Origin of the sequence: Arthrobacter sp. zg-Y769 (assembly GCF_020907405.1) — a bacterium.
GTDB lineage: Bacteria > Actinomycetota > Actinomycetes > Actinomycetales > Micrococcaceae > Arthrobacter_B.
On sequence record NZ_JAJJOE010000009.1, the window covers coordinates 227526 to 341875 of the forward strand.

90 protein-coding genes, 1 tRNA gene and 1 pseudogene (1 of these 92 only partly in view) are annotated in these 114350 nt (G+C 65.0%); 46 read left to right on the forward strand and 46 right to left on the reverse strand.

Features of this window, described 5'->3' with window-relative positions; translation table 11 throughout:
* The 5 genes from LOC60_RS09980 to LOC60_RS10000 all read right to left on the reverse strand — a co-directional run.
* Nucleotides 1-1126, reverse strand: the 5' portion of a protein-coding gene (locus LOC60_RS09980; RefSeq protein ID WP_230024768.1) for an MDR family MFS transporter. Its footprint begins 608 nt before the window's first position; only the first 1126 of its 1734 coding nucleotides appear in the window; its start codon is at nucleotides 1124-1126; the stop codon falls past the left edge of the window.
* Complete coding sequence (locus tag LOC60_RS09985) at nucleotides 1127-1834, reverse strand: TetR/AcrR family transcriptional regulator (protein WP_230024769.1); 708 nt, start codon at nucleotides 1832-1834, stop codon at nucleotides 1127-1129.
* A 161-nt stretch (nucleotides 1835-1995) separates the two neighbouring features.
* The gene (locus tag LOC60_RS09990) at nucleotides 1996-3417 is read right to left on the reverse strand and encodes a class II fumarate hydratase (RefSeq protein WP_230024770.1); all 1422 of its coding nucleotides are present in this window, start codon (nucleotides 3415-3417) and stop codon (nucleotides 1996-1998) included.
* A gap of 41 nt (nucleotides 3418-3458) precedes the next feature.
* Nucleotides 3459-4121: a carbonic anhydrase gene (locus LOC60_RS09995; RefSeq protein WP_230024771.1), complete on the reverse strand. Its 663-nt coding sequence runs from the start codon at nucleotides 4119-4121 to the stop codon at nucleotides 3459-3461.
* A 62-nt stretch (nucleotides 4122-4183) separates the two neighbouring features.
* Nucleotides 4184-4777, reverse strand: a complete 594-nt coding sequence (locus LOC60_RS10000; RefSeq protein ID WP_230024772.1) for a DUF4245 domain-containing protein — start codon at nucleotides 4775-4777, stop codon at nucleotides 4184-4186.
* Between the two features lie 209 nt (nucleotides 4778-4986).
* Between LOC60_RS10000 and glpX the strand changes: the two genes are divergently transcribed.
* Both glpX and LOC60_RS10010 read left to right on the forward strand, forming a co-directional pair.
* Complete coding sequence (gene glpX, locus LOC60_RS10005; protein ID WP_230024773.1) at nucleotides 4987-6027, forward strand: class II fructose-bisphosphatase; 1041 nt, start codon at nucleotides 4987-4989, stop codon at nucleotides 6025-6027.
* A gap of 122 nt (nucleotides 6028-6149) precedes the next feature.
* Nucleotides 6150-7178 (forward strand): lipid II:glycine glycyltransferase FemX, encoded by a 1029-nt coding sequence (locus LOC60_RS10010; RefSeq protein ID WP_230024775.1) that lies wholly within the window; start codon nucleotides 6150-6152, stop codon nucleotides 7176-7178.
* 4 nt (nucleotides 7179-7182) lie between these two features.
* Here the strand turns inward: LOC60_RS10010 and manA are convergent, their stop codons facing one another.
* The 4 genes from manA to LOC60_RS10030 are packed head-to-tail and all read right to left on the reverse strand — an operon-like array spanning nucleotide 7183 to nucleotide 11897.
* Nucleotides 7183-8511 (reverse strand): mannose-6-phosphate isomerase, class I, encoded by a 1329-nt coding sequence (gene manA / locus LOC60_RS10015; RefSeq protein ID WP_230024776.1) that lies wholly within the window; start codon nucleotides 8509-8511, stop codon nucleotides 7183-7185.
* Between the two features lie 54 nt (nucleotides 8512-8565).
* Entirely contained in the window at nucleotides 8566-10191 is a 1626-nt protein-coding gene (locus LOC60_RS10020) for an LCP family protein (protein WP_230024777.1), read from the reverse strand.
* Nucleotides 10192-10193: 2 nt separating this feature from the next.
* A complete protein-coding gene (purE, locus tag LOC60_RS10025) occupies nucleotides 10194-10727 on the reverse strand; it encodes a 5-(carboxyamino)imidazole ribonucleotide mutase (protein WP_230024778.1) in 534 nt (177 codons plus the stop codon).
* 3 nt (nucleotides 10728-10730) lie between these two features.
* Nucleotides 10731-11897, reverse strand: a complete 1167-nt coding sequence (locus LOC60_RS10030) for a 5-(carboxyamino)imidazole ribonucleotide synthase (RefSeq protein ID WP_230024779.1) — start codon at nucleotides 11895-11897, stop codon at nucleotides 10731-10733.
* A gap of 195 nt (nucleotides 11898-12092) precedes the next feature.
* On the opposite strand from LOC60_RS10030, the gene LOC60_RS10035 reads away from it, so the two are divergent.
* Nucleotides 12093-12644 carry a GtrA family protein gene (locus tag LOC60_RS10035; protein ID WP_230024780.1) on the forward strand — a complete coding sequence of 184 codons (552 nt, stop codon included), beginning with the start codon at nucleotides 12093-12095 and terminating at the stop codon, nucleotides 12642-12644.
* Here the strand turns inward: LOC60_RS10035 and LOC60_RS10040 are convergent.
* Nucleotides 12622-13368, reverse strand: coding sequence for a TIGR03089 family protein (locus LOC60_RS10040; protein ID WP_230024782.1), 747 nt, complete (start codon nucleotides 13366-13368; stop codon nucleotides 12622-12624). The genes LOC60_RS10035 and LOC60_RS10040 overlap by 23 nt on opposite strands.
* Nucleotides 13369-13715: 347 nt before the next feature.
* On the opposite strand from LOC60_RS10040, the gene LOC60_RS10045 reads away from it, so the two are divergent.
* Genes LOC60_RS10045 through LOC60_RS10055 form a run of 3 tightly spaced genes read left to right on the forward strand, consistent with a single transcriptional unit; the run spans nucleotide 13716 to nucleotide 19395 of the window.
* Complete coding sequence (locus tag LOC60_RS10045; RefSeq protein ID WP_230024783.1) at nucleotides 13716-14258, forward strand: WhiB family transcriptional regulator; 543 nt, start codon at nucleotides 13716-13718, stop codon at nucleotides 14256-14258.
* A complete protein-coding gene (locus tag LOC60_RS10050) occupies nucleotides 14258-17707 on the forward strand; it encodes a glycosyltransferase (protein WP_230024933.1) in 3450 nt (1149 codons plus the stop codon). The genes LOC60_RS10045 and LOC60_RS10050 overlap by 1 nt, the downstream gene beginning before the upstream one ends.
* Nucleotides 17704-19395: a DUF5719 family protein gene (locus LOC60_RS10055; protein WP_230024784.1), complete on the forward strand. Its 1692-nt coding sequence runs from the start codon at nucleotides 17704-17706 to the stop codon at nucleotides 19393-19395. Before LOC60_RS10050 ends, LOC60_RS10055 begins: the two co-directional genes overlap by 4 nt.
* Before the next feature lie 13 nt (nucleotides 19396-19408).
* Here the strand turns inward: LOC60_RS10055 and LOC60_RS10060 are convergent, their stop codons facing one another.
* The gene (locus LOC60_RS10060; protein WP_230024785.1) at nucleotides 19409-19921 is read right to left on the reverse strand and encodes a metallopeptidase family protein; all 513 of its coding nucleotides are present in this window, start codon (nucleotides 19919-19921) and stop codon (nucleotides 19409-19411) included.
* Between the two features lie 138 nt (nucleotides 19922-20059).
* On the opposite strand from LOC60_RS10060, the gene LOC60_RS10065 reads away from it, so the two are divergent.
* The 3 genes from LOC60_RS10065 to ahcY all read left to right on the forward strand — a co-directional run bounded on the left by LOC60_RS10065 (nucleotide 20060) and on the right by ahcY (nucleotide 22249).
* The gene (locus LOC60_RS10065) at nucleotides 20060-20449 is read left to right on the forward strand and encodes a DUF3499 domain-containing protein (RefSeq protein WP_230024786.1); all 390 of its coding nucleotides are present in this window, start codon (nucleotides 20060-20062) and stop codon (nucleotides 20447-20449) included.
* Between the two features lie 91 nt (nucleotides 20450-20540).
* Nucleotides 20541-20726 (forward strand): Trm112 family protein, encoded by a 186-nt coding sequence (locus LOC60_RS10070; RefSeq protein WP_230024787.1) that lies wholly within the window; start codon nucleotides 20541-20543, stop codon nucleotides 20724-20726.
* A 38-nt stretch (nucleotides 20727-20764) separates the two neighbouring features.
* Nucleotides 20765-22249 (forward strand): adenosylhomocysteinase, encoded by a 1485-nt coding sequence (ahcY, locus tag LOC60_RS10075; protein ID WP_230024789.1) that lies wholly within the window; start codon nucleotides 20765-20767, stop codon nucleotides 22247-22249.
* A 30-nt stretch (nucleotides 22250-22279) separates the two neighbouring features.
* Here the strand turns inward: ahcY and LOC60_RS10080 are convergent, their stop codons facing one another.
* Nucleotides 22280-23080 (reverse strand): RDD family protein, encoded by an 801-nt coding sequence (locus LOC60_RS10080; RefSeq protein ID WP_230024790.1) that lies wholly within the window; start codon nucleotides 23078-23080, stop codon nucleotides 22280-22282.
* A 54-nt stretch (nucleotides 23081-23134) separates the two neighbouring features.
* Between LOC60_RS10080 and LOC60_RS10085 the strand changes: the two genes are divergently transcribed.
* Nucleotides 23135-24127: a stage II sporulation protein M gene (locus LOC60_RS10085; protein ID WP_230024791.1), complete on the forward strand. Its 993-nt coding sequence runs from the start codon at nucleotides 23135-23137 to the stop codon at nucleotides 24125-24127.
* Between the two features lie 93 nt (nucleotides 24128-24220).
* Nucleotides 24221-25870: a TIGR01906 family membrane protein gene (locus LOC60_RS10090; RefSeq protein WP_230024792.1), complete on the forward strand. Its 1650-nt coding sequence runs from the start codon at nucleotides 24221-24223 to the stop codon at nucleotides 25868-25870.
* An 80-nt stretch (nucleotides 25871-25950) separates the two neighbouring features.
* On the opposite strand, the gene LOC60_RS10095 is transcribed toward LOC60_RS10090, so the two are convergent.
* A complete protein-coding gene (locus LOC60_RS10095; protein ID WP_230024793.1) occupies nucleotides 25951-27759 on the reverse strand; it encodes an AMP-dependent synthetase/ligase in 1809 nt (602 codons plus the stop codon).
* Nucleotides 27760-27801: 42 nt separating this feature from the next.
* Nucleotides 27802-29436: a dolichyl-phosphate-mannose--protein mannosyltransferase gene (locus tag LOC60_RS10100; RefSeq protein ID WP_230024794.1), complete on the reverse strand. Its 1635-nt coding sequence runs from the start codon at nucleotides 29434-29436 to the stop codon at nucleotides 27802-27804.
* A gap of 76 nt (nucleotides 29437-29512) precedes the next feature.
* Between LOC60_RS10100 and rsmI the strand changes: the two genes are divergently transcribed.
* Complete coding sequence (rsmI, locus tag LOC60_RS10105) at nucleotides 29513-30379, forward strand: 16S rRNA (cytidine(1402)-2'-O)-methyltransferase (RefSeq protein ID WP_230024796.1); 867 nt, start codon at nucleotides 29513-29515, stop codon at nucleotides 30377-30379.
* Nucleotides 30380-30545: 166 nt separating this feature from the next.
* Nucleotides 30546-32027: an NAD-dependent succinate-semialdehyde dehydrogenase gene (locus LOC60_RS10110; protein WP_230024797.1), complete on the forward strand. Its 1482-nt coding sequence runs from the start codon at nucleotides 30546-30548 to the stop codon at nucleotides 32025-32027.
* 18 nt (nucleotides 32028-32045) lie between these two features.
* Here LOC60_RS10110 and LOC60_RS10115 read toward each other — a convergent pair whose 3' ends face one another.
* From LOC60_RS10115 to LOC60_RS10125, 3 genes are read right to left on the reverse strand one after another with little or no spacing between them, the layout of a single operon-like run.
* Complete coding sequence (locus tag LOC60_RS10115; protein ID WP_230024798.1) at nucleotides 32046-34394, reverse strand: transglutaminase family protein; 2349 nt, start codon at nucleotides 34392-34394, stop codon at nucleotides 32046-32048.
* Entirely contained in the window at nucleotides 34391-35734 is a 1344-nt protein-coding gene (locus tag LOC60_RS10120) for a DUF58 domain-containing protein (RefSeq protein WP_230024799.1), read from the reverse strand. Before LOC60_RS10120 ends, LOC60_RS10115 begins: the two co-directional genes overlap by 4 nt.
* Before the next feature lie 44 nt (nucleotides 35735-35778).
* A complete protein-coding gene (locus LOC60_RS10125) occupies nucleotides 35779-36843 on the reverse strand; it encodes an AAA family ATPase (RefSeq protein WP_230024801.1) in 1065 nt (354 codons plus the stop codon).
* Between the two features lie 205 nt (nucleotides 36844-37048).
* On the opposite strand from LOC60_RS10125, the gene LOC60_RS10130 reads away from it, so the two are divergent.
* Both LOC60_RS10130 and LOC60_RS10135 read left to right on the forward strand, forming a co-directional pair.
* Nucleotides 37049-37984 carry a TatD family hydrolase gene (locus LOC60_RS10130; RefSeq protein WP_230024803.1) on the forward strand — a complete coding sequence of 312 codons (936 nt, stop codon included), beginning with the start codon at nucleotides 37049-37051 and terminating at the stop codon, nucleotides 37982-37984.
* A gap of 403 nt (nucleotides 37985-38387) precedes the next feature.
* Entirely contained in the window at nucleotides 38388-39557 is a 1170-nt protein-coding gene (locus LOC60_RS10135; protein ID WP_331460800.1) for a transglycosylase family protein, read from the forward strand.
* A gap of 31 nt (nucleotides 39558-39588) precedes the next feature.
* Here the strand turns inward: LOC60_RS10135 and LOC60_RS10145 are convergent, their stop codons facing one another.
* Nucleotides 39589-40803, reverse strand: a complete 1215-nt coding sequence (locus tag LOC60_RS10145; RefSeq protein ID WP_230024805.1) for a helix-turn-helix domain-containing protein — start codon at nucleotides 40801-40803, stop codon at nucleotides 39589-39591.
* Nucleotides 40804-41064: 261 nt separating this feature from the next.
* On the opposite strand from LOC60_RS10145, the gene rsmA reads away from it, so the two are divergent.
* From rsmA to LOC60_RS10160, 3 genes are read left to right on the forward strand one after another with little or no spacing between them, the layout of a single operon-like run.
* Nucleotides 41065-41949, forward strand: a complete 885-nt coding sequence (gene rsmA / locus LOC60_RS10150) for a 16S rRNA (adenine(1518)-N(6)/adenine(1519)-N(6))-dimethyltransferase RsmA (RefSeq protein ID WP_230024807.1) — start codon at nucleotides 41065-41067, stop codon at nucleotides 41947-41949.
* 19 nt (nucleotides 41950-41968) lie between these two features.
* A complete protein-coding gene (locus tag LOC60_RS10155; protein ID WP_230024809.1) occupies nucleotides 41969-42913 on the forward strand; it encodes a 4-(cytidine 5'-diphospho)-2-C-methyl-D-erythritol kinase in 945 nt (314 codons plus the stop codon).
* 6 nt (nucleotides 42914-42919) lie between these two features.
* Nucleotides 42920-44812: an ABC-F family ATP-binding cassette domain-containing protein gene (locus LOC60_RS10160; RefSeq protein ID WP_230024811.1), complete on the forward strand. Its 1893-nt coding sequence runs from the start codon at nucleotides 42920-42922 to the stop codon at nucleotides 44810-44812.
* A 21-nt stretch (nucleotides 44813-44833) separates the two neighbouring features.
* Here LOC60_RS10160 and LOC60_RS16325 read toward each other — a convergent pair whose 3' ends face one another.
* Nucleotides 44834-45910: a TetR family transcriptional regulator gene (locus tag LOC60_RS16325; RefSeq protein ID WP_331460801.1), complete on the reverse strand. Its 1077-nt coding sequence runs from the start codon at nucleotides 45908-45910 to the stop codon at nucleotides 44834-44836.
* A 125-nt stretch (nucleotides 45911-46035) separates the two neighbouring features.
* Here LOC60_RS16325 and LOC60_RS10175 point away from each other — a divergent pair.
* The 12 genes from LOC60_RS10175 (at nucleotide 46036) to LOC60_RS10230 (ending at nucleotide 66540) form a co-directional block, all read left to right on the forward strand.
* Nucleotides 46036-46107, forward strand: a tRNA-Gln gene (locus tag LOC60_RS10175).
* Nucleotides 46108-46183: 76 nt separating this feature from the next.
* Entirely contained in the window at nucleotides 46184-47692 is a 1509-nt protein-coding gene (gene glmU / locus LOC60_RS10180; protein ID WP_331460802.1) for a bifunctional UDP-N-acetylglucosamine diphosphorylase/glucosamine-1-phosphate N-acetyltransferase GlmU, read from the forward strand.
* Complete coding sequence (locus LOC60_RS10185) at nucleotides 47692-48675, forward strand: ribose-phosphate diphosphokinase (protein ID WP_230024813.1); 984 nt, start codon at nucleotides 47692-47694, stop codon at nucleotides 48673-48675. The genes glmU and LOC60_RS10185 overlap by 1 nt, the downstream gene beginning before the upstream one ends.
* Nucleotides 48676-48928: 253 nt before the next feature.
* The gene (locus LOC60_RS10190; protein ID WP_230024815.1) at nucleotides 48929-49537 is read left to right on the forward strand and encodes a 50S ribosomal protein L25/general stress protein Ctc; all 609 of its coding nucleotides are present in this window, start codon (nucleotides 48929-48931) and stop codon (nucleotides 49535-49537) included.
* 66 nt (nucleotides 49538-49603) lie between these two features.
* Nucleotides 49604-50191, forward strand: a complete 588-nt coding sequence (pth, locus tag LOC60_RS10195) for an aminoacyl-tRNA hydrolase (protein WP_230024817.1) — start codon at nucleotides 49604-49606, stop codon at nucleotides 50189-50191.
* A 382-nt stretch (nucleotides 50192-50573) separates the two neighbouring features.
* Nucleotides 50574-53186, forward strand: coding sequence for an AAA family ATPase (locus LOC60_RS10200; protein WP_230024819.1), 2613 nt, complete (start codon nucleotides 50574-50576; stop codon nucleotides 53184-53186).
* 19 nt (nucleotides 53187-53205) lie between these two features.
* On the forward strand, nucleotides 53206-55911 hold the full coding sequence (locus LOC60_RS10205; RefSeq protein WP_230024821.1) for a LuxR family transcriptional regulator: 2706 nt from the start codon (nucleotides 53206-53208) through the stop codon (nucleotides 55909-55911).
* A 388-nt stretch (nucleotides 55912-56299) separates the two neighbouring features.
* Nucleotides 56300-58534: a helix-turn-helix domain-containing protein gene (locus LOC60_RS10210; RefSeq protein ID WP_230024823.1), complete on the forward strand. Its 2235-nt coding sequence runs from the start codon at nucleotides 56300-56302 to the stop codon at nucleotides 58532-58534.
* A 281-nt stretch (nucleotides 58535-58815) separates the two neighbouring features.
* On the forward strand, nucleotides 58816-61563 hold the full coding sequence (locus LOC60_RS16330; protein WP_230024825.1) for a helix-turn-helix transcriptional regulator: 2748 nt from the start codon (nucleotides 58816-58818) through the stop codon (nucleotides 61561-61563).
* On the forward strand, nucleotides 61560-64313 hold the full coding sequence (locus LOC60_RS10220) for a helix-turn-helix transcriptional regulator (RefSeq protein ID WP_230024827.1): 2754 nt from the start codon (nucleotides 61560-61562) through the stop codon (nucleotides 64311-64313). Before LOC60_RS16330 ends, LOC60_RS10220 begins: the two co-directional genes overlap by 4 nt.
* A 235-nt stretch (nucleotides 64314-64548) precedes the next feature.
* Nucleotides 64549-66063: a sugar transferase gene (locus tag LOC60_RS10225; RefSeq protein WP_230024828.1), complete on the forward strand. Its 1515-nt coding sequence runs from the start codon at nucleotides 64549-64551 to the stop codon at nucleotides 66061-66063.
* Nucleotides 66064-66087: 24 nt separating this feature from the next.
* Nucleotides 66088-66540 carry an adenylyltransferase/cytidyltransferase family protein gene (locus tag LOC60_RS10230; protein WP_230024830.1) on the forward strand — a complete coding sequence of 151 codons (453 nt, stop codon included), beginning with the start codon at nucleotides 66088-66090 and terminating at the stop codon, nucleotides 66538-66540.
* On the opposite strand, the gene LOC60_RS10235 is transcribed toward LOC60_RS10230, so the two are convergent.
* Complete coding sequence (locus tag LOC60_RS10235) at nucleotides 66510-67478, reverse strand: glycoside hydrolase family 16 protein (protein WP_230024832.1); 969 nt, start codon at nucleotides 67476-67478, stop codon at nucleotides 66510-66512. The two genes, LOC60_RS10230 and LOC60_RS10235, sit on opposite strands and share 31 nt — an antisense overlap.
* A 174-nt stretch (nucleotides 67479-67652) precedes the next feature.
* Between LOC60_RS10235 and LOC60_RS10240 the strand changes: the two genes are divergently transcribed.
* From LOC60_RS10240 to LOC60_RS10250, 3 genes are read left to right on the forward strand one after another with little or no spacing between them, the layout of a single operon-like run.
* On the forward strand, nucleotides 67653-68528 hold the full coding sequence (locus tag LOC60_RS10240) for a Wzz/FepE/Etk N-terminal domain-containing protein (protein ID WP_230024834.1): 876 nt from the start codon (nucleotides 67653-67655) through the stop codon (nucleotides 68526-68528).
* Between the two features lie 36 nt (nucleotides 68529-68564).
* Entirely contained in the window at nucleotides 68565-69014 is a 450-nt protein-coding gene (gene pssD / locus LOC60_RS10245) for a PssD/Cps14F family polysaccharide biosynthesis glycosyltransferase (protein WP_230024836.1), read from the forward strand.
* Entirely contained in the window at nucleotides 69011-69577 is a 567-nt protein-coding gene (locus LOC60_RS10250; protein WP_230024838.1) for a glycosyltransferase, read from the forward strand. Before pssD ends, LOC60_RS10250 begins: the two co-directional genes overlap by 4 nt.
* Here LOC60_RS10250 and LOC60_RS10255 read toward each other — a convergent pair.
* The 6 genes from LOC60_RS10255 to LOC60_RS10280 all read right to left on the reverse strand — a co-directional run bounded on the left by LOC60_RS10255 (nucleotide 69518) and on the right by LOC60_RS10280 (nucleotide 77593).
* The gene (locus LOC60_RS10255) at nucleotides 69518-71083 is read right to left on the reverse strand and encodes a lipopolysaccharide biosynthesis protein (protein ID WP_230024840.1); all 1566 of its coding nucleotides are present in this window, start codon (nucleotides 71081-71083) and stop codon (nucleotides 69518-69520) included. The two genes, LOC60_RS10250 and LOC60_RS10255, sit on opposite strands and share 60 nt — an antisense overlap.
* On the reverse strand, nucleotides 71080-72360 hold the full coding sequence (locus LOC60_RS10260) for an O-antigen ligase family protein (protein WP_230024842.1): 1281 nt from the start codon (nucleotides 72358-72360) through the stop codon (nucleotides 71080-71082). The genes LOC60_RS10255 and LOC60_RS10260 overlap by 4 nt, the downstream gene beginning before the upstream one ends.
* Entirely contained in the window at nucleotides 72357-73280 is a 924-nt protein-coding gene (locus LOC60_RS10265) for a glycosyltransferase family 2 protein (RefSeq protein WP_230024844.1), read from the reverse strand. Before LOC60_RS10265 ends, LOC60_RS10260 begins: the two co-directional genes overlap by 4 nt.
* Before the next feature lie 13 nt (nucleotides 73281-73293).
* Nucleotides 73294-73971, reverse strand: a complete 678-nt coding sequence (locus tag LOC60_RS10270; RefSeq protein ID WP_230024846.1) for a CDP-alcohol phosphatidyltransferase family protein — start codon at nucleotides 73969-73971, stop codon at nucleotides 73294-73296.
* 86 nt (nucleotides 73972-74057) lie between these two features.
* On the reverse strand, nucleotides 74058-76898 hold the full coding sequence (locus LOC60_RS10275) for a fibrinogen-like YCDxxxxGGGW domain-containing protein (RefSeq protein ID WP_230024848.1): 2841 nt from the start codon (nucleotides 76896-76898) through the stop codon (nucleotides 74058-74060).
* Between the two features lie 23 nt (nucleotides 76899-76921).
* Nucleotides 76922-77593 (reverse strand): hypothetical protein, encoded by a 672-nt coding sequence (locus LOC60_RS10280; protein WP_230024850.1) that lies wholly within the window; start codon nucleotides 77591-77593, stop codon nucleotides 76922-76924.
* Between the two features lie 377 nt (nucleotides 77594-77970).
* On the opposite strand from LOC60_RS10280, the gene LOC60_RS10285 reads away from it, so the two are divergent.
* Both LOC60_RS10285 and sufU read left to right on the forward strand, forming a co-directional pair.
* On the forward strand, nucleotides 77971-79287 hold the full coding sequence (locus LOC60_RS10285) for an aminotransferase class V-fold PLP-dependent enzyme (RefSeq protein WP_331460803.1): 1317 nt from the start codon (nucleotides 77971-77973) through the stop codon (nucleotides 79285-79287).
* Nucleotides 79288-79737, forward strand: coding sequence for a Fe-S cluster assembly sulfur transfer protein SufU (gene sufU / locus LOC60_RS10290; protein WP_230024852.1), 450 nt, complete (start codon nucleotides 79288-79290; stop codon nucleotides 79735-79737).
* Nucleotides 79738-79787: 50 nt separating this feature from the next.
* On the opposite strand, the gene LOC60_RS10295 is transcribed toward sufU, so the two are convergent.
* The 5 genes from LOC60_RS10295 to LOC60_RS10315 all read right to left on the reverse strand — a co-directional run bounded on the left by LOC60_RS10295 (nucleotide 79788) and on the right by LOC60_RS10315 (nucleotide 87190).
* On the reverse strand, nucleotides 79788-81101 hold the full coding sequence (locus tag LOC60_RS10295; protein ID WP_230024854.1) for a UDP-glucose dehydrogenase family protein: 1314 nt from the start codon (nucleotides 81099-81101) through the stop codon (nucleotides 79788-79790).
* A 399-nt stretch (nucleotides 81102-81500) separates the two neighbouring features.
* Nucleotides 81501-82061: a peptidase gene (locus LOC60_RS10300; RefSeq protein ID WP_230024856.1), complete on the reverse strand. Its 561-nt coding sequence runs from the start codon at nucleotides 82059-82061 to the stop codon at nucleotides 81501-81503.
* Nucleotides 82062-82301: 240 nt separating this feature from the next.
* Nucleotides 82302-83495, reverse strand: coding sequence for a DUF4012 domain-containing protein (locus LOC60_RS10305; protein ID WP_231713372.1), 1194 nt, complete (start codon nucleotides 83493-83495; stop codon nucleotides 82302-82304).
* A 742-nt stretch (nucleotides 83496-84237) separates the two neighbouring features.
* Entirely contained in the window at nucleotides 84238-85671 is a 1434-nt protein-coding gene (locus LOC60_RS10310; protein WP_331460804.1) for a sugar transferase, read from the reverse strand.
* Between the two features lie 73 nt (nucleotides 85672-85744).
* The gene (locus LOC60_RS10315; RefSeq protein WP_230024859.1) at nucleotides 85745-87190 is read right to left on the reverse strand and encodes a polysaccharide biosynthesis tyrosine autokinase; all 1446 of its coding nucleotides are present in this window, start codon (nucleotides 87188-87190) and stop codon (nucleotides 85745-85747) included.
* Nucleotides 87191-87421: 231 nt separating this feature from the next.
* Between LOC60_RS10315 and LOC60_RS16205 the strand changes: the two genes are divergently transcribed.
* The 4 genes and pseudogenes from LOC60_RS16205 to LOC60_RS10330 all read left to right on the forward strand — a co-directional run bounded on the left by LOC60_RS16205 (nucleotide 87422) and on the right by LOC60_RS10330 (nucleotide 91116).
* On the forward strand, nucleotides 87422-88537 hold the full coding sequence (locus LOC60_RS16205; RefSeq protein WP_269440179.1) for a glycosyltransferase: 1116 nt from the start codon (nucleotides 87422-87424) through the stop codon (nucleotides 88535-88537).
* Nucleotides 88538-88596: 59 nt separating this feature from the next.
* Complete coding sequence (locus LOC60_RS10325; protein WP_230024862.1) at nucleotides 88597-89799, forward strand: glycosyltransferase; 1203 nt, start codon at nucleotides 88597-88599, stop codon at nucleotides 89797-89799.
* A 228-nt stretch (nucleotides 89800-90027) separates the two neighbouring features.
* Nucleotides 90028-90552, forward strand: a pseudogene (locus LOC60_RS16420) (glycosyltransferase family 4 protein); the annotation flags it as partial.
* A 63-nt stretch (nucleotides 90553-90615) separates the two neighbouring features.
* A complete protein-coding gene (locus LOC60_RS10330) occupies nucleotides 90616-91116 on the forward strand; it encodes a glycosyltransferase (RefSeq protein ID WP_230024864.1) in 501 nt (166 codons plus the stop codon).
* Nucleotides 91117-91278: 162 nt separating this feature from the next.
* Here the strand turns inward: LOC60_RS10330 and LOC60_RS10335 are convergent, their stop codons facing one another.
* The 7 genes from LOC60_RS10335 to LOC60_RS10365 form a co-directional block, all read right to left on the reverse strand.
* Nucleotides 91279-92232, reverse strand: coding sequence for an O-antigen ligase family protein (locus LOC60_RS10335; RefSeq protein ID WP_230024866.1), 954 nt, complete (start codon nucleotides 92230-92232; stop codon nucleotides 91279-91281).
* A gap of 97 nt (nucleotides 92233-92329) precedes the next feature.
* Nucleotides 92330-94504, reverse strand: a complete 2175-nt coding sequence (locus tag LOC60_RS10340) for an acyltransferase family protein (protein ID WP_331460805.1) — start codon at nucleotides 94502-94504, stop codon at nucleotides 92330-92332.
* Nucleotides 94505-94587: 83 nt separating this feature from the next.
* Nucleotides 94588-94863: a hypothetical protein gene (locus tag LOC60_RS10345; protein WP_230024870.1), complete on the reverse strand. Its 276-nt coding sequence runs from the start codon at nucleotides 94861-94863 to the stop codon at nucleotides 94588-94590.
* Nucleotides 94864-94890: 27 nt separating this feature from the next.
* Nucleotides 94891-95751, reverse strand: a complete 861-nt coding sequence (locus LOC60_RS10350; RefSeq protein ID WP_230024872.1) for a hypothetical protein — start codon at nucleotides 95749-95751, stop codon at nucleotides 94891-94893.
* Nucleotides 95752-96135: 384 nt separating this feature from the next.
* Entirely contained in the window at nucleotides 96136-97632 is a 1497-nt protein-coding gene (gene murJ, locus LOC60_RS10355; RefSeq protein WP_230024874.1) for a murein biosynthesis integral membrane protein MurJ, read from the reverse strand.
* A complete protein-coding gene (locus LOC60_RS10360) occupies nucleotides 97629-98783 on the reverse strand; it encodes a glycosyltransferase family 4 protein (protein WP_230024876.1) in 1155 nt (384 codons plus the stop codon). The genes murJ and LOC60_RS10360 overlap by 4 nt, the downstream gene beginning before the upstream one ends.
* A gap of 389 nt (nucleotides 98784-99172) precedes the next feature.
* Nucleotides 99173-100570 carry a sensor histidine kinase gene (locus LOC60_RS10365; RefSeq protein ID WP_230024878.1) on the reverse strand — a complete coding sequence of 466 codons (1398 nt, stop codon included), beginning with the start codon at nucleotides 100568-100570 and terminating at the stop codon, nucleotides 99173-99175.
* A 387-nt stretch (nucleotides 100571-100957) separates the two neighbouring features.
* Between LOC60_RS10365 and LOC60_RS10370 the strand changes: the two genes are divergently transcribed.
* Nucleotides 100958-101779, forward strand: coding sequence for a response regulator transcription factor (locus LOC60_RS10370; RefSeq protein WP_230024880.1), 822 nt, complete (start codon nucleotides 100958-100960; stop codon nucleotides 101777-101779).
* 58 nt (nucleotides 101780-101837) lie between these two features.
* Here LOC60_RS10370 and LOC60_RS10375 read toward each other — a convergent pair whose 3' ends face one another.
* From LOC60_RS10375 to LOC60_RS10390, 4 genes are all read right to left on the reverse strand, one after another.
* On the reverse strand, nucleotides 101838-103520 hold the full coding sequence (locus tag LOC60_RS10375) for a sensor histidine kinase (RefSeq protein WP_230024882.1): 1683 nt from the start codon (nucleotides 103518-103520) through the stop codon (nucleotides 101838-101840).
* Nucleotides 103521-103637: 117 nt separating this feature from the next.
* Nucleotides 103638-104132 (reverse strand): Hpt domain-containing protein, encoded by a 495-nt coding sequence (locus LOC60_RS10380; protein WP_230024884.1) that lies wholly within the window; start codon nucleotides 104130-104132, stop codon nucleotides 103638-103640.
* Nucleotides 104133-104284: 152 nt separating this feature from the next.
* Entirely contained in the window at nucleotides 104285-104719 is a 435-nt protein-coding gene (locus tag LOC60_RS10385; RefSeq protein WP_230024886.1) for a VanZ family protein, read from the reverse strand.
* Nucleotides 104716-105294 carry an arsenate reductase/protein-tyrosine-phosphatase family protein gene (locus LOC60_RS10390; protein ID WP_230024888.1) on the reverse strand — a complete coding sequence of 193 codons (579 nt, stop codon included), beginning with the start codon at nucleotides 105292-105294 and terminating at the stop codon, nucleotides 104716-104718. The genes LOC60_RS10385 and LOC60_RS10390 overlap by 4 nt, the downstream gene beginning before the upstream one ends.
* Nucleotides 105295-105511: 217 nt before the next feature.
* On the opposite strand from LOC60_RS10390, the gene LOC60_RS10395 reads away from it, so the two are divergent.
* The 5 genes from LOC60_RS10395 (at nucleotide 105512) to LOC60_RS10415 (ending at nucleotide 109059) form a co-directional block, all read left to right on the forward strand.
* On the forward strand, nucleotides 105512-106048 hold the full coding sequence (locus tag LOC60_RS10395; RefSeq protein ID WP_230024890.1) for an alternate-type signal peptide domain-containing protein: 537 nt from the start codon (nucleotides 105512-105514) through the stop codon (nucleotides 106046-106048).
* Between the two features lie 88 nt (nucleotides 106049-106136).
* Nucleotides 106137-106700 carry a hypothetical protein gene (locus tag LOC60_RS10400; RefSeq protein WP_230024892.1) on the forward strand — a complete coding sequence of 188 codons (564 nt, stop codon included), beginning with the start codon at nucleotides 106137-106139 and terminating at the stop codon, nucleotides 106698-106700.
* A 15-nt stretch (nucleotides 106701-106715) separates the two neighbouring features.
* Nucleotides 106716-107468 (forward strand): signal peptidase I, encoded by a 753-nt coding sequence (locus LOC60_RS10405; RefSeq protein WP_230024894.1) that lies wholly within the window; start codon nucleotides 106716-106718, stop codon nucleotides 107466-107468.
* Entirely contained in the window at nucleotides 107468-108439 is a 972-nt protein-coding gene (locus tag LOC60_RS10410) for a hypothetical protein (protein WP_230024896.1), read from the forward strand. The genes LOC60_RS10405 and LOC60_RS10410 overlap by 1 nt, the downstream gene beginning before the upstream one ends.
* On the forward strand, nucleotides 108436-109059 hold the full coding sequence (locus LOC60_RS10415; RefSeq protein WP_230024898.1) for a hypothetical protein: 624 nt from the start codon (nucleotides 108436-108438) through the stop codon (nucleotides 109057-109059). Before LOC60_RS10410 ends, LOC60_RS10415 begins: the two co-directional genes overlap by 4 nt.
* Nucleotides 109060-109065: 6 nt before the next feature.
* Here the strand turns inward: LOC60_RS10415 and nhaA are convergent, their stop codons facing one another.
* The 4 genes from nhaA to LOC60_RS10435 all read right to left on the reverse strand — a co-directional run bounded on the left by nhaA (nucleotide 109066) and on the right by LOC60_RS10435 (nucleotide 112128).
* Entirely contained in the window at nucleotides 109066-110433 is a 1368-nt protein-coding gene (nhaA, locus tag LOC60_RS10420) for a Na+/H+ antiporter NhaA (protein WP_230024900.1), read from the reverse strand.
* A 168-nt stretch (nucleotides 110434-110601) separates the two neighbouring features.
* Complete coding sequence (locus tag LOC60_RS10425) at nucleotides 110602-110823, reverse strand: SCO4848 family membrane protein (protein ID WP_230024902.1); 222 nt, start codon at nucleotides 110821-110823, stop codon at nucleotides 110602-110604.
* A 3-nt stretch (nucleotides 110824-110826) separates the two neighbouring features.
* Nucleotides 110827-111330: a DUF2505 domain-containing protein gene (locus tag LOC60_RS10430; protein WP_230024904.1), complete on the reverse strand. Its 504-nt coding sequence runs from the start codon at nucleotides 111328-111330 to the stop codon at nucleotides 110827-110829.
* A 126-nt stretch (nucleotides 111331-111456) separates the two neighbouring features.
* Nucleotides 111457-112128: a hypothetical protein gene (locus tag LOC60_RS10435; protein WP_230024906.1), complete on the reverse strand. Its 672-nt coding sequence runs from the start codon at nucleotides 112126-112128 to the stop codon at nucleotides 111457-111459.
* Between the two features lie 677 nt (nucleotides 112129-112805).
* On the opposite strand from LOC60_RS10435, the gene LOC60_RS10440 reads away from it, so the two are divergent.
* Nucleotides 112806-114218, forward strand: coding sequence for a M28 family metallopeptidase (locus tag LOC60_RS10440; RefSeq protein ID WP_230024908.1), 1413 nt, complete (start codon nucleotides 112806-112808; stop codon nucleotides 114216-114218).
* Nucleotides 114219-114350: the final 132 nt, after the last annotated feature.

A 114350-nucleotide genomic window follows, 5' to 3' on the forward strand; every position in this document is an offset into this window, starting at 1 on the left:
CGAACAGCTGTGCGCAGATCACCCAGACCGGGGTGTCGGCGGAGAGGGTGGTCATCCAGAGCATGGCAGCGATCACCAGGGCCGCACCCATGATCGGGTACTTCTTGTAGGTGCCGTGCTTGGTGATGGCGAGACCCGAGTAGATCGAGGTGCCCATCATGCCCACCATCATCGGCAGCATCAGCAGGCCGGAGACCGCGGCCGAGGTGCCGGTGGACATCTGCAGGAAGGTCGGCACGAAGGCAAGGGCGGCGAACATGCCCATGCCCAGGGTGAAGCCGATGGCCGTGCTGTTGACGAAGATCGGGTTCCGGAACAGGCTCATCGGGATGATCGGGTCCGCGACGCGGTTTTCCACCATGACGAACAGGGTTGCCGCAGCCAGCATCCCGGCACCGAAGGCCAGGGTCAGCGGGTCGGTCCAGCCGCGCTCGTCGCTGCCGCCGAAGTCCGTGAAGAAAATCAGGCAGGTGGTGGCAATGGACAGCAGCACCACGCCGGCGATGTCGATCCGTTTGGTTGCCTTCTTGCTCGGCAGCGTCAGGGTGAAGAAGGCGATCAGGAAGGCAGCGATGCCGATCGGGATGTTGATGTAGAACGCCCACTGCCACGTCATATGGTCCACGAAGAAGCCGCCCAGCAGGGGACCGGCCACGGCGGAGAGGCCGAAGATGCCGCCCAGCGGACCGAGGTACTTGCCGCGCTGATCGGCGGGCACGATGTCCGCAATGATGGCCTGGGACAGAATCATCAGGCCGCCGCCGCCAAGGCCCTGAATGGCCCGGAAGATCACGAAGCCCCAGAAATCGGTGGCGAAGGCGCAGCCGACCGAAGCCGCCGTGAACAGGACAATGGCGAACAGGAACAGGTTGCGCCGGCCCAGCACGTCACCGAACTTGCCGTAAATGGGCATCACGATGGTGGTGGCCAGCAGGTAGGCGGTGGTGATCCAGGTCTGATGCTCGACGCCGCCCAGTTCTCCCACAATGGTGGGCATGGCGGTCGAAACAATGGTCTGGTCGAGGCTGGAAAGCAGCATGCCCGCGATCAGGGCGGAAAAGATGATCCAGATGCGTTTCTGGGTCAGCAGAAGCGGCCCGGAAGCACGCTCGGCGGTGGAGGTCATTTACGTGTCCTTGGCGGTATCGGCAGGGGCGGTGGAAGCAGGGCGGTGGTCCGTCGGTTCGACGGAGAGTGGAGACGCGGACGAAAACACGTCGATGGCCGCATTGACCTCGGTGACGAGGATGCTGCGGTAGGAATCGGTGTTGGACGGATCGAAGAAGCGGAGCCCGGCACGCTGGACCAGTGCTCCGAAGACGGCAACGGTTGCCCGGACGCACGGGTCATCGGCCGGCAGGGACTCCCGGGCAGCTACTATCCGCGCAAAGGTTTCCTCGGTCTCCCGGGAGCCCCGCATGGCCTTGGAGATCAGCCGGGGTTCGGTGCTGACCGCCTCCTTCAACAGGGCCATCTCCGAGCGGGACATGGCCAGGCGCTCGGTCATACCGACGGCCAGGTCTACGAAGTCGGCGACCAGGGACGGGGAGATCGCTCCCTGCGGGGAGCCGGCGCCGCCGTCGATGAAGCGTTGGACCAGATCCTCCGGAAGATCGTCGGCGGGCGATCCCAGGATGGCGTCTTCCTTAGTGGGGAAGTAGTTGAAAAACGTCCGGCGGGAGACGCCTACCCGCTCGCACAGCTGTTCAACGGTAAAGCCGTTGACACCGTGCGCGGCGGTAAGGGTGCGGGCATGCGCAGTGATGGCCGCCCGTGTCGCGGTCCGCTTGCGTTCCCGCAGTCCGCCGTCTTCTCCCGCTGCACTATTCGTCACGGAGCAAAGTTTTGCACTCTGGTAGAAGGAGTGCAAATTGCGACTCCGGCGGGGGCACGGCGAAGGGGCGCCCGGAAAATGAACTGGTCAGATTCCGGACGCCCCTTCGGTAAACAACGTGCCGACGGCGGCTGTGCCGGCCAGGCCGGCGGCGGCGTTGGCTAGGCCTGCGGGGGCTTGGTCATGGACAGGACGTCAAGTGCCTTGTCCAGCTGCTCCACAGTGAGTTCGCCGCGCTCTACGTAGCCGAGATCCTCGACGGCCTGGCGGATGGTCTTGCCTTCCTTGACGGAGTACTTGGCGATCTTCGCAGCGTTTTCGTAACCGATGAACTTGTTCAGCGGAGTCACGATGGACGGCGAAGCTTCAGCCAGGTAGCGGGCGCGCTCGACGTTGGCTTCAATGCCGTCGATCATCTTGTCCGCCATCACGCGGGAGGAATTCGCCAGGAGCCGGATGGACTCAAGCAGGTTCGCGGCGATCACCGGGATGCCCACGTTGAGTTCGAAGTAACCGAAGGTGCCGGCCCAGGCCACGGCGGCGTCGTTACCCACCACCTGCGCGGCAACCTGCAGGACTGCCTCGGAGATGACGGGATTGACCTTGCCCGGCATGATCGAGGAGCCCGGCTGCAGATCGGGGATGGCAATCTCGCCCAGGCCGGTGTTGGGGCCCGAACCCATCCAGCGCAGGTCATTGGCGATCTTGGAGAAGGAGACGGCGATGGTGCGGAGCATGCCCGAAACCTCGACCAGCGCGTCGCGGTTGGCCTGCGCTTCGAAATGGTCGCGGGCTTCGGTCAGCGGCAGGCCGGTGTCTGCGGCCAGCAGCTCGATGACGCGCTGCGGGAAGCCGGCGGGCGTGTTGATTCCGGTGCCGACGGCGGTGCCGCCCAGCGGGACCTCGGCCACGCGGGGCAGGGAGGCCTGCACACGCTCGATGCCGTAGCGGACCTGGGCGGCGTAGCCGCCGAACTCCTGGCCGAGGGTGACCGGAGTGGCGTCCATCAGGTGCGTACGCCCGGACTTCACGACGTCCTTGAATTCCTCGGCCTTGCGCTCCAGCGATACGGCGAGGTGCTCGAGGGCGGGGATCAGGTTGTTGATCAGCGCGGACGCGGCGGCAACGTGCACCGACGTCGGGAAGACATCGTTGGAGGACTGCGAGGCATTCACGTGGTCGTTCGGGTGGACGCTGGTCTCGCTGCCGGCTTCCTTCAGCGCACGGGTGGCGAGCTCGGCGAGGACCTCGTTGGTGTTCATGTTCGAGGACGTGCCGGAACCGGTCTGGAAGATATCGATCGGGAACTGGTCATTGTAGGCACCGCTGGCAACGGCGTCGGCAGCCTTCTCAATGGCCCGGGCGCGCTCGTCGTCGAGCACTCCCAGTTCGGCGTTTGCAGTCGCAGCGGCCTTCTTGATCCGTGCGAGCGCTTCGATGTGCGATGGTTCCAGCGTGGTGCCGGAAATGGGGAAGTTCTCGACCGCGCGCTGCGTCTGGGCGCGGTAGAGGGCGGAGGCCGGAACCCGGACCTCACCCATGGTGTCGTGTTCGATGCGGTATTCGGAGGTGTCAGAAGTCATGTCCCCCAGCCTAATCTCCGAAGGCACCGCAGTGATAACCGCTACTTGGGCAGTGTCGAACGCAGGACGGCCGGATGCTCGAGGGCGCCGAAACCGGAGACGAGTTCGGCGTTGCCCTCCGCCAGCCGGTAGGACAGGCCGATCACGGCGACGCGTCCTTCCTCGACTGCCGCGGAAATGAGCCGGGAGCTTTCCACCAGGCGTTCCGCGGTCTGCTTCGTGTGTTCAACCACCATGTCGTTGACCTCGTGCAGGTCCTTGCGCTGTGCCGCCAGCACGGACGGGGTGATCCGTTCCACCAGGCTGCGGACGTACCCGGTGGGCATCACGCCGGTGTCAACGGTGGTCTTCGCGGCCGTGACGGCGCCGCAGTTGTCGTGGCCGAGCACCACAATGAGGGGCACGCCGAGGGTGCCCACGCTGTACTCCAGCGAGCCGAGCACGGCGTCGTCAATGACCTGGCCGGCAGTGCGGACCACGAAAGCGTCACCGAGGCCAAGGTCGAAGATGATCTCGGCGGCGAGGCGGGAGTCCGAGCAGCCGAAAATCACGGCGAACGGGTTCTGCCCCTCCACCAGTGAACTGCGCCGCGGTGCGTCCTGGTTGGGGTGCCTGGCGGTGCCTGCCACGAAACGGGAGTTGCCTTCGCGCAGTTTCTGCCAGGCGTCGGCGGGGGTAATGGTTTTTTCGTTCGCTGTTTCCACGCTACCGAGATTACTCCTATGGGACCGGTGGGGTCGGCGGGGATACTCCGCAGGCGGTCGCGTCAGTTGCCGCGCAGTTCCCGGACCGCGTGTTCGGCCAGCACATCGAATTCGGCCAGATCGGCGGAACCGGACAGCAGGAGGGTCTGGCCGTCGATCTCTCCGACCAGCGTGGCGTCGCCGTTGGAGGAATCGCGCAGCTCCCAGGTGATCCCGCCGGCCGGACGCTCGCCGGAGACCGTTGAATCCCCGGTGTGCTCGAACACCCAGGTGGGATTCGCGGCGTTGGTCTGGGTCAGGGAGATGAACTCGGTATCCGGGGTGACATATCCCACCTCCCAGTTCGGCACGCCGTCATTGGTTCCGGCATTCCAGCGGGCGTAGTTCGCGCTCCAGCCGTCCGGGAGTTCCAGGGCCAGCGGGCGGTACCCGGCATCGCCGGCAGCCTGGTTGGCCGCGGCCGCAACATCGACATTGCGGGCCTGCATCTTCGGTGCGGGATTGAGCAGCACCGGCACCAGGCACAGTGCCAGCGTGAGGCCCGTTGCAATCAGCATGCCGATCACGGTGGCATTGGCCCGCTTCGCCTGCTTGGCGGTCAGTACCGGCGTTACGGGTTGATCGGTCTGCTGGGGATCCGGCTGGGTTTCACTCACCCCTCCATAATCTCTTATTCGGATGCGATGTCCTACTCCGGGTAACGGCCGCCGGTGAAATCCCCCCACGGGGTGGTGACGGGAAGCACGCAGACTATGATCGGACAAAGGCTGCCCGCTTGCGTAGGGTGTCCACAGACGAATTACCAGACGAACAACAAACGAATAACAGACGAATCCAGCAGAATTTCTACATCATAATTTCGAAGATGAGGTTTGACGTGTCCAAAGGTGCCCAGTACTCCACACTTTCCCCCGCATTGGCAGTCGGGGACTCCGAGCCGGACCGCAACCTGGCCCTGGAGCTCGTCCGCGTTACCGAAGCAGCAGCCATTGCCGGCGGCCACTGGGTGGGGTTCGGTGACAAGAACGCGGCCGACGGCGCCGCGGTGGATGCGATGCGTTCACTGATTTCCACCGTCTCCTTCAACGGCGTTGTGGTCATCGGGGAAGGTGAAAAGGACGAAGCGCCGATGCTCTACAACGGCGAGCACGTGGGTGACGGCACCGGCGCCCTGTGCGACGTCGCGGTGGACCCGATCGACGGCACCCGCCTGACGGCGCTGGGAATCAACAACGCCCTGGCCGTGCTGGCCGTCGCGGAACGCGGCACCATGTTCGACCCCTCGGCCGTTTTCTACATGGAGAAGCTGGTGACGGGACCCGAAGCCGCCGACATGGTGGACCTTCGCCTTCCGGTCAAGCAGAACCTGCACCTGATTGCCAAGGCCAAGGGCAAGAAGATCAACCAGCTCAACGTCATGATCCTGGAGCGTGACCGGCACAAGCCCCTGGTCCAGGAAATCCGCGACGCCGGCGCGCGCACCCGGATGCTGATGGACGGCGACGTCGCCGGCGGCATCGCGGCAGCACGCGAGGGCACTGACGTTGATGCGCTGATGGGCATCGGCGGCACTCCCGAGGGCATCATCACCGCCTGCGCCATCAAGACGCTGGGCGGCGTCATCCAGGGCCGGCTGTGGCCGACCTCCGACGACGAGAAGCAGAAGGCGATCGACGCCGGCCATGACCTGGACCGCGTGATGTCCACCAATGACCTGGTCACGAGCGACAACTGCTACTTCGCCGCGACCGGCATCACCGACGGCGATCTGCTCCGGGGCGTGCGCTACAAGAAGGACCGCGTCCTCACCCAGTCGATCGTGATGCGCTCCAAGTCCGGCACCATCCGCGTGGTGGACGGCGAGCACCAGGCGCACAAGTGGGAGTCCTACGCCCGCTCGAACTAGTCCTCACCGTTGATGCTGCCTGCGGATCCGCAGGCAGCATCGGCGTTTAAGGCCTCCCGGCCGTTTCCGCCGCCGGCACCGGCTTTTCCAGTGAGGCAGCGGAGCCAAGTAGGCTGGAAGACATGACACTGCGCGTTACCCCCTGCTCCGATGCCGCCTCCTGGAACGAAACCGTTAACCGCTTCCGCGGACATCCGCAGCAGCTGTGGGGGTGGGGGAAGACCAAGGCCGACCACGGATGGAGCGTAGACCGCGTCCTGGTGAGCGACGACGCCGGCACGGTCCTCGGATGCGCGCAGGTCCTGCTTCGCGCACTGCCCTTCCCCTTCCGGGCCCTGGCCTACATTCCCCGCGGTCCGCAGGGTGAACCCGGGCGCGAACTGGATGTCCTGGACGCCGTCGGCAGCTATGTAAAGAGCACGCATTCCGCGGTGGCACTGTCCATCGAACCCGACTGGGACGCGGACGGGAAGCTCGCCGCAGGACTGCCGGGGCTCGGGTTCCGCAGCAGCGAAAACACCATCCTCATCGGCAGGACACTGATCCTGGACCTGCGGCGCAGCCTCGAGGACCTGTCCGGGGACATGAGCAAAAAGCACCGGCAGTACATCCGCAAGTCCGGGCGCGAGGACCTGGCATACCGGCGCGTGACGCGTGCGGAAATCGCCAAGTGCCTGGCCGTGTACAAGCTGACCGCCCAGCGGGCGAACTTCGGCATCCACGAGGATTCCTACTACCTGGATATCTTCGACAACCTCGGCGAGGATTCCCCCGTCTACGCCGCCTTCAAGGGCGAGGACGTCGTCGCGTTCCTGTGGCTTTCCACCAGTGACTACACCTCGTTCGAGCTCTACGGCGGAATGACGGAGGAAGGTGAACGGCTGCGGGCGAACTACGCCCTGAAGTGGCACGCCATCTCCGACATGAAGGAGCGCGGGATCACCCGGTACGACTTCAACGGCCTGCTCAATGACGGTGTCTCGAAGTTCAAGATGGGCTGGGCGAAGCACGAGGACCAGCTGGCCGGCACCTGGGACAAGCCCCTCTCGCCGCTGTACCCGGTCTTCTCCACTGCGCTGCCGCTGGCCAAGACCGGGATGCGGAAGGCGCGCGGAGTGCTTGCTGCCGTGAAGGGCCGGCTGGGCCGCTAGGCGCTTAGGCCCCGATATCCAGCCGGGGAGCATCTGCTTCCCCGGCCGGAACCGTCCCGACGGTTACGGCAAAGGCCAGCGCGCCGTCGTCGTGCTGGGCGGAGTCCGCAGCGAGCCGGGCCGTCACCGGTGCCTCGAACGCCGGAAGGAAGGCACTGTCGCCGGCTTCGAGCGCGAGGCTGCCCGCCGGGGAGGTCAGGACGATGGTTCCACGTACCGCGATGACCACCGCCGGTCCGTGCTGCAGTACCGGCAGTTCGGCGGGGAGGGCCGCTCCCGCGGAGCCTGCAGGTCCCTGCGCCAGTTCCAGGCGCTGGAGCGCGAACTCCTCGAACGGCGGGCGGAATACCTGCTGACCCGCCCCCGTGTCCTCGGCCGCCAGGTACGGGATGCCCAGGGGGCGGAAATCCACTGTCCGGAGCAGCTCCGGGACGTCGATGTGTTTGGGTGTGAGCCCGCCGCGCAGCACGTTGTCCGAGGATGCCATGACCTCCACGCCCAGCCCGCTGAGGTAGGCGTGGACGTTGCCGGCAGGCAGGTAGACGGCATCGCCGGGCTGCAGCGAAGCGCGGTTGAGCAGCAGGGAGATCAGGACGCCGGGATCGCCCGGGTAGTAGCCGTTCAGCTCGGCCAGGGTGGACATTTCCCGGGCATATCCGCCGTTTTCCGGGACCTTCGCCGCGGCAGCGGCGGCCAGTTCGACGGCGCCGCGCACGGATTCGCCGTCATTGATGAGGGTGCGGAAGACCGACTGCAGCCGTGCCGGTGCCGGCCGGCCGGAGGACAGCTCCGCCACGATCCATTCCAGCAGCTCGGGCACCTCCCGGCCGGAAGCGGTGACTGCGGCATTGACGGCACGGAAAAGGTCCGCCGCCTCCTCCGGATTGCGGAACCCGCACAGCGCCTCGAAGGGAGTCAGCGCGAAGATCATTTCGGGCTTGGAGTTCCCGTCCTTGTAATTGCGCTCCCGGGCACCGCGGTCCACGCCGGCTTCCTCTTCCGCGGCGTAGCCCGCGCGGGCCTGCTCGGGGGTGGGGTGGACCTGTAGCGACAGGGGTGCCCCGGCCGCCAGGATTTTCGCCAGGAACGGCAACTCGGACCCGAAACGCCCGGCGGCGTCGGCACCGAGCATCAGCTCGGGGTCGGCCGCAATGAGCTCATCGAGTGTTTCGCTGCCGTCCACGGGCGGAACCAGCGCCGAGGGTGCACCCGGATGTGCGCCGATCCATAGCTCCGCCTCGGGCTCTCCGGAGGGCTCACGGCCGAACAACTCAGCGATCGCCGTGGTGGATCCCCATGCGTAGGGTCGAAGGGTGTTCCGGAGCAGGTACACGGGCCTCTTTCGGGTGCTGGGCGAATCGGGTTGGAAGGGCAGGGGAGTGGCGGACTATCCCGCGCTGCACTCGCCGTTGTTGTTCAGGAGCGAGCCCAGGGTGGCGTCGTCGCCGATTTCCGCGAGGTACTGAAGATACTCGACCGTTATTTCGGTTTCCTCCTCCTGCGGCACCTCGGTGATCTCGGTTCCGTCAGCTGCTTCGCCGTCGCCGGCCTCCGGCGCCGGCGCGGCGGGGGCAGCTTCTTCCGCGGGGGCGGCCTCTTCCGCCGGAGCGGGTGCCGGGGCAGGTTCAGCGGGTGCGGCTTCGGTGCCGGCCAGGAAGTCCTGGACCCGGGCGTGGATCAGGTTGAAGTCCGGATAGGTCACGAAGTTGTCGGCCGCCGTGCCGAAGTCCGGCGGGCCGATGGTCATCCGCTCCATGGGCTGGCCTTTTGCCTTCAAAGCCAGGTCTACGAAACTGCCCAGCTGGTCCTGCGGAAGGTCCGTTTTCACGATCTCCCCACCGGCAGTGGCAATGGCCTGGAAGCGGGTCAGGAGCGTAGCCGGGTCCATTTGGGCCACCATGGCCTGCTGGACACACTGCTGCCGGGCGATGCGGTGGTAGTCGGTCACGAACTCGCGTGAGCGGGCGTACCAGAGGGCATGGTAGCCGTCGAGGGTCTGGGTGCCCGGCGGAATCCAGCCGTCCGGCGGATAGTGCCGGTTGGTGCCGGGAATTTCCCCGGCGGTGATGGGCACCCAGCCGCCGGAGTTGATTTTCACGCCGCCCATGGCATCAACCAACTGTTCGAAGCCGCCCATGTCCACGATCACGTAGGCCTGCACCTCAAGCCCCAGGGTGCCGCTGACGGCGTCCATCATGGCTTCGGCCCCGGGATCAGCGGACCCGGGGTAGAGATCCGCGTAGTTCTCCGTCACCGTCTGGTAAAGGCTGTTGATGATGCATTCGTCGCCGCAGTTGTAGCCGTCGGGGTACACCTCGTAGAGCGGGGAGTCGGTGGGGAACTGGGCATTCTGGAAGTTGCGGGGAATGCTGAAAGTCACGGGCTTGCCCGTTTTCGCATCCACGCTGATCATCGAGATGCTGTCTGGGCGAAGGCCGGTGCGGTCCTCGCCGGCGTCTCCGCCCATCAGCAGGAAGTTGTACCGGCCGTCCACCGGATCGAGGGACGGGCCCGAGGAAAAGATGGAGCCGAAAGTCTGGCGGCTGACGTTGAGCAGGTACGCGGCGTAGGCGAGGCTGCCGCTGGTTCCGATCATCAGCAGCGCGAGGCAGCCGGCAACGAGGGGCCGCACGTTGTTCTGCAGCAGGGGAGGCCGGATGATGCGCAGGGTGTTCAGGAACAACAGCCCCCATGCCACGGCCAGGACAGCCAGGACAATCATGATTCCGAACGAGGCCCAGCCGTTGGTCAGGAAGTTAATCAGCAGGGCACGGTTGGTGACGGCCAGGATGAGGGCCGCAATAGCCGCGGCCCAGACCGTGAAGGTGACTTTTAGGGCGCGCCGGCCCATGCGCCTGTCCCCGGCTACCACCTGCGCTGATCCGGGAAGCACCAGGGTCAGCAGCAGGAGGACGAAGGCCCGCTTGGTACGGACCCCGGGGGAAGCGGCCTGGGGATACCGGACGGGATCGGTGTAGGAACTGCCCGTGGACTCGGAGCGTTGCTCGTTCATTGCTACAGGTCCGTTCCGGCCAGGGATGTTCGCAGCGCCGCGCCTTTGGCCATGGCGGACTGGCGCAGCCCCCCGGCAAACTCGATGAGCTGCTGCTGCAGGCGGGCAGCGAGCGGGTCGGTACCTGCAGCGAGCATCCGCACTGCCAGCAGCCCGGCGTTCCGGGCACCGCCGATGGAGACTGTGGCCACGGGCACCCCGGCGGGCATCTGGACAATGGAGAGGAGGGAATCAATGCCGTCCAGGTACTTCAGCGGCACGGGCACGCCGATCACCGGAAGCGGCGTGACGGCGGCCAGCATCCCGGGGAGGTGGGCAGCCCCGCCGGCTCCGGCAATAATGACCCGCAGGCCGCGCCTGTGGGCGTCCTGCCCGTATTCCAGCATGTCCGTCGGCATCCGGTGGGCCGAGACGACGTCGGCCTCGTAGGGGATGTCGAATTCGGCAAGCGCCGCAGCGGCTGCGTCCATGACCGGCCAATCGGAGTCCGAGCCCATAACGAGGCCCACCAGCGGCGTGGTAGCACGGTGGGGCATGCTTCAGTTCTCCTTCAGGGGGTCGCGGCCGTCACGGATGATGGCCGCCGCCCTGCCGGCACTGCGGCGGAGGGCGGGGACGTCGTCGGCGGAACCGACGGCATTAACGTGGCCGATCTTACGTCCCGGACGCACGGATTTGCCGTAGGTATGGACCTTGACGGCGGGTTCGGCTCCCAGTGCCAGCGGATAGGCGGCAAACAGGTCACTGTTTTCGCCGCCGAGGAAGTTTTTCATCACGGCGGCCCCGCCGCGCAGGGCCGTGGCGCCGAGCGGGAGGTCCAGGACTGCCCGCAGGTGCTGCTCGAACTGCCCGGTGACGGAACCGTCCATGGTCCAGTGCCCCGAGTTGTGCGGGCGCATCGCCAGTTCGTTGATCAGGAAGCCCTGGCCGCGGCCGGGGGTTTCGAAGAGTTCCACCGCCATTACGCCGGTGACATCCAGTTGCCCGGCCAGGCGAAGGGCCGCCGCTGCCGCTGCGTCCGCGACGGCGGGGTCCAGCTCCGGGGCCGGCGCGATGACCTCGTCGCAGACGCCGTTCACCTGGATGGATTCGACCACCGGCCAGGCCCTGCTTTCGCCGCCGGGAGTGCGGGCCACGAGGGCGGACAACTCGCGGCTGAAGGGTACTCTTTCCTCGGCCAGCAGCGGGCCGGAGCCAAACCAGTCGGCGCAGTCCAGGGCAGCCGCGGCGTCGGACACAATGCGCACGCCCTTGCCGTCGTAACCGCCCCGCGGTGTCTTCAGGACCACCGGCCATCCTGCCGAGTTGCCGAAGGACACCAGCTCGCCGGGATCGGAAACCGCCGCCCACCGGGGGTTGGGCAGTCCCAGCCGCTCCACGGCGGCACGCATGACCAGTTTGTCCTGGGCATGGATCAGTGCGGCGGGGCCGGGCTGGATATTAATGCCCTTCTCCAGGAGGGCCAGCAGGTGCTCACCCGGCACATGCTCGTGGTCAAACGTGACAACATCCACTTCGGCTGCGAAATCGGCCAGGTCCCGGAAATTCCGGTAATCACCGACTGTGGCATTGGCCACGGCCGCGACAGCCGACACATCGGGGCCCTCGGCGAGCACACGCAGCTCAAATCCGAGGGCTGTGGCCGCCGGGGCCATCATCCGGGCGAGCTGGCCGCCGCCTATCACGCCGATAATTGGGAAATCCACTGCTTAAGCGTACCGAAGAGGGCTGCGAAACCCTCCCGGCAGGGCCGTTGACCTCCTGCACCCCGGGCAAACTCCCATAAAGGGGCGGTAATATCGGCTGTTGACCGCCGTGCGTCCGCGCGTCGGGAACTGGCAGCCGTCAATTCTTCCCACGAGTCCTGTGGGAGTGCTGCCGTGGATCGGCCTCGGAGGGTCATGAATACATCGCTGTCAGATCGGCTTCGGGGCCTGGTTTCCCTTTTTTGGCGTGAGGTTGCCAAGTTCGGCACGGTAGGTGCCGTGGCCTTCGTGGTGGACAACGGCCTTACCCTCTACCTGATGCACGGACCGATGTCCGGCAGCGAGGTCAAGGCACGGTTCGTCGGTGCCGTCGTCGCCACCATGGTCTCCTGGGTTGCGAACCGCTACTGGACCTTCCGCCGCCGCCGCAGCGTGGACAACGTGGGCCGTGAACTGGGACTGTTCATTCTGATCAACGGCGTAGGCATCGTGATTTCCACGGGCTTCACCTGGGTGGCCCGCTACCCCATGGGCATCGAGGACAAGAACATGCTGTTCCTGGCCGGTGTGCTGGGCATTGCCGTCGCCACGGTCCTTCGGTTCTTTGCGTACCGGTTCTGGGTCTTCAACGCTGAACTGGACCAGGAGCCCGGCTTCGAGCAGGACTATGAACTGATCGACGAGTCCATAGTCCAGCCCGGCAAGGTCAAGCCGTACGGCGCTGTTAAGCCTCCAAGCGCTTCGTAACCCGCTCCGTCGCCAGCACGCGCTCGTCCGGCTCCGCGCCTGCCGCCGTCAGGACGACGGCGCCGCCCGAGGCCCATGCGGCCACCGCCCCCGCCAGGACAAGCGGCAGGTCGGTGCTTGCCGCCAGCAGTATTTCGGCGGCGTCCCCGCCGGCGTCCCCGGCGGGTGCGAGCAGGGTCCCGAGCGATTCGTAGGACACCGTTCCGGCAAGTTCCCGGGCGGCAGTCGGTTCCCCGACCACGAGGGCCGGCTGTCCGGCGTCGGGCTGGGTACCTTCCATGTACGTGTCCGCGTAGGAGCGCACCTCGGCCGCGTAGTCCACGACGCCGGCCGGCAGCTCCGACGGGAACGCAAGCTCCAATGCGCCCAGCGCAACGGCGACGACGGTCCCCGCGGCACCGCTGTCCGCAGCCGAAGTAACGGTGACGTCCGGGCGTATGCCGTCGGCAGGGGAGCCCAGCACCACGGTGCAGCCGGTCTGCCAGGCAGCCAGGACCCACACCAGGGTCTTCCAATGGACGGGAAGGTCGAGCCGGAGGCGCATTCCCGGCTCGGCGTCGAGTTCATCGACGAGGAAGTTCGAGGTCTTGGCGACCCAGTTATCCAGCACCTTTCCGGAAAGCTCGATCCGTTCGCCGGCGCCGCCGTACCAGATCAGGGCCGGGGACGTGGCCTGACGGGTGCGCAGCCCGGACAATAGGGTGCTGGCTGCAGACATGGTCATGGAAATGGTCCTCTTTCGTTGGTTCCTGCGTCAGGCCGTATGGCGTGCAGCGGCCTCATTCGATGGGTAACGGGCTGTCCCACGGGGCACAGCACGGAATATCCGATGACCGGTTTGCTCCGTGTGAAGTACGACGCGCCGGGCTTAAGTGCCCAATCCCGGGCGTGGCGTTCCCCGCATCCGTCGATTGAACTCTATAGGATGCCTGAACAGCTTGACGGAGCCGTATTACACACGTGTAATTAGGTATCGGATTTGTTCCAGCCACTTGGGAGGACCCGCGGAGCGCAGGCCCCGCCGGCACCACCACACAGCCGCCGCTGGAGCAGCAACACCGGGAGGACTCCATGGGGCAAGCAGAAGAAACGCAGGACAATACGGTCATCGCCGAGCAGGCTTCGGCCAGCTACGGCTCGAGGGGCGTGCCTGTCGACTGGTACGTGGATCCCGCAGACCCGGCTGCTGCCGAGCGTTACCGCCGGGAAACCGCCGGTTCCCTCGAGGACAAGGCCACTGCTTTCCTCGCTGCGCACGAGGCGCTGGCGGATGCTCCGGAGGAGGAGCTGGTCCTGGACCCGCCCGTCTCGTTGTTCCAGGCTCCGGCCGAGTCCGATAGCCGGCCGGTCTGGATCGGACTGCCGGGCCTGGGCCAGGACTATGCCGATGAAGGCGAGCTGGGATGGCAGGCGGATGCACTCTGCGCCCAAACCGATCCCGAGGCGTTCTTCCCGGAAAAGGGCGGCTCCACGAGGGACGCCAAGAAGGTCTGCGCGGCCTGCAACGTCCGTTCACAGTGCCTCGAATATGCACTGGCAAATGACGAGAGGTTCGGCATCTGGGGCGGCCTGTCCGAGCGCGAACGCCGCCGGCTTCGGAAGCAGGCAGTCTAATTCATTCGCAAGTCCACGTCTGCGCCGTTGTAGTAGCCCATAACGGCGCCTCCTATCTGCCCGAAACACTTTCCGCGCTGACGGACCAGACCCGGCCTGCGGACTTCTACATTGGCGTTGACGCCGGTTCCACCGATGCCAGTGCCTCGCTGCTGCAGTTGGGACTTCCGGTGGGCAGCCCGGTCATCGCGGCGCCTGCGCGAAGCGGCTTCGGTGCCGCTGTGAAGGCCGGCCTGGCCGAGCTCCCGGAGGGCAGGCGCCCCGCAGGCAGCGGTTCCACGCGTGACGGCGGAACCGGAGCCGGCAGCGGGACGGTGCAGGAATGGATCTGGCTGCTGCATGACGATTCGGCACCCGATCCCCGTGCGCTGGAAGAACTGCTCCTTGCCGTTGAACGGGCTCCCTCCGTAACCATTGCCGGCACCAAACAGGTGGAATGGAATAACGACCGCCGCCTGGTGGACGTAGGGGTAAGCATTAACCGGTGGGCCGAAAGGCTCACCCTGATCGACGCCGACGAGCTGGACCAGGGCCAGTACGACTCCCGCAGCGACATTTTTGCCGTGAATTCCGCCGGTATGCTGATCCGCCGCGACGCGTGGGACCTGTTGGGCGGATTCGACCCCGCACTGCCTGGAAGCGGTGACGACGTCGACCTTTGCTGGCGTAACCGGCTGGCCGGAAACCGGGTGGTGGTGGTTCCGTCCGCACGAATGCGCCACGCGGGCAACCGGCCCAACCCGTCCGCTTCCGCCTCCGCAGCCAGGCGGGCGGAAATCTTCCTCCAGCTCAAGCACGCGCCCTTGTGGCAGGTGCCCTTCCTGGCGTTGGGTGCAGTCCTGACCGGCATTGGCCGCTTCTTCCTCGGCATGGTGGCCAAGGATCCCGGGTATGCCGTGTCCTCCCTGTTGACCAGCACCGCGGCCGTCCTGCGCCCGGTCGACCTGTACCGTTCCCGGCGACGTGCCGCCACAACGCGGCGGCGCCCCCGCAGCGCGGTCAATGCACTGCGCAGCAGCAACCGGGAGGTCCGCGAGCACCGCCGGACACTGACGGAATACCGGGCCTCTTCCCCCGAAAGCTCCGAAGCCGGAAGCGCGGAATACGTCCCCAGCGGGGATACCAATGACGACTTTGCCGCCCTTGAGGGGCCGGGCCGCTCCTGGGTGGGACTTGGGGCCCTCGCTGCTGTGCTGCTGCTGGCCGGGCTCTCCTTTGCCGGACTGCACCGGCTCTTCGGCGCCCAGGCCGTCGCCGGCGGTGCGCTGGTGCCGCTGGGACAGGGCGTGGGGGAAATCTGGGCAGCAGCTACTGCCTGGTGGGTACAGCTGGGTTCCGGCGCTCCGGCCCACGGCGACCCGTTCAACTTCGTCCTCTCGCTGCTGGCGATGGCCGGATGGGGCAACGGCAATGCAGCCGTGCTGATCCTGCTGCTCCTTGCGCTTCCCCTGGCCGGGCTGAGCGCCTGGTTCGCAGCCGGAGGGTTTACGTCCCACCGCGGGCTGCGCTTCTGGGCGGCCATGTTCTGGGCGGCGGTTCCGGCGTTCCAGGTGGCACTGGGCAGCGGCCGGCTCGGTGCCCTGGTGGTGCACATCCTGCTTCCGCTGACGGTACTGGCCGTTGCCCGTGCCGTGGGGTCCGGTGTTCCCCGCAGGCCTGCCGCTGCCGCCGCACCAGCCGGGACCGAGTCCTGGACCGCTGCGGCTGCCGCGGGCCTTCTGCTGGCCGCAGTCAGTTCCGCCGCTCCGCTGGTGTTCGTGCTGGCCGTCGCCGCGGTTGCCTTCCTGACCCTGGCGCTGCGCCGCCGGGCGAAGACCCTGTGGTGGACGCTGCTTCCCGCCGCCGTCCTGCTGCTCCCGCAGGTCCTCTCGGCTGCTCCGAACCTCCGGGCGGTCCTGGCGGATCCGGGGATGCCCCTCGCCTTTGCCCGGTCGGAGGCCTGGCAGCAGCTGCTGGGCTACCCGCTGGCCTTCGACGCGGCCGGCAACCTGGGCGGCCTGCTTCCGGGCGGCCCCTGGAACCTGGTCCTGGCCCTGGTGATCGGCGCCCCCGTTGTCTTCCTGGCCGCACTTGCCCTCTTCCGTCCCCGGTCCGCACCGCTGGCGCGGCTGAGCTGGCTGCTGGTCCTGACCGCCCTGGCGCTCAACACTGCCTCCTCCTACGTCGGAACCGCGGCAGCGCCGGATGCCGTGGTGACAGCATTCACCGGTCCGCTCGTCTCGGCCTCCGTACTTCTGCTGCTCTGCCCTGCCCTGGTCCTGGCCGGGGATCTGCTCTCCGGTACCCGGCGCCGGGCGTCTGCTCCAGGCAGCCGGGTTCTCGCGGTGCTGCTGGGAACGGTGCTGGCGGCAGGTCCCGCCGCCAGCCTGGGCTTCTGGGTTGTTCCACAGTTCACGGGCAGCGGTTTCCCCGGAACACAGGCACAGGACGGCACCGCCATCCTGCCCGGAACCAATCTGGAGGTTCAGGGAGCACCGGAGCGCAGCCTGCCCGCTACTGCGGCCGATGCCGGCGGCGACGCTACGCAGTCACGGACCCTGGTGCTCCATGCTGACGACGAGGGGAATGTCTCAGCCGCACTCATGCGCGGCGGCGGAACAACGCTGGAACAGCTTTCCACTATTTACGCCGGCCGCGACGTTCAGGGCGACCCGGGCCGGGAACACCTGGCCGACGGCGATCCGGCGACGGCAGACCTGCGCCGGGCGGTTGCCGTTATTACCGCCGGCACCGGAGTGGACCCCCGGGTGGAGCTTGCCCGGCTCGGCGTCGCCTTCGTGGTGCTCCAGGAATCCGACACGGCAGCGGAGCTGCTCGCCGGCCGGATGGATTCCGTACCCGGGTTGTCCGCGGTAGGGCAGACCGGCTCCGGCTGGCTGTGGCGCGTGAGTGAACCGCTCAGCGCAGCCGGTACCGAAACGCAGTCCGGGCTTGGCGCCAGGGTCCGCATCCTTGGTGCGGACGGAACCACCGAGGCAGCGGTGCCGTCGCAGACCGAAAGTGTCAGCGCTTCCATCCCGGCAGGCGGCGAGGGGCGCATGCTGGTCCTGGCAGAACGTGCCGATGCCGGATGGCAGGCGAGCCTGAACGGCCGGCCGCTGACCGCGGCGGAAGTCCAGTGGGCGCAGGCCTTCGAACTGCCCGCCGAGGGCGGAGAGCTTCGCGTGGACTATGTCAGCGCCGCCTCGCCCTGGCTGGAGGCACTGCAGATCCTGGTTATTGGCCTGACGCTGCTGCTCGCACTGCCCACCCCGTCCGGCCGTACCGTACGCCTTCCCGGCAAGCGGGAATTCCCCGAGACGGAAACACCGGAAAGCGGGCCGGAACCACTTGCCGACCCGGTTTCCGGGTCGGAATCGAATGCGGCAGCAACTGAAGACGAATCGCCGGTGCCTTCCGGCGCAGGCCCGCGCCGGGCAACCCGGACCCCGGAAGGAAGCCAGCAATGAGCAGGGACAAGAGCGGCATCGAGCCGGGCGAACCGCAGCACCCGTCGGCGGCTGACGACACGGCCGGGGGAGCGCCGGAGCCGGCCGCGGCAGGGCCTGCCGGCCCCCGGGCCAAAGAGGCCACGGCCCGCAGGGCCAGAACCGGGGGAGCCAGGACCGCCGGACGCTGGGCTACGGGCATCCTGCTCCTGACGTCTTCGGGGGCGCTGGTGGCGGGAACGTCCCTTCTCGGCACCGGAACCTCCGGCGGCGCCGTCGAGGTCCCCTATGCCGAGGTTCCCGCCGGCCCGCTGACCGCTGTGTGCCCGGCGCCGCCGCGCCTGCTTTCCGGAAACGTGGCCGGCACCGACGCCGAGTTCAGTGCCGAGTCCAAGTCGGCGAAGTCCGTCGTGAGCGCCGTTGTCCTCGCAGATGCGGGCAAACCGCTGCCGGACGCCGCACTGTTGGCAGTGAAGGACCGGGCGGTCCTCAAGGGCATTGACGGCGGCACCGACGTACCGCTCGCCGGGGAGCGGACCGCCGGCGTCGTGCGGGGGGCTCCGGTCCCGGCAGCGGCGCTTTTGAACGCGGAGCCGGCCGGTGCCCTGCAGGTTACTGCCGGTGCCACCATGACCTATACCGCAGCCGACGGGGATCTGGCCGGGCTGACCGCGGCCGACTGCCAGGCGCCGGCCAACGACCTGTGGCTGGTCGGGGCCCGGACCAACGTGGGTGCAACGGCCGTGCTGCAGCTAACCAACCCGTCCGAGACCCCGGCCGACGTCGACCTGGAGCTCTACGGCGCCGCCGGTCCGCTGGACGGCCCGGGCAGCCGGGGCATCGCCGTGGGGCCGGGCGAAACGAAGTCCGTGGTCCTCGCCGGTTTGGCCGCAAACCAGGAATCCCTGGCCGTGCGGGTGCGGAGCTCGGGCGGTCCCGTAGCAGCGGTGATTTCGCAGAACCTGCTTCGCGGCCTGACCCCCGGCGGCGTGGAGCTGATCCAGCCCACGGCTGCGCCCGGGCCGGCCCAGGTGATCAGCGGGGTAAGCATCCAGGACCCGGAGGCTACCCGGAAACTCTCGAAGCAGGACGGGTACGCCTCGGTGACGCCCTCACTGCAGGTGGCTGTTCCCGGAGCCAGCGATGCCGTCGTGAATGTCCGTGTCTACGGCAGGAACGGTGAAGCCGTCCTGGAAGGCGGCGGCAGCTACAACGCGGCGGCAGGCACCGTGACGCGCCTTCCGCTGGATACGCTTCCCGCCGGTACCTACACGCTGGATATTTCGTCCGACGTCGCCGTGGCCGCTTCAGCCGTCTTCAGCCGCGGCTCCGACGCCAAGGAGGGAACCGACCTCGCAGTTGCTCCCGCCGGCGAACGCCTGGGCAGCGAGCACCTGGTGGTGCTGCCGTCGGAGAGCTCAGCGCTGTCCTTCACCGCTCCGGAAGGTGCCGCCGAGGTGCACCTTGCGGCGGTATCCGCCGACGGCGCCCTCCTGGCCGAGAAGACGGTGCCCTTGAAAGCCGGCGTCGCCGCCGTGGTCCAGCCGGGGGATCTGGGCGGGTCCGCCGCCGCAGTGCTGGTGAGCGCCACGGGCGCCCCGGTGTACGGCGCGCAGGTAGTGACCGGCGGAGGTACCGGGATCAGTGTTGTGGGCCTGCCCCGGGGGACCGTGGACGGCAGCCGCGTGCAGGTGGGAGTGGGGTACTAGTACCCCGCACCCGCTAGAGGGGACGGAACCTGCCGTAGGCAGGGTCAACGGTTTCCGGGTCCATTCCCATTAGTACGGCCAGCTGCTCCACGATCACGTCGTGCACCAGTTCACTGACCGGCACCAGCCCGCGGGCAGCGGTTTCGACAGCGTGCCGGTAGACGGTGATGACGGCGGGCCGGGTCGGAATCGACGCCGTGCCGGCCCCCAGCGGAATGGGCCCCCCGGAGCGGGCCAGTTCCTCAAGCCCCGGAGGGATCTCCTCCACCACGAACTGGTAGGTCTGGATCCGCTCGCCCCAAAGCCGTTCCAGGCGCTGGGCGGACTCGAGCACCCATTCGTCGAAGCGTTCCGCACGCGTGCGGGCGCCGGCCAGGTGCGGCGGGATCACGTCTCCGCGCAGCCCCCGGCCATGCCGGTTGCGCCGACGTTGCCGGAAGGACCGGGCCGGCGTGCCGGGGGAGGATGCGGCTGCAGCACCCGACTCGTCATCGAGGCGCACCTGGAACGAAGATCCCATGGACATGTAAGAACTCTAACCGCTGCCGGCAAGCCCCGGGACCCCTTTCGGCAACCGCCCGCAGCGGTGCCGGAGCATGACCTGGACCGCCGCTTCGGCGCGCCTGTGCCGAGGCCGCGGGGGGAACGGGTAAAGTAAACCTCCGTGGAATCCTTACGCCAGTGCTCCCGGTCAGCCTGCCGCCAGCCGGCAGTCGCTACGCTGACCTATGTTTATTCCGATTCCACCGCAGTGCTTGGTCCGCTGGCCACCTACGCAGAGCCGCATTGTTACGACTTGTGTGCCGGCCATTCGGCCCGCCTTACCGCCCCGCTGGGGTGGGAGCTTGTCCGCCTGAACCTGGAGGGCCAGCCCCGGACCCCGGGCCGCGATGAACTCTCTGCCCTGGTCGATGCAGTACGGGAACGGGCCGCGCAGCCAACGGACGAGGAAAGCCCGGAACCCCAGCGCAGCGGCAAGCATGCGCTCGAACCGCCTGCCGAAAACCCCGGAACCCGCCGGGCGCACCTGCGCGTGCTGCCCGAACAGAACTAGCGTTCCTTCTGGGGGCCGGCTTCGAAGCGCTAGGCTTGGCTGTGATGCGCCGCCAACCGCGGCACCCGATTTTCAAGGAAGTGCTGTATCAATGGCCAATCTGACAGCCGGACTCCTCGACGTCCTGCGTTGCCCCGTTACCGGATCCCCTCTCGTGCAGGACGGTGACGAACTTGTTTCAACCGTTCCCGACGCATCGGGCAACCCGGTCCGGTACCGCCTGGACGAAGGAATTCCCGTACTGCTGAAGGCCGCCGCCCCCCGGCGCCAGGGCTAAACCGCCCGGACGCGCCGCGAACCCGTAAGGATTCCAGCGTGAGCATTGACTTCAAGGTAGCCGACCTTTCCCTCGCCGAAGCCGGACGCCACCAGATCCGCCTGGCTGAGCACGAGATGCCCGGCCTGATGGCGCTGCGGCGTGAGTACGGCCCGAGCCAGCCGCTGGCGGGTGCCCGCATCGCCGGATCCCTCCACATGACCGTGCAGACTGCCGTGCTGATCGAGACGCTGACGGCCCTTGGTGCGGAAGTCCGCTGGGCGTCCTGCAACATCTTCTCTACGCAGGATGAAGCTGCCGCTGCCGTGGTGGTGGGCAGTGGAACCGCGGAGGAGCCTGCGGGTGTTCCCGTTTTCGCCTGGAAGAACGAGTCGCTCGAGGACTATTGGTGGACGGCCGAGCAGATCCTTTCCTGGCCGGAAGGGTCCGGCGGACCGAACATGATCCTGGACGACGGCGGCGACGCCACCCTCCTGCTGCACAAGGGCGTGGAATTCGAAGCGGCAGGCTTCGTTCCGGAAAACCCGCAGGATGGCGACGAGGGGTACTCGTACGAGTTCACCGTGATTCTTGACCGCCTGCGCCGCAGCCTGGCGGAGCATCCGGGGAAATGGACCGAAATTGCCAGGGGCATCCGCGGCGTCACCGAGGAAACCACCACCGGTGTCCTGCGCCTGTACCAGCTGGCCGCCGAAGGCAGGCTCCTCTTTCCCGCCATCAACGTCAATGACTCGGTCACCAAGTCCAAGTTCGACAACAAGTACGGCATCCGCCACTCCCTGCCGGACGGCCTGAACCGGGCCACGGATACCCTGATCGGCGGCAAGGTGGCCGTGGTGTGCGGCTACGGCGACGTCGGCAAGGGTGCCGCGGAGGCGCTGCGCGGGCAGGGCGCGCGGGTGATTGTGACGGAAATCGACCCGATCTGCGCGCTGCAGGCAGCGATGGACGGCTACCAGGTGGCGAAGCTGGAATCCGTGCTGGCGCAGGGCGACATCTTCATCACCACCACCGGCAACAAGGACATCATCATGGCCCGGCACATGGCCGCGATGAAGCACCAGGCGATCGTGGGCAATGTAGGCCACTTCGACAACGAGATCGACATGGCCGGACTGGCCCGGGTTCCCGGCATCCGCAAGGTCGAGATCAAGCCTCAGGTGCACGAATGGGTGTTTGATGAAGGCACCGACGCGCAGCGCAGCATCATTGTGCTCTCCGAGGGGCGCCTGCTGAACCTGGGCAACGCCACCGGCCACCCGTCGTTTGTTATGAGCAATTCCTTTGCGAACCAGACCATCGCGCAGATCGAACTGTTCACCAAGCACGGGCAGTCCACGGCGGACGGCAGCCCGGAGTACGCCAACAAGGTGTACGTGCTGCCCAAGGTGCTTGACGAGAAAGTGGCGCGGCTGCACCTGGCGGCACTCGGCGTCGAACTGACCGAGCTGACCAAGAGCCAGGCGGATTACCTGGGCGTCGATGTGGCCGGACCGTTCAAGCCCGAGCATTACCGGTACTGACGTGCCGGCCCGCTGCGGACGGCGGCGGACTCACTCGCTGAACGGCATGCGGTGCAGCCGTTCGCCCAGTGCCTTGGACTGCCCGCGCTGGCGGTCCAGCCGGACATAGTCGCGGTTCCGGCGCTCGGCGGTGACTGCCCGGAGGTAGGCTTCGGGATGCGTGCCGGGAGGCGGCTGCGGCGATACGTGGGAAGTGGTTTCCGAAGCGAGTTCCGCCGCGAGCACCGTTCTTGCCGAACCGGTCATATGTCTGCTCTGGGCCAGGAACCGGGAGATGCGGCGGGCCAACCCATCGGGCAGGCGGCCGATATCCGCGAGGGCCGCCCAGCCCGCGAGTTCCGGAGGCGTCTGAACCGGTTGCGGCAGCGGTGCCACCACCCTGTCGCGGAGGGCATAGGTGCCGGCCATGAGGTCCCCGAGGCGCTTGGACTTGTCATTGAACAGCGCCACCATAAAGGCCAGCGAACCTGCCAGCATGTAAATCTCCAGCACCGCGGTAAACGCCCGGATAAAGGCGTGCCGGAACCGGACTGAACCGCCGTCGTCGCGGACAATCCGCAGCCCCATGACCAGGCGGCCCAGGGACTTTCCTCGCGTCAGGGTTTCCACCGCGGCCGGGACCACTACGAACAGCAGCACCACGAGGCTCAGGGACAATGCCTGCGCCAGGGCCGGGTCCGAGGCAGTGACTGCGCTCAGGACCAGCAGCATCAGGACAAAAAACACGAGGACCTGGACAGTGACGTCAATGAGGGCACTGACCATACGTGCGGCGAAGCCGGCGGGGCGTAGTTCAAGGACCACCGCTTCGCCGGTAACAATGCTGCTCATTCGTGCCCTCCTGGAGTGATGGGCACCACTGTACCGACCCGTTAGGGTGTAACCGTGGACCTCGATGCCTTCACCGCCGTACACAGCGATGACTGGAAACGCCTCGACGAGCTGGTTGCCCGCCGCCGCCTAAGCGGCCCGGAAGCGGACGAACTGCTTCGGCTCTACCAGCGTGCCTCGACCCATCTTTCCATCGTGCGGTCAGTAGCCCCCGAAGGGACGCTCTCCGCCTCCCTCTCCATGCGTCTTTCCCGCGCCCGCACCCGGTTCACCGGCAGCCGTTCCAACTTCATGGAGGACCTGGCCGGCTTTTTCGTGTACTCCCTGCCCGCGGCCTTCTACCGCGTGCGCTGGCTGACCGTGGCGATCGGCACCGCCTTTATCCTGGTGGCGTGGCTGACGGGCTTCTGGGCCGTCAATACGCCCGGTGTGCTGGCAGCGGTCGGTTCCGACGAAGAGCTCCGCCGCTACGTGGAAGATGACTTCGTTAACTACTATTCGGAGAACCCGGCGGCGTCGTTCTCCGGCATGGTCTGGACCAACAACGCCTGGATCGCAGTGCAGGCGGTTGCCTTCGGCATCACCGGAGTATTTGTGCCATGGATGCTTTACGAGAATGCCGTGGGCATCGGCCTGTCCGCCGGCCTGATGGCGGCGCACGGCCGCCTGGACGTTTTCTTCATCTACATCCTGCCGCACGGGTTCATGGAACTAACCTCCATTTTTATTGCCGCAGCCGCGGGGCTGCGGATTTTCTGGGCCTTCGTCGCCCCCGGGCGACGTTCCCGGATGACCTCCGTAGCCCGGGAGGGACGGTCCCTGATGACGGTGGGCCTGGGCCTGGTTGTGGTCCTGTTGATCTCGGGACTGGTTGAGGGATTCGTTACACCCAGCCCCCTGCCGGCCTGGCTCCGCCTGACCATCGGGTTCGGAGTGTTCGCCGCGTACTGGGCGTACACGCTGATCCTCGGCGGAAGGGCCTACCGGGCCGGGCACCGGGGCGACCTGTCCGCGCGCGACGCCGGGGCGTACCTGCGCACTGCCTAGCCGCGGGGTGGCGTACACCCCACCCGGTGCTGTCCCGGTAGGGTCGAGTGTAAGACCAGCGGAGAACAGTTTAGGGAAGTGAAAGAGGAAGCAGTGGCTAGCCAGGACGAAACCCCCACGCATCGATCGACGGCCGGAGGGGAGCCGCTCAACGGGACCGGGGCTTCAGTGCCGCCGCAGGGGAGTACCCCCGCCGGATCCGGATCCCACGCCGTTACCGCACCGGAACCAGCCGGGGCCGATGAGCACGCGGACTGGGACGCGCAGTTCGACAACCTCACCGGCTCCGAGCGGGCCGACGCAGAGGCAGCCGCGGACGAGGCGGATGCCGCCCCTGAAGCAGCAGATGCCCCGGCCGTTGACCCCGCCGTTGACAGTGTCCCGGAGGATCCGGAGACGTCTGGCGCTGCGGCCCAAACCGGGGAGGCGCCCGAAGCAGAGGAGGCGCCCGACACCGGGGATTCCCCCGAAACGCGGGCCTTGCCTGAGATTCCGGCCGCGGATCCTGGTGCTGCGGAAGCAGCCGGTGACGGTGGAACGGTTCCGGGCGGACACCCGAAGGTGGCCCAGCGAAGCAACCTCCCGATGCGCCGCGCGAGTACCCTCCCGGACCTGAGCGGCTATGCCTCCGCCACCTCCATGGATGCGGACGAGGACACCCGGACCGAGGACCGGGACGCCCCGGTTCGTGAGGCGGCTGGCACAGGCGCTGTTGCTTCCACCGGTGAATCCGCTGCCGAGTCGGACAGCACCGAGTCCACTGCCACAGCCGTCACACCGGTCGTCAGCGGTTCCAGCGCGGCCGCCGTCGTTGATGCCAAGCACGCCGACCACGACGACGCCGACCATGACGACGCCGACCATGCCGACGACGTCAACGATGACCACGACAACAACCATGACGTCAACGACGACCACGTCAACGATGACTACCCCGACGACGACCACGTCGATCCGGCGCTGTCGGCGGCGGAAGCGCAGCGGCGTGCACAGGAACGGGAAAAGGCAGCCGCCGGTAAGCCCGTCCTGGCCCGTGTCCTGCAGGTCATGATTGCCGTGTTCTTCCCGGTCATGGTGCTGGCGGCGGCCATCCGTGCCGTCGCGACGCCGTTGTTCCTGTGGGTCGAGTACCACCGTCCCGGTTTCCCGGCAGACAGCTACGGCTTCTCCACCGATGACCGGATGACCTACGGTTCCTACGCCGTGGATTACCTGCTCAATTGGAGCGGTTCGCGTTACCTGGGGGACCTGGTCGGCGACGGCGGGGAACCGCTGTACCTGGACAGCGAAGTCAGCCACATGGCGGACGTCAAGACGGTGCTGACAGTTGCCTTCATCGCTGCGACGGTGATGGCCGTCCTGAGCCTCGTTGCCGCGCTTTATCTGTCCCGCCGCAGCCCGGGCGGCATCCGCCGGTCGCTGTTCTCCGGTGCCGTGCTGACGCTGGTGCTGGTTGCCGCGCTGGTGGTCCTTGCGGTCCTGGGCTGGGAACAGTTCTTCACCCAGCTGCACACCGTTTTCTTCGCCAACGGGAACTGGACGTTCCGGCTGGATGACACCCTGATCCGGCTTTTCCCGGCCCAGTTCTGGATGGACGCCGGGATTACCATTGCCGCCCTGGTGCTGCTGACCTGCACCGTGGTGCTCGTCTGCTGCTGGCCCACGCGGGCACGCAGGGACCGTGTCCGGCAGGCCCGGGAAGATGCCCGCCGCCGCTACGACGAATCCCTCGAAGCGCTCTAGGCGCCAACGCATAGGCCGCTTTCAGAGGCAACGAAAAATCCCCCGTACCTTTCCAGGTACGGGGGATTTTTGCTGCCGTGCTACTTCGCGTAGAGCTTGTCCACCTCGTCGGAGTAATCCGCAATCACTGCATTGCGGCGCAGCTTCAGGGTGGCCGTGAGATGGCCCGATTCCAGCGTGAAGTCCTTGGGCAGCACCGTGAACCGGCGGATCTGCTCGGCTCGGGACACCGTGGCGTTGGCGGCGTCCACGGAATCCTGCAGCAGCTGCTGCACCCGCGGATCATCCGCGGCGATCCCGTCCGGGGCGCCGTTCTCCCGGCTCCACGCGGCGAGGGCTTCATCATCCAAGGTGAGCAGGGCCGAAACGAACGGCCGTCCCTCGCCCACCACAATGGCCTGCGACACCAGGCGGTTCTCGCGGATCTTTTCCTCCAGCGGTCCCGGAGCCACGTTCTTGCCGCCCGCGGTCACGAGCAGGTCCTCCTTGCGGCCGGTGATCCGCAGGAACCCGTCATCGTCCAGGACGCCTACGTCGCCGGTCTTGAACCATTCACCCTCGAAGGCATCCGCGGTTGCTTCGGGATTGCGGTGGTAGCCCTTGAAGACCACTGCTCCGCGGACCAGGACCTCGCCGTCGTCGGCAATCCGGATGGTGGTGCCCGGCATGGGCAGGCCCACCGAGCCCACCCGCGTACGGGTTGCCTGGTTGACGCTTGCCGGGGCGGTGGTTTCGGTCAGGCCGTAGCCCTCCAGCACGGTGACGCCGCAGCCCCGGAAGAAGTGGGCGAGCATCGGGCTCAGTGCGCTGGCGCCGGAGATGGCGAAGGCGGCGTTTCCGCCAAGGACGGCGCGGACCTTCGGGTAGAAGAGCCGTTCGAACAGCTTGTGCTTCAGGGCCAGCGCTACCGACGGGCCGCTGCCGCCGCGTGCGGCCGAGTCCCGGGCCTCCGAATAGGCAATGGCAGTGGCGGCAGCGGCGGTAAAGGCCTTGCCCTTGCCGGCGGCCTCGGCCTGCGCCTGGGCACCGCTGTAGATCTTCTCGAAGATCCGCGGTACGGCCAGCAGGAATGTCGGAGAGAACGTCTTCAGGTCCGCCATCAGGTCGGAGGCGCTGCGTGAGTGGCCCACCTTCACACCTGCATGCAGGCAACCTACCTGGACTGCGCGGGCGAGCACGTGCGCCAGCGGCAGGAACATCAGCGTGGTGGGGTTCGGAACCTTGAGCATTTCGGGCAGCACTTCGAGGATGTTTACGCCGAAGAGTGCGAAGTTTCCGTGCGTGATCTCGCAGCCCTTGGGCCGGCCGGTGGTACCGGAGGTGTAGACCATGGACGCGGTGTCGCTGAGGTTTGCGGTGCTGCGGGCTGCCTCCAGCGTGTCGTCACTGACACTGCTTCCGGCCGCTGTCAGGGCGGTGAACGTGTCGGCGCCGTCGCCGTCGTTCATCATCCAGATGGAAAACTCGCCTTCAAGGGCGGAGGCGGCCGCCAGTACGACGTCGGCCTTGCGTTCGTCCTCCACGAACACCTGGCGGGCACCGGAATCCTTGAGGATCCACTCGACCTGCGACGGGGAAGAGGTTTCGTAGATCGGAACGGTGACGGCGCCGGCGAACCAGTTGGCCATGTCCGCAACGGTCCACTCGTAGGAGGTCCGGGACATAACGGCAACGCTGTCTCCGGGTCGGACCCCGGACCCGATCAGGCCCTTGGCCAGCCGGGTGACCTCTTCGAGGAACTGTGCGGCAGTAATGTCATCCCAGCCGGTGCCGTTCTTGACTGCGTACAGGACACGGGCGGGATCCTTCCTATGCATCCGGAGCAGAAGATCCGTGACGTTTGAATCTTCGGGAAGGCTAACCAGGAGGTCAGTGGCGGACTCGCGCACTTAGGCCTCTCTTTCTGTGCGTTTGGCACATGGGTAATGAGACTAAATCCAGCTGGGCATCCACATACGCAGCCGCCAGCCAGAATACGGGATTGTTTCCGCCGTCCAGACCGGCAGGAAGTATGCCGAGAGCGCCAGGACCCCCGCGGCAAAGCAGCAGACAACCACCAGCCCGGTCCTTCGCCGCTGCAGACTGTCGGTAGGGCGGCCCAGTACCAGGCCAAGCACATACACCAGGGCGAGAATGAGGAACGGTTCAAAGGACACCGCGTAGAAGAAGAAAGTGGTCCGTTCAGGATAGGCGAACCAAGGCAGGTAGCCAGCCGCCACTCCGGACAGCACTGCACCGGCGCGCCAGTCCCGCCGGCCCGCCCAGTAGAAGAGAACCACCAGCAGCGCCAGGGCGGCCGCCCACCAAATCAAGGGGTTGCCCACCGACGTAATTGCCGTTGAGCAGCTTTCCGCTGTGCAGCCATCTTCGCCCGCTTCCGCACCCTCGTAGAAAAACGAGGTGGGCCGGCCCATAAACAGCCAGGTCCACGCGGAAGCCGAGTAGCTGTGCTCCGAACTGAGTCCGTTGTGGAAGGCATAGGCGCTGCGGTGGTACTCGGCCAGCGAGCGCAGCCAGGGCGGCAGCCAACCCCAGCCCTCGTCCGGGTTCTGCACCGCCCACTGCCGGTTGTACGCGTTGTCGGACTGCAGCCAGCCGGTCCAGCTGGCGAGGTAGGTGAGCGCCGCGGCGGGAATGATCGTCAGGAAGGCGGGGACGCCGTCGCGCAGCAGGGCACTTTCCCACTGGACCACGCCGGCAACCCGCCTGGCACTGACGTCCCAAAGGACAGTCATCAGGCCGAAGACGGCGACGAAGGCCAGCGCGGACCACTTGGTGCCCACGGCCAGGCCGAGGCAGACTCCGGCAGCGATCCGCCACGGGCGCCAGAGCAGCCACGGCCCGTAGACCAACGGCCCGCTGCCCGGGGATAGCCGGCCCTCTGCATCCGTCGCGCGGGAGAGGGCGCGCGCCAGCCGCAGCCGGCCGTCCCTCCGGTCCAGCAGGAGGGCACCGAAGGCGGCCAGGACCCAGAACGTCAGGAAAACATCCAGCAGGGAGGTGCGCGAGTGGACCAGATGGTGCCCGTCCACGGCAAGGAACAGCCCCGCCAGGGCGCCGAGGGTTGCCGAGGAGAACAACCGGGCGGCGATGAGCCCCAGGAGCAGGACCGTGAGCGTCCCGGTCAGCGCAGCACCGAAGCGCCAGCCGAAGGAGTTATCCGATCCGAAGAGGGCCATGCCGAGCGCGATCATCCATTTGCCTACGGGCGGATGCACCACGTATTCGGGCTCGTCGAGCAGTACATTGGGCTGGCCGGCGACAAACGAATCGTTGGCGGTTTCCGGCCAGTCGCGTTCATAGCCGGATTGCAGCAGGGAGTAGGCGTCCTTGACGTAGTAGGTTTCGTCAAAAATCAGTGACCCGGGTTCCCCCAGGCGGGTGAACCGCAGCACACCGCCGAGCACGGCCATTACCAGCGGCAGAATCCAGCCGGCCGGTCCCAGCGGAACCATGGTGGCGCCCAGCAGGCGGCTCCGCAGGGCTTCGAAGGTAAAGGCACGCTGGGGTGACTCGACCGGGGCCGGTGCCTCGCGGCGGGTCGTCGAGGTTCCGGTGAGACTCACGCGCCCCACTCTATAGCCTGTCGCGTAGGGTTAGAGGGTGGATTCGAGCAAGGTAACAAGCAGTAGGACAGGCACCATGGCAGGCACCGCAACCAACGACGCCGCAGGGCCCGGACAGATTGTCCTGGCAGCAACACCCATCGGCAACATGGGTGACGCGACCAACCGGCTGATCGGACTGCTGGAAAGCGCCGACATTATTGCCGCGGAGGACACCCGGCGGCTGCACCGGCTGGTGAGCGCCCTGGGCATCACCACGAGTGGCCGGATCATCAGCTACCACGAGCACAACGAAGCCTCCCGCACTGCGGATCTGCTTGAGCTTGTCCGCGGCGGAGCCACTCTCCTGATGGTGACCGACGCCGGCATGCCGGCCGTGTCCGATCCCGGCTTCCGCCTGGTGGAGGCTGCAGCCGCCGAAGGGCTGACCGTCACCGCCGCCCCCGGACCGTCTGCGGTGCTGACCGCGCTGGCGCTTTCCGGCCTGCCGACGGACCGGTTCTGCTTCGAGGGCTTCCTGCCGCGGAAACCGGGGGAGCGCAGCAGCAGGCTGGCGAAGCTGGCCGGCGAGCAGCGGACCATGGTGTTCTTCGAAGCCCCGCACCGCCTGGAACCCATGCTGCGGGCATTGGATGCCGCTTTCGGCGGGGACCGGCGCGCCGCCGTCGCCCGCGAACTCACCAAGCTGCATGAACAGGTACTGCGCGGCCCCCTGCGCGAGCTGCTGGAATGGGCTGAAGCAGGAGATGTCCGCGGGGAAATTGCCGTGGTGGTGGAAGGCGCGCCGGACGCAGCACCGGAACAGGCAGCGGACCACGTGGGCGCCGTCAATTCCCTGGTGGAGCAGGGCATCCGGCTCAAGGACGCCGTTGCCGCCGTGGCCGAAGACGCCCGGATCAGCAAGCGCGAACTGTATTCCGCGGTGCTGGAAGCGCGCGGCTAGGCTGCCCTCCGGAAATAATCCGTTTCCTGCTGGGCAGGTGCACAGCAGCTCCCGCGGCAGGCAGTGCATGGCCGCATTTACAGGAACTGCTCCGGAAGCCTACGGTGAAAGGAAACCACGGGCCTGCCGTCCGTGCTGGATCCGATGAACTCTGGAGGCATTTCCCATGGGCATTCCCGCAGACCGTGAAGCCGAACTCCTGGCACAGGTCCCCACCGGCCTGTTGATTGACGGCCAGTGGCGGGACGCCTCCGGCGGCCGCACCTTCGACGTCGAAGATCCCGCCACCGGCAAGGTGCTGCTCAGCATTGCCGACGCCTCCGCCGAAGACGGTGCGCTCGCCATGGACGCCGCGGCCGCCGCACAGGACGCCTGGGCGCGGACCGCGCCCCGGGAGCGCGGGGAAATCCTGCGCCGGGCCTTCGAACTGGTGACCGAACGCACCGAGGACTTCGCCCTGTTGATGACGCTGGAAATGGGCAAGCCGCTGGCCGAAGCCCGCGGTGAAGTGGCTTACGGCGCCGAATTCCTGCGCTGGTTCTCCGAGGAAGCCGTCCGGGTTTCCGGCCGCTACAGCACCGCGCCGGACGGGAAATCCCGCCTGCTGGTGAACAAGAAGCCGGTGGGCCCCTGCCTGCTGATCACCCCGTGGAACTTCCCGCTGGCCATGGCTACCCGCAAAATCGCGCCGGCGGTGGCGGCGGGCTGCACCATGGTGCTCAAGCCTGCCAAGCTCACTCCGCTGACCTCCCAGCTCTTCGCCGCCGTGATGATCGAAGCGGGGCTGCCGGCCGGCGTGCTGAACGTTGTATCCACCACTTCCGCCGGCGACGTCACCGGCCCGATCCTCAAGGATTCCCGGCTGCGGAAGGTCTCCTTCACCGGGTCCACCCCGGTGGGCCAGGGCCTGATCCGCGATGCGGCCGAAAACGTCCTGCGCACCTCCATGGAGCTCGGCGGCAACGCACCCTTCATTGTTTTCGAGGACGCGGACCTGGACAAGGCCGTGGACGGCGCGATGGCCGCGAAGCTGCGGAACATGGGCGAGGCCTGCACCGCTGCCAACCGCTTCATCGTCCAGGACACGGTGGCGGACGAGTTCGCCGGGAAGTTCGCTGCCCGCGTGGGTGCCATGACCACCGGACGCGGCACCGAGGAAGCAGCCAAGGTGGGTCCGCTGATTGACGGCAAGTCGCGGGACAAGGTGCATGCCCTCGTGAGCGAGGCGCTCGACGGCGGTGCAGTGGCCCTGGTGGGCGGGGAACCCGTGGATGGTCCGGGGTACTTCTACCGGCCCACGGTCCTGAAGAACGTTGCCCCGGATGCACGGATTTTGAAGGAGGAGATCTTCGGGCCGGTGGCACCGATCGTGACCTTCTCCACCGAAGACGAAGCGGTGGCCCTGGCCAACAACACCGAATACGGATTGGTTTCCTACGTGTTCACGAAGGACCTGAACCGCGGACTGCGGATCGGTGAAAAGCTGGAATCCGGCATGCTGGGACTGAACGCGGGGGTGGTTTCGAACGCCGCCGCACCGTTCGGCGGCGTCAAGCAGTCCGGGCTCGGACGCGAGGGCGGCGCGGAAGGTATCGAGGAATACCTTTACACGCAGTACATCGGGATCGCCGATCCGTTTGCCGGCTAGGCAGGCCGCCGGAAGGGGTCAGTCATGCCGGAACCGCATGGCCAGTGACGGCGGGAGGAACCGTGCGTGCAGCTGCCGGGGAAGGCTGGCGCCGCGCCGCAGCTCCGCCTGCACGGTTTCGAGGTCACCCCACGGCGGAACCGGTGCCCGCCCGCCGCGGCGGCCCGCCCCGGCATAGGCCTCTTCCTCATAGGAGAGGCGGATGCGGGTCAGTGCTTCCTCGGCCGGCGGTGAGAACCCGGCATCATCCGCCAGCCGGCGGGCATACGTCCGGGGCGTGTCGGCGGTCCGGCCGGGATAGCCGTAGTCGATCCCCAAGTCCGCGAGTTCGTCCCAGACCGGTGCCGCTCGGGGGCCCTCGGCGGCAGCGTTCCGCCGTCGGGCCGCACGGCGCCGCCGCATGGCCCAGGGGGTCAGGACGGCAGCGGCCGCCGCAAGCGCTCCCAGCACCGCACCCAGCCAGGCCGTCCCGCCCGCGTCTCCGGGCTCGAGCACGGTTTCCGGTGCCAGCGGAGCCTCCTGCGGGACGGCGGGTGCCGTGGCGGGCGCGCCGGAAAGCCGTGGATCGTCGTCGTCCCGGATGTTGGCATTTGCCGGCGTCTGCTGTTGCTGGGCGTAATCCGGTACCGACCCCCGGGACGGGGTGGGTTCGAAGCGGACCCACCCCGCACCTTCGAAATACAACTCGGGCCAGGCATGGGCGTCCGTGGAATCGACCTCGAACTCGCGCAGCGGCTGGCCGTCCGGGCCGGTTCCGTCCGGCGTCCGGCCGGTGTCCTGGCCGGGGGCGTACCCGAGCGCCATTCGGCTGGGGATGCCCTCCTGCCGCGCCATCACGGCCATGGCTGCTGCGAAGTGGACGCAGTAGCCGGCTTTGCGTTCGAGGAATTCGGACAGGACCGAAATGCCGTTCCCGTCATAACCGCCCTCCACCGGAGCCTGGAGCGAATAGGAGAACTGCGGGCCGCGCAGATAACCCTGGATCGCCATGGCCTTGGCATAGGGGGTGGCAGCATCCTCGACAGCTTCCGCCGTTGCGTCCCGGATGTTCTCGGGGAGGTCTGCGGGCAGGTCCGTGAACACGGCGTCCACGCTTGTGCTGCCGGCTTCCGGAAGGGCCGCCAGCTGCTCCGGAGTGAACTCTCCGGCAACACTCAGGACCTGGTAATCCTGCCTTGAAGCACCGTCGGAATCTTCGTTCAGCACCGTCATCGTTTTGGGATCCCAGGACCAGTTGCCGTCGGCACCGGCGACGCCCAGCGGGTAATAGGGGGCCAACAGCCAGGGACTGGAATAGGTGTCCGAACTGATCCGGGTCACCACCTGCGCACCCTGGCGCCCCTCCGGCGACGCAGAGGCTCCCCGTGTCATCGATGCCACGCCTTCCCGGCGTTCATCCGCGCGCAGGTCCGGAGCCCACCGGCTTCCGGAAAAATCCTCCAGCGTGGTGGAGCGCAGATATACCGGCTCCTCCGAGGAGGTTGCATAGGTGATCCGGCCTGCGGACTGGGGCTGGCGGAGATCGTTGCCCAGGGTGACTACCGGGTTGAGTCCGGTGCTGCCGGAGAAGAAATTGAACTTTGTCCCTTCCGGGAAGGCACCGCCGTTGAAGCCCGGAAGGACGGCAGGCAGCAGCAGCGCCAGTGCGAGGGCCGATGCCGAGACAGCGGTTCCCCGCGCCGCCCAGGTCCGCGGAATCCGGGTTCCGGGACCGAGCTGTTCGCGGCGGGCGCCGGCCGCGAGCAGCAGCAGGTACCCGGCGGCCGCAAGGAGGAAGTACCCCGCTCCCAGGCTCTCGGGCTTCAGCACCGCGGGGATCATCAGGACCGCGAACAGGCCCAGCCCGGCCGTCGCCGGCATCCGCAGCGTGGCCGCCAGGGTATCCGTCAGTACGGCTACCAGCCCGATGCCCGCGCAGCACAGGAACAGGATGCCGGGCAGCGGCTGCACGGGGGTGACTTCGGTGAGGACCACGGTCCGCGCCTCGGCCAAAAGCGCGTCGGCGCGGGCGAGGGTTCCCGGGCCGGGCAGGAAACCCAGGATTGATGCCGATGAGGCGAAAAGCCAGGTGAGCGTGCAGGCCAGGACGGCCATGCCTGCTACCGGAACCAGCGACTGCGGTACCCTCAGCCGCCGCGCACCGGCAGTGGCCGCCAGCGGGACGAGGACGGTGAAGAACAGCGGCGGCAGCCAGGACCAGCCTTCAATGACGCCGTGCACACTGAGCGCACACAGGAGTACGGCCAACGCGCCAGCCGCGGCTACCCCGATGTTGGCCGTCTCGCGGCCGTCCGGGGAACCAGGTCCGGGCCCCTGCTGCCGACCGGGAACCGGCACGGCCTCGGGGCGGGTAAGCAGGGCGCTCATACCCGCTCACCGCCGGCGCGCACGCCCGGCCGGTCCTGGTCAAGGAGCGACCAGGCCGTCGTCACCGGAGTTGCCGGGGTTACTGCCGCGGCACTCCACCCTGCGTCCCGCAGGATTTTCAGTACCGGACGCAGGTCGGCCGGCCGGTCGGTGACCAGCAGCGCCAGCGGCTGGCGCGCATACCGTGCTGCCGGGGCCAGGGCCTGCGCCTGTGCAGTGCTGATCCGTCCTGCAACGACGAGCAGGGGGCCGGGTGCCTGGCCGGATCCGTCCAACGCGGCGAAGGGGACCAGCGGTTCGGTGCCCCGGGGTTGCCCGGCCGCCGGCGTGGCAGCAGGCTCCAGCCCCAGGGCGGCCAGTCCTTCCGCGAGGTTCTGCACCCCGTCCGACCCGCGGAAGCCGGTTTCGCCGCCGTCGACGGCCGACGGTGAACGGGCCAGCCCGGGCCGGGAAAGTTCATCGGTGAAGCGCACGCCGTAACCGGACTCTGAGAAGAAAACGGCACAGGAAACAACAGCCGAAACAGCCCACTCGAAAGTTTCCGAGGTCAGCAGGTCACCGTCATCGGGCCTCAGCGATCCGTCAGCGTAGGAGGGCAGACGCTGGTCCAGCACGATGGAAGCGGTGGGGGCGGTCACCGGTTCTTCCTGCCGGACCATCAGCTCACCGTGCCTGGCCGTAGCTGCCCAGTGCACGCGGCGCATGGGATCTCCATGGCGGTATTCCCGGGTGGAAGCATCATCTTCGCTGGGTATGCCGCGGCGGCTGCTCGGCGCCGTGCCGTCGGTGCCCGGCGCCCCGAACAACGACGACGGCGGAAGCTCAAGCGGCGCCGGTGCCACCGCCAGCCGGTCGGTTCCGCCGAGTGTGTGCACTGCCTTGGCCAGGCCCAGGGGGTCCAGGAACTCGGCGGTGACCGGTCCGATGCTGTAGAGGCCGCGCCGGCTCGACCGCAGGCGGTACTCGTAGGTGCTGGGTCCGCTGCCCGCCGCGTTGCCGGACGGGAACCGGAAAACCGGGCTCGGTCCGAAACGGAACGGGAGCCCCTCCCGCATGAGGGCTCCGGACACGGGCGTGCCGCGGCTGAGCACCCGCAGGGACACCGTGGCGGCGGTGCCCGTTTCCACCAGCGGGGGAGCGAAGCTCCGTTCGACCTCGAACCCGGGTTTGAAGAGGCGAAGCAGCGCTGCGGCCAGGAGCGGCAGGCCGGTCAGGAGGACTGCGAGGGCCAGCAGGTCCCGGCGTCCCAGGGTAGCCGCAGCGGCGAACGCCGCCACCCCGGCACAGAGCAGTCCCCAGCCGCGCGGGGTGAAAATCCTCGTGACGGAGGAAGCATCCATGGGAGCCTTTCGCTCGGCGGTACGGCGGAAACTGTCAGTGGAACCTAGCGGCGCAGGCGCTCCGGTACGCCGGCCGAGCGGGGAACCGGTACGGCTGCAATGACGGAAGCAATAACATCTGAGGCGGTGGTTCCGGCCACTGCTGCCTTGCGCTGCAGCAGGAGGCGGTGGGCGAGGACAGCATCCGCCAGCCCCGTGACGTCGTCGGGCAGTACAAAATCCCGGCCTTCAAGTGCCGCGTAGGCCTTGGCCGCCCGGAGGAGCTGCAGCAGGGACCGGGGGCTGGCGCCCAGGCGGAGGTCGGGGTGTTCCCGGGTGGCCCGGCCGAGGGAGACCGTGTACTCCTTGACGGCGTCGGAAACGTAGATGTCGCGGACCCGGGCGATCATGGCGGAAGCCTCGCGTATCCCTACGACCGGTGTGATGCTTTCCAGGGGGGAGCCGGACTGATGGTTCTCCAGCATTTCCACTTCGGACCGGGCATCCGGGTAGCCAAGGGAAAGCCGGGCCATGAACCTGTCCCGCTGGGCTTCCGGCAGGGGATAGGTCCCCTCCATTTCGATGGGGTTCTGCGTGGCCACCACAATGAAGGGTGCCGAAAGCCGGTGCGTCCCGCCGTCGACGGTCACCTGGTGTTCCTCCATGCACTCCAGCAGCGCGGACTGGGTCTTGGCGGAGGCCCGGTTGATTTCATCGGCGATCACCACGTTGGCGAAGACCGGACCCTGCCGGAATTCGAACCGGTGGCTGTCCTGGTTGTAGATGGAGACCCCGGTGACGTCCGAGGGAAGCAGATCCGGGGTGAACTGGATGCGGCTGACGGTGCAGTCAATGGTCCGGGCCAGCGTCTTCGCGAGCATCGTCTTGCCGACCCCGGGAACATCCTCGAGCAGCACATGCCCCTCGGCAAGCAGGACCGTAAGCACCAGCCTGGCTGCGTCCTCCTTCCCGTCAATCACCGTATTCACGGCGGCGAGAATCCCTTCTGCCGCTGTCTGGAAGGCCTCGGCGTCGACGGGCGCCAGAGAGGACTTGAGTGCAGTAGCCGTTTTCCGGGAAGGGAAACCGTTGAGGGACGCTGCGGCGGCAGGGGGGATCGGAGCGTCCATGGACACCTTCCATACTCGGCGGTTACAGGTGCGCCCCTGGTCCCGCCTGTGGTGACGCTGCAGGCCGGGTTGATCCAACAGCAATCGGGCCATGACGGGATCGGACCAACGGCAGGACAGGACCAACGGCGGTATAGGACCCGGTACCGGGAGCTCAAACAGCAGTTTGTCTGTTCAGGCTACTAGCTCACCTAGGCTTAAGAACATGATTATTCGAAGTGGATTTGTCCCGGGAAGCACACCGGCGGCTTACCTCCCGCCGGCCGAAGACGCCGGAACCGTCCGGCACAAGGGCAAAGGGTATCCGCCGGCACCCGAGCCGCTGCCCGTGCCCGTTATGGATAACCACACGCATTTCGATTTCCCGGCCGGGGAGAGTGCCGGCGACTTTACGGTTGCCCTGACCGCTGCCCTCGATGCGGCGGAGGCGGCAGGTGTCCAGGGAGCCGTCCAGGTCGGTACCGATCTCGAGTCTTCCCGCTTCACCGCGGCCGCCGTCGACGCCGATCCGCGCCTGCTCGGCGCGGTGGCCATCCATCCGAACGACGCCCCGGTGCTCGCCGCGGAGGGCACGTTGGAGGATGCACTCGCCGAGATCGAGGCGCTCGCCGCCCATCCGCGCATACGGGCCGTCGGGGAAACCGGGCTCGACTACTTCCGGACCGGGGAAGACGGCCGGGAACAGCAGCACTATTCCTTCCGCCGGCACATTGACATTGCCAAGCGCCTTGGCCTGGCACTGCAGATCCACGACCGCGACGCCCACGACGACGTCGTCCGCCTCCTGAAGGAAGAGGGGGCGCCCGGGACGGTGGTGTTCCACTGCTTCTCGGGGGACCGCGAACTGGCACGCATCTGTAATGAGAACGGCTGGTATATGTCTTTCTCCGGAACCGTGACGTTCAAGAACTCGCACAATCTCCACGAGGCGCTCGCGGTTGCGGAGCGGGATCTGCTCCTTGTTGAAACAGACGCCCCGTTCCTCACGCCACACCCGCACCGGGGCCGCCCCAACGCCAGCTATATGGTGCCCTATACGGTGCGTTCCATGGCTGACCGCACGGGCATTGACCTGTCGGAACTGGGTGCGGGCCTGGCTGCGAACACGCTTCGGGCGTACGGTTCCTGGACCCGGGAATAGGAGCGGGAGCTGGTACTGCGGGTATCCGTGCAGGACCCGGTGCCGCCGTGCGGGCGCCCCCGCCCGCGGAGAGCCTGTTTGCCCTTACATCACGGTTCGGTTACGGTAGGGAACAATTAGCCGGGGTCGGGGAAGGCATCCGGACTATCACTTCATATTCAATTGGATATTTCAGTGGCTATATTTTCTGAATATTCAATGGACATTTTGCGGGGCCACGCTGCTTTTACGGAGTGCGGACCTGTGAAACCGTGTCGGCAGGCGTCACCTGCTGCTGGCCCGGCGTGTTCCGCCAAGCCTGTGCCTGGCCGTGTTCAATGCACTCTGCCCTCCGGCAGGGTGCACCGGATGCGTACGGCGCTTAAAGTCCCCGTGCCCGGATTCTGTGACCGTTTGGAATCTCGTGGCAAGTTCACTCGCAAGGCGTGGGGCAAAGATTGTTGGCCAGGCAACCGTGATGGTGTGCCTCCTGCTGGGTCTGATCGCGTTTGTCGGCGCCAGCAAGTCGGTGGTGTTGACTGTCGATGGTGAGAGCCAGGAGGTGCAGACCTTCGACGGTACCGTCGCGGACGTACTGGAAAAGGCCGGTGTATCCGTGAGCTCCGCCGATCGGGTGATACCGGAACCAACGGCTGCCCTGGTGGACGGTGCCACCATCGAGGTCCAGCGGGCGCTTGCGGTGGACGTCCTGGTGGACGGCCGGGAAACCACTGTCCACACCACGGGAGAGACGGTCGAGGACCTGGTCTCGGAGCTTCGGGTTTCCACCAACTCCGCCGTGTCCGCACCGCTGGATACCTCGCTGGACGGGCTTAACGGCAGCATTTCAATCTCCACACCCAAAACCGTGTTCGTTACCGTGGACGGAAAAACCCACGAACGCAGCACCACGGCGGGCACCGTACGGGACCTGCTGAAGGAATCAGGGGTGAAAGTCGGTGCAGCGGACCAGGTGTCGGCTCCGCGCAGTGCGGCCCTGGTGGACGGCATGGGACTGAAGATCACGCGGATTTCAGCAGGCGTTGAGGAAACCGTCAAGGAACCGGTGCCCTTCACAAGTTCCGAGGTTCCCAACGCAGATCTGTTGGAAGGCGAGGAGAAAGTCACCACCGCCGGTGTGAACGGTGAACGTTCCCGGGTCTTCTCGGTCACCGTTGTGGACGGTAAGGAAGTCAGCCGCACCCTCGTCAAGGAAAGCGTCACCAAGGAACCGGTTGCCGAAACCGTGGCCAAGGGCACCAAGAAGCGCCCCGAAGCCAAGCCTGCCACTCCGCCGGCTGCCGGTGGCGGTGCCGGCAGCGGTGCCGGGGCCGGTGCGGCCCCTGCTTCGGGAACCTGGGCCGCCCTGGCCCAGTGCGAATCCGGCGGCAACTGGCACATCAACAGCGGCAACGGCTATTACGGCGGGCTGCAGTTCAGCTCCCAAAGCTGGCTCGGTGCCGGCGGCGGCGCGTACGCCCCTGTAGCCAGCGAAGCCACCCCGGAGCAGCAGATCGCAGTCGCGGAGAAGCTGCGGGCGAACGGCGGCTGGGGTCACTGGCCGTCCTGCGCTTCGAAGCTCGGCCTGCTCTAGACGGGTCCCTGCCAACCGGCGGCGCGCAGGCTCAGCCTGCCGCGAGCCTGTCGGCGAGGGCCGCCGCGTGCGCTGCGCGGTCCCCGGCCCCGGCTGAGCGGAAGGACTGTTCGCTGTCCGCCAGGTAGGCGGAACCGGCGTCGGCCCGTCCGGTGCGCGCCAGGGCGAGGCCCAAGTGCAGGGCCAGTTCGCCCGAATCCTGTGGGGGCAGTTCGTCCCGGTGGGCGTACACATTTGAGAGCATCCAGACAGCCCGGGCATGCTCGCCGTTCAGGTCCAGCCAGAGTCCCCGGCTATGGGCTGCCTCCAGGCGCTCCGGGCCGTAAAGCCCAACCACCGACATTGCCGCCTCGGCGTGTTCGATGCAGGCCAGCGTCTCATCATCGGATATGCCCGCGCCCAGCCGCATGGCCGCCGTAGCGTTGTTGAACCGGGCCCACAGTTCGACGTCGGAACCCGGCTGCAGCAGGGCGGCCGCAGCACGGTGGTGCAGGAGTCCGGTGTACGTGTCCCCGCGGCGAAAAGCCACATTGCCCACTGCCCAGAGGGCTTTCCCCTTGGGATGGCGGCCCGCCTCCGCTTCCGCCAGCGGAAGCACCAGGGTGCGGCAGTACGCCCATGCCTCGTCCAGCCCGCCGGCTTCGGCCAGCACGGTAACCAGCACTGCGCAGGCTTCGAGGTAATCCGGCGTCCGGGGCGAGGACCCGTCCACCTGCTGTACGGCGCTGCGGGCATGGGCAACGGCGTACCCCAGCTCTCCGGTTCCCTGATACGCCGTGGCGAGCAGCATTTCCGCCTGTGCCCGAAGGCGGGGGTCTTCAGCCGCCAGCGGATGGGCGGCCAGCAGGGACGCTTTCCCGATGCAGTCGCGGTAGGCATGGGTGGTGCAGAGGCAGTCCGCGGCCAGATAGGTCATCGCCCACCAGGAACGGGGACGCCCCTGGACCAATGCTGCTTCGGCGGCCGAAGCTGCCAGCGAGCCCGCGGCAGCGTAATTCCGCTCATCCAGCGCCTGGCGGGCGGAAAGTTCAAGGAAAAGGGCTGCCTCTTCCCCCGCCGGGCCCGTGGTGCTGCCGGAGGCAAGACGTTCCGACAGCAGCCGGACAGCACCCGCAACGGGTTCCCTCCGCCCGGTTTCCAGCAACGAGATTTCCCGTGGCCGAAAGGTTCCATCTCCCAGCCGGGCCTGGGTCAGGCCCCGCTCCTGCCGCTCCGAACGCAGCTTTTCGCCGAATGATTTGCCCATCGCTGATACCGCCGATCCCCGGGTGCGGCACTCTGTCGCCTGTGCCGGCAATGCGCTCGATGCTACCGGTGGAAACCTGCTGTCGGCAGAGCAGGTAACGGTTACGGACGGCAAAACAGACAACTCGGTTTCCTGCCTTCCCACACTGCCTTCGCACTGCTCCGCCGTGCGGCGGGGATCCGGTCCGGGGGAGCGCCCGGGGCAGTCCCGCAGCCCCGCGCCCGGCTCCGGCGGCCGCGCCCCCTCGGCTAGTATTACTGGGTGAGAGAATCCGAACCCGCCCCCCGAACACCCGTCCCCGCGCTGCTTGGTGCCTCGGATATCCGGGCGCTGGCGGAGGAACTCGGAGTCCGCCCCACCAAGACGCTGGGCCAGAACTTCGTTATTGACGGAAACACCATCCGCCGGATCGTAGCCGCGGCTGACATCGCTCCCGGTGAAACCGTGCTGGAGGTCGGACCGGGACTGGGCTCACTCACCCTCGGACTCCTTGACGCCGCCGAGTCAGTGGTGGCCGTGGAAATCGATCCCGTCCTTGCCGGCAAACTGCCGTCCACCGTGGCCGAACGGCGTCCGGAAGCGGCCGGCCGGCTGCACGTTGTCCTCGGCGACGGTATGCGGATCAAGGAACTGCCCAGGGAGCCCACCGCGCTGGTGGCCAACCTGCCCTACAACGTTGCCGTCCCCGTGGTGCTGCACCTGCTGGAGCATTTCCCGTCCCTGCAGCACGGCCTGGTCATGGTCCAGGACGAAGTCGCTGACCGGATGGCCGCCAAACCCGGCTCCAAGACCTACGGCGTGCCGTCCGTGAAAGCCGCCTGGTATGCGCAGATGCGCAAGGCCGGCGTGATCGGTATGAACGTGTTCTGGCCCGCGCCGAAGATTGCCTCCGGGCTGGTGGGGTTTGTCCGGCACGAACCGCCGCAGACCCGTGCCACCCGCGAAGAGGTCTTTGCCGTCATCGACGCCGCGTTTGCGCAGCGCCGCAAGACGCTGCGTGCCGCCCTGGCCGGATGGGCCGGCAGTCCGGTCGAGGCGGAGAAGGCACTGCGTGCTGCCGGGGTGGATCCCAGCGCCCGCGGCGAGGTCCTGGACATCGCGGCGTTCGCCCGGATCGCCGAGGCGCGGAAGCCGCTCATTGCCTGAGGAAAAGGTAATCCAAGAGATGGTTGAACTGCGTTCCGTCAGTGTCCGGACTCCGGGCAAGATCAATGTGTCCCTGAAGGTGGGTCCGCTCCGCCCGGACGGCTACCACAGCGTGGCCAGCGTCTACCTGGCCGTGTCCCTCTTCGAGGAAGTAACGGCCACGGCGCTGGCAGCGGATGAAATGCGCCTGACGCTCAGCGATCCGGATAACCGCCTCCCGGATGCGGGCATACCGCTGGACGGGGACAACCTGGCCGCCCGTGCCGCCCGTGCCGTTGCGGCCGCTGCCGGCCGGACGCACGCCGGTGTGCACCTGCATATCACCAAGCGGGTGCCGGTGGCCGGCGGAATGGGCGGCGGCTCGGCGGACGCCGCGGCCGCGCTGGTCGCCTGCAACGAACTCTGGAACGCGGGCCTGTCACCTGCAGAACTGGCAGACCTGGCTGCCGGACTCGGTGCCGACGTGCCGTTCGCACTGCTGGGCGGCGCTGCCGCCGGGCTCGGCGTCGGGGACCGGCTGACCCCGGTGCCGGCACCGCACCGGCTGCACTGGGTCCTGGTCCCGGCACCGTACGGGCTTTCCACTCCGCAGGTCTACGCCGCCGTCGACGGCCTCCGCGCCGGAACCGACGTCGCCGAGCCCGCCGAAGTGGACCCGGCGATCCTCGAGGCCCTGGCCCACGGGAACACCGCCGCCCTGGCGGGCGTTCTAGTCAATGACCTGCAGCCGGCGGCACTGGAGCTCGCACCGGAACTGGCACCTGTCCTTGAATCGGGAGCCCGGCTCGGCGCCCTCGCGGGCATGGTCTCCGGCTCCGGTCCCACCCTGGCCTTCCTGGCCTCCGGCGAAGCCGCCGCGTCCGCCCTGGCCGCCGCACTGCGCGCCGAGGGCCACACCGCCCTGGCCGTTTACGGACCCGCCGAGGGCGCCGTCATTACCGCACCCCAGACGTACAGAAAGTAGTACCGATTGGCACACCTGCTTGGCGCTGAGAACCTCAGCATTTCCTTTGGCACGCGCACCATCCTCGACGGCGTTTCGCTCGGCCTCGAGGAAGGCGACCGGATCGGCATGGTCGGCCGCAACGGCGACGGCAAGTCCACCCTGATGGGCCTGCTCGCCGAACGGCAGAGGCCCGACGACGGCCGCGTCACCCGCCGCCGCGACGTCACCGTGGGCTACCTGGACCAGACGGACGTGCTGGACGGAGACCTGACCGTGGGCCAGGCGATCGTCGGCGACGCCGCGGACTACGAATGGGCGTCCAACGCACGGATCCGCGACGTGATGAGCGGCCTGGTGCAGGAAGTGGACTGGAACGCGCAGGTCTCCTCGCTCTCCGGCGGGCAGAAGCGCCGCGTGGCGCTGGCCAAGCTGCTCACCGGCGACGATGACGTCATCATGCTGGACGAGCCCACCAACCACCTCGACGTTGAAGGCGTGGCCTGGCTGGCCCGGCACCTGAAGCAGCGCTGGCGCCCGTCGGACGGCGGCCTGCTGGTGGTCACCCACGACCGCTGGTTCCTGGACGAAATCTGCACCCGGACCTGGGAAGTCCACGACGCCATGGTGGATCCGTTTGACGGCGGGTACGCCGCCTACGTGCTGGCCCGGGCCGAGCGTGACCGGATGGCGTCCGTGGTCGAAGGCAAGCGCCAGCAGCTGGTCAAGAAGGAACTGGCCTGGCTGCGCCGCGGCGCCCCGGCCCGGACCGCCAAGCCCAAGTTCCGCATCGAGGCCGCGAACAACCTGATTGCCGACGTCCCCGAACCCCGCGACACGCTGTCCCTGAACAAGATGGCCACCGCGCGCCTGGGCAAGGACGTGCTGGACCTGGAAAACGTGTCCCTGACACTTGGGGACACCGACCTGTTCCGCAACATCACCCTGCGCCTCGCGCCGGGGGAGCGGCTGGGCCTGGTGGGCGTCAACGGCGCCGGCAAGACCACCCTGCTCCGCCTGCTGAACGGTGACATTGAGCCTACGTCCGGCCGGCTCAAGCGCGGCAAGACCGTGCAGACCGCCGTGCTGTCGCAGGAAGTCAAGGAACTGGATGAGGTGGCGGACCAGCGCGTCATCGAGGTCATCGAAAACGAAAAGCGGGTCTTCAACGTAGGCGGCCGTGAGCTTTCCGCCGGCCAGCTGGTGGAGCAGCTCGGCTTCAGCGCCCAGCGGCAGTGGACTCCCGTCCGGGAGCTTTCCGGCGGAGAACGGCGGCGGCTGCAGCTGCTGCGCCTGCTTGTGGGAGAACCCAACGTCCTGATGCTCGACGAACCGACGAACGATCTGGATACGGATACCCTCGCCGCCGTCGAGGACGTGCTGGACGGCTGGCCCGGCACGCTCGTGGTGGTCTCCCACGACCGGTACCTGCTGGAACGGGTCACCGACCACCAGATGGCGCTCCTCGGCGACGGCAAGCTGCGCGGCCTGCCCGGCGGCGTGGACCAGTACCTGGAACTGCGCGGGGAAGCGCTGGCCGCCAACTCGCAGGCCTCCACTGCCGCCCGCGGTTCCTCGCAGGCTGCACGCGCCGCAGCGGCCGGTGCCTCCCGGCCCGGCGGTTCCTCCGCAGCCTCCGCGCCCTCCGGCGGCGGGACGGCGACGGCGCTGGCCGGCTCCGGCGCCTCAGAAGCGGAAAAGCGGGCGGCCAAGAAGGATCTGACCCGGATTGAGCGCCAGCTCAGCAAGCTGACCGCGCAGGCCGAGAAGATCAACGCACAGATGAGCGACGCCACGCAGAAATCCAGCGGCGCGGACTTCGAACTGATCGGCGAGCTGAACGCCAAGCTGCAGGCCGTCGCGGCCGAACAGGAAGAACTGGAAATGCAGTGGCTGGAGGCGTCGGAGATCCTCGAGTAGGAGCCGCGCGAAAGCGGGTTGTCAGCCCAGCAGGCCGGGCAGGATGTGCTCGCTCAGCAGCGGTGACAGGTCGGTGCGCTCCGCTGCGGCTGCCGGGTCGGTCCAGAGAATCTCTTCGATCTCGGCGGCTGCAGCGGGGCGCGGGCTCCCTGCGGGAAGGGTCCAGGCGAACAGGCCGGCGTCTATGAAGGTGTTTTCCTCGTTCGCTGCCGGACCGTACCAGCGGCCCAGATCCTCCAGATCGGCGGGCGCAACAACCAGTGAGAGTTCCTCACCCATTTCCCGGGCCGCCGCCTCGGCGAAGCTTTCCCCGGGTTCGAGCTTCCCGCCCGGCTGCATAAAGCGCGAGGTGCCGCGCTTGCGCACGAGCAGGATCCGGCCGTCGTCGTCGCGGACCAGGACTGCCGAAAGGCGAAGGACCGCCGGAGCGTGCGCGCCGTCGCCCGGGCCCGCCGCGGGGGAGCCGGGCAGGTGGGAGAGCTGCGGATCCTTCTGCAGGCCCGCAAGGCCGTTCCAGGAAAGGTTCACCAGGTGCGCCGCCACGGCGGCCTTGTCCGGGGTGCGGGTGTCCAGCCACCACTGGCCGGTCATGGCCACCATGCCCACCAGCATCTGCGCGTACATCCCGCCCACCTCGGCACTCAGGCCGCGGCTGCCGAATTCCTTGGACAGGATGTGTTCCACGCGTCGGGTGATCCTGGACAGCAGGGTGGAAAACGTCCCTTCGGGCTGCGACGGCGGCGCGTCCCGGGTGAGGATCCGGAAACCGTCGGTGTAGTTCTCGATGTAGTCCAGCAACGCGTAGGCGGCACGTTCGAGCAGCACCCGGGGACCGGCATCGGCACTGAGCGATTCGGTCATCACCTCCAGCAGGCGGCGGAACTCAATGTCCACCACCTCTGTGTACAGCCCCTCCTTGGAGCCGAAATGCTCATAGACCACCGGTTTGGAAACGCCGGCCGCAGCCGCGATCTCCTCGATGGTCGCGCCGTCGAGGCCGCGCAGGGCAAACAGCCCGCGTGCCACCTCGATCAGCTGGGCGCGGCGCTGGACGCCGGTCATACGCAGGCGTGTGCCGCCGGCGGAAGTCTTTACCACCGGACCAGTCTACCCACGCGGCCCAACCTCCACGGCGGCAACACCGCCCGGGGGACTCAACTCGCAAACGCATCGGCTCCCGTGGCAGACTAAACTCTTGTGTGCGCGGCCAGCCGCGCACAAGATCCGCCCTGGTGTAATGGCAGCACCCCGGCCTTTGGAGCCGTGGAGTATAGGTTCGAATCCTATGGGCGGAACGCTGTGCAGTATGCCCGTGCAGGGCAACAGGGCAGCAGATATACACCGGCCGTACCACCGAGGAGCGCCATTTTCGTGACCACCAACGATGTCCGAACCAGTGGGGCCTCCACCGGCACTTTGTCGGCGGTGATTGTCCTTGCAGCCGGCGCCGGCACGCGCATGAAGTCCCGGACCCCGAAAATCCTGCATCCCGTGGGCGGCATCTCCATGCTCGGCCATGCCCTTGCCGCAGCCTCCGAGCTGCACCCCCGTTTCCTGGCCGTCGTGGTGCGCCACGAACGCGACCTTGTCGCCGCGCACGCCGCAGAACAGGCACCGGCAGCCGTCATTGTTGACCAGGACGACGTTCCCGGCACGGGCCGTGCGGTCCAGGTGGCGCTCTCGGCCCTCGATGCCGCCGCGCCGCTGGACGGCACCGTTGTGGTCACCTATGGGGACACCCCGCTGCTGGAAGCGCAGACACTGCGCAACTTGGTGGCCGTGCACGAAGCCGCCGGCAACGCCGTGACCGTACTGACCGCCCGCCTGGCGGACCCGACCGGCTACGGGCGGGTGCTGCGTGCAGCGGACGGGACCGTCACCGGGATTGTCGAGCACAAGGACGCCACGGACGAGCAGCGGGCCGTCAACGAGATCAACTCCGGAATCTATGCCTTCGACGCCGCGGTGCTCCGCAGCGCACTCGAATCGGTCACCACCTCCAACTCGCAGGGCGAGATGTACCTGACCGATGTCCTCGGCATCGCCCGCGCCGCCGGCGGACGCATCAGCGCCGTTGTCACCGACGACACTTGGCAGGTGGAAGGCGTCAACGACCGCGTCCAGCTTGCCGCCCTCAACGCGGAACACAACCGGCGGAACCTGGACCGGTGGATGCGCGCCGGCGTTACGGTCGTGGATCCGGCAACAACGTGGATCGACTCTACGGTGACCCTGGCCGAAGACGTCACTGTCCTGCCGGGCACGCAGCTGCACGGCGCCACCAGCATTGCCCGGGACGCCGTCGTCGGACCGGACACCACGCTGACCAACGTCACCGTGGGCGAGGGCGCGTCCGTGGTGCGGACCCACGGCAGCGATGCGGTGCTTGGCGCCGGAACCAGCGTGGGCCCGTTCGCGTACCTGCGCCCCGGGACGGTGCTGGGCGCCAAGGGCAAGATCGGCACCTTCGTGGAAACCAAGAACGCCGACATCGGCGCGGGATCCAAGGTTCCCCACCTTTCCTATGTGGGGGACGCCACCATCGGCGAGCAGTCCAACATCGGCGCCGCGTCCGTTTTCGTGAACTACGACGGCGTGAATAAGCACCATACGACCATCGGTTCGCATGTGCGCATGGGCAGCGACAACATGTACGTGGCCCCCGTCACGGTAGGCGACGGCGCGTACAGTGGAGCCGGAACCGTGATCCGCAAGGATGTACCGGCCGGTGCCCTGGCCATCAATGTTGCGCCTCAGCGCAACCTCGACGGCTGGGTGCTGGACAAGCGTCCCGGTACCGCGGCTGCGGAAGCTGCGGCTTCCGCGTCCACCACTTCTTCCTCAGTAACTGATTCCCCCACGCGAGAAAGCGATCATTAATGAGCAGCGAGATCACCGCACAAGGTGAAAAGAAGCTTGTCCTTGCCACTGGCCGGGCACACCCGGAGCTGGCCGAGGAGATTGCGCGCTGTCTTGACACGGACCTGCTGCCGCTGGCGTCCTACGATTTCGCCAACGGCGAGATCTATGTCCGGCCCGGCGAGAGCGTCCGCGGTACCGATGCCTTCGTGATCCAGGCGCATCCGGCACCGATGAACAACTGGCTGATGGAACAGCTGATCACCGTAGATGCGCTGAAGCGGGCCTCCGCCAAGCGCATCACCGTGGTTTCCCCGTTCTACCCGTACGCCCGCCAGGACAAGAAGGGCCGCGGCCGCGAACCCATTTCCGCACGCCTGATCGCCGACCTGTACAAGACAGCCGGTGCGGACCGCATCATGAGCGTGGACCTGCACACATCCCAGATCCAGGGCTTCTTCGACGGCCCCGTGGACCACCTGATGGCCATCCCGCTGCTGGCCGACTACATCCGCACCCGCGTGGATGTCTCCAACGTCACGGTGGTGTCCCCAGACACCGGCCGTGTCCGTGTTGCCGAGCAGTGGGCCGAGCGCCTGGGCGGCTCGCCGCTGGCCTTCGTGCACAAGAGCCGCGACCTGACCGTCCCGAACCAGGCCGTGTCCAAGCAGGTTGTGGGGCAGGTTGAAGGGCGCACGTGCGTGCTGATTGACGACATGATCGACACCGGCGGCACCATCGCCGGGGCCGTCCGCGTCCTCAAGGAAGCCGGTGCCAAGGATGTCATCATCGCTGCAACGCACGCGGTGTTCTCCGATCCGGCGGCGCGGACCCTCGCCGAATCCGGTGCCCGCGAGGTAGTTGTCACCAACACCCTGCCGATCCCGGCAGCGAAGCGCTTTGACCAGCTGACCGTGCTCTCGATTGCCCCGCTGATTGCCCGGGCCATCAAGGAGGTCTTCGAAGACGGATCAGTCACGAGCCTCTTCGACGGCAAGGCCTAGCACTAACGGCACCTCGGCTTACCCAACCGCCCGTCCGGACTGCCTCACGGCTGTTCGGGCGGGCGGTCTTGTGCTGGTAGCATTGAGTCCGATGCCTAGGCGAGGGAGCGGCCCGGAGAATTCCGGTCGAACTCCGTTATCGACGGTGGCTGGCAACTTCTGGCCGTACTGAGGACCGAAACCGGTCCGTACGGTGCACTGTTCCGAAACCGGCGCCCAAGGCAACCACGGAACACCACTTACAGGAGTAGCTATGTCTGAGCAGAAGCTCGCAGGAACCGTACGCACCGAATTCGGCAAGGGTGCAGCCCGCAAGGCCCGCGTCGCCGGCCAGATCCCGGCCGTCATCTACGGCCACGGCGCCGATGTTATGCACATCCTGCTGCCGGCCAAGGCCACCACGCTGGCTGTCCGCACCTCCAACGCCCTGCTGGAAATCGACATCGACGGCGAGTCCCACCTGGCCCTGGCCCGCGACATCCAGCGCGATCCGATCAAGCAGATCATCGAGCACATCGACCTCCTGACCGTCCGCAAGGGCGAAAAGGTCGAGGTTGAGGTCAACGTCCACGTTGAAGGCGAACTGGAAGCAGGCGACTCGGTCTACAACCAGGAAGCCAACACCGTCCTGGTTGCCGCAGACGCCACCGATCTGCCGGAAACCATCGTGGTCAGCATCGAGGGCCGCAAGGCCGGCGAGCACATCTACGCCTCCGACCTGATCCTGCCTGCCGGCGTCGAGCTGCTGCTTGATCCCGAGACCATGATCATCAACATCTCCGAGCCCACCGTGCAGGACCTGGGCGCTCCGTCTGACGAGCAGGTTGCTGTTGCAGCTGCTGAAGTCGGCGCCGAAGCGTAACCCACTTCCGGGGTCTGCTCCCCGTAACGGAGCCGTCCGGTTCTTATTTAAGGAGCAGTACCAGTAGTGAACAGCAACACCTGGCTTGTAGCCGGGCTCGGAAACCCCGGGCCCGGCTACAGCCGTAACCGGCACAATGTCGGCCAGATGGTTCTTGACGAGCTGGCTTCCCGCATGGGCGGCAGGTTCAAGACCCACCGGTCGCACGCCTCCATCCTCGAAGGACGCCTCGGCATCGGCGGCCCGCGCGTGGTGCTGGCCAAACCACTGACCTATATGAACCTGTCCGGCGGCCCCGTGTCCTCCCTGGCCCGGTTCTTTGATATCGACGCCGAGCAGGTTGTGGCGGTTCACGACGAGATCGATATCCCCTTCAATACCGTTCGCCTGAAGCGCGGCGGCGGAGAAGGCGGCCACAACGGACTGCGGGACATCAGCAAGGCCCTGGGCACCAAGGATTACCTGCGTGTCCGGGTTGGAGTAGGCCGTCCGCCCGGACGCATGGACACCGCCGACTATGTCCTCAAGGATTTCTCCGGAACCGAGGCCAAGGAGCTTCCATTCCTCATCGGCGATGCCGCAGATGCAGTCGAACTGCTCCTGACCGAGGGCCTTACGGCCGCCCAGCAGAAATTCCACGGAGCCGGCGCCTGATCCCCGGGGCCTAGGTAACCGCGGGGCAGAATGGAGTAGTTTTCCAGCGTCCCGAATGGCGGGGAGCCATTGTTTCCGTTCCGTTACCCGGCCTAAAATGGAACCAGCCTTACGGGCTCCCAAAGCGGGGCCGACGTCGGGAGGCCTCCGAGACTGGGCCACCCCCATCCCGGCGTCGGTCCCTTATTCTCTCCCCGCTATTGCCTCCCAGCGGCGCTTTTCCTGTTAGCTGCGCATTCCTGATGCATGTTTTTGTATCTAGACGCAGCCCGTGCGCGCGCGTATGCTCCATTCCACTGAGCGGTTGCTACCGAGGGCCGAGGTATCCGGGATCCGGATCTGTGCGGGCGTTGTGGGGGGCGTGGGCTGGCTGATGAAAAGCGTGGCAACTGGAGCAGAGTTGATCGGGCGGGCAGAAATCCTCGACGGCTTATGCTCTGCCCTCTCCGCCGGGGGAGCCGGCGCCGTCCTCCTCGGCCAGGGCGGTGTAGGTAAAACCGCGGTGCTGAATGCCGTGGCGGATCGCCTGAAGGCAGACTTCCATACCATTCCGGTCCGGGGCACCGCCATCGCCGCCGAGACGCCATACGGCGCACTGGCCTTCCTGCTAAGCGGCCTCCCCGAAGGAGACGAGCAGGATCCGCTTCGGGTGCTGCAGGAACTCAGCCGCGTCTTCGCCGCCCGTGCCGGGGGAAACCGGGTACTGGTCACCGTGGACAACGCGGATCGGCTGGATCCGTTTTCCGTCATGGTGCTGTCCCAGCTCGTTCGGCGAGGAAGCATTGCAGTGCTGGCGGCTGCTGCATCCATCCAGTTCAAAGCAGGCCATGAGCTGGTTGGCCTGTGGAGTGAAGGCCTGCTCCGGCGCGTCGATCTTGAACTCCTTACCGAGCGGCAGACCCGCCAGTTGATGCAGCAGTTGCTGGGCGGAGGGGTCTCGGCCCTTGCCGCCGCAACGATGTGGCGGGAGACAGAAGGCAGTCCCCGGATGATCAGGCTCATGACCGGTGCCCAGGTGCGTTCCGGCACCTTGGTGCGCCGGGAATCCACATGGGTCCGGACTGCACCCTTTGTCCGTACCGGCGAGGTCAGCGAAGTACTTGACACGATGCTGGACCGGCTGGGAACCCACGAACGAAAGCTGGTGGAAGTCCTGGCGCTGTGCGTCAGCGTCCCTCTGCCGCGCGTCCTGGAACTGGTGCCCGAAGCCGGGGTCGATTCCCTCGAGGAGCAGCAGCTCATCTGTGTAACCGGCAACCCGCCGATGGTCCGGCTCGGCAGCGGAAACCCAGGGTCGGTAATAGCGGCGAGCATGGCGCCGGGCCGAATGCGGGAACTGTGGGAAGAGGCAGCCGGCGGGATGGATCCCAGGGACATGGACGGCGAGGAACTGACCGCCTTCCTCGGCTGGGCCCTGTCCTGCGGCGAGGATCTCGCCCCGGCGGACGCACTCCGTGCTGCGCGCGCAGCCAATAGGCGTGCGGATGCAGCTGCAGCACTGAGATTCATCCGCACCGTGCCCCCGGCAGCACGCAGCCAGGAGATGGTGCTTGAAGAGATCCGCGCCCTGCAAGGCGCGGGCTACCTGGACAAAGCCCTCCGCGTCTTCAGGGAAGCGGAGCCACGGCTGGTCCCCGGGGAGCGTTCCAGCTACGTGCCGTTGCTGCTGCTTCACTGCCATACGCTGGCCTGGATACCCGGAGCCGGTGACCCGCTCCAGGCGCTTGCGGCCATCGAGGAGTCATGCCCGGAAGAAGGGGATTCCCCCGAACTGGCAGCGGCCTTTGTTCTTGCCCGGAGCGCGTTGGCTGCGGACGCCGGCCGCCTCCGGCAGGTCCCCGGCAGCCTCGCCCGCGTCTCCCGGGACGGGAGGCTGAGCCTGGCCACCCGGATTCAGGCGGCCGCCTTGTCCGCCCACGTCCTGGCCCTGGCCGGACGGACCGATGAAGCGCTGCAGATCCTCGAGCAGCTGGGGCCGCCGAAGGACTATGCAGTAAATGCCGCGAACGCCGGGGAAGTCTGCACCCGCATATTTGATACCTATGTTGTTTCGGGTGAGCTGGACCGGGCCGTGGCGTTCGTTCGGGCATTCGATGAGACCGGAGTCCGGCCGTCCTGGCAAGGCAGCGCAGGTGAACTGGCCGTGGCAGTCCTCGCGGCATGGCAGGGACAGGACGGTGCGGTCCGGGACGCGCTTGACGGTGCCATCGGGCAGTTGCGCAACCATGACCCGCAGGACATGCTTCCCCTTGCATTGACCCTTGGGGCCTATGTCCATCGGGACCGGCTCCCCGAAGCCGCCGAACTGCTTCGGCAGGCGCGCAGTGCGAAAAAGGCCCCCGGCTACTTCCGCGGGTTCCTTCTCAGCTATTTCTCCCTGCTGGCCGAAGACACCGATGACGGAGTCCGCTGCGGACGTCTGCGCAGCGAAGCCGCGGCCGCCCGGGCGGCAGGTTATACCGCACCGGCACTGTTGTTCCTGTCGGCAGCCGTTCGGGCCGGTGACAAGCAGGCTGCCGCCGACGTCCTCGAGACGGCAAACGAGGGGAACGGAAGATTTGCCGACCTGCTGACGGGCTTCGCTGCCGGAGTCCTCAACGACGACCCTGCCCTGCTGGTCACTGCGGCAAAAGGGTTCCTTGAGCGCGGACAGTACCTGTTGTCCCGGGATGCCGCCCGGGATGCCGCCCGGGCGGCCGAGCGCAGCCTGCCAAACAGCAGTGCGGGCGAGCGCAAACACCTGGGGAGAACGGCCCGTGCAGTGGCCAATGCAAGCCTGCGGCGTATGCGGCATGTCGGTGGCCGCGCAAAAACACTGGCGGAACTGAGCGAATTCGAGGCAGATCTTGCGCATCGGGTGGTTACGCTGGCCACCACCACGCAGATAGCCCGGGAACTGAACCTGTCTCCCCGGACCATCGAGTGGCACCTCGGAAAGATTTTCGCGAAGCTCCATGTCTCCGGCCGTTCCGAGTTGGCAGAGATTCTGGCCTAGGAACCGATGGGGGAATTCGATGTACGGGTTGAACGAGCGGTCGCTGACGGGCAGGGATACCGTGCTTGCCTCGGTGCTCGGGAGCCTGCGCCGCCCCGCTGGACACGGTGCTGCAGTGGCGGCGGAAGCCGGGCTGGGAAAGACTGCCGTGGCCAAGGCTGCCGCCCGGGAGCTGCAGTCGGAGATGCCCGTTTACTGGGTCTACTCCAGTCCTGCACTCAAAACGGTGCCGTATGGTGCGCTGGCGGCCCTCCTGCCTGACCTCGCTCCGGGGCAGACGGGGTCTGCGCTGGCGGTTATGCGCGCCTTGATGGCCCGGTTCTTTCCGGTGGTCCCGGCCGGCGGAGCGACCGCTTTCCAGCCGGGCCCGGAACCTTTGGTAATTGTGGATGACGCGCACGACATCGACGCGCCCAGTCTCGACCTACTCGCCCAGCTCCTTGATGCCCGATACATCAGGCTTCTTGTCCTGTCCCGGACCTTCCCGGACATTTCGGGCGTCCTGCCGCACATGTGGGACGGGCAGCTGACCCGGCACCGACTGTTGCCGCTGGACGAACGGGAAGTCCTTCAGCTGTGCCAACAGGAGCTCCAAGGCCAAATCAGCACCACTGCCTCCGTTGAGCTGACCCGCCTCACCGGTGGGAACCCGATGTATCTGCTGGCCTTGATTGACGAAGCCGTGCGCAGCGGGTTCCTGGTTCAGCGGCAGGGAATCTGGGGAACTGCCGACGGCGATCCGCCCGTCGGTGGACGTGTGGGAGACCTCGTCAAGGCACAGGTGCGGGGCCTGGATCCTCAGGACCGCCTGGCGCTGGAAGTGATTTCCCTTGCCGAACCACTGTCGCTGGGTGCTGCCTTCCGGCTGGGCCTGCATGCCTCGGTGGACCGTTTGGCAGCTTCCCTGCTGGTGGGGGTTTCGCATGAGCCAGGCACCGGACAGGCGGTACGCCCGCTGCATCCGATTTACGGAGAGGTCATCCGGGGGATGGTTCCGGCTGCCCGCAGCGCACGTCTCCTTAAGCAGCTGCAGGGTGTGCTGGCAGGCACGGACATAGGGGACGAGGGGCAGCTCCGCCTGGTCTCATGGTCCCTGGCGCTGGGGGCCGAAGTGCCGGAGCTTGAGTTGCTGCACGCGGCGGAAAGAGCTAATAACCGCTTCGATCCCCGGCTGGCTCTCCGGGCTGCCGCGGCGGCAGGAAGAGGGGAGCTGCGTATACCGGCACGGATACAGGAGTCGCGCGCACTGCTGCTGCTCGGCGAAGCGGGCCTGGCGGCCGCCGCGTTGGAAGGGACACTCGAGCAGGCAACTGATCTGCACACCGTGAAGCAGGCGATGACGGTGCATATCGCGACGGCCCTGCAGTCCGGGCCCGGGACTGACTGGGCGGATCCGCTGGCCCGGCAATGGATGCGCGCCATTGAGAGGCTATCCGGAAACCAACCTGCCGAAGCGCTCGACGGCGCACGCTGGGGGGTACAGGCGCTCAGGCTCCTGTCCCGGGTCCGGGAAGGGGATTACAGCCACGTCGAGTTGGAACTGGCGGAGGTGCTCCGCGAAGCACACGGGAGCGCTGACAATGAGGCAATCCTGTTTGCCGAGGCGCTGACGGCTGAGATCCAAGTTGCAACGGGCCGGGCACAGACCGCGCTTGAACACAGCACGGCTGCCCTGGAACTGCTGGGCGAAACCACTACCTGTTCGCAGTTCTTTGGCCCGTTCGTCCTGCACCGGCACCTTTCGGTACTGCTTTGGCTCGGCGAATGGGACCAGCTGCAGCGGACCGTTGGTTCCGCGGACTCAGCCGTTCAACGGATGCTCTTGCATTCCGGGGGTGTTGCGGACTTTGCAGTGGGCCTGAGCCACCTGCGTTTGAGTGCCCTGCAAGACGCCGCAAGGGACTTTTCAGCCGCGGTGGAAGCGGCGACTGTCAACGATCCCGAAGGAATCCTTCCGCTGTCCCTGGCGCTGGGTTCCTTTGCCGCCGGGAGCCTCGGCCAGCGCGACCTCGCCGGACGGCTGCTTGAAGCCGCCGGGCGGACTTCCCCGCGGGGGCCGGAGCAGTACCGGCTCCTGGCCGAAGGGATCCTCGCCGGAGGGCGGTTTGCGCGGGATTCCGATGACGCTTCCATGCGCAGGTTGGGGGACACGGCTGCGGAGGCGCAGGAGCGTTCGTTCACGGCCGTGGAATTCACCCTGCGCCATCTTTCGATGCGGCTGGGTGATTTTTCCGAGGCCGGGCGCCTGATGAAGGTGACGGAAGGATTCGAGGGTCCGCAGGCACTCGTATTAAACCGGGTGGCCCGCGCCGTCGTCGATCAGGACAGTGCGGCGCTGGTAGCGCTCGCCTCGGACCCTGCTCCGGAACTGGATCTGCAGCTGGCACGGCAGTGCCTGCTCGAAGCAGAGCGCCTGGCCCGCAGGAACAGCGACCGCGCGATGTTGAACCGGGTCCAACGGCTGCTGGGACGGCACAACGGCAGCGTCCGCGGCGCGCTTCCGAAGTTGACTCGGCGTGAGCTCGACGTCGCCGCCCTCGTTGTTGCCGGAAAACACAACGCCGAGATTGCGGGCATGCTGAACCTTTCCGTCCGTACGGTGGAGGGGCATATCTACAGGACGTACGAAAAACTCGGGATCAGCCGCCGGGAAGAACTGAAGGAACGGTTCCCCCTCCTTGGCGAAGCATCCGGAGGCTGGGACCGGCCTGCTCCCGCCGAGTAATTTCCGCCGGCAACACCAGTAGGTTTTACTCGTGTGCAGCCAGCCAGGGATTCGTAGCCTTGTGAGCGTTACTCAAGGTTTGTCCGGGCGGCTCTGTCATGCTTCACTGTCATGCTTCCGCCGCACGGGTACCTCGGGTCCCACATACGGAGCCGGCGGCGTCGATGCCCTCTGAGACCGGGGTGTCCCCCCAGCCGCCGCCGGCTCCTTCCCTCATCGTTTCCGTACGCAGACACGAACGCCGCACCAAAGACGCGGCTGGCGCCCAAAGATGCAGAAGCCAACAGCGGAACACCGGAACACCAGGAACCGCAACACCAGGAACCGCGGCACCAGAAGCACTGTGACGCCAACAGCACTGCGTTAACGCCGGTGAAGGAGCCGTTCGATGGAAGTTGCCGGACGCAGCCCGGGCCCCAGCGGCAGCCGGGAACCCGGGGTGGAAACCGGCCCGCACTTCCGTGAACCCCTGCTGGCCCAGGTGAAAAACGCGGTGGCAGGGGCAATCGACGCACTGTCCGAAGGCAAAAGCGTGGTGGTGACCGGGTCAGCCGGAACGGGCAAGTCCACGGTCATGGCGGGTGTCCTTGCCGGACTCGGCAACGACTATTCGGTAGTGCAGCTGCGCGGAGCAGCGTCGTGGGCGGGAAAACCATTCGCCGGGCTCTTCTGGCTGCTCAGCGAGTTGCCGCCGGAATCCCTGTCGGATCCGGTCTATGTGTTGCAGTTCCTGCGGCGGGTGTTCAGGGACAAGGCGGCCGGACGGCGCCTGGTTCTTGCCGTGGAAAATGTGGAGGACCTGGACGGGGAAACCATCGCCGTCCTTCTTCAGCTGTCCAGGACGGGCAGCGCCCTGATACTGGCTACGGTCCGGGATCTGTCCGCCTGCCCCGGCGAGTTTGTCCGGTGGTGGTCCGAGGGATCGGTGCACCGGGAAGGCCTCGAACCGCTGCGTCCCAGCGGAACCCGGGTGTTGCTGGAGGGATTGGCCGGTGGGCGGGTTTCCAGCCGGCTGGTGCAACAGGTCCAGGCACGGAGCCGGGGCAACCCACTGCTTTCAGCCCTGTTCCTTCGGGAGCAGCTGGACGCCGGGACAGTCCGCCGCCGGCGGGGCACCTGGGTGTGGACAGGGGCGGTGTCCTACTCGGGTGCCCTGGCAGAGCGGGTGGAGGTGGAGACCGGACAGCTGTCCCCGGAGGAACGGTACGCCGCAGACGTACTGGCGGTCAGCGGTGCCCTGCCCCTGCTGATGCTTCTCCAGGTAGCCGATCCGCCGGCAGTGGAACGGCTTGAACAGGATCTGCTGGTCACTTCCGGCTGCGTCCGTACCGTCCAGCTCAAGGATCCGCTGCTCGCCGAGGCCGCGGCGGCACTCGTCCCTCCTGGCCGCGCCGCTGAGATCCGCGCCAGGCTTGCAGCGGTGCCAAGCCGGACTGGATCCGGATACGGCGGGGACTCGACACAAGCTGCCGACATGGCCGCTGCACTGGCGGCAGTGCATGAAGCAGGGGAATTGGCCCGCTGCGGCAGGTGGGCGGAAGCCGGCGCAGCAGCACGGCTTGGTCTGGAGCTGTCCGACAAGTGCGGCAAGGCAGGCCGCCTGCGGCGGGATCTCCTGTCGGAACTATTCGGCGTCTTCCTGTACTGCGGAGAGCTGCGGCAGGCTGCCGATGTGCTGGCGCAGACGGACGCGGCGGCCGAAGGAATGGAGCTAAACGGCGGCAATGATCTGTGCGAAGGCATTGTGCAGGTTCTTGGTGGCCGCGCGGACCGCGCCCTGGACTTCCTGCAGCGGGCCTTGGCGCAGTTCGAAGAAGAAGGAACCCAGGATCTGCTTCCCCTAGCGGGAACAGCGGCAGCCTATGCATGCATCCTGCTCGACGACGGCGATACTGCCCGCAGCTTCCTTGCGGCCGCCGGCACCGGGGCAGGCTGCGACGCCCCGTCCCCGGAACCCGGCGCTCCGATCTCCGATTGGGGAGCAGGCCTCATTCGAAGTTTCTCCGGACTGTGTGCGGCCCGCGGCGTAACGCCCCCCGCGGAATCCGGCAGGTTTCCTTCCCCCGCTGCCGAGGGGGTATCCGGGGTCCGCCCCGGCGTCATGCTGGAGTTGGCCACGGCGGCACTGCATGACCGGCCCGGAGCGGCCGGGGAACTACGGGAGGCAGCGTCCGGCTGCAGCGGGGATTCGGCGGAGATGTACCTGGAGCTGGCCGAGGGACTCATCGCGCTGCGTCCCGCAGGTTTGCTTCGAGCAGCGGAGCAGGCCCACCGCCTGGGCCAGTTCCTGATTGCCTATGAGGCAGCCGGCGGGGCCGTGCGCCTGGCCCGCCTCCAGGCCGACCGCGCACAGCTGCGCGCTGCGCGCCGAATTGAGAATGTCAGTTACCGGATGCTGCGGACGGCCAATTCGGTGGCCGATCGACTGCCGGAATTGTCGGACTTCGAGCGGCAGCTGGCCCTGGGGGCTGCGGCAGGCCAGAGCAGTTCGCAGCTGGCCGGCGGTCTGCACCTCTCGCCACGGACGGTGGACTGGCACCTGGGCAGGATTTTCCAGAAGTTACGTGTATCCGGCCGTGTGGAACTGCGCGAGTGCCTTGAGGACGAGCGTCCACATATCTGAGCCGGCACCGTTTTTCTTCGCGGACAGTCAATGCAGGTGGTTTGCACAGAGAAATCACGTAGGCGGGCGCGGCGTCGGCACTCGTTTTCCAAGTAGCCCGCGTGCGGTAACTAGGGAGCGCTACTCGTGTAGCGCACACGGACCGTTTCTACGCTGGTGGACGGCAGCAATGCAGGGGTCCGACCCCGCTTTCGCCCGCCGACGGCAGGGCACACCAATTCCCTCCCGAAGAACCTGTTCCAGACGCTTGTACGTGAAAACGACAGAAACCGGGTCTCGAAGTGCAGCCTTATGATGATCAGCCAGCCTTTCACCGTCTACCCCCAGCCGACACACCGGACGCGGCAGCGGTTTCTGAGGGCCGCCAGCCGGCCTCCACCGCCGTCGTCGGGAGGGAAGAGGTACTGCAGGAAATACTGCGGTACCTCTCCGGGAGCGCACAGGGAACCGGCTGCCTGCTGGTGGGGGAAGCCGGTATTGGTAAGACCGCCGTTATGCAGCACGTGCTGAGGCAACTGCAGGGCGACACCTACATCGTGCAGGTACGCGGGTCGGAATTTGCGGGAAGGACACCGTTTGGTGCGCTCACGTTCCTGCTTTCGGACCTGGACCCGGAGCTTTCCAACCATCCAGTGATGATCCTTCGCGGGCTCACGCAGCTTGTGGCGGAACGGTCCGGGGGCCGCCCCGTACTCCTGGCCGTCGACAACGCCGAGGAGCTGGACGAATTTTCCGCCATGGTGCTTACCCAGATGGTGCTTAACCGCAGCGCCGGCATGCTCGTGGCGTTCCGTGATTTTAGTTCAGCTCCGGCTGAGTTTGCCGGACTTTGGCGGGACGGCATCCTGGCGCGGGTGGATCTTGAGCCGTTGAGCGTTCCCGAGACTGCGGCGTACCTTGGGACGCTGCTGGGGGGCAGCGTCTCGCGGGCAGCAGCCGCCGCAGTCCACGACCACGCGGGCGGCAACCCTCATCTCCTGGCGCTGGCACGAACGGACTTCCAGGACGCGGGGCGGCTGCGGCTGCACAACGGAAGCTGGATCCTTGCCCCCGGCGGGGAACTCCGGGGCGGACGGGTGGCTGCAACAGTCATGGGCAGCCTCGCGGGCCTGACACCGGCGCAGACCGAGTTGCTTCAACTGCTGTCCATGGCCCGGTCGCTTCCGCTTCCCGTGGTTCTTGCCCGGCTGGACAACGCGGAGCTGGACGCGCTGCAGGAACAGGGAATCGTGACCCTCGATGCCCGTCCCGTGCCGGACGTGCTCATCACCAGTGCCGTAGTGGCACGGTCGGTGCGGGCCGGACTGACTCCGGCGCGGCAACGGCAGCTCTTTGAAGACCTGGCGCCGGCGCTGAACACCGGACTGGTCCTGGACCCGCTTGTCCTGGCCGACTGGCTGGACGGCGTCGGTGAAGTGCCGTCCTTGGAACTGGTGCTGCGGGCAGCGCGCCTTGCCACCGACGCGGGGCAGCCGGAAACAGCGGTCCGGCTGCTGGCAGCCGTCATCGACGGGGAGGAAAGCGCCGGCGTCGTCGTCGAACTTGCCCGTGCACGCACCGCGCAGGGCGAATACGGGGCAGCGATGGGAGTGCTGGCCCGCTTCCGCGGCCGCGACTCGGTCCCTTCCGGCGAGGAGCGAATCCGGTTGCTGCTCGCTGAGGGCCGCGTGCTGTGCATCGAGGCAACCGGGCTCCGGGATCCCCGCTCCACGGCAGCCCCCGCAGAACCTTCACGGATGCGGCACACGGATCTGTTCGAGCAGGTGGAACAGGAAATCGCCGGCCTGGGCGGGGCGGACGGTGGAAACACCGCCGACTTGGTCCGCGAGCTGGCTTTGGCCCGGGGCGAATGCCACTCCGCCCACGGCCGGTTCCTGGCGAACAGCACGTATCTCGCTGACCTGGACATTCCCGACGCCGACTTCCGGATCCTGCGTGCCGCCTGGCAGGCTGAGGCCTGGAGCATGACCAACCGCCAGGATGACGCCCTTGAACAGGCGGGGAAGGTGGAGCGGCTGCTCCAGGGCACGGAGCTCAGTGCCGGTACGCGTGTCCGCGTGGTCAGCAGGATCCTGCACACCTACGCGCTCACCGGGGCGCTGCCCGCCTGCGAACGGCTGCTGGCCCGGTCCGCTGCCGATGGCATGGAGGGCACTTACACGGAACTGGCCGAAGGATTGCTGCATGCCTTCGCCGGCAGGCCCGAACCGGCGCTCGCGGCGCTCACTCCCGCGGTCAACCAGCTGGCGGTCAGCGGACCTGCGGCCTTCCTGCCGCTTGCCGCCGCGGCCGCGGCCTACTGCCACGCCGTTCAAGGGCGGAGCGAGGACGCGCGCCGGTATCTGCAGATGCAGCGCTCGGCGGCCGACGGCGGCCCCTGGACCGTTCGCCGCGGCTCCCGGCATTTCTCGGCCCTGACGGAGGCGGCACTGGGATCGGAGACCGGCAGCAGCCGCTTTTCCTCACTCGCCGCCCAGGACCACCGGCGGGGAGCGTACGCCTATGAGCTGCTGGCCCGGTTCACCGCCATGCGGCTCGGCGATGAGGAAAGCCTCGACGACGTGCTCTCCGTGGCTGCCAACCAGGAAGGGGACTTCGCGGCATTGTGCGAGCTCTATGCCAAGGGCCTGGGTAACGGGGACGCCCAGGTACTGCTGCGGGCATCGGAGACAGCGGCCGGCATCGGGTATGTGCTGCTGGCCCGGGAAATCTCGGAGCACGCCTTGAGCATCGCCTCCGGAGCCGGCGACCGGGCCACCGTCCGCTTTATCCACCGCAGCCGCCGGGTAGCGGCTCCGGACTCACAGGCCGAGGCCGCCGACGAATTCCTTGGCGCGCTTACCGCCCGGGAACGCTCGATCGCCCGCAAGGCGGTGGCCGGCACCAGCAACAAGAAGATCGCAGAGGAACTGGGCATCTCGGTCCGGACCGTCGAAGGACATCTTTACCAGGTGTACTCCAAGCTCCACGTCGGCAGCCGCCGGGAGCTGGCACGCACGATTGCCGAGCAGTCAGGGGCGAAGAAATGACGCATTGGGGACAAGGCCGCCAATTGTTCGGCCGTGAACGCGAACTCGCCGAAGTGACCAACAGGCTCCTGGACCCGGGGCTGCGCGGCGTCGTCCTGCTGGGGGCGGAGGGGATCGGCAAGTCCTCGCTGGCTGAACTGGCAGCTGAGCGCCTCGGCTCGATCATGGCGCCGTACTACGTGTGCGGGTCTCCGGTGCTGTCCCGCATGCAGTACGGCATCCTCTCCACTTATCTGGGCTCTGCCACGGCGGCGGAAATGGAATCCCCGCTCGCGGTCCTGCGGACCGTGCGGGCGCATTTCCAGCGGCTCACCGAAACCAGCGGCATGCAGACCCTGCTGGTGGTGGACAACGCCCAGCACATCGACGAAGCAAGCGCCCATCTGCTGACCCAGCTGGCCATGTCCGGAGAACTGCGCCTGATGGTCATTTCCCGTGCCCGGGCACCAAGGATCCACGAGCTGCTCTCGCTGGCCCGGGACGGGTTGCTGGCCCGGATAGACCTGGGGCCGCTGTCCCGGCAGGCCGTCCACGAGTTCTGCGTCAGCGTCCTCGGCGGTCCGGTGCTCCAGGCCTCCAGCACGCTGCTGAGCCGGATGTCCGGCGGCAACCCGCTGTACGTCAAGGAACTGCTGACCCGCGCCCAACGGCAGCAGCGGCTCGTGGAAGTGAACGGGGCGTGGTACCTGGGGGAGGAACCCGACTGCCTCGACACGTCGCTGGTGGACCTCGTGAAGAGCATGCTCGCTTCCCGCAGCCCTGCAGAACGCAACGTCCTCGAGACGGTGGCGCTCGCCGTGCGCCTGCCGCGCTCCGTCGTGTCGGCGGTGTCCGACGACGACGCCGTCCGCTCGCTCGTGATCGACGGCATCCTGGAGATCCTGCCGGACCGGGATGAATCGGTGCATCTGGTGCAGCCGCTGCACGAGGAGATCATCCGCAGCCTCGTACCGGCTGCCCGCAGCGCCGAGATCCGCACCCGGGTCCTGGGCCGCTACGAGCCCGGATCGCTGCTTGGCCCGGAGCAGCCTGAAGGCCAGGACAGCCTGCTGCGGCATGCCGAATGGGCCCTGGACTGCGGCGAACGGCTTTCTGCCGAAGAACTGCTGGCGGCCGCACGCGCGGCAAACACAATGGGCGACGCGGCACGCGGCAGGCGCTTCGCTGCCGCCGTGCACCTGCCGCCCTTCCGGAGGCCCGCAGAGGTGGAGCTTGCCGTTTCGTACGCCCAGCAGGGCGGCTACGGACGGGCACGAAGCCAGCTGGAAGCGCTCAGGACGGGGACGGACGACGTCGGCACCTGGGATCAGCGGAGCATGCAGCGCGCTGCGTTCGCCAGTGCCCTGGTGCTACGCCAGACCAACGCGGATGCCGGCGAATTGAACGTCCTGGCGCAGCGGTGGATTGAGATGGCGACCGCGCTGGCCGCAAGGGAAACGCCTGCGGCAGGAACACCTCCCCGCGTTCGTGCCGGGGCGGGAGCGCTGGAGGCCGCCGCGCTGGTCGTGGACGGTGCCTATGTCGAGGCCTGCACCCGGTTGGCTGCCCTCGTGGATGACGAGGAAGAACCGCAGTCAGCCGACGACGTCGAGCGGGCCTTGATCATCCACGGACTCTACGCGGAAGTCCTCGGGGCCCTGGGCGAGGTGGGACCGGCGCTGCAGCAGGCGCAGGCCGCCGCGAACCTCCTCGAGGGCAGCGCCGGACGGCTCGGGGGCTATGCCGGGTTTGTCTTTGTACGCCAGGCCCTGGCCCTGCTCCACGGCGGCCGGTTTACCCAGTTGGAACAGCTGATTGCCAGGATGCACACCGGTCCCCGACACCTGCTGGCCGTGCTGGGGGGAACCATGGGCGTTCTCGAGGCGGCTTTGGAAATCCACCGGGGCAGGCTGCATGAAGGACTGCGGAGGCTGCGTCCCGCCGTGGAATCCCTGCGGGACAAGGATCCCGAGCTTCTGCTTCCCTACGCACTCGGGCTGGCAGGCTACGCGTCCACAGTTGTCGGGGACGGGACCCCTGCCGCCGGGTTCGGCAGCCAGGTGCCCGCCGCCGGCTATCCCGGACCGCGGCATTTGTGGCTCACGGCCCAGGCGTATGCCGCGGCAGCCGAAGCCTCCCAGTCCACGGAGGGACCGACCTCCGGCAGGCTGGCTGTACTTGCCGCCGAGGCACGTGCGGCCGGGCTGCGCAGCAGCGAAAAGGACATCCTGGAACTCTGCCTTGCCGTGGGGGACCTGGCACAGGTCGGACGGCTGGCCGAACTCACTGCCGACTTTGAAGGCGGGGAAGCCCAGGCCCTGCACGCCTACGCTGCGGCAGTCGCCTCCGGCAACCCGGACCGTATGGTTGCGGCTGCCGAAGACGCGATCCGGGCACAGAAGTACCTGGTGGCGGTGGAGAGCATCGGCCATGCCATCCGTTTTTACGGGAACCACGGGAACCTGCGCCGTCAACGTGCACTCATCCAGCAGCTTCGCCGGCGCCGGGAGGAACTGGCCGGCGTGACGGTCTCGTACCTGAGCCCGTCCCTGCATCTGGTCCGGCTGACCCGGCGGGAGCACGAAATTGTGGACCTCCTGCTTTCCGGTGCCACAACCAAGGACATCGCAGCCCACTTCACGCTGTCGCAGCGGACCGTGGAGGGGCACGTATACCGGATCTATGTGAAGCTGGGCATCAGCCGCCGGGCGGACCTCGAGTCGGCCTACCGTGCCCTGGAACCGGGTCCCCGCAGCAGCTCCCTGCTGTAGGCGACGCTCCCGGCCCCGGCAGATACCGGGGATCTTTATTACCCCCGGTTACTCGTCACGCCACGCTCCAAGAGTTCTGCTTCCCCAAGCCGAGTAGTCACCCGCGTGAGGCACAAGTTCGCAGCCTGCGGCCGGGTATCCGGTACTCGTGTGAGCGGCGTTAGCCGCTCTTAGGCTGGGCCCGATCCAGTACTCCAATAGGTCTTTTATGCGTGTGGTTCGTGGGGGATGAACGATGACGGCGGTACAGGAACCAGGTATTGATGCGCGGCAGGCTCCGGGCTTCACCTTTCCCAGCTTCACCACGCAGGGAGTGTTCGGCCGGGCGGGCCACCCGACAGCTGCGGCATGGAGCCGGCGGTACTGCCGTATCCTCGCGGTTTCCGATGCCTTGGTGGTGTCGGTTGCCGTACTGGCCGGGTACTTGTGGCGGTTCGGTCCCGAGCCGGCCGGTGTCCGGGTAGGACCGTTCACCTACCTGTGGGTCTCCTTTTTTATCGGCACGGCCTGGATGGCGGCGCTGCATGTCTACCGCAGCCGGGACGCAAGGGTCACCGGCATCGGCACCGATGAGTACAAGCGCATTGTCAACGCAACGGTCACCCTGGCGGGAAGCATGGCGTTTACTGCCGTGATCTTCCAAGTGGACATAGCCCGGGGTTACTTCGGTTTCGTCCTGCCGGTGGGCGCCGGCGGGCTGATCTGCAGCCGCTGGCTGCTGCGGCGGTGGCTGTGGGCCCGGCGGCGGCAGGGCAGCTACCTGTCGAAGGTAGTGGTGCTGGGACGGGCGCGGGATGTGCGCTACGTGGTGCACCAGATTGCCGGGAAGTCCGCCTATCAGGTTGTGGGAGTGGCGCTGACGGGGAAGCCTCGGAATTTCCTCGAGGTGGACGGTGGATTGCTGCCGGTGGTTTCGGATGAGCATTCGGTGGTCGACGCCGTCCGCCGGGTGGGTGCCGATGCAGTCATTGTTGCCGGACCAACCAGGAGCGGCGGCCAATACGTGCAGGAACTGGGCTGGGAGCTCGAGGAGTCGGCAACGGAGCTGATCCTGACCACGGGCCTGACCAATGTCGCCGGCCCGCGGATACATTCCCGCCCCGTTGAGGGCCTGCCGCTGATGCACGTGGAACTGCCGCAGTACACCGGGGCACGGCACGCGTTCAAACGGATTTTCGATATCGCCGTCTCCAGCCTGGCGCTGGTGCTCCTGCTTCCGTTCATGGTGCTGCTGGGCGTGATCGTCAAACGCGACAGTCCCGGCCCGGCGCTGTTCCGGCAGGAGCGGGTGGGACGCGGTGGGCGTAAATTCCTGATGCTGAAGTTCCGTTCCATGGTGCAGACGGCCGAGGATGACCTGGCGGGCCTTTTGGACCGCAACGAGGGTGCCGGCCTGATGTTCAAGATCCGCGCCGATCCCCGGGTTACCAGCGTGGGTGCCTGGATGCGCCGCTACTCCCTGGACGAGCTGCCGCAGTTCTGGAATGTCCTCATCGGGGACATGTCCCTGGTGGGCCCGCGGCCGCCGCTACAGCGCGAAGTGGACGGCTATCGGAACCGGGTGCACCGCCGCCTCTACATCAAGCCGGGCATCACGGGGATGTGGCAGACCAACGGCCGCTCCAACCTCAGCTGGCAGGACAGCGTGCGCCTGGACCTCTACTACGTGGAGAACTGGTCCCTGACGGGTGACCTGATCATCCTCTGGCGCACCGTGGTCCAGATGTTCAAGCCACTTGGTTCCTACTAGCCCGCATCCTACGAAGGAGAAAACATGGCCACCAGAATCGGTTATGCCGCCGGTGCCTTCGACCTGTTCCATGTCGGCCACCTCAACATCCTTCGGCAGGCCCGCCTTCATTGCGACGTCCTCGTTGCCGGCGCGGTATCGGATGAGCTCTGTCTTGCGTCCAAGGGCCGGCTGCCCGTGGTTCCGCTGCACGAACGCATGGAGATCCTGCGGCATATCGACTTGGTGGACAGGGTAGTCAGCGAGACGTCGGCGGACCGCCTGCAGGTCTGGCAGGAGGTGGGATTCAATGTCTTTTTCAAGGGTGACGACTGGAAGGGCACTGCGAAGGGCAGGGCAATTGAGCGAAGCTTCGCCGCCGTCGGCGTGGAGGTGGTGTACTTCCCGTACACGGTGCACACTTCGAGCACCGTGCTGAGGCGGGCACTTGAGGTCATGGCCTCCGGTCAGCGGGGCAGTGCCCAGACCCTTACGTAGTCAATATCAAAGGGAGCACGGTCCGCGGTGATATCCGGGTCCACGGGATCCGGATATCCCCAGTAGCTGGAGCCGTACTGCAGGTTCAACCGCATGTGGAACTTCGCCCCCGTTCCAAATGCGGCATCATAGGCCGGATAATCTTCCCGGCGAACCGTCTTATAGAGCAGTCCGTCGATGTACCAGGTCATGCCCGCCGGGGTCCATTCAAAGGCCCAGACATGGAATTCGGTGTCCAGCCCCGGGATTGCCGGCGTCCAACCGCTGGTTTTGTTCTGCCCGGACTGGTCGAAGTGCAGTGAGGCCTGGGTGCGGCTGCGCGTCGACAGCCCGTACGGGGCAGATACCGAGGTCCCGTACGCTTCCATGATGTCGATTTCGCCCTCCGTAGCGCTGTCGTCAGGGCGGAGCCAGAAGGCCGGCCATATCCCCTGGGACGAGCCGGGCGGTACGGGAAGCCGGGCACGGATTTCCCACCGGCCATACTCCTGGGAAAAAATGCCTGCGCTGTCTACATAGCCCGTAAGGAAAGGACGGTCTTCGCTTCCTGGCACGGGCACCGCCAGGCGCTGGCCCGTGATGGTGAGCATGCCGTTGCGGACGGCCACCTGACTGCTGCCTATCAGGGCGCGGTCATAGCTGAGCGAGCCGTGCGTGGACCGGTCACGAACCGTCCACTGCTCCAGGCCTGCGTCGAACTCGTCCCGGTGGACGGGAACGCCCCAGCCGGGCAGGAACGCTTCATCTTCCCCGTGGCCGGCGCCGTGGACCAGATCGACGGTGCTGCTTTCCCTCCCGGGGCTTGGAGGCAGTGCCACAAGCAGGACCGCAATGAGGAACAAGCCGGGGAACAGCAGCACCGTCACCAGCCTTATCGGAGGCGTGGCCCATTGTGCTATTTCTGCCTTGAAATCCACATTGTCCCCCGCGGTGGCCATTTGTATTAGGTGCCGATACCGGTACTCAAGTAAATCCGGGAGTGGACCTCGTGCGCCCGGGTATAAATACGAGCATCGGATTTCCGGAATGGTTGTTTTTACTCGTGTGGTGCCTCTCCGCCAACTCTAGGATGAAATACATCAACGCGCCACTGATTCGCTGGGGGGAATAGCATGGGTATTAATTCGAACGGCCCGGTTATTGAATTGGGACTTCTTGTGGGGGTAATCGTTCGCCGGTGGCTTTTGGTGGCGGTAATGGTCCTGCTCTTCGGATCAGTCGGACTTGTCCTCGGGGGAGTGGCTCCCGTCACCTATTCCGCCAGTGCATCCCTGACCGTGGCGCCGCTCACGACCTCCCCGTTCGCGTCATCGGCGCCGCTGCAGGTGAACATGGCAACGGAGCGCGAGGTTATGGCGTCGCGGGAGGTTGCCGAGGCCGCAGCCGCGAATCTGGAGGACGTCACAGTGGATGAGTTGATGGAGCAGACTTCCGTCGCCGCACCCACGGGTTCCCAGGTCCTGAAGGTAAGCGTGCGGGATGAAAGCGCCCAGGCTGCTGCGGACCATGCGAATGCGCTTGCACAGGCCTACCTGAACTTCCGGAGCGCGGGCGCCGGCGAGATTGCCGAGGGGCAGATCAACCTTTTGAACCAGCAGGTCGAGGAGCTGACATCCTCCGATTCCATGTCGGACGCGGAAAGGCAGGAATTGTCCTCGCTCCACGAACAGCTGACCGCGCTGAGCCTGGTCGGTGAAATTCCCGGCCGCATGATTTCCGCCGCTGCCGTTCCTTCCGCCCCGGCCTCGCCGGGCATCGGGGTCTATATGACGGCGGGTGCGGTCCTCGGTCTGCTGGCGGGCTGCGCTCTGGCGCTGGCACGCGACAGGGGCAGCCGACGGCACGCACCCGAGGGGAAGCGGCATTCCGGTTCCCTTTCCCCTGAGGTGCAGGACAAGGATAAAGCCGACGGCACGCACCTCAGTGGCGCGCCTGGTTCCGCCGGACAGGCAGGCCGGGATGCCGAGGGCAGCAGGATCCGGGTTTAGGCCCGCATGGCCGGCACGCGTGGGGAAGGAAATGGCATGAGGGTCCTGTTGGTGAGTTCCGGCGGCGGGCATTTGGCGCAGTTGCTTCCCCTGAGTCCATGGTGGGGAAAGCAGGAGCGCCAGTGGGTCACCGTTCGCCAAAGCGAAGTGGAGGGCGCACTGTCCGGCGAGAGCGTGGTGTGGGCGCATTTTCCCACTACCCGCAATATTCCGAATGCAGTGCGGAACCTGTTTTTGTCCTGGCCGACCATTAGGCGCTTTCGGCCTGACATACTTATTTCCGCAGGCGCCGGTATCAGTGTTCCGTTCTTTATAACGGCGAAATTATTGGGGATTAGTACCGTCTATATTGAATGCCTTGACCGGATCACCATGCCTACACTCAGCGGGCGGATTTGCTATCCGCTTGCCGACGTTTTTTGTATTCAGTGGGAAGAGCAGAGAAAGTTCTATCCCGAGGCCATAAACATTGGACCACTGCTGTGAATTCCCCGAAATATCGGATTGTCGTCTCCCTCGGTACCGACCACCACCGGTTTGACCGTCTGGTTCACTGGACCGACCACTGGCTCGGCCTGTTCGAGGAGCCGCCGTCCTGCCTGGTGCAGCACGGCTCCAGCGCAGTCCCGAAGCTGGCTAAAGGCGTGGACCGTATGCCCCGCCCGGAACTCCTGGACCTGTATCGGGAAGCCGATCTGGTGGTGGTGCAGGGCGGTCCCGGTTCGATCCTTGATGCCAGGGAAGCAGGCCGTATTCCATTGGTGGTCCCGCGGCTGCCGGAGCTTAACGAGGTGGTGGATGCCCACCAGGTCGCTTTCACCAAGGCCATGGAAGAGCGGGGCGAAGCGGTGATGGCCACTCGGCTGGAACAGCTGATCCAGTTGGGCGACGCCGTGCTGCGGAGCCCGGAACAGGCACGGACGGTTCCCCGGGTACCCGGCGGCGCCGATGCGGTCCGGGTGCTGGACCGGGTCGTCGCGGACCTTGCCTCAGCGCCGGCCCACGGGCATGTCCTCCGCCGGTTCCGGCAGGCCTGGGTTCGCGGTTAGCGAGGCCAAACCCAACGGTCGCCGCAGGACGGCCACCAGCCCCGCATAGACTGCACCGCCGCACACCAGCAGCAGGAACAATCCGGGGAGCGTGGGACCGGTTGCCAGCCGCAGCGCCCAGCCGCCGGCACCGAAGACGGCAAGCGCCAGGGCTGCCGGGAGGGCCACCACGCCGGGCCGGAGCCCGATACCGAGGAAGAACCGGACCTGGACGGCGGCGAGGCCGGCGTCCACCAATGCGGCGGAAGACCAGGCGATCACGGCGCCGTACAGGCCCAGCGCGGGAACCAGGAGCAGGTTTAAAGTTACTGCCACAGCAAGGGCCGCGAGCTTGTTAAGGAGCTGCCAGCGGCTGCGCCCCGACATCAGCAGCACGCTCTGCACTCCGCCTGCGGAAACCACCAGCAGCATAGTGGCTGCAATGACGGTGAACACGCCGGAGCCGGCGTCGAACCCCTCGCCGAAGATCCGCAGGACGGGAGCGCCGAAGAGGAGATACACCAGATACAGCGGCCACGCCCCGAGGATCAGCAGCCGGGTGACCGAGTTGAAGAGCCTCGCCGCCGAGGCCGTGTCACCGACGGCGAGCGCCGCACTGAGCGCCGGGCCGGAGACAATCCGGGCTGTGTGGTCCAGCATGCTTCCCAGCCTGATGCAGCGGTTGACCACGCCGTAGACGCCCGCCGCGGCGGGGCCGAGGAAAACCGCCACGGCCAGCACACCGATCCACTCGAGCAGAACCTCCACCCCGGAGCTCACTCCGCGCGCGGAGGAAAAGGACCAGAACGACCGCCGGGACGGGCGGCTGCCCTGCCCGGCAGGGTTCCGGCCCGCCGCAGGGGAGGCGCGATGGTGCCGCAGTGTGCGCCGCAGGAGCAGGCCCGCCGCCGCGCCGACGATTAGCACGGGAACCGCCCAGGCAACCGACAGCGTTCCAATGCCGGCGCCTATCCCGATGGCGGCGCAGAGCCCGGCCAGTCGAAGCAGGGGCAGGGCCAGGTTCTGCAGCGCTGCGAACCGGACTATTTCGCCGCTTCCCCGGAGGGCGCCGAACAGGACGGTCATGAGGCTGCCGACGACGATGAACGGGGCTGCGGTACGGATGCCGGCTTCGGCGTCGGCCGCCCAGAGGTCCGCCACGGCAGGAGCCGCCACCCACAGGACAACGGCGGCTCCGGTTGACGCAGCGGCAACCGGAATCAGTGCCGTGGACAGCAGGGCTGCAGCGTCGTGTTCCCGGCCCGTCGCCCGCCCTGCGGCCAGGAACCGCACCAGCCCTGTGTCGGCACCAAAGGTGCAAAGGGTGGTGAGGATGGCGAAGGCTGCACTGATTTGGAAAAAGACGCCTGCCCCTTCAGCACCCAGCCGGTTGCTCACCAGCAGAGTGGTGCCGAAGGCCAGGGCGGATCCTGTGAGCACCAGGAGCAGTGAAACCGCTCCCGTGCGGGCGAGCGTGCGGCCCGGAGCTGCGTGCGGCCCTTCGTCCGGCCGCGCAGCGACGCTCACGCCGCCCCGTAGCGGCCGCGCAGGAGCACGGCGAGGACCACAAACACCGCGGTCAGCTGCATCACGTCAAACCCGTAGAAGGGGATCATCACCAACGCGGCCACAGGAACACTGTGCAGCCACAAACCGGCGGTGGACGGGGTAGGCCAGGTACGAAGGACGGCACCGGCCAGGAAATAGAGGAACAGGCACAGTCCCACCAGGCCGTAGGAGAACATCAGCATCCAGAGGTAACCCTGCGTTCCCAGGGAGACTCCGATGGTCTCCTCCAGGCGTGGCGTGCCGTAGCCCAGCAGCGGCTGTTCCAGGGTTGCCTTCCAGGTCTGCAGATACAGGCTCAGGCGTCCGGTGGTGCTGTCGCTGTACAGCTGGCGGTCCAGGATGTGCTGCAGCGAGCCTGTTGCCACGATGGTTCCGCCGGCCAGCAGCATCCCGGCAAGGCCCAGGGCTGCCGCCGCGAGCCGTCCCCGGAAGGCCAGCCGTAGAACCACGTAGACCACGGCGGCGCCCAGGCCCACGAGCATTCCCCGGTTGCTGGTTGCCAGCGCCGGCCAGAAGGACACTGCCATGCCCAGCACCAGCAGGGCCTTGGTGAGGGGCGAACGGGCCAGGGCAACGGCGGCACAGACCACCGGGGTCAGGACCGCAAACATCACGCCCCAGCTGTTGGCGTAGGGAAACGGTGCAGCGGGGCGGTTGAAGGCTTCGGGGGCGCCTCCGGGGTGTTGGACCTCGGCCAGGGGAGGTAATACCAGGTTACGTACCAGGGGATTTTCGAGCAGGGCATCCGGAACGAGCAGTCCCACGGGAGTGGTGAGGCGGTAGTCGGGGAAGTAGATGGCGGTGATGCCGAGGAGGATCATCGCCAGCCACATTGCCAGCAGGCCGTAAACCACCTTGCGCACCGGCAGGTTCTCCCGGGCATTGATGACGTACAGCAGGAAAATTCCCACTGCCAATAGGATCCCGCTGCGCTGCCCGTAGGCCAGCAGGGAAGCTCCGGAGAGCAGGTTGATGCCGGCTGCACCTACCCAGACCAGGAACGCGGCCCACGGCAGGACGCCCGGAACCAGCACAATGCCGCCGCGGCTGAGCATCAGCACCGCCATGACTCCCGCCAGTATCAACGGCATAAAGGCAGCCGCTCCCAGCGCCCACCACAGGGGGAAACCAATCAGCAGCAGCATCAACGGCCAGGCCGGAAGCGGGCGCCGGATCACCGCATGTGCCGGAGACGAAAAGTGCAGGTCCCGCCGCCCCAATACAGCGGTACTCAAACCCCTCGCCCCCTCTTCTGCACGAACGCCAGCAGGGAGTCAGCGGAAACGGCCCCGGCGGCAACGAGGACGGCAGCGTAGGCCCGTGCCTGGCCGGGATCGCGCCGCAGGGCGCTGCGGGCCCACTGCCAGGCTTCCTTTCGATGTCCCAGTGCGGCGTGCGCGAAGGCTACCTGCCCGGCAATCCGGGCGGTCCCGGCCCGACTGGTGGAGAACTCGGGAAACTTCCGCAGCAGATACGTCAGGCCGGCGGCGAGCATCTCCCACTTTCCGGCGTACATCGAGTGTTCGCCCCAGCGCACCAGCACCAGGGGTTCCTGCACGCAGCGGACGTGACCGAAGCGGGTGGCCCGCAGGAGCAGGTCATAATCCTCCCCGTAGGAGGCGGGCAGCGTTTCGTCTACCAGCCCGACCCGGCCCGTAAGGTCGGACCGCCGATACAGCAGGGACGAGGTATGGACGGCGGTAACCCGCGAGCGGAGCAGATCCTCGAATCCGACAGTCGGCGGAGGGGTGCGGGTTGTTATGGAGGTATCCGAGATGAGCCGGAGGCCCGTGCCGATTGCCACCGCCGCGGTGTCCCCGCGCCAGGCGGCAAGCTGGAGGCGCAGCTTCGTACGTTCCCACGCGTCGTCGTCGTCGCAGAAGGCCACGTATCCACCGGCGGACGCGAGGATGCCGGTATTGCGGGCACCGGCAAGGCCGGGGGAGCGGCTGTTGGACAAAACGGCCAGCGTCCGGCGCGGCGGCACCCGAAGGTCCCCGAGCGGGTCCACCCGGGGACTGTCGAAGACAACAAGAACCTCCACCTCCCCGGCATAGTCCTGTGCAAGGGCGGCGCGTACGGCATGGCGCAGGAGGGCCGGCCGGTCCACCGTAGTGATCACCACGCTCACGGGCGGGAGGCTGGGGTTGTTCACGGCAGGATTCCTTTCACAACGAGACCAAGGTGCGGTACTTGCGGCGCATGGAAGCAGCGCCGGCCAAAAGGTTGAACAGGAACAGGCATCCATAGGCGACGAGGAACGCCTCCTCGCTTCCCCAGCAGGCAAACACCCAGCACAGGACACCTGTATCGGCAGGCAGCAGCAGGAAGGAACGCAGCGGCGACGGCGACGGCTCCGGGCGGTGGTCCGGCCCGTGCCGGCGGACCAGCTGCTCCGCGAGGATCTGGCTCATGAAGTGCCCGGCCGACAGCAGGCAGTACAGCAGCGGCAGCACCAGCACCAGGCGGGAAGCATCGGTGTGGAGAGCCCATCCGCCCAGTACAGCCAGATGGATGGCCGGGGTCCGGACGGCATCCACCACGTGGTCCAGCCATTCACCTGCCGGACCGCCGCGGCCTGTCACCCGTGCCACCTGCCCGTCGGCGGAGTCCAGGACGTAGCCAGCCGCGAGCAGCACGGCGGCAGCCAATCCTGTGATGGCCCCGGGCGGCCGCAGGAGCAGCAGCCAGAGCCCGCACAGGGACAACACGGCGCTCGCTGCCGTCACCAGGTTCGGGGAGACCCGCAGGGCGACGGCGGCAGCGGCGGCATAACGCGCCAGCCGGCGGTTGATCCAACGGGTATAGGCCGGAACACCTGCCCCCGGCTTCTGCGCCTTGTCCATCTGCGCCAGGGCGGCGCGGAAGGACAGTGGCCCATTGGGCTGCCGCCCGCCGGCAGTCGCTCTGCCCCCACTCCGGGTTGCGGACCTCATCGGCGCGGATTCACGGTCGCAGTGAGGTCGAAACTGGTGTTCGGGGTCGCGCGGTAGTTGGAATGGACCTCCGCACTGATCACGTTGGCGCCGGCAGTAAACGCGCTGCCGGGAACAGTGACCACCACGGGTGCGGCCAGGGCTGCGGCCGTTCCGGGGGCGGCGGTGGCATAAGTGTTGTGGTTGGGGGTTCCGGCCGGCATGTTGGCCCGCGCTACCTCCACGCCGTTCACATAGACCACCAGGCCGTCGTCGGCCCTCGTCGTCAAGGTCACCGACGCCAGTTGCGACGGGTCGGAAATCGAGACGGTTTTGCGGAAATGGCTGGAAAGCGGTTTGGTGCCGCCGGCCGTCAGGGTTGTGCCCAGTCCCGTGGTGCCCCAGCCGAACGCGGCCGTTCCGGTGCTCCAGCCCGCGTCATTGAAGGCGGTGCCGGTCCAGCCGGCCGGAGGTGCCTCGCCGCTGAACCGGTACTTCCACTGGCTCCCGGCGGCGATCAGGGACTCGGCGGGTGGAGCAGGTGCACCGCCCCCGGCCGGGACCGCCGCCGCCGTCGTCGCCGAATAATTGCCGGCGGCGTCTGCAGCGCGGACATAGTAACGGGCCCCGGCGACGGCGGGCAGCGAGAAGGTGGTGGCCGTAGTGGTGGCTACCACGCGGTCATTGCGCAGCACATGGTAGAGAGCCGGTGATCCGGCGGCGGCGGACCAGCGGAGTGTGTCGTTTCCGCCGGCGCTGTTGACGGTGAACCCGCCCGGAGTGGAAGGGGCAGTGGCATCGGCGGGGGCAAACCGGGCGTAGCCTCCCGACCACTGGCTCGTGCCGGCGGAGGACACGGAGGACACCAGGTCTCCGCCGGCCCACAGGATGCCGCGGCTGTCCACAAAGGCGGACCAGATTCCGTACCCGGCCCGTCCCTTCATCACCGGGTTGAACGCCGGAATGTACTCACCGGTGCCGGCGTGCCAGGCGCCGATCAGGTTGATTTTGTCCGCCATCTGGAAATTCGATCCGACGCTGGGCCAGGTGGAGGCGCCGCTGTAGTTCCAGTGTCCGCAGTGGCAGGAGCCGTAGACAATGCCGTTGGCCGCGCTGACATCCTGGAAGTCGCCGCCGGACAACGTGATGTTCGTGGATTGGCGGGTGAGGCTGGCGGCGTCGAAGCTGAAGAGGGAGTGCTCCGCACCGCCCACCCATACGCGGTTGCCCACTTCCTCAATGCCCTGCTGGTATCCCGCCCGTTCTCCCGAGCTGGGGACGAAGTTCCAGGGCACAACTGCGGCTCCGGCTTCGGTACGGATGGCCGCGGCCCGGTAGGCGCTGGCCGTGTTTGACGTGCTGAAGTAGCCGGCGGCGTAAAGACGCTGGCCGTCCGCTGCGGGGTCCACGTCCACTACCGTGCCGTTGAAGGCCGGGTTCCAGGTGCCGTCCGGCTGGCCGGTGGCTGCTGCCACCCTTGCTGCGGACCTCGCGTAGACGGGGTTGCCGGCGGCGCCGGTGAGGTGCGTGAAGGCACCGCCGACGTACAGCCAGCCCTCCCGCACCTCGAGGCTGCGGATTTGTACCGCACCGCCGCTGACCCGGTTTTCGACGCCGAGCCGCCACCCCGGGGCGGCGGCACCGCTGACTGGATCTATGGCGGTGACCGCACCGACGGGGGAACCGTCCAGCGTGCTGAAGGTGCCGCCGATGGCAAGGGTTCCGTTGGGGAGTACGGCCAGGGCCTTGACCTGGCCGTTGAGCCGGGGCCGGAAACCCGAAATCCATTCGCCCGTATTCACATCGAAACCGGCGAGGTAGGACTGCTCCACCCGTCCGGTGCCGGCGGAGTCCTTTTGGACGTAGCGGAAGTTCCCCGCCACGTAGACGGTGTTGCCGATCTGCGCGAAGGCCTGCACTTCGGTGTTCAGTTCGCCGGAACCGCCGGCCAGCTCCGCTACACCCCACGCTGTGGGCGCGGCACCGGTCTCCGGGCGGGCCTGCTGGTTGTAGCCGGGTGCACCGGACGCCGGAAGGGCAGCGAACCCCGCGTTGGCCTGGGTCAGCTTGGGCCGCAGGTACATCTGGGTGAACGGGCGCGGGTTACCCGCGGTGGCCGTCTTGGACCAGAGATAGGTGGAGGCCGAGTTCTCGCCGCGGGCCTGGCTGCCGTAGGCGAAGCCCTGCGTCCAGCCCTGCGCCTCGGATTCGGAGGTCACTAGCCGCGCAAAGTTCTGGTCCGCTCCGAAACCGGAGGTCCGGCCACCGGTGAATTCCGTGGAGTCGAAGCTGCCGGAGGTGACCGGGGTGGCCGATCCCAGCGCCCAGGACCAGCGCGGCTGGTTGGCGGTGCGGTACCGCACCTCCTGCCAGCTGCTGCCCGTCGTATCCAGTGCCCGCCGCAGCCGGACGCCGTCCTCCAGCTTGTCGGGTGCCTGTCCGTTGAGCAGCCCGTCAATCAGCGTCGAAGAAAGCTGCCGGGGGGTGAAGGCTCCCGTGCCGGTGACGGTGCCGCGTACCTGGGCGGGAGTCCCGACGCCTTCGTAAAGTTCCTTCCACCCTTCGCGGCCGCGTCCGATAAGCACCCAGCCGCCGCCGTCGGTTACCTGGTCGCAGTAGAACTGCTCCGGAGCGGCCATCGCCGGCGTGAGCAGCCAGTACACACCGGAGGGCGCAGCCGGGTTGGCCTGCTTGATCTCCCAGCAGGAGGCGGCCGCCGATGCCGAGGATGCCCCGTCGACCGCAGCCGGTTCCGCCGTGCTGGCCGGAAGGGCGGTAGCCAGTGTGGCGGTGGTGGCGAGCGCGGCCAGGGCCGCACACAATGCGGCGGATCTCCCGGGGCGGAGCAGGTTTTTCATGGTTAGTCCTTTTGGGCAGGGGATCAGCAGGCAGGGTCGTCCGGAAAACTGTGGGATACGACTTTCCAGACACCGTCGCGTTCCTGGAGGTCGTAGTAATTGAGGGCTGTTCTGGTACCCGGTTCCGCGGCTGCCAGCAGTACCTGCCCGGCCTGGTCCTTCAACTCCATGGCACTGGAGTCGATGCAGATGGACAGCCTCCGGACCGGGCCGCCCTCTGCTTCCAGATCCTGAACCGCCTGCACGGACAGCACTTTGGCCGGACCGGACTGGACCCATCCGTTGTCCTGGAATTCCTCGAACTGTCCCGTGAGCTCGCCGAGCGCGGATCCGTCGGCGATCTGGGAGTAATCCGGTGCGGCCGCTCGGGCGTTTTCGTTCGGGTGCACCTGCATGGCTGCGGCTGTGTCGATGAAGTCCAGCAGGACCTCGCGGGCGGGTTCAGGCAGCTCCTCCAGGGCCGGGGGCGGGGTGCCCTCCGGCACGGGGGCGGCACCGGCTTCGGTGCCGGGGGCCTCGATACCGGTCCCGGGGCTTGCTTCCACAGGTCCGCGGGTAGCAGGCGGCTTTTCGGCAACCGGAGCGGCACCTGACGCGTCGCGGGGATCCGCACTGCGTCCGGCAGCGGGCGGAAGGGTAGTCCAGGCTGCAAAACCGAGAAGGCCGGCCACGACTATTGCCGCCCCGATGTACACGGTGCGTCTTTGGGACGTCCGGGAAGGGCCCCCGGTACCGGTCCGGGGAGGAGACTTACGCATGTGTACCTCGAAATCTATGAGACCTAGGGGTGACCATAGGGAGGCAGCCGTAATCGGGGAAGGGTTTTCCCGCAGGTCAAGAGTCAGACCGCTAAAAACGGGTGGACCGGTGCACTCGATCCGCGTAATTCCGTGCATCTGGACCGGCCCAGGGCTGTACTCACAAGTAACTGCGGAGCCGCACGCCCGGGCAGGGCCGTGGAACTAAGGCTGGACTCAGATGCATCCGGTGTTCACACCGTGGAATGATTAGCGCAGACTTGTTTTGCGTAATGCCCAGAGGGTGTTGGGCGGTCTCTAGTTGAGGAGTATTCGTGCCTGTTGTATCCACTCCCGCCAGCCTGCGCCGTGTCGGCGGTCCCATGGACAACGCCGAGGTGGAACGGATCCGGAACGACTTCCCGATCCTCGACCAGAAGGTGAACGGGCACCGCCTGGTTTACCTGGACTCCGGTGCCACGTCCCAGAACCCGCTGAGCGTGATCGAGGCCGAGCAGGAGTTCTACGAGCAGCGGAATTCCGCTGTCCACCGCGGCGCCCACACCCTGGCCGTTGCCGCCACCGACGTTTACGAACAGGCCCGCGAAACCGTGGCGGCCTTCATCAACGCCCGCCCCAATGAGCTGGTGTGGACCTCCAACGCCACCGAGGGCCTGAACCTGCTGGCCTACTCCTTCTCCAATGCCTCCGCGGGGCGCGGCGGCGAGGCAGCTGCCCGGTTCGCCCTGAAGCCCGGCGATGAAATCGTCGTCACCGAGATGGAGCACCACGCCAACCTGATTCCGTGGCAGGAACTGGCCGCCCGCACCGGCGCGGAGCTGCGCTACATTCCGGTGGACGACGACGGCGCGCTGCGGCTGGAGGAGGCCGAGCGGATCATCGGCCCGCGCACCAGGATCCTGGCCTTTTCCCATGCCTCCAACGTGCTGGGCACCATCAACCCGGTGGGCACCCTGGTCGCCATGGCCCGCCGCCACGGCGCCCTGGTGGTGCTTGATGCGTGCCAGTCGGTGCCCCACCTGCCTGTGGATGTGAAGGCCCTCGACGTCGACTTCCTGGTCTTCTCCGGCCATAAGATGCTCGGCCCAACCGGCATCGGCGCCCTCTACGGCAAGTCAGAGCTGCTGAATGCGATGCCTGTTTTCCTCACCGGCGGCTCCATGATCACCACGGTAACCATGGAGAAGGCCGAGTACCTGCCCCCACCCCAGCGGTTCGAGGCCGGAACGCAGCGGATCTCGCAGGCCATGGCCCTGGGTACGGCGGCGAACTACCTCACCGAGACCGGCATGGACCGCATCCACGCCTGGGAAGCCCTGCTCGGCCAGCGCCTGGTCTTGGGCCTGGAGGCCATTGACGGCATCCGGGTGCTGGGCCCCCGCGCCGGAGTGGAGCGGATCGGCCTGGCGGCGTTCGACGTCGACGGCGTCCACTCCCACGATGTGGGCCAGTTCCTGGACGACCAGGGGATTGCCGTCCGGGTGGGCCACCACTGTGCCCAGCCGCTGCACCGCCGGCTGGGGCTGGTCTCCACCACCCGTGCGAGCACCTACCTCTACAACACCACCGACGACGTCGATGCGTTCCTTGCCGCGGTTGCCGGCGTCCGTCCCTTCTTTGGAGTGAAGTAAATGAGCTCGGACCTGCAGCAGCTGTACCAGCAGATCATCCTGGAACACGCCAAGCGCCGCCGGGGCGACGGGCTGGTTGACGCCCCGGCCGGCATGGCTGCGGGACAGTCGCACCAGCTGAACCCCACCTGCGGTGACGAGATCACGCTGCGCGCCGCCATGGACGGTTCCACCCTGGACAGCATCAGCTGGGAGGGGCAGGGCTGCTCCATCTCGATGGCGTCCGCCTCGGTGCTGACCGAACTTGCGGCCGGTCTGGAACGGGACGACGTACTCCACCTGGTGGACGAATTCCGCACGCTGATGCGGTCGCGGGGCAGCATCGAACCGTATGAGGAAGTGCTCGGCGACGCCGCGGCCTTCGCGGGCGTGGCCCGCTACCCGGCGCGGGTCAAGTGCGCCATGCTCGCCTGGGTTGCCTTGGAAGAAGCGCTGCTGGCGGCAAACTGACGGGTTTCCCGGGGAGCCGGCGCCGGTGGTCGGCGCTCCCGGGCTTAGTGCTACGGCCGGCCCATACCGCGGTAGGTCCAGCCGGCGTCCCGCCAGGCTGCCGGGTCGAGGACGTTGCGGCCGTCGATAATGTTCATGTCCGTGACCAGCGGTCCGACGGCGGCCGGGTCCAGGGCCCGGTATTCCTTCCACTCGGTCAGCAGCACCACGGCGTGGGCGCCCAGTAGGGCGTTTTCGGTGACCGGCTCATAGTTCAGTTCAGGGAAGCGGCCCTTGGCATTCTGGAGGGCCTGTGGATCGGTCACCGTGACCGTGGCACCCTGGAGCTGCATCTGCGCGGCGGCGCTGAGCGCGGGGGAGTCCCGCACGTCGTCGCTCTCCGGCTTGAAGGCTGCACCCAGGATGGTCACCCGCTTGCCCAGCAGGGAGCCGCCGCAGATATCGCGTGTCATTTCGACCACCTTGGAGCGGCGGCGCATGTTGATGGCGTCCACCTCGCGGAGGAAGGTCAGCGCCTGGTCGGCGCCCAGCTCCCCGGCACGGGCCATGAAGGCGCGGATGTCCTTCGGCAGGCAGCCGCCGCCGAACCCGACGCCGGCGTTCAGGAAGCTCCGCCCGATGCGCTCGTCCATGCCGATGGCGTCGGCGAGTGCAGTGACATCGGCTCCTGAGGCCTCGCAGACCTCGGCCATGGCGTTGATGAAGCTGATCTTGGTGGCGAGGAAGGAGTTCGCGGCGGTCTTCACCAGTTCCGCCGTGGCGTAGTCCACCACCATGCGCGGGGTGCCGGCGGAGAGGGGAGTGGCGTACACCTCGTCGAGCGCGGCGACGGCGGCGGTGCCGGTCTCGCCGTCGGGCACGCCGTAGACAAACCGGTCCGGGGAAAGGGTGTCCTGCACGGCGTGGCCCTCGCGCAGGAACTCGGGGTTCCAGGCGAGGACGGCGCCGGGTGCGTCGTCGGCCAGCTGGTCGGCCAGGCGTGCGGCGGTGCCGACCGGGACGGTGGATTTGCCCACCACGATGTTGCCGGGCTTCAAATACGGCGCCAAACCGGCGACGGCGGCGTCCACGTACCGCAGGTCGGCGGCGTATTCGCCCTTCCGCTGGGGAGTGCCCACGCAGACAAAGTGGACATCCGCCCCGGCGGCGTCCGCCAAGTTGGTACTGAAGCGCAGGCGGCCGGTTGCCTGCGATGCGGCCAGGAGCTCTGGCAGTCCCGGTTCGAAGAACGGAGCACGGCCTGCAGCCAGTTCGTCTATCTTGGCCTGGTCGACGTCAATCCCAACAACGTCGTGTCCCAGCTTTGCCATGGAGGCGGCGTGGACTGCTCCCAAATAACCGCAGCCGATAACCGAAAGACGCACATTTCCCCCATTGGTTCGCTAACTCAAAGACCCTAATATCCTATCGCTTCCAAGGGCGCAAGCAGAAACGCAGAGTGGTTCTAGGTACCGCCGGGTCGGAGGACCAGTAGGAATTACTGTTTGCAAGATAAAAATATCGTCATAGCTTCAGTGCCATGAGCACAGCTGAACCGAGGAGAGAATGGCGCCGTAGGCGTCCGCGCCGAACTCGCGGGGAATGGGTCACATATGCAGGGATTGCCGCTCTTGTTCTGGTTACGGCAGTGGTGGTGATATCCGCCCTTGCTCGGTGATCACCAAGAGTGGCGGCAATGAGGGGGAGGGTGGAAACCAAATGGTTTCCACCCTCCCCCTCTTGCATAATAGGTCGGCCGCTGTGAGCGGCTGCGAAGCGGCTAGTTAGGCATTCTTGCGGCGGGCGACAGCCACGGAGGCGACGCCGGCACCCAGTGCCAGGACGCCTGCGGCACCCCAGAGCATCATGGCGGAGTCCGCGCCGGTGTCGGCAAGGCCGCCGTCGGCGGACGCGTTCGCGCCGGTTCCGGCACCCGTACCCTCGGCTTCAACAACGACGGTGCTGGTGACTACCTTGCCCGACTCCACGCCGGTGGCAGTCAGGGTGTAGGTTCCGGGCTCGCCGAGCGTTACCTCAACGGCAAAGTTGCCGGCTGCATCGGCAACGGTGTTGTAGCTGCCAATCTGCTGAGCCAAGATGATCGGGCTGCTGACACCGGTGCCAGCGACCACTGTGGGGTCGTTGGCGTAAGTGGCGGTTACGAGGATTTCCTCGCCGGGGATGAAGCCGACACCGCTGAAGACAACAGTTGAATCGGGGGTGACAACGCTATCGCTGACCGTGCCGGTGGCCGGTGCGGGGTAGCTTTCAAGGGCGCTGGCAGCTCCGGCGCCAACGAAGGCCAAGGATCCGGTCAGGACTAGTGCGGATACGGTTTTTTTCATGTGAGACTCCCCGGTGCAATTGATAAAGACTGTGTGGTTATAGACGGTCGGCTCCCACCAAGAACCCGTGAAACCAAGCCTGGAAATATTTCGATCTACTGATGTGTCCCGGCGCTTCCCAGCATTACCGGTAACCTGCGCCCCTCCGCAACGCTTTTGCGAAGTGGAACGTTCTTACGGTAACAGGTGATGGTCCTACTTCCAAGCGTTGTGTGATAGGCAATCACAAACTTCATATTACTATTCACAGGATTCGCTCGTTTTCGCGGGGAGCACTACGTCTCGAACCGCTTGTACCGAAGGCGTAACTTGGAGCTTTGGTAAAGAATCCTGCACTACTCGGGAAAACTCGAGGTCTATTACTGCTGTTTCTCCTGGGGCTAATTCCAAGGTCACCGTCCCGACGGGCCTCTGGCCGTGTTTACCGGCTCCGAAGGGCACTGCGGTTCCGTTGATCTGGGCTGATTCCACCAAAGCTTGTGCAGGGCCATAGACAACGTAGTTCGTGCGGATGTGTCCGGGTTCCACTCCATACACTCCGGCACCCGTGACGTAGGCCGGAAGTGAGGACGCGGCGTCCTGGGGTGCTGAATTCACTACGGTGACCTGTACGTTGTAGCGGCTGTACCCCTTGGATTCGCAGGTTTGAACAAGTTGCACTGTGCGTGAGGCGTAGTAATCCATTTTCGCCCCAGTCCCATCGTTGAAGTACACACCAAAGTTTGCGCCGCCGGCATTCGGTCCCGTAACGGCACCCGCTAAGGCAGTGGTCGAAATAATGTCCTGCTCGTCATTGTCGCTGGACCATAAATACAGGCGGTGCTCTTGGACACTGGTGATCAACGCCTGGACCAGCTGGCTGCTGTCTCCCTGCCCATCGGTGAATGCAGAGAAAACACTGGCTGCCACGGCAGCGAAGTAGGCGTCTTGAGCGGACGGGTCAGCAATTTCCCGGTAAACGTCGGAGAGGAGAGTGCTGACAACATTGTCCTTTGTCAGGGATAAGGGCAGTGACGTTCCCTCGATTGCTCTTACCACCGCCGGATCGGTGAGATCTACCGGGCCGGTGGCCTCCAAGAGATGGGCCAATACGACTGGGTCCATAGCAAGCACCCCGTCCACGGTTTCCCCTGAATAACGTTCTTCCCACATCCTTTTGGCGGTTTCTGCCGCTGTCGGGAAATGCGGTGTGAGGTTCACGTTCTGCATCTGCGTTCCGAGCCGTTTTGTATACAGTCTTTCCTGCTCTGGGTCGACGTCAAGGGCCGGTCGAAAGGCCTCGATCGCTCCAGCACTACTCTGGTCGCTTAGGCTGATTAGACCATCATTGGTGGTCAGCATTGCCAAAGCTCCCGGAATGCCGCCTGTCGCACGGGCTTCAGCACTGTTCTGCACGAGGACTAGGTAACTACGTTCCCCGTCGCTTCCTAGCATTCCGGGGAGAAGTGTCGCCGCCGAGGAAGCTGTGCTCAAAGCGGAACTGACGGAAGCGAGCTGCTTAGCTGCGGAATCGATGGGACCTGCTACCTCTGGCAAAAGAGTACTGAGATTGATCGAGGACAAACGTTCGTGAGACAACCGGACGGTATTTGCCGCGCTCGAAATAGCGGGAGCCGACGCGTTCAGCTGATCGACGTCAATCCGGCCATCTGTAGGAGAAAGTGCTGCCCAATCTAAGGAATCATATCGTCCAAGCAATGGGGCTACGGCTCGAGCGACGATGTCGTCCGCCGAAACTGCTACTTCCGTTACTGCCTCGAAATTCGGTCCCAGAACGGGAACTACCGATGCAACCTTCCACAAGGGTCCTGTGGTGGTAGACCGCGCGGCGGAGGTCTGTTCCTGCATACTTGTGAACGTTTGCTGAGCCTCGGGATAACTCCCTTCGGTCAACTGGGACCGGAGCTCGGAAGCCAAGGACATAGCTTCCTCTAGTTGACCGCGGACTGTGGATACCTGGTGGGCTAGCGCTAAGGCTACTGAACAAATCAATATCGCAAGTGCGAAAAGGCCCAATCCTAGCCTGATCAGAATCTTCCGCTGGCGCTGGACTGGTGTCCTACGGCCTTTTTTGGGAATTGCGGCATGGGTTGGAGATTTCCCCGTTACGGCGGAGACATCATCATTTCTAGACACGGTCCAGCTTTCGGGATCAAATCGGCGGCGTCAGCCGAGGTCAGTAGGCACCATGACGAGCAAGCACTGCGCGCACGGTCTTTAGCAAAATCGCAATGTCACCTGCTAGGGACCAGTTCTCTACGTAGTAGAGGTCCAGCCGGACAGTGTCGTCCCATGAAAGCAACGACCGGCCACTAACCTGCCATAGGCCCGTTAGGCCAGGCCGCACCAAGAGGCGGCGGTGAACGTGATTCTCGTAGAGGTTTACCTCTACAGGCAATGGTGGGCGCGGACCAACCAAGCTCATAGTCCCATTCAGGACGTTTAGGAGTTGAGGTAGCTCGTCAAGGCTAAACCGGCGCAAAAACCTGCCGACCGTGGTGACGCGTGGATCCGCTTTAATCTTGAATAGCAGTCCATTACCTTCATTTCGACCGCTGAGTTCCTCAAGGCGTGCCTCAGCGTCCACGACCATGGAACGGAATTTATACATCTGAAACGGTCGTCCCTGAGTGCCTACTCGTTCTTGTCTAAACAAGATTGGACCCGCGGAATCAAACCGCACCGCAACGGAAACTGCGACCAGTAGTGGGGAAAGGAAGATCAATAACACTGAAGCTCCAACAAGATCAAATGCGCGTTTCAGGAGCCTCTGACCGTTTCCCAGGTTAGGAGTAGAAACGTGGATTAATGGAAGCCCCGCTACCGGCTGGGTATGGATACGTGGACCTGCAATATCTGTCAGGGCCGGCGCCAGTATCATTTTTACTTGCATGTCCGCGAGCGCCCATCCCAACTCTCTTATCAGCCTAGGAGGAAGGGGGACTCCGCTGGAAAGTGCGACGGCGTCAACGCCGGATTGTCGAACTGCGGTCACGATGGACTCGATTTGGGGGTCCTGCCCCAGGATCGGCAGAGTGATTGTACTGTCCAAGAGGGATTCGGTAGAGGCACCAGGCACATACCCGCCAATAGGTCGGTATCCCGCCATAGGTTGACTGCGCAAAGCCCGGGCAAGATGCTCAACGCCATGTATCCCTCCAATCAGGAGGACGGTAGAACTACTCTTACCGCCACGTCGCTGACCCCGGAGGGTTGCCCTCACCAATGTCCGTGCCAGAATCAGGGAAAATACGCCTGCAGGCAGGGCCACCCCTATGTATCCACGGGCAGTATCCAGGTTGAAGGCATAGGAGACCGTAGCGACCAAGCCGAAAAGCCAAAAGGATGCACTTAACAGTCGCTTGAACTCTTCGGTGCCATAACCCAAAATCGTGGCATCTCGGCTTCCCCAGAGACCCAGCATCGCCCACCAAACAGCCGAGAGGACAACGGTCACTGCGATGTAGGGCTCTCCGTCGGTTGTTATGAGCTCACGTCCACGGGAAGTGCCAAAGCGAAGAATTAGGGCTCCGGACATCGCCCACAACACTACCAATGCATCCACCAAAGCCAGGGCGTGCACGTACTGCTTTCGCCAACTCGATCTCACTGTATGTACTTGTCCCCCCGGTAGTTCACGTGCGGAGCTGCACGCCTATTTGAGATGGTTGCACGAACGATACCTAGGAACGGGCACGCGTCCGGCGAGAAGACTTCATATGGCTACCAGTCGTAGGCCTTGGAACTCGGAATTCTCGGCTCGGTGCCACATCTGGCTTCGTTTCGTAGGAATAATAGGTGTAGGCATAGGCATCTGGACCCTTGGTCGGCAGGAGATTCATCACGACGCCCAGGACATTCGCGTTCACTAAGCTGAGTGCAGACAAGGATTTTTCTAGATCCTGCGTTTTTATCTTGCTAGCTCCGGCCACGATGACGACGCCACCGACCTTTTGGGCTAAGACCGTTCCGTCGGTTACCGGGATCAGTGGGGGAGCGTCAATGATCACAGCGTCAAAAGTAGCCTCGAGCTTGCCTAGGAGGCCTGACATTGCTTCAGACCCAAGTAATTCGCTGGGATTTGGCGGGAGCTGCCCCGAGGTGAGGACATAGAGTTCATTCGGTCCCCACGGCTGCAGCAGTTCTTCTACATCCGCCGATCCAACCAAGGCTGTTGTGAGTCCTGCGCTGCTTTCAAGGCCTAGATACGACGCGACCATCGGGCGCCGTAGATCTGCGTCAACCAGGGCTACTCGCTTCCCAGCCTGGGCCATGGCGATGGCCATGTTCGCTGAAGTTGTACTTTTGCCCTCGCCTGGCAATGAGGATGTGACAAGCATCGTCTTTGAATCACTGCTCACGTTAGCGAATTGAAGATTAGTCCGTATCTGCCGGAAGGACTCTGCACGCGGACTTTGCGCGCCTGCATCGGTCAACAGCGGGTGGTTCGCGGCGTCACTGTCATATGCAACGCCGCCCAAAACAGGCGCGTCTGTTACACGTCTGAGATCGGCCTCGCCTCGGATCTTCGTGTCGAAAGTGTTGCGGAAAGCTGCAACTCCTAGTCCCAGTGCCAACCCTATGAAGAGGCCGATGCCCAAGTTTTGGCTGGTGTTCGGGGACGAGGGAGAGGTAGGTGCGACAGCGGGCGTGACTACTGAAAGTTTGATCGGTGAAGCGCCTCCAGTATTCGGGCTCTCCAAATCTCCTACGACCGTAACGAGGCTATCCGCTACTGCCTGCGCAATCGCAGCTGCCTGCACTGGAGAGGAATCAATGGCGCTAATCGTAATGAGAACGGTCTCGAGATCTGCACTGGCGTTGACGCTCTCTGCCAGCTCGGCCGCCGTTTTAGACAGTCCCAGGCTGTCGATAGCTGGCTGCAGAACCGCAGGGGTCTTTGCCGTTTCAACGTACGATTGAACGCGGGCCTGAGTAAAACTATTCCCTTGTTGCAGTTCCGCCACGCTGCCAGCACTCTGGATGGCCACGAACAGCTGCGTATGTGCGCTATAGGTGGGTCGGGCGAGCAGGGACATACTCGCTGCAGCAAGGACACCCAGCAGAGTGCAGGCCAGAATAACCAGCCAGCTGCGCCGTACTACCCTGCCGTATTCCTTCAGATCCAAGTTCTGCCTTTCGTAACTGCAGTGGATGTTTTTGCCTCAGCAAAAACGCCGACTACCTAATAATTTGGGTTGACATCACCGCCGTCATCGGGACAATCCGAGAAACCTCCGGACCACCTGCCCCTGTTAGAGTATCCATGGTGTTCTTTGAGAACCCAATTAGGTGTCAGGGGAATGCCCGCTTAGCGACTGTCTCTCCGGCTCGACGTGAACTGAAATTGGGGGGACGGCATGCATGATGTGCTTGTGCACGATTGGATCGAGACAAACGGTGGCGCGGAAAAAGTCTTAGATTCCTTGGTAGCGGCGTTCCCTGAAGCGAACGTACTCACGCTCTGGAACGACGCACCCGAAAGGTACCCTGCCGGGAAGGTCATCGAATCGCCCTTGGCTAGGACGCCCCTACGTGGGCGAAAAGCCCTCTCCGTTCCTTTCCAAGCCTTGGCCTGGCCCGCAGCCCTAATGGGGCGAACCCACATCGACCGTGTAATCGTCAGTTCGCATCTCTTCGCGCATCACGTGGGTAGAAATATCCTGAGAGCCAGCGTTCCGAAGTTCGTATACGTCCATACGCCGGCACGCTATGTATGGGAACCCGATCTAGACAAACGTGGGAACCATCCACTTGTCCGGTCCGCGTCAGCTATCCTACGGCCTGTTGATAAGGCGCGCGCTAAGCGGGCTACGTCTCTCGCAGCTAACAGTGAGTTTGTAAGGGATCGCATCGGGCGCTGTTGGGATATGAACTCGACAGTCATCCATCCTCCGGTGGACACGACGCGTATTCGATCGGTCGATAACTGGAACGAAAGACTTACCAGTTCTGAACGAGCTGAAATGGATGCACTGCCCGGTGAATTTATCCTCGGTGCATCCCGTTTTGTTCCCTACAAACGGCTAGATCTGGTGATTGCAGCAGGAGAACTGGTCGACCTGCCAGTGGTACTGGCAGGTTCTGGCCCTGATCTTGAAAGACTCACTCAGATAGTAAGCGAAGCCTCAGTGCCTGTAACGTTCGTTAGCTCTCCGTCCGATGCGATGTTGTTCAGTCTTTACCAACGGGCCAGGGCTTACGTCTTCCCACCGGTTGAGGATTTTGGAATCATGCCGGTTGAGGCTATGGCGGCGGGAGCCCCGGTGCTGTGCAACGTTCTTGGAGGTGCTGGAGAGAGCGTTGGTTTGGCTAATGTGGGCGAGCGCGCGAATTTCTCAGATCCCGCGGATATCAAATTTAAGCTCAGTAAAATCCTAGAGAGTGAAAAGAGGGTCACTCCCAGCTTGATGGATGCCTTCGCACCGGAGCACTTCCAGAGAAAAGTTAAAGCATGGGTCGACCGACTCGACTAAGGATGTGTGGTCCCTGGCGGCTTCATCAGGATGACGACTGCAGATTTACTAGGCGACTAATGGCTGAGGAACACCGTATCTACATGAAAAAAGTCGTAATACTTTCAACCGCTGATTTCGATAGTGCTGTATGGACAAATAAACAACACCTTGCCGTAGGTTTGGCCGAAAATCACAAGGTTGTCTATATCGAATCGCTCGGACTGCGAGAACCAGGCTTCAGCAAGGCAGACTTGTCACGAGCCGCGAAGAAGGCAATTGCTTTTGTTAGTGGTGGCCGTAGCCTGAGCGCCGGTACAGGCGGGGACACGAGGGTGCCCGAGAATATGGAAGTGGTATCTCCGATGGTTGTACCTTTCCACAAACATGGCCTCGTTAGAAGCCTGAATCGTGTACTGCTGAAGCGTCAGCTCCGGGCGCACATCGGGCCAGACGCTGATGCTGCACTACTTTGGACCTTCTCCCCTCTCACGTATGGTCTAGAATCTGCTTTCCGAAGTGTGGTTTACCACTCGGTTGATCTGTTGCATACTTTCCCAGGGATCCCGTCTCAAACTCTCTTGACCACAGAGAAACAGTTGATTGACCGAGCTGATCACGTCATCGCCAGCAGCACGGGTGTAAAAGAGCATTTAGAAACAATCGGTTGTCACAACATAATGCTTTGGGAAAACGTCGCGCATGTGAAAATGTTCATGGAAGCGAGCGCAAACCAACGCAAAGACCAGGCCGTATTTGCGGGTAATCTCACCCTATCCAAGCTCGACATGCAATGTTTTATATCCATCCTCGATAGCGGCCTAAAGCTGGCACTTGCTGGGCCTATTGAAATCGATGGCACGGGCGACTCGTCAGAGCTCACGGAACTAATAAACCATCCCCATGTCACCTACTATGGGAACCTCGCACTGCCTGATCTAGCGAAGCTCTTGGGGGAGTCTAAAGTTGGCTTAATTCCTTATCAAGTAAATTCTTATACGCAGGGTGTGTTTCCGATGAAAGTGTATGAGTATCTTGCAGCTGGCCTCAGCGTTGTATCTACGGCCCTTCCAAGCTTATCCTCCGCCATTCATAACGTCAGCATAGTTCCGGCCGAGGATTTTGGACGGCAGACATTCAGCCGAGTAGCTGCGCATAATGCCGTTGTCGCTGGTCAGAGTTTCGAGACCGCGAAGGGTCACTCGTGGGACTCACGGATCCTGCAGGCCACCGATTTGATCGATACATCGTTGGACCGGACCGGACCCGCCCGTAGCGGGTAGACGTTACGACTGGGAGCACGACCGTTGCGTCGCCTAGTTTTATGGCGATTGAAGATCACATGGCTGGCGCCCCTGGGGGTGAGCCAGACGCACAGAAAGTCCTGCCCCCCTATGGCCTCATTACCGATAGGGGATGAATATCCTGAATACCCTAATATCATGGGCGTTCTCGCCCGTGGCAGAATAGGTCGTTTAGGTGCAACATCCCAGCCTGAAGTTATTGTACAGATGTCGTTTCTAACGAAGAAAGCGAATGTAGTGACGAAGAAACCAATAAGGGTAGCTTTGGTTGCCAACTCATACACCCCGGGAGGTGCTGAATCGTACCTGTACAGGCTATATGGAGGGTTGGTCCGCCAGGGGCTGGTTGAGGTTACCCTAATAGGGCACTTGCCAAATTGGCCGCCGGCATTGGGTCCCGAGATTCGTGCTGGCGTCGCTGAAAAGCTGACTAGGCAAAAGCCGATTCTTCCTCAACTTCGCAATTCGCTTCGGAACGCAATCGCCATCCGGCGGGCCTTGGGGTCGCATGATTTCGATCTAGTACATATGCAGTACGTTAGGGAAAAATTAACCCTTGGGAAGTTCGTTACCCGTGGACTTCCGCTTCTATGGACCGAGCACGGCCCATTTGCCCAAAATTTTCCACGTCTTGGATTGCCGCTCCTTAGAAGACGCGCGAGCCGAGCCCAGATAATTGCGGTGAGTGAGGTTGTCAGAGCCTCGTTTGCCGAAAAAGGAATCGATACCCAAGTTGTATGGAACCCCTTACCAGGGGGAGCTACATCGCCGAGGGTTTTGCGACCGGAGGGCAAGATGAGTGAATACATCCTCTATGCGGGGCGAGTACATGAAAGCAAGAGACTCGACATACTGCTGGCGGCTGCCAAGAAGCTCCCTGAGCTTAGGGTAAAAATCGCAGGCGACGGACCTGATTTGGAACGTTTGCGAAGTTTGGCGCCCGCAAACGTGGACTTTGTAGGGCACCTCGACAACTTGGATGAACTGACGTCAAAGAGCCTTGCGGTAGTCTCAACCAGCGGAGCGGCTGCTCGAGAAGGAAGCCCGATGGTGGTCCTTGAAGCCCGGAATCTCGGCGTGCCTGTTCTCATGGCACAAGATTGTCACGCCGCCGTTGAAGCGAGGCAACTCGGGGCACGTTTGTACAAACCAACTGGTAATGACCTGGCAGCGGAGATTCATGCTCTAGGTACTGTTCTCCGGAACGAACCTTTGACCGCTTCCGAACGTCATAATCGAGGCGAAACCGTATGGCTGAGTCGCACCTTCACCATCATGGCGAGAGCAATCGAATAGCTGGATTGTGGAACAATCTGCTCGTGGGCTAGATCTCGTCAACAAGTTACAATCTGCGCGTAAATAGAACCACCGCATGAATCGTAAGGCCTCGGACGCCCGTGATTCGCGCCGAAGTGTCCCGCCCACTCCGGTCGGTGCGCCTACCTGCGTCGGTTTTTCCTAGATGGACGTCATCGCGGGCAGATGTGAAGGTTTGCCCTCAGGGGTTGGAGCATCCCTCCGGTGAGGCTCTGCAATGAGTAGGCCAAGCAGTAGCGCAGGAATGAGTATGGTTCGGAGATCGCCGTAGAAGGTCACTGCATCAGCCATTCCATGAATGAACAGCCAGAGGAATGCGGCAAGGCCAAACCCCCAGGCAAATGACTCGCGCTTGGGGGTTTGGGCTGTAAGACGAACATGCGCCACCAGCACCGCACCTACGAACACAGCGAGAACAATAGCCCCAGCTACTCCCATATCTGACCACGCGGCAATGAAGATGTTGTGCGGTGGGAAAGTGCGGCCGAGTGCCCCACTGCTTGCCCAGTAAAAGTATTCGCCCCACCCGCCGAACCCGAGCCCAAGAAAGGGGTTCTCAACAAACAGGGTCCCGGCTGTCTCCCAAATGACACCACGTGTGCCCAGCGAAGAAGCGGAATCGTTCACAAAGGTCTCGGGGATTCGCTCATTTAGCACGTGCTTGAACATAAGGAACACCGGGAATGCGATGGCGAGCAGGGGAGGTATCCATATACGGCCTGGCCCGCGAACTAGAAGCGGGACGAGGACGCCAATCAGTGGCATCGTGACCAGTAGTACCAGCCCAGACTTTGACCCCGTCGGAACTACCGCCACAGCCGCGAGAACTGCGATAAGGAAGAAAGATCTCTTTCGGAACCTGATCGCCGCCGCGGCGAAGGCGCAGGCGGCCACCCCCAGGAACATCGATGCAGTGTTCGCGTTGATCCATTGCCCGCCTGATTTGGTCACATCAAAGACATTGTCCGGCGATCCGCCGAAAAAGTTCCCCAGCTTCTCCGTGCCGACGAGGATGCGCCCCACGAATGAGCGAAGAAATGACATCTCCACATCTGGCCTGAGGCGAAAGAGTAGTACCAACAGCGACTGCACCACGACCCCAACGCTGCACCGCCCTCACCCTTCACGGGTGAGGGCGGTCGTCACGGTTAAGTCACCGCTGAGTGACACCATCTCGGAGCAGATGACTCGCCTATTCATTAGCGCCAAGCAGTGCCTGTCCTAGTACCGGAGCAAGTTTGACCGAATACTCCGGCGTAATATGACCGCCGTCTCCGGCATAGATAGGCGTGCTGCCAGCAAACGGAGGGCACTGTCTGTTAGGACCGCAGAACCATGGGACGGTGGAAATAAAGCGAACTCCCTCGACGGAGGATGCGGCTTCGCCTTCAGTGGATACTGTTGAATAAAACGTTCCGCTGTCGATCATGCAATCCTGCGGCTTACTTACGCGGGTGGCACACTTCAAGAGATTGTCAACGCGCATCGGCACGGATATAAGGACTACGTCACCGTCGGTGGACTCTTTCATTTCTTCAAGCTTGCTGACTGTGGCCGTTCTCCACTTTGCCAGAACATCGACCTCGTTGCTCGCGCCAATCATCCTGTCCCGCGTGCCTAGTGCGCTGGAGACGATGACCATATCGGGGTTCATTTCAACAACTTGCTCAGTCGCCCATCTCTGGTGAGCATCGCACTCTTCCGTGAATCCGGCGGCATCACCGTACTGCCTGACCGGTACCCCGATAGCGGGACACTGCTCCTTAGTCAGCAGCTGAATCTTCCATCCCTGTTTCCCTAACGACTCCCGAAGGCCCGGCATCCAGCTGATTGCAACGGAGTCCCCCAATACCACTGCCGTCCTAGTGGCGGCCGGATCTCCATACGCGCATCGGGAAAGATTCTCATCGCTAACATTCAAACACTTGTCGTCTGTCCATTCGGGAACTTGTCTTACCTCACTTATGGGCGGGCTTAGCTCCGGCCAGGACGTTACAACGCTAGACGACGTTATCTCGGCGGCAACCACCTCTTCAGGTGTCGTTGGCACAGCAGGCGCCGTCACATCTGGCCCGGATAGGGAGGCTGATCCGGGCTGATAAGGCGCAGCCTCCTCGGATGCGGCCGGCCTAGTGATTGCCAAAGTCACCGTTAGGGCCGTCACCAGGACGAGTACTCCCATGGCTGCTTTAGGGGATGTGTGGTCCAGGAGCGTGTTTTTGACGCCTTGGGCATTGCGCTTGTCACGCTCAAGCCAGGAAGACTTCCGGATGGGGTCCTCGAGGAAATGGTAAGAGGCAACGGACAATGCGAATATCCCCAGAATCATGACTGACCAGGCAACCGTCTCCTCCTGCGGGATTAATGCGTCCATGATGATAATCACCGGGAAGTGCCACAAGTAAAGGGAGTAGGAGACATCGCCGATGTAGGCGCTGAACCGGTTTGTCAGCGGATATAAGTACCGTTGCTCCCCACCGGTCCCGGCGGCGATCACTAAAGCGGTTGCCAAAACGGGCACCACAGCCCAGGGCCCGGGGAAGGCCATCTCGGCGGTTATGAACCAAAGGCTCCACGCGATGCCGGCCAACCCTACGTATCCAAGAACGGTTCTGACAATCAGACTAAGTCTGGAGAAGCTACCTGCGACGACGGCTAGCAATGCGCCGACCGCCAATTCCCATGTTCGCGAGACTGTCGAGAAGTATGCCACCGTTGGCCGGGCGCTCGATTCCCATACCGCGTAGGCAAACGTGGCAACGATAACCAGTACGAGAACTGCGGCCAATACGCGGCGGGGCATGGATTGCTTCGATAAGCGCGGCGCAGTAACTCCGAATACCAGGACTACCAGCCAAGGCCAGACAACATAGAACTGTTCCTCTACAGCCAAGGACCAGAAGTGCTGCAATGGTGAGACGGGACCCTCCGCCTGCATGTAGTCCGTGCCCACCGCAGCCTGCTGCCAGTTCGCACCGAAGATCAAAGCGAAGAAAGCATCCCACGTTATGCTTTTAGCCCTGGCGGCAGAGAATATGGCCCAGGATGCCGCGACCGTCACTGCAAGAACGACCACGGCAACGGGGACGATCCGCTTGACTCGTCGGCGGTAGAAGTCTCCGAAGGAAATCCTTCCCTTTTTCTCCTGTTCCCGCAGCAGTAACCCGGTGATGAGGAATCCGGAGACAACGAGGAAGATATCAACCCCAACGAACCCGCCTGCCGGATATCCCAGCAAGTGATCTGCCACGACTGCGAGTACGGCAATTGCTCGAAGCCCTTGTATATCTGGGCGGAAGGATTTTGGCGCGACGTTTCGCGGGCTTCCGTTCGAGGGCATGCGACGAACGGGTGTAGCTATTGACATTCATTTCCCCCGGAATTGAGACCAGCGCAGGGACGCGCAGGAGTAAAGTATAGTGCCGCGGCCTAGGCGAGCTCTTTCCGGCCCTACACGGACGCAGACCCTGCCACCGCTGAGCCATAGCGAGAGGCGGCGAAAAGGAGGAAGGCGGCTACCTCGCCGAACATGGAGGCTACCTTTCCATTAACGAATAGCCCGCCAGCCTTGAGCGGGTTCAAGACGTTGTTCGTGTGTGTTTTAAACAGATCCCTTGCCGCAGGCCCTATCAATAGGTGTTCCATGATCGACTTCCGATACCAGGCATACCAAGAGCGCAATACTGCCGCTATGGAAATGGCGACATAAATAAAAATGTCGTCCACACTTTTATCTTCCAGGGAGCACAGCTCTCAGGCCGTACCAGAGACGAGACGTCTCCATAGACCAAAATAATCGATGACTGCCCTGAACTGCACGTCGTTTCGTCCTGCAAGCACGTTTGTACTTCTCAGTGAGAACTTCTGAAGGGACCGCACGGTCAAGAAGTCTCCATTGCCGTCGGAGACCTTCGAGACTGGCGTATTCGCTAGGAGCGACATTGCTTTGAACCATATATCGTCAGCTGTTGGGGCGAGCCGCATAGCAAGATCCATATCAAGAGTCGGGTAATCAAGGAGTGCATGAGGCGGATACAAGATTCCTCCCAAGCCGGTCAGAAAAACCCGGTGCGGTGCCGAGCGCATGTCCGCCTGGGGCCAGGTAACATATGGTTGCACATTTTCCTCGACCACCTGAATGACGGTACCTCGGTGGCCAACGATGTGGGCCGGCATCGTACGATGCGCGGCAACTAGTTCTCGCAGCCAATGACGAGGATACAAGACATCATCGTCTGCGGTAACAATTATCTTTTCAGGGAACTCCAACATGGCCGGGATCAGTTTTTTGTAGCTGCGAATATTTCTATCTACAAAACTTATGCGCAGTCCCCGGTCAATGTATCTGGTGATAGACGATGGTAATCTACGGCCCGGGAACTCCTCAGCTGATAGTGCTAAAACCACGGCGGACGGCGTTATAGATTGCCGGAAAATTGTTTCCAACGTCTTCCAAAGCATCCCGATCCTAGGGGGATAACTTGTTAAGCTCACGACCAAATCTATTTCCGGTCCGTATTCGGTTACTTCGACTGCAGCTTTTACTGGAACGCGGAGCGACGCCTCGCACGCGACGTATTGCAGATTGCGGATGAGTTTGGCGGCGTGAGACATTCTTCTATCCTACCAGCCCAGCGAATTTGCGGCTTTATAGCGGGAACGTGCCTCGACAGCTTCTGGCTCTTGTCCCCGCCGCTTGCGCGTGAAGCTCGAAGTAAACGGGTGACTTTAGTTTGGTCATCTATAGCGGTACGTTCATTAGGACGAAGCAATGTATCGGTCAGGATCCAAGTGAGACCGCTTCGTCGACGCGCCTGCCTCTCGGCCTGTGAACGTGGCCGCCAACTCGGGTGAGTTGCCGCCACAGTTTGAGGTCAGCTATGGGTGGATTAACATCCAATCACAGCTGACGGTTTCTGTGTTTTACTTTATCAGCTGGAGGCGCCCCGTGTGCATCGGTGAAGACTCACTGAATTGTGCTAAACCGGTCATTTGCGCCTAGGCTGCGGGGGTTTGCCGCGAGATCCTCTTTGAAAGAATAGGGCGGACTTGGTCCCACAGCGTAGATCGCAGCGAGGGAAATAGTGCGATGTTTATTGCCCACACCAATGCAACGAGAGCGATTGCAGCATACGGACCCAGGTCAGGAAGTACTACGATCAAGGTCGCGATACATCCCGGCAGGAGAGTCGCTATCCGTCTGGCTACTCGCTTCAACTCACCTAGAGCGAATGCACATCCAACCGAGAGGAGGAGGCCGAATACGGAGGGCCCCAATCCAATCGCCATTGGCCCGAAGTGTTGAACACCCACTCCTTGTACCGCAATCTGCCCGGCGATGGCTATCAGTGTATAAAGCAGCACAGAGCGGTTTCGCCCTGCCGCGGTAAGGGCCCTCGAGAGTGAGTAGCCGAGAACTTGGAACATCAGTCCAATGGAAAGGCCAACGAGAACACCACTTACCAAATTCGTTGCTGCACTGTCGAAGTTTCCCCTGGCATAAATGAGACTGACGATCGCTCCGGAGCCGACAACCAGAACCGCCGAAACCGGCATCATGACGACGACGACGAAGTCGCACATTTTTGCGACCCTACGTCTGTAATCCGGTCCCTGAATGCCGCTAAGCTGCGTTAATCCCAACACTCCGAGAGGGACCGCGATAAGGGACATGACCGATTCAGAAATAGTCCGTGCGTAGTCCACAGCGGCAACGAGCCCTGATGGGCCGAAAGACGAAAAAACACGCTCCAGGACAATTGAGGTTTGGAGTGCAACTGGGAGCAGGAGTAGCGGCGCTATATTCCTTACGCCAGTCACGATGAAACGCCAGCCTTGAGTGATAGATGCTCTTTGAGGGAGACCTAGATATCCGTTTCTTATCAAAGCGGTAGAGCACATTGCTACGTACGCTATCCACGCAGCTATAAACCCCAGAGACAACCATTGAATCCACCCGGTACTAATAGCGGTGAGTGTCCCGCCCAAAAGGCCTAAACTCTGAATCAATGGTCTAATAGATGTCATTAGATAAATATTGTGGACACCCAAAGCGTAGGCTTGCACGGCCGATAATCCAAAGAGCGGTATGGACCAGCAGAGAACACCCAGTATTTCCTGGGCGATAATTGTCGTCGCGATGCTAGAGCCGGGGACAATAACGTTTACTATAACGTCGCGGTAGCAGTACACGCCTACTGCTACAAATGTAAGCGTAAAAGTGAGCCAGATTGAGTATCCCCAGAGCATAGCGCGGCCGGACGCGGGATCCCGGCGCGACTCGCGTGCATATGCTGGCGCAAAGGCTGCGGAAAGTAGATCGCCGGAAACCAAATTCGCCGGGACGACAGACGCAGTCTGAGCGACCCGAAACCCGGTAGCTATGTCGCTTGTTCCGAAGGCGCTAGCAAAGACGACTTCACGCAGCAGAGCAATGAATTTACCTGCGAGGGCGCCGAGGGAGAGTACAAGGAACCCTTTGCGGAAACTACTCACGAATTTGAGGGGTTAGGCATGTATCGGGCGGGTCTTGTCAGATCTGAGGCAGAAGCGCTCGGCTTAGAGGGAAATTGCTGTCTGGCAAGATCGATGTACTTGTCTCCGACGCTCGACCAATCACAATCGGCAACGGAAGTTCTTATGGCTGCCTGGTCGGCAGGGGTACTTCCATATTTCGACGAACGAAGAATTGCAGCCGCGATGTCGCTGGGAGTGTGGTTAGTGACGCAACCATTTACGCCTTCAATAATAAACTGCGAAGCAGGGCATTCAGGTGTGAGTACGACGGGCACGCCCGCTGCCAAGGCCTCGAGGGCGACCAATGGCATGGTTTCCCCGTGACTGGGAAGACAGAAAACGGATGCGGGTGCTAAAAATCCGCGAACATCCTGCCACGTCCCAGCGAAGAGAACTCTTCTTGAAATGTTAAGCTGGGCACTACGGCGCTCATAGAGTTCAAGGTCTTGGGAGGCACCGCCAACCACAACGAGGCCGAACTCTGGTGAAAGCAAGGCCATGGCTTCTAGTAGCTCATCGAGACCCTTGTGCTTCCATTGATGCCCTATGAAGAGGACGATGTCTTGAATATCTGGTTGTGCCCATGCAACCACCGAATCGACTGGTTTTATCTCGTTCGTTTTACCATACTTTGCCACATCCACACCATTTGCGATCGTAAATATGCGTTCGGGTTCAACATTCAGCTGAGATATGTCCTTTCGGGCCTGCTCAGATACCGAAACTAGTTTTCTCTTGAAAATAGGCAGTGAAAGAACGTTTTCCTTGGAGACCCTCAGAAGCCTTACCGGAGCTAGAACGGCTAAAAGTGTCTTGGCTGCAGACAGCTCCTTTTTTTGGAGTTCAGCGGTGAAGACGTTGTGCATTACAAGGATCTGACCCACAAGTGACTCGCAATTGTGGTTGAAGATCACTGCCCCCTTCATTTTCATTGGGATTGCAGCTACTGAAGAGGCGATGGTGAATACGGTTATCTGGGCAAGATGCCTTATATACCACTCGATCCTCGACGTGGGTGTCCAGGCCAGCAGCCGGCCGCCCAATACGGTACGACGTATGGTTACGTTGGGGCCAAGATCAATAGCGGTGGTGTCCGTTATTACGGTGACAGTCACGTTGTTCTCAGCCATGTGACGAGCGACTTGTTTGACCACTTCGCCCCCTCCTGTCAGCTCAATATCCCTTGCGATATGGCAAACCCGAAGAGCGCCGCGATCTGCTCGATTCCTAAGCTTGGCCAATGATCTTGAATTCCTAAATGGATTACGACCAGATTCTCGGGCTGCATGCGAACGCTTGGTGATCATGCTTTTATCGTATATGAGAGGTTAGATCGTCGCGTGATTCGACAGTTTCAAGCTTCCCCGGATGCGGCTTTCATTTCGTCACGTGCCAACTTCGCCTATGCTCACCGAGTTCTACGCGGAGCAATCGATCCGCTGGGGTGTACCGACCTGAGAGGCTAGGTACCGTGGGCATACCTTTGAGTAAGGTCTGCCCGCGGTACGGGGTGTCGTGATTACGCAGGCACCTCCACCCGAAACGTACTGCCCGCCCCTAGCGTCGAACTAAACGAGATCCGGCCGCCGTGGGCCTCCACAATGGACTTGGTGATCACCAGGCCCAGGCCCACGCCGGGGATAGCGGCCTTCTTGACCTGGCCGGTGCGGAAGAACTTGGTGAACACCTCCCGCTGGTCGGCCTCGCTCATGCCGATGCCGGTGTCCTCCACCTCCAGGACCAGGTTCCCGTCCTCCATCCGGGAGCGGACGGTGACCTTGCCGCCGTCGGGGGAGTACTTGATGGCGTTGGAGAGCAGGTTGTCCAGCACCTGGCCGATCCGGGCCGGATCCACCAGGGCATGGAGCTCGTCCTCGCAGTCACAGCCCAGGTCTACGCCGATGGCGGTGGCCCGGGGGCGGGCGGATTCCAGGGCTACGCGCACCAGTTCGGCCACGTCGGTTTCGGAACGCTGCAGGTGCATGGTGCCCGAAGCTGTGGTCAGCAGGTCCGCCACCAGCAGCAGCAGCCGCTCGGCGTTCCGCTGCGCCACCTGCAGGGCGCTCAGCAGATGCGCCGGCAGATCGGCGGTTTCCTCGTCGTCTAGCACTAGATCCAGATAGCCCATGATCGAGGTCAGCGGGGTCCGCAGCTCGTGCGAGACGCTGGAGACGAAGTCCTCCCGGGCGTTGAGGGCATTGACCATCTCCGTGACGTCGCTATAGGCCAGCACGGACCCGGCGAACGTGCCGTTTTCCCGCACGGCGCGGGCGCAGACGGCCAGGGCGCGCTGCCGGTCGCCGGTCCCAACCCAGACAATGACGTCCGAGAAGGATTCCTCCCGCATGGCCCGCTGCGAGGGCCGCTGCGCCTCGGGAAGCGGCGTGAGCTGGTCCAGCCCGTAGATCAGGGCGTCGCTGCCCGTGTCCATCCCGTTCGTCAGTCCGGCCAGGGCATGGTTGCTCCGCTGGCGGCTGTTCATGAGGATGGTCCGGCCGGCAGCATCGACTGCCATAACGCCCACATCGACCGTTTCCAGTACGGCGTCCAGCAGCTGGGAGCGTCGTCGGGTCTCCTGCAGGCTGGCCTGCAGCTCGGATTCCGTCGCAGCGAGGCGCTTCTGCTGGGCGGTAGTATCCGCTTCCATCGTGGAGATGACGATGCCGATGCCCAGCATTACGAACGGGATCACCAACGGGGCGGCCAGTTCGGTCAGGGTGGGAACACCGCCCGCCTGCATAAACAGCGGAGTCCACAGCAGCAAGGTGGTGCAGGTATAGCCGAGGATCCATGCCAGGCGCGGCGCCGCACCGGACCAGGCCATCCAGAAGACGGGGAAAACAGCCAGGAAACTGAGACCGGTTATCGAGTTCCGCCCCTCGTAATAGAGGCCGCCGACAACCGCGAAATCCAGCACGGGAATACACCAATAAGCCAGCGGTGAATACCGCTCCCACGGAACTGCAACACATGCCGCTGTTAGGACGGCAAGAAGTACCAGCGCAAATCTATAACTGTGGCTGTCGAAGACAGCCGGGGAAACCACTGCGGTAATCACAAGCGCTACTACAACCGAAATCAGCAGCGGCAGCTGGCTTACCAGCAGCCTGCGTCGAAGACTCAGTTCATTAAACTGCAATTTGATACCGGGAAGCGTCGTCACTCGGTCTTTGAGACTGGACATGAAAAAAGGGAACCCCCGGATTCCTGTAGTGGTAGCTCAGAGTATAGGGGTGCTCCTGTAGGATACCGAGCAAGGGGTGCGGGGAATCAGAAGGTCTCGCAGGACAGGAAAAAATAGAACATGGAAATTCAACGCGTAGCCGTCATCATCGAAGACGATGCGGATATCCGCGATCTTCTTAACGCGGTTTTGCAGCAGTCCGGTTTCAAGGTCTTTACTGCCCCGAACGGTTCCGAAGGTGTTGAAACCGTTCGGCTGCACAACCCCACGGTGGTCACGCTGGATTTGGGCCTTCCGGACATTGACGGGTTCGAGGTGATCCGTCAGCTGCGGCAGTTCAGTGATGCCTACATCGTGATGCTCACTGCCCGCGCCGAGGAACTGGACACCCTGATGGGGCTGGAAGCCGGAGCGGACGACTACATCACCAAGCCTTTCCGGCCCCGGGAGCTGCGGGCACGGATCTCCGCCATGCTCCGCCGACCGCGCGGCGAGTCTGCGGCCGACGCCGACAGGCCCGTTTCCGCCGGCGACCCTTCCCGGACCGGTTCGGGCGCGCCTGTTACGGAGCATGCCCCGGCGTCCTCCGCTGCCCCGGCTGCCCCGGCGGCTCCGGGTACGTTCGCGCACAACGGGCTGACCCTGAATCCGGGGACACGCACCACTGAGATCGAAGGCAAAGGCGTAGAGCTGACCCGCACCGAGTTCGACCTGCTGCAGGCACTCCTCGAGGGCGGCCGGCTGGTGCGGACCAAGACGGATCTGGTCCGGCGGCTGCGCGGCGAGGAATACGACACCGGATCCTTCATCAGCGACGCCGATGAGCGGACCGTGGAAGTGCACGTGGGCAACCTCCGCCGCAAACTCGGGGACGATTCGAAGGCGCCGCGCTGGCTGGAAACGGTCCGCGGCGTCGGCTACCGTCTGGCGCCGCAGGCCTGACCGGCCCCGTCCGGGGCTCGGCCGCCTGCCTAACGACGCGGGCCCGCCGGCCGCCTGCCTAAACGCCGGCGGGTACGCCGGCGGGGAGCTCGACAGTGAAACTGGTGCCGCGTCCCAGGGAGCTCTCCACCCGGATGCTGCCTCCGTGCGCCTCGGCTATGTCCCTGCTGATGGCCATGCCAAGCCCGACGCCGGGGATGCCCGCCTTCCGGACCGTACCGGTGCGGAAGAACTTCTCGAAGACATCATCCACGTCCTCTGCGGACATACCCATGCCGGTGTCGGCCACCCGGAACACGGCACGGTCCGCTTCGCGCCAGGCACTGACGGTGACCGTGCCGCCGTCGGGGGAGTATTTCACGGCATTGGAAAGCAGGTTGTCCAGGACCTGTGCGATCCGGTGCGGGTCGGCAAACATCGGCAGCTCGGCCGGGACATTGTTGACCAGTACGACGCCGGCCTCCCGGGCCCTGCCCTCCGCCGTGCGGAGACTGTTGCGGATGATGTCCGCCAGGCACATCGGCCGGGATTCCAGCTGAACGGTGCCCGAGGCCGCGGTGAGCAGATCCGAGACCAGTCGAAGCAGCCGCTCACTGTTGCGCAGGGCCACCCGCAGCGATCCGGGGATGCTGCCCTGGAGCTGGGTCTCCTCCGCCTCGTCCAGCGCCAGGTCCAGGTAACCCATGATCGACGTCAGGGGGGTGCGGAGTTCGTGCGAGACGCTGGCGACGAACTCATCCTTTGCCGCCAGTGCCCCGACCATGGCGGTGACATCCGAGAAAACGATCACCGCACCGTTGAAGGAGCCGTCGTCGTTGCGGAGTACGGCGCCGGAGGTATTCATGGCCATTTGGCTGCCGGGAGGGCCCAGCCACAGCTGCACGTCCGTGAAGTCGGTGCCTCGCAGAGCGCGGGCAACGGGGCGTTGCTCGAAGGGGACCGGGGTGGTGCCGTCGAGGTTGTAGAGGAGCAGATCGCGTTCATGCGGATGGACTATTCCGGCGGGCAGCGCGCGGTCCTGCAACATCCGCTGGCGGCGGTTCATGTGACGGGGTATGCCGTCCTCGTCCACCAGGAGAACCCCGACGTTGATGGCGTTCAGCACACCGTCGAGCTGCCGGGACTGCCGCTTGCTTTCTGCCAGTGCCGCCTCCAGCAGCCGGTCCTTGTTCTCCAGGGTTTCGCGCTGGGAGCGGATGTCCTCCCGCAGCACTGACACTGTGATGGCGACGCCGAGGCTCACCAGCGGAACGAGCAGGGGAGCGGTGAGGTCGGCGCCGCTGACCGGTCCGGAGGTGATGAACGGGTGCCAGACCGACAGCAGGGGGCCGAAGAAGCTCAGATACCGGGCGGCAACGGGGGAGACACGGGACCAGGACAGCCAAAACACGGGGAAGACGTGGAGCAGGCTCAGTCCGTTGAGGATACCCGAGCTGCCGTGCTGGAGCTGCGCGATGGCAACGAAGTCCAGCAGCGGGATAATCCAGTAGGACGGATACCAGATCCGGTTCCACGGAACAGCGATGCACACGATGGTGACAACGCCCAGCGTGACAAGTCCGGCGATGAATTCCTGCCGGTCGAAGACCTCCGGCAACTGCCACGCGGCGACGGCGCAGATCAGCCCCACGACAATGACCAGCGGTGCCTGGCTTATGGCTGTCCGGTACCGCAGCGGCAGTTCATGGAATTGGGAGGATATGCCGAAAAACTTCAGCGTCGACTGCGACAACCGCGACATGCGTGACCCCCTTGTAGAACACAACAGGGTCCAACAATACCGGTGGTACGCGGACGCAGTGACCGCGCTCACGGGCGGAACGGCACCGAAGACCGGACGACGGAAAGGCAGGCGGTGCTAAGCGACGGAGAACGGGTCTGACTGGTTCAGGTGGGCCATGGTTTCGGCGCCGCAGGTACGGACGGCGATAACCATCTCTTCCAGGCCGCGCACGTCGCGGCGGGACACCAGGTCCTGTGCCGCGGCACCGAGGGCGGACAACCGCTCCGCTCCGGCCATGTGGCTGGAAATCTTGATACTCAGGACCACGTCCATTGCAGCGTCAAAGTCCCGCTGCTGCACGGCCTGGTGCAGGCGCGTGAACCGGCCCTCCCACATAGACATGAAGTTGGAGACGAACCGGCGGCAGGATTCCGTGCCAACCTGGTCGCTTAGCTCCCGGAGCCTGTCCAGGGAAATCAGCCGGGCCTCGAGTTCTTCCTGCGGCGTCATCAGCTGGTGGTCCCTTGGGACGGGGCGGCGGCATAGCGCTTCCGCAGTATTGCCGGTGCAGCGGCGGATCGGCTCGGGGGCCAGACCGGTGGGGGCGGCGGGGGAGTCAGATACAAACAAAATATCCTTCGGAGTGTGGGGGTCCGCCGTCGGGCGTTCGGTTCCTGGTGGAAGCCAGCCGAATGCTCCCGGCCGATGTCCTACGGTCTCACCCCAACCTCAGGAAAAGTTGCCTGCAACGCTCAAGATCGAGGCAATATTGCGGGCGCCGGTCAAGCTGCCTTCCGGCTGCGGACGGCGTAGACCACCAGCGTGCCGAGCACGGCACCCAGCGAATTGGCGACGACGTCGTGGACCGTGGCATAGCGGGCCGGCAGGAAGATGTGCTGCCCCGCTTCGATCGCGCAGGAGACCGCAATGCCGACGACGGCGGCCAGCCAGGCGAAGCGATCGGTGAGGTAGGCGGCGGCCAGGACGCCGAAGGGAACAAACAACACCACATTCGCGACGGACTCCACGAGGGTGTAGTTAACCCATCCGGGCACGCCGTGGGCCTGCAGGGCGTCCAGGATTGCCCGCAGGGTTCCAGCCGACCCGGCGTCCACCGGGGACGGCCAGAATGCGATCACGGCCAGTGCGCCTAGATAGAGCAGAAACAGGCAGGCGAGCCGGCGTCGTCGTTGTGTTCCCGCAATGACCACGCTCACCGGTAGCGGCGCTCCCAGGCGAGCAGTTCATCCACGGCGGGGGTGAGCTCGCGGACCATCTGCTGGTAAACGGCGTCGCTGCGGCGGTAGGGGTCCACTACGTCATCTTCTTCCGGCCCCGCCGGGTGCGCGCTGCGCAGCCGCAGTGCCCGGGCCATTGCGGCCTGCCAGCGGTCGGCGGCCGCGGCGCCGGGGTCCGCATCGACCAGGGGCAGCAGGCGGGCCAGCTCACGCAGTGTGAAGGTGCGGCGCAGCAGTGCCGGGGCGAGTTCCACGATCTTGCTCCGGTGGGCACGGGTCAGGGCCAGCACGAGGTCCTGGCCTTGAAGAATCTCCGGTGTGAGCTGCCGCGAGGCGAAGCCGGCGGAATCGCCGCCGAAGATGTTCACGAAGCCGGCTACATGCGGTTCTATGCCCGAGCCGACCAGGGCACCGGTGCCGGCGCTGGTGACTTCGAACTCGCCGGGGGCAACCTTGTCCAGACCGGCCTGGAGCAGGCGCTCGGCCATGGGGGAGCGGCAGATATTGCCGGTGCAGACGGTCAAAATACGGAACGGGGCAGTGGTGGTTCTCATGTCCTCAGGCTTCGGATAGGGCTGGTTTCCGGGCCGGATCCGGCCGGTTGCGCTGCTGTTGAGGTTACCTTGTGTGGCGCTTGAGGTTTGCCGGAATGTTTCATCAACCCTGTGTTTGGGCGGCGTTGTTTCTTGAGGAGCGGGCGGCAAAGTAATTCCCAGCGGCGAGGAAAACCTTCCTAGGGCCGAACACGGGTAACAGGAACAAGGGGACACGATGAACAAGATGACCAAGGGCGCACTGTCAATCGGCTTCGGCGCAGCACTCCTCCTCGGCGGCGGCGGCACCCTGGCAGTCTGGAACCAGACCGTAGACACCAATGCCGGCACCATCGCCGCCGGTGACCTGGGCCTGACAGCCGGAACCGGAACCTGGACCTCCAACGGCACGCCGATCAAAGACATCAACAGCTACAAGATCGTTCCGGGCGAAACCCTCACCTACAGCCAGCCGCTCACCGTGGATCTGAAGGGCGACAAGATGCAGGCTAACGTCAAGGTGAACGCCGACGGCATCCTGACCGGCGACTTCATCACGAATGACCTCAAATTGATCGAGCCGCCGACCCTGACCAACAGCGCCGGCGCCGTCCTGCCGACCACCGTCCTGACCCCCACGAAGGATGAGAAGCCCCAGACTGTGACCGCTTCCGTCTCCTTCAAGTTCGACGCTTCGGCAAAGAGCAGCACCAATGCCACGGCGAACCTGAATAACGTCTCGTACACGCTGGAGCAGAAGCCGGTCACCAAGTAGCACCGGCTAACGCCACCTTGTTCCAACCCCTGGCTGTGCGCGGAGCGCATGCTCCGCGCACAGCCTGTTCCCCCGAAGGCGGCATTTCATGAAGAGCACACTGAAGGCAGCAGGCCTGATCCTCGCCGCTGTCGTGCTCGGCCTCCTGACCGTCCAGGGAACCTACGCACTATGGAATACCACGGCTCCCTCGAACGCCGGCACAATCCAGGCAGCTGACTTCAGAATTCTGGTCAACGGGACGGAAATGACCTCTGGACCAATGACGATCCAGATCCCCGGGACCCTCGGTAAGGGCAAAAGCACGTACGCCCAGATAGCTGTTCAAAACTCGGTGAACGTAACTCAGGATTCGCCCTTAGCGCTCAAAGTGGATGCCCTGGTCTACGCGCCGGTGGGCGATTTCGGCAGGAACCTTACCGCGAAAACCGCCGTCCTTCGGTCCGGCTATACGTGCGACACGATGCCGGCAAATTCATACGCCGCTGTTTCCGTCACCGCCGCCCACTCCGTGACTTTGCCTCGATTGGCCACACAGACAATCTGCATCCAGGCAAGCCTGAATGTGAATACCCCCGCCGCCCAGATGGGCAAAGAATTCAAGATCAACGCAAACCTCACCGTGGCGCAGGTTGCGCCAGCCGCTAAGTAGTGGATAGGACAAACCATGAGTGGTCGCAGGAAAGCAGAAGCCCCCGTCAGCCCCCTGGGCTTCCTCGGCACCGCCCTGAGCTATCTGGCCTTGTGCGTTGCAGCTTTGGCCGCCCTCGTGCTGGTGGTTATTCCTTTGGTGACCGGATCTCAGACCTATAGCGTCCTCACGAGTTCCATGGCCCCCAAGTACGCGCCGGGCACGTTCCTGGTGGTGAAGCCCGTGCCGTTCGATGAGCTGCGGGTGGGTGATGTCATCACCTTCCAAATCGAGTCCGGCAGCTCCGCCGTCATCACGCACCGCATCACGGCCATCAGCCCGTCCCAAAGCGGCGAAACCACGTTTATTACCAAGGGCGACAACAACGACGTCGAGGATGAATTGCCCGTCCGCGAGGTCCAGGTCCGCGGCAAGCTTTTCTACGCCGTTCCCTTCGTCGGTTTTGCCGCCAATGCCCTGGGTAACTCGGACCGCGGCGAGGCACTGCAGTGGGGCGCCGTTGCGCTCATGGGCTACGGGATCGTCTCCATGGTCCGCGGCGCGCTGGCCAAGAAACGCGGTGACGGGGAAACTCCGGAGTCCGATGCCGGCACCGATGATCCGGACAGCGACTCCACCGACGGTGAGACCGCTCGGACCGCTCACTTCATTTTCCACCGCGAGGATCCGCTGGGCCATGACGACCCCGTCCTGGAAGAGTGCGAGCACTGCAACCACGACGCTGCGCATCCGCGCGACCGGAGCCACCGGAAGCCTGTAGCCGTCTAATGGGGTTTTCTCCACGGGCCAGACCCTGGCTCGCCTTCGGTGCGGTAGGCGGCGCCGCCGCGGCCATCACCTTCGCCGGTATCCCGGCGGCCTCCGCAGCCGGCAGCTATCTCAGCTTCAGCTCCGACGGTGCGGGCTTCAGCCCCACTCTGGCCCAGCCGGTCTTTCGGGAGGAAGTTAAACTTGTTCCCGGCGGAACAGCGGACGGCAGCCTTTGGGTACGCAACGACGGCGCCGAGGCAGCGTATCTGTCCGCCGGTGCCGTCAGCGCTGCGATTGACCCCGAGCTGGCCGGCCTGGTCAGCGTAAGCGGCACCGCCGGCACTGCCGGCGGCCCGCCGGTGTACCTCGGCGGCACCGGCGAATGCAGCGACCTTTACCGGGGATGGGAACTCGGGCCCGGCGCCGCCGTTCGGGTCCAGCTCACGGCCGGCCTGTCTGTTGACGCGCCCAACGCAACAATGAACCGCAGCGCCCGGTTCGACGTCGTTTTCTACCTGCAGTCCATGGACGCTGCCGGCACGGTACCCAGCGCCTGCGAGGCGCTCGGCAACAATGGCGAAACACCGCCGTCGGGTCCGGGGACCCCGGACGCCGGAGACGACGGAACCGGCAACGACGCCGGGGGCGACGGAACCGGCAACGACGCCGGGGAGGCTGGAAATGCCGGCCGGCCGGCAGCCCAGGCGGGGCCGGAAACAGCCCTGATCCTGAACCGGGAGGCTGACAGCGACGGCACGACGGTGCTCGCCGGGTTCCCCGCAGCTCCCGTTCCGGCGCAGGACCGGGATGCACGCGTCAACACCGCGGTTCCGCCGGCGGAGGCCGGACGCCTGGAAGCGTCTTCTCCGGCGTCGTTCGAAAGCACCGTCGAACCCATCATCCGCTCGCTCTCCGGTACGCTCCTGATAGCACTGTCGGTGGCATTCTTCGCCGCCGCCGGATTCCGACTACGAAGCAGGAGCCGATGAGCAGGAAAACGCAGCAGGGGGCTGCGGAACGCTCCGACGCCGTACCCGGGACACGTCCCGGCCCGGTTACCCGGCTGCGTGCCCAGCCCGGATTCCGGGCAGCGGCGGTGGTCTTTGTGCTGACGGTGGTCCTGGGTGCAGGCGGTCCCGCCGCGTATGCGTTCTGGAGCCAGTCGACGGCCGTGACAATCACAGGGTCCACGGTGCCTCCGCTCACGCCTGTGCCCACAGGGGCCAGCTGCGTGAACGGATGGCTGACAGGGCGGATAGTCCTCCCGGCGATGAGGACGGCCGATCCCGAGGCAAGGTACATCCTGACGTTTACCTCGAAGCGGCTGAATGCTCCGATGTCCTACGCGCTCCCGCAGAGCATCGGTTCAGACGGGAGTGTCCAGCCGATCGAGATTGGCGGCCTGGTGGCTGCGCTCGGTTCTACCGAGGGCCAAAAGGTAGCCGTGAATGTGACCGTGAAAACCGCAATCCTCAAGTCTCCACGGGACACCGTCACCCGGGTAACAGCAGGGGACCTGTTGTTCCCTTCGAGCGAGGCCGCTCCACTGGCGATGAATTACAGCACGACCGAGAGGTATGAAGTTCCGTCGATGTTCTGCGCCAGATAGGGGTAGTCACCGCTCCTCCCGGTCCTCGTACACGTCCGGAATGCCGTCCTGGTCATCGTCTCGCCGGTCTTCGGCCTCGATCAGGCGGTAGCGGCGGTTCCGAGCGGTCAGCAGGGCTGAAGCCAGCAGCGCCGCCAACACGGAGGCCATGAGGATGCCGACCTTGGCGTCGTCGTTATGCAGGGTTCCGACGTCGAAGCTCAGGTCGTTGACCAGCAGGGACACCGTGAAGCCAATGCCGCCGAGGATGCCGATTCCGGCCAGGTCCACCCAGCGCACATCCGGATCCAGCTTGGCCCGTGTCCCCGCGGTGACCGCCCAGGTGGTGAGCAGGATGCCGATCGGCTTGCCCACTACGAGGCCCAGGATGATCCCGAGAGCCACCGGGTCCGTGAGTGCGGCGCCTACGCCGCTGAAGCCGCCCAGGGCAACGCCGGCGGAAAAGAAGGCAAAGATCGGTACCGCAAAGCCGGTGGAGATAGGCCGGAACCGGTGCTCGAAGATTTCCGACAGGCCGGGCCGTTCCGGGCTGGCGGGCAGCTTGTTGCGCTCCGCGTCGCGGCGGAGCACGGGAACCGCGAAGCCCAGCAGTACCCCGGCCACGGTGGCGTGGACGCCGGAGGCATGCATCAATGCCCAAGTGGCGATACCGAGGGGCAGCAGGATGACCCAGGCGGCCCAGCCATGGGTACCGAAGAAGCGGGGGACGCGCTGGACCAGCAGTGTGAACGCCGCGAGCGGCAGCAGCATCCAGAGCAGGTAGCTCAGGTGCACGTCTTCCGAGTAGAAGAAGGCAATGATGGCGATGGCGATCAGGTCATCCACCACGGCGAGGGTGAGCAGGAAAATCCGCAGCGCGCTGGGCAGGTGGGAACTGATGACAGCCAGGACGGCGAGGGCAAAGGCGATGTCGGTGGCGGTGGGGATGGCCCAGCCGCGCAGGCCGTCCGAACCGGCAATCATGTTGACGGCTACGTAGATCAGGGCGGGGACAATGACCCCGCCCACCGCGGCCGCAATCGGAACGATCGCCTGCTTTATGTCCCGCAGATCCCCGGCTATGAATTCCTTTTTCAGCTCGAGGCCGACCAGGAAGAAGAAGATGGCCAACAGTCCGTCGGCCGCCCAGGTGCCGATGCTGAGCTTGAGGTGCCACGGCTCGTAACCGAATTCAAAGTCGCGGACGGCAAAGTAAGTGTCTGCAGCCGGGGAATTTGCCCAGATTAATGCCGCCACCGTGGCAATTAGCAGGAGGATCCCGCCCACGGTTTCCTTGCGCAGGATCTCGCCGATGCGGAGCGTTTCGCCGTAGCTGCCCCGGCCCAGGATGGTGCGGGGACCGTTTGGCTTGGGGGCGGTGGGATTAGAGGCCATGAAGGATTTCCTATCGAATTCGGGTACGGCAAAACCATTGCCGACCAGACTTCCCGGCGCACCGTGAATCAGTGTAACCGCTCACGACGGCGGTGCGTGAGCCACGCCGCGGAAGGGCAGCAAATCGCCCCGGCAGGAAACCTGCCGGGGCGTTTTACAAAGGGGAGTTCAGCCGAACAGGCCGCGGACGCCGATGACGAGGGTTGCGAGTCCGAGGACCATGGCGGTGCTGATCTTCATCAGGTTCATGGTCATGTACCGGGTGGGTGCACCGTTGTCGTCGCGGGCCTGCGGGGACTTCAGTACGTCCCGCAGGTAGGGCGGCCAGACGAGGATGGCCCAGAGGCCGGCGAGAACCAGGACCAGGGCCAGGGGAGTGGAGAGGACCATGGGCTAGCCCTGCCGGCTTTCGATCCACTTGCCGGCCTGGCCCGCCTGGATGGTCAGCGCCTTGCCGATCATCGGCTCTGCGGCCTTCGCGATCTTGTCACCCAGGAACGGGATGGTGGAGGCCACTTTCCCGTCTACATCGACACGGGTGCCTTCGGGGGTGCTCACCAGTCGCTGAACGGCGTTGACCTTCAGGGGCACCCCGCCCACGGAGAGTTCCACGTTGGCTTCCCGGGATCCGTCAGCGGCAGGTGCTGCCCACTGTTCCTTCTGGGTCACGGTCAGGGTGGCGCCTACGAACTTCTTCGCCATGTCCGGCAGGCGGTCCGTCGGCATGGTCCGCACAGCGGTAAGGACAAATGCTCCGGCCGTGTCCCCGTCCACGGAAGCGGACACCAGGGAGCCGCCGACGTGTTCGCTCATGCTGCGCAGGAAACCTTCGTCAGCGAAGGTGTCCGTCACGGTGCGTACGTCGTAGGGCAGGATGGTTGATGCGTTCAGGGCCATAGGTCCTCCGTAGGATGGGCGGAATGCCGGAATCCGCGGGCCTGCAGCCCGCCAACCGGCCAACCCTCATCCTAAACCGCCCCGGCAGCTGCCCTGAAACTGCCCGCCCGGGGAGGCTCGGCCCCGCTACGGCTCAAGGTTGATGCAGCCCACCGGGTCCCCTGCCGCGCCGCCCTGTCCTGCATCGAGGAGAAGGAGGGACTCGGCGTCGTCGTCCGGCAGCGTCCACGGCACCGTGGTGCTCGCGGTGGCATTGCCCGCGGCGTCAGTGGTGAAGTCCAGGCTGAGGCCGCCCTGGCTGTTCCGGTATTCCCCGCCGGCGTCCGCTGGATCCGCTCCGCAGCCGTCCTCGTGCAGCCTTGCGCTGTACGTCGTGTTGGCGGCGAAGCTCTGCGCCTCCAGTTGCACGGTGGTGTCGTCCGGGCTTTCCTCGATGGTCACGATGGCCACGGACTCGTCGGGGATCAGTGCCGTGTTGTAGGTGGTGGCGACGGCGTCGTCGCAGTAAGGCCCGAACGTCCCCTCGAGGATGCCGCCCGGCGTAGGGGACGCAGTGAATTTTCCACACCGGTCGGGGTTGACGGTGCGGCCCGGAATGCCTGCGGCCTGGCAGTTCTCTTCCCCCGGGCTGTTGCGGGAGACCGTGGTGCATGACGAGCCGCTGGAAGCGGAGGAAGTCCCCGAAGGGCTTGGTGGTGTGTCGTTGTAGCCGTCGCCTTCGTTGTTGCCGGCGCATCCGGCGATCGAAAGGGCGAGTACCGCGAAACCGGTGGCCCATAAGTGCGCGTTGCGTGCCATGGGGCAATCCTTACGTTGTCGAAAGGCGAATCCGGCGAAGGGAAACGGCTCTTGCTTATGCCCGTGCCCTTCCAGCGTCGCAGGCACCCCGGCGAAAAACCAGATCCCTTGGGGCTGGCCGGGGACGCGGGACCGGACCGAGCAAAACGCCCCACAATAACTTGCCGAACCGCAGCACAACAGAGTGGAGCCCGTTTCCGGCAACTGACCCCTCCCGAACAGGTCGTCCTGCGCTTACGCCCGCACTGCCCATGGGGTACGTTCTGCGGCACGGTGCCGCCTGCAGGGCGGGTACCGGACCATCACAGGCACTCACGGGGGACTCACTTAGGGGAATGATGAACAGGAACAGAACTTTGCGTACGACGGCGCTCGCGGCGGCGGTCTTCCTGACCGTGGCCGGGGGAGCGCCGGCAGTTGCAGCCGACCACGGCAAAGGTTCCGCGGCCGGGGAGCAAAACGCCCACGACTCCGGGCCCGGGAAGGGGAGTCCCGGGAAGGGCACTCCGGGCAAAGAGCAGCCCGGCAAGGGCGACCCGGGGAAAGGGCATCCCGGGAAGGGCGACCCCGGCAAAGGGCAGCCTGGGAAGGGCGACCCGGGGAAAGGGCATCCCGGGAAAGGGAATCCGGGCAAAGGGCATGGCAAGCCGGACGAGAGCGAAAAGCTGCGGCAGAAGGTGACCGTCAAGAACGTACTCCGGCACCTGGACGCATTGCAGGCCGCCGCAGACGCAAACGGCGGAAACCGTGCCTCAGGCACTCCGGGCTACGAAGCCTCCGGCCGCTACATCGAGCAGCAGCTGCGCCGGGCCGGCTACACGCCGGTGCGGCAGGCCTTCTCCTACGACCAGTTCGAGCTGACGGGTGAAGCCTTCGAACAGGTTTCCCCCACCGCGCAGACCTACGTCGCAGGAACCGATTTCACCACCATGAGCTACTCGGGGACGGGCGACGTCACGGCCGCGCTGACCCCGGTGGACATTAACCTTGCCGGGGCCCGCGTGTCGACCAGCGGCTGCGAGCCGGCGGATTTCGCCGGTTTCACGGCCGGGAACATCGCGTTGCTGCAGCGCGGCACCTGTAGCTTTGAAATCAAGGTGGACAACGCTGCCGCCGCCGGAGCATCCGCTGCCGTCATCTTCAACCAGGGCAACGACATGCCCGGGGATGACCGCTCCGGCCTGCTGAACGGCACCGTGGGCGCCGAGCTTTCGGCCATTCCCGCCGTCGGCACCACTTTCGCCCTCGGCGAGGCGCTCGCCGGCACTCCGGGGGTGGTCGTACGGGTCTCCGTGGAATCCGCAGTGCGTACCGTCAACTCCTTCAACATCCTGGCCGATACCCGCACCGGCGACCCCAGCCGAACCGTCGTGGTGGGCGCCCACCTGGACTCGGTTCCCGAGGGGCCGGGCATCAATGACAACGGCAGCGGCTCGGCGGCCACACTCGAAAGCGCCGTCCAGCTGGCCAAGGAGGCACCGAAGGGCGGCCTGGAGAACCGCGTCCGGTTCGCGTTCTGGGGCGGTGAGGAGGACGGACTGGTCGGCTCGGAATACTATGTGGATTCCCTGGACGAGGCAGGGCTGGCCGGAACCCTGCTGAACCTGAACTTTGACATGGTGGGCTCTCCCAACTTCGGCCGGTTCATCTACGACGGCGACGGCGACGCCCTCGGTTTGACCGGACCTCCCGGGTCCGACGTCATCGAGGAGGTCTTCGAGGAGTACTTTGCCTCCGAGGGGCTGACCAGTGCTCCCACCGAGTTCAGCGGCCGTTCCGACTACGCCGGCTTTATTGCCAACAGGATTCCGGCCGGCGGGCTGTTCACGGGTGCCGAAGGCCTGAAGACGCCGGAGGAAGCAGCGCTCTTCGGCGGGACGGCGGGTGTTGCTTATGATGCCTGCTACCACGCCGAATGCGACGATATTAACAACATCAACCGCACCGTGCTGGACCAGATGTCGGACGCCGTGGCCCACTCCGTGATCACGTTCGCCCTGACCGAGGAAGCGCTGCGCGGCGACGGCACCCAAGGTGCCCGGTCCCTGCCTGCCGACTATGACTACCGCGGGCACCAGCTGCGGAAGTAGGCGGCGTTAGCAGCACAGCACAGCACAGCACATCCGCGCCGGGCGGGGCCCGGGGCAACAGAAAAGCGGGGGGGGGGGGGGCGCCCCCCCCCCGGTGTGTGGGTTGGGGGCTGCGCGCCCCGGGGCGGCCCC

Bases quoted from the DNA above. Each gene is read 5' to 3' on its own strand.
- LOC60_RS09990 (WP_230024770.1), bottom strand. From the start codon at position 3,417: ATGACTTCTGACACCTCCGAATACCGCATCGAACACGACACCATGGGT.
- glpX (WP_230024773.1), top strand. From the start codon at position 4,987: ATGAGGTTTGACGTGTCCAAAGGTGCCCAGTACTCCACACTTTCCCCC.
- LOC60_RS10010 (WP_230024775.1), top strand. From the start codon at position 6,150: ATGACACTGCGCGTTACCCCCTGCTCCGATGCCGCCTCCTGGAACGAA.
- LOC60_RS10020 (WP_230024777.1), bottom strand. From the start codon at position 10,191: ATGAACGAGCAACGCTCCGAGTCCACGGGCAGTTCCTACACCGATCCC.
- purE (WP_230024778.1), bottom strand. From the start codon at position 10,727: ATGCCCCACCGTGCTACCACGCCGCTGGTGGGCCTCGTTATGGGCTCG.
- LOC60_RS10035 (WP_230024780.1), top strand. From the start codon at position 12,093: ATGAATACATCGCTGTCAGATCGGCTTCGGGGCCTGGTTTCCCTTTTT.
- LOC60_RS10040 (WP_230024782.1), bottom strand. From the start codon at position 13,368: ATGACCATGTCTGCAGCCAGCACCCTATTGTCCGGGCTGCGCACCCGT.
- LOC60_RS10045 (WP_230024783.1), top strand. From the start codon at position 13,716: ATGGGGCAAGCAGAAGAAACGCAGGACAATACGGTCATCGCCGAGCAG.
- LOC60_RS10055 (WP_230024784.1), top strand. From the start codon at position 17,704: ATGAGCAGGGACAAGAGCGGCATCGAGCCGGGCGAACCGCAGCACCCG.
- LOC60_RS10060 (WP_230024785.1), bottom strand. From the start codon at position 19,921: ATGTCCATGGGATCTTCGTTCCAGGTGCGCCTCGATGACGAGTCGGGT.
- LOC60_RS10070 (WP_230024787.1), top strand. From the start codon at position 20,541: ATGGCCAATCTGACAGCCGGACTCCTCGACGTCCTGCGTTGCCCCGTT.
- LOC60_RS10080 (WP_230024790.1), bottom strand. From the start codon at position 23,080: ATGAGCAGCATTGTTACCGGCGAAGCGGTGGTCCTTGAACTACGCCCC.
- rsmI (WP_230024796.1), top strand. From the start codon at position 29,513: ATGGCAGGCACCGCAACCAACGACGCCGCAGGGCCCGGACAGATTGTC.
- LOC60_RS10110 (WP_230024797.1), top strand. From the start codon at position 30,546: ATGGGCATTCCCGCAGACCGTGAAGCCGAACTCCTGGCACAGGTCCCC.
- LOC60_RS10115 (WP_230024798.1), bottom strand. From the start codon at position 34,394: ATGAGCGCCCTGCTTACCCGCCCCGAGGCCGTGCCGGTTCCCGGTCGG.
- LOC60_RS10120 (WP_230024799.1), bottom strand. From the start codon at position 35,734: ATGGATGCTTCCTCCGTCACGAGGATTTTCACCCCGCGCGGCTGGGGA.
- LOC60_RS10125 (WP_230024801.1), bottom strand. From the start codon at position 36,843: ATGGACGCTCCGATCCCCCCTGCCGCCGCAGCGTCCCTCAACGGTTTC.
- LOC60_RS10130 (WP_230024803.1), top strand. From the start codon at position 37,049: ATGATTATTCGAAGTGGATTTGTCCCGGGAAGCACACCGGCGGCTTAC.
- LOC60_RS10145 (WP_230024805.1), bottom strand. From the start codon at position 40,803: ATGGGCAAATCATTCGGCGAAAAGCTGCGTTCGGAGCGGCAGGAGCGG.
- LOC60_RS10155 (WP_230024809.1), top strand. From the start codon at position 41,969: ATGGTTGAACTGCGTTCCGTCAGTGTCCGGACTCCGGGCAAGATCAAT.
- LOC60_RS10185 (WP_230024813.1), top strand. From the start codon at position 47,692: ATGAGCAGCGAGATCACCGCACAAGGTGAAAAGAAGCTTGTCCTTGCC.
- LOC60_RS10190 (WP_230024815.1), top strand. From the start codon at position 48,929: ATGTCTGAGCAGAAGCTCGCAGGAACCGTACGCACCGAATTCGGCAAG.
- LOC60_RS10205 (WP_230024821.1), top strand. From the start codon at position 53,206: ATGTACGGGTTGAACGAGCGGTCGCTGACGGGCAGGGATACCGTGCTT.
- LOC60_RS10210 (WP_230024823.1), top strand. From the start codon at position 56,300: ATGGAAGTTGCCGGACGCAGCCCGGGCCCCAGCGGCAGCCGGGAACCC.
- LOC60_RS10220 (WP_230024827.1), top strand. From the start codon at position 61,560: ATGACGCATTGGGGACAAGGCCGCCAATTGTTCGGCCGTGAACGCGAA.
- LOC60_RS10225 (WP_230024828.1), top strand. From the start codon at position 64,549: ATGACGGCGGTACAGGAACCAGGTATTGATGCGCGGCAGGCTCCGGGC.
- LOC60_RS10230 (WP_230024830.1), top strand. From the start codon at position 66,088: ATGGCCACCAGAATCGGTTATGCCGCCGGTGCCTTCGACCTGTTCCAT.
- LOC60_RS10235 (WP_230024832.1), bottom strand. From the start codon at position 67,478: ATGGCCACCGCGGGGGACAATGTGGATTTCAAGGCAGAAATAGCACAA.
- LOC60_RS10240 (WP_230024834.1), top strand. From the start codon at position 67,653: ATGGGTATTAATTCGAACGGCCCGGTTATTGAATTGGGACTTCTTGTG.
- pssD (WP_230024836.1), top strand. From the start codon at position 68,565: ATGAGGGTCCTGTTGGTGAGTTCCGGCGGCGGGCATTTGGCGCAGTTG.
- LOC60_RS10270 (WP_230024846.1), bottom strand. From the start codon at position 73,971: ATGGACAAGGCGCAGAAGCCGGGGGCAGGTGTTCCGGCCTATACCCGT.
- LOC60_RS10275 (WP_230024848.1), bottom strand. From the start codon at position 76,898: ATGAAAAACCTGCTCCGCCCCGGGAGATCCGCCGCATTGTGTGCGGCC.
- sufU (WP_230024852.1), top strand. From the start codon at position 79,288: ATGAGCTCGGACCTGCAGCAGCTGTACCAGCAGATCATCCTGGAACAC.
- LOC60_RS10300 (WP_230024856.1), bottom strand. From the start codon at position 82,061: ATGAAAAAAACCGTATCCGCACTAGTCCTGACCGGATCCTTGGCCTTC.
- LOC60_RS10305 (WP_231713372.1), bottom strand. From the start codon at position 83,495: ATGCTAGGAAGCGACGGGGAACGTAGTTACCTAGTCCTCGTGCAGAAC.
- LOC60_RS16205 (WP_269440179.1), top strand. From the start codon at position 87,422: ATGCATGATGTGCTTGTGCACGATTGGATCGAGACAAACGGTGGCGCG.
- LOC60_RS10325 (WP_230024862.1), top strand. From the start codon at position 88,597: ATGGCTGAGGAACACCGTATCTACATGAAAAAAGTCGTAATACTTTCA.
- LOC60_RS10330 (WP_230024864.1), top strand. From the start codon at position 90,616: ATGAGTGAATACATCCTCTATGCGGGGCGAGTACATGAAAGCAAGAGA.
- LOC60_RS10340 (WP_331460805.1), bottom strand. From the start codon at position 94,504: ATGTCAATAGCTACACCCGTTCGTCGCATGCCCTCGAACGGAAGCCCG.
- LOC60_RS10350 (WP_230024872.1), bottom strand. From the start codon at position 95,751: ATGTCTCACGCCGCCAAACTCATCCGCAATCTGCAATACGTCGCGTGC.
- LOC60_RS10360 (WP_230024876.1), bottom strand. From the start codon at position 98,783: ATGGCTGAGAACAACGTGACTGTCACCGTAATAACGGACACCACCGCT.
- LOC60_RS10370 (WP_230024880.1), top strand. From the start codon at position 100,958: ATGGAAATTCAACGCGTAGCCGTCATCATCGAAGACGATGCGGATATC.
- LOC60_RS10375 (WP_230024882.1), bottom strand. From the start codon at position 103,520: ATGTCGCGGTTGTCGCAGTCGACGCTGAAGTTTTTCGGCATATCCTCC.
- LOC60_RS10390 (WP_230024888.1), bottom strand. From the start codon at position 105,294: ATGAGAACCACCACTGCCCCGTTCCGTATTTTGACCGTCTGCACCGGC.
- LOC60_RS10395 (WP_230024890.1), top strand. From the start codon at position 105,512: ATGAACAAGATGACCAAGGGCGCACTGTCAATCGGCTTCGGCGCAGCA.
- LOC60_RS10400 (WP_230024892.1), top strand. From the start codon at position 106,137: ATGAAGAGCACACTGAAGGCAGCAGGCCTGATCCTCGCCGCTGTCGTG.
- LOC60_RS10405 (WP_230024894.1), top strand. From the start codon at position 106,716: ATGAGTGGTCGCAGGAAAGCAGAAGCCCCCGTCAGCCCCCTGGGCTTC.
- LOC60_RS10410 (WP_230024896.1), top strand. From the start codon at position 107,468: ATGGGGTTTTCTCCACGGGCCAGACCCTGGCTCGCCTTCGGTGCGGTA.
- LOC60_RS10415 (WP_230024898.1), top strand. From the start codon at position 108,436: ATGAGCAGGAAAACGCAGCAGGGGGCTGCGGAACGCTCCGACGCCGTA.
- nhaA (WP_230024900.1), bottom strand. From the start codon at position 110,433: ATGGCCTCTAATCCCACCGCCCCCAAGCCAAACGGTCCCCGCACCATC.
- LOC60_RS10425 (WP_230024902.1), bottom strand. From the start codon at position 110,823: ATGGTCCTCTCCACTCCCCTGGCCCTGGTCCTGGTTCTCGCCGGCCTC.
- LOC60_RS10430 (WP_230024904.1), bottom strand. From the start codon at position 111,330: ATGGCCCTGAACGCATCAACCATCCTGCCCTACGACGTACGCACCGTG.
- LOC60_RS10435 (WP_230024906.1), bottom strand. From the start codon at position 112,128: ATGGCACGCAACGCGCACTTATGGGCCACCGGTTTCGCGGTACTCGCC.